Annotated in this window: 103 protein-coding genes, 13 tRNA genes and 5 pseudogenes (2 of these 121 only partly in view); 56 read left to right on the top strand and 65 right to left on the bottom strand. The window is 48.1% G+C overall.

The window, feature by feature from the left end; genetic code table 11:
* The 4 genes in view from miaA to tsaE are tightly spaced (at most 33 nt apart) and all read right to left on the bottom strand, a layout consistent with a single transcriptional unit that may run on beyond the window.
* A protein-coding gene (gene miaA, locus AC6I8Y_RS01435; RefSeq protein WP_498020664.1) for a tRNA (adenosine(37)-N6)-dimethylallyltransferase MiaA crosses the window boundary here: on the bottom strand, positions 1-261 show its start. The gene continues 687 nt to the left of window position 1, outside the view; only the first 261 of its 948 coding nucleotides appear in the window; it begins with the start codon at positions 259-261; the stop codon falls past the left edge of the window.
* Positions 258-2,276: a DNA mismatch repair endonuclease MutL gene (gene mutL, locus AC6I8Y_RS01430; RefSeq protein WP_498020663.1), complete on the bottom strand. Its 2,019-nt coding sequence runs from the start codon at positions 2,274-2,276 to the stop codon at positions 258-260. The genes miaA and mutL overlap by 4 nt, the downstream gene beginning before the upstream one ends.
* A gap of 33 nt (positions 2,277-2,309) precedes the next feature.
* Entirely contained in the window at positions 2,310-4,001 is a 1,692-nt protein-coding gene (locus AC6I8Y_RS01425) for a LysM peptidoglycan-binding domain-containing protein (protein ID WP_394154796.1), read from the bottom strand.
* A gap of 20 nt (positions 4,002-4,021) precedes the next feature.
* A complete protein-coding gene (gene tsaE, locus AC6I8Y_RS01420) occupies positions 4,022-4,486 on the bottom strand; it encodes a tRNA (adenosine(37)-N6)-threonylcarbamoyltransferase complex ATPase subunit type 1 TsaE (protein ID WP_498020662.1) in 465 nt (154 codons plus the stop codon).
* Between the two features lie 270 nt (positions 4,487-4,756).
* Here tsaE and queG point away from each other — a divergent pair, with 270 nt between their 5' ends.
* Positions 4,757-5,884, top strand: a complete 1,128-nt coding sequence (queG, locus tag AC6I8Y_RS01415; protein WP_394154794.1) for a tRNA epoxyqueuosine(34) reductase QueG — start codon at positions 4,757-4,759, stop codon at positions 5,882-5,884.
* A 743-nt stretch (positions 5,885-6,627) separates the two neighbouring features.
* On the opposite strand, the gene AC6I8Y_RS01410 is transcribed toward queG, so the two are convergent.
* The 14 genes from AC6I8Y_RS01410 to orn form a co-directional block, all read right to left on the bottom strand.
* A tRNA-Gly gene (locus AC6I8Y_RS01410) sits at positions 6,628-6,703 on the bottom strand.
* Between the two features lie 37 nt (positions 6,704-6,740).
* Positions 6,741-6,816: transfer RNA gene (locus AC6I8Y_RS01405), tRNA-Gly, on the bottom strand.
* 37 nt (positions 6,817-6,853) lie between these two features.
* Positions 6,854-6,929, bottom strand: a tRNA-Gly gene (locus AC6I8Y_RS01400).
* A gap of 18 nt (positions 6,930-6,947) precedes the next feature.
* Positions 6,948-7,024, bottom strand: a tRNA-Met gene (locus tag AC6I8Y_RS01395).
* 41 nt (positions 7,025-7,065) lie between these two features.
* Positions 7,066-7,141, bottom strand: a tRNA-Gly gene (locus AC6I8Y_RS01390).
* Between the two features lie 19 nt (positions 7,142-7,160).
* Positions 7,161-7,237, bottom strand: a tRNA-Met gene (locus AC6I8Y_RS01385).
* Positions 7,238-7,278: 41 nt separating this feature from the next.
* Positions 7,279-7,354: transfer RNA gene (locus tag AC6I8Y_RS01380), tRNA-Gly, on the bottom strand.
* An 18-nt stretch (positions 7,355-7,372) separates the two neighbouring features.
* Positions 7,373-7,449 (bottom strand) — tRNA-Met (locus AC6I8Y_RS01375).
* 42 nt (positions 7,450-7,491) lie between these two features.
* Positions 7,492-7,567, bottom strand: a tRNA-Gly gene (locus AC6I8Y_RS01370).
* A 19-nt stretch (positions 7,568-7,586) separates the two neighbouring features.
* Positions 7,587-7,663, bottom strand: a tRNA-Met gene (locus tag AC6I8Y_RS01365).
* 41 nt (positions 7,664-7,704) lie between these two features.
* A tRNA-Gly gene (locus AC6I8Y_RS01360) sits at positions 7,705-7,780 on the bottom strand.
* Between the two features lie 19 nt (positions 7,781-7,799).
* Positions 7,800-7,876, bottom strand: a tRNA-Met gene (locus AC6I8Y_RS01355).
* 43 nt (positions 7,877-7,919) lie between these two features.
* Positions 7,920-7,995: transfer RNA gene (locus AC6I8Y_RS01350), tRNA-Gly, on the bottom strand.
* Between the two features lie 175 nt (positions 7,996-8,170).
* On the bottom strand, positions 8,171-8,716 hold the full coding sequence (orn, locus tag AC6I8Y_RS01345) for an oligoribonuclease (protein WP_498020661.1): 546 nt from the start codon (positions 8,714-8,716) through the stop codon (positions 8,171-8,173).
* A gap of 99 nt (positions 8,717-8,815) precedes the next feature.
* On the opposite strand from orn, the gene rsgA reads away from it, so the two are divergent.
* The 4 genes from rsgA to AC6I8Y_RS01325 all read left to right on the top strand — a co-directional run bounded on the left by rsgA (position 8,816) and on the right by AC6I8Y_RS01325 (position 13,609).
* Entirely contained in the window at positions 8,816-9,871 is a 1,056-nt protein-coding gene (gene rsgA, locus AC6I8Y_RS01340) for a small ribosomal subunit biogenesis GTPase RsgA (RefSeq protein ID WP_498020660.1), read from the top strand.
* Between the two features lie 133 nt (positions 9,872-10,004).
* Positions 10,005-10,910: an archaetidylserine decarboxylase gene (asd, locus tag AC6I8Y_RS01335; RefSeq protein ID WP_234494665.1), complete on the top strand. Its 906-nt coding sequence runs from the start codon at positions 10,005-10,007 to the stop codon at positions 10,908-10,910.
* A 217-nt stretch (positions 10,911-11,127) separates the two neighbouring features.
* The gene (locus AC6I8Y_RS01330) at positions 11,128-12,543 is read left to right on the top strand and encodes an SLC13 family permease (RefSeq protein ID WP_234494667.1); all 1,416 of its coding nucleotides are present in this window, start codon (positions 11,128-11,130) and stop codon (positions 12,541-12,543) included.
* Between the two features lie 151 nt (positions 12,544-12,694).
* The gene (locus tag AC6I8Y_RS01325) at positions 12,695-13,609 is read left to right on the top strand and encodes a DMT family transporter (RefSeq protein WP_042478873.1); all 915 of its coding nucleotides are present in this window, start codon (positions 12,695-12,697) and stop codon (positions 13,607-13,609) included.
* Between the two features lie 9 nt (positions 13,610-13,618).
* Here AC6I8Y_RS01325 and epmA read toward each other — a convergent pair whose 3' ends face one another.
* Entirely contained in the window at positions 13,619-14,590 is a 972-nt protein-coding gene (gene epmA / locus AC6I8Y_RS01320) for an elongation factor P--(R)-beta-lysine ligase (RefSeq protein WP_394154072.1), read from the bottom strand.
* 250 nt (positions 14,591-14,840) lie between these two features.
* Between epmA and frdA the strand changes: the two genes are divergently transcribed.
* From frdA to frdD, 4 genes are read left to right on the top strand one after another with little or no spacing between them, the layout of a single operon-like run.
* On the top strand, positions 14,841-16,664 hold the full coding sequence (frdA, locus tag AC6I8Y_RS01315) for a fumarate reductase (quinol) flavoprotein subunit (RefSeq protein WP_498020659.1): 1,824 nt from the start codon (positions 14,841-14,843) through the stop codon (positions 16,662-16,664).
* Complete coding sequence (locus AC6I8Y_RS01310; protein WP_042478869.1) at positions 16,664-17,404, top strand: succinate dehydrogenase/fumarate reductase iron-sulfur subunit; 741 nt, start codon at positions 16,664-16,666, stop codon at positions 17,402-17,404. Before frdA ends, AC6I8Y_RS01310 begins: the two co-directional genes overlap by 1 nt.
* Position 17,405: 1 nt before the next feature.
* Positions 17,406-17,789, top strand: coding sequence for a fumarate reductase subunit FrdC (frdC, locus tag AC6I8Y_RS01305; protein ID WP_234494670.1), 384 nt, complete (start codon positions 17,406-17,408; stop codon positions 17,787-17,789).
* Between the two features lie 10 nt (positions 17,790-17,799).
* Complete coding sequence (gene frdD, locus AC6I8Y_RS01300) at positions 17,800-18,162, top strand: fumarate reductase subunit FrdD (protein ID WP_498020658.1); 363 nt, start codon at positions 17,800-17,802, stop codon at positions 18,160-18,162.
* 67 nt (positions 18,163-18,229) lie between these two features.
* Here frdD and AC6I8Y_RS01295 read toward each other — a convergent pair whose 3' ends face one another.
* The gene (locus tag AC6I8Y_RS01295; protein WP_446569839.1) at positions 18,230-19,645 is read right to left on the bottom strand and encodes an SPFH domain-containing protein; all 1,416 of its coding nucleotides are present in this window, start codon (positions 19,643-19,645) and stop codon (positions 18,230-18,232) included.
* 290 nt (positions 19,646-19,935) lie between these two features.
* On the opposite strand from AC6I8Y_RS01295, the gene AC6I8Y_RS01290 reads away from it, so the two are divergent.
* The gene (locus AC6I8Y_RS01290) at positions 19,936-20,631 is read left to right on the top strand and encodes a VV20781 family protein (RefSeq protein WP_252013160.1); all 696 of its coding nucleotides are present in this window, start codon (positions 19,936-19,938) and stop codon (positions 20,629-20,631) included.
* Between the two features lie 89 nt (positions 20,632-20,720).
* Here the strand turns inward: AC6I8Y_RS01290 and efp are convergent, their stop codons facing one another.
* Positions 20,721-21,287 (bottom strand): elongation factor P, encoded by a 567-nt coding sequence (efp, locus tag AC6I8Y_RS01285; RefSeq protein WP_042478865.1) that lies wholly within the window; start codon positions 21,285-21,287, stop codon positions 20,721-20,723.
* Between the two features lie 33 nt (positions 21,288-21,320).
* Between efp and epmB the strand changes: the two genes are divergently transcribed.
* Both epmB and AC6I8Y_RS01275 read left to right on the top strand, forming a co-directional pair.
* The gene (gene epmB, locus AC6I8Y_RS01280) at positions 21,321-22,343 is read left to right on the top strand and encodes an EF-P beta-lysylation protein EpmB (RefSeq protein WP_498020657.1); all 1,023 of its coding nucleotides are present in this window, start codon (positions 21,321-21,323) and stop codon (positions 22,341-22,343) included.
* Positions 22,344-22,444: 101 nt separating this feature from the next.
* Positions 22,445-22,903 (top strand): MgtC/SapB family protein, encoded by a 459-nt coding sequence (locus AC6I8Y_RS01275; RefSeq protein WP_042478882.1) that lies wholly within the window; start codon positions 22,445-22,447, stop codon positions 22,901-22,903.
* 57 nt (positions 22,904-22,960) lie between these two features.
* Here the strand turns inward: AC6I8Y_RS01275 and AC6I8Y_RS01270 are convergent, their stop codons facing one another.
* From AC6I8Y_RS01270 to AC6I8Y_RS01260, 3 genes are all read right to left on the bottom strand, one after another.
* Positions 22,961-23,524, bottom strand: coding sequence for a VC2662 family protein (locus AC6I8Y_RS01270; RefSeq protein WP_394154053.1), 564 nt, complete (start codon positions 23,522-23,524; stop codon positions 22,961-22,963).
* A 187-nt stretch (positions 23,525-23,711) separates the two neighbouring features.
* Entirely contained in the window at positions 23,712-25,349 is a 1,638-nt protein-coding gene (groL, locus tag AC6I8Y_RS01265; protein ID WP_234494677.1) for a chaperonin GroEL, read from the bottom strand.
* Positions 25,350-25,418: 69 nt separating this feature from the next.
* Positions 25,419-25,709, bottom strand: a complete 291-nt coding sequence (locus tag AC6I8Y_RS01260; RefSeq protein WP_031493033.1) for a co-chaperone GroES — start codon at positions 25,707-25,709, stop codon at positions 25,419-25,421.
* A gap of 232 nt (positions 25,710-25,941) precedes the next feature.
* Between AC6I8Y_RS01260 and AC6I8Y_RS01255 the strand changes: the two genes are divergently transcribed.
* On the top strand, positions 25,942-27,288 hold the full coding sequence (locus tag AC6I8Y_RS01255) for an MATE family efflux transporter (RefSeq protein ID WP_234494679.1): 1,347 nt from the start codon (positions 25,942-25,944) through the stop codon (positions 27,286-27,288).
* Between the two features lie 53 nt (positions 27,289-27,341).
* Here the strand turns inward: AC6I8Y_RS01255 and cysE are convergent, their stop codons facing one another.
* The 4 genes from cysE to AC6I8Y_RS01235 form a co-directional block, all read right to left on the bottom strand.
* Positions 27,342-28,163, bottom strand: coding sequence for a serine O-acetyltransferase (gene cysE / locus AC6I8Y_RS01250; protein WP_042478859.1), 822 nt, complete (start codon positions 28,161-28,163; stop codon positions 27,342-27,344).
* A gap of 40 nt (positions 28,164-28,203) precedes the next feature.
* Entirely contained in the window at positions 28,204-29,226 is a 1,023-nt protein-coding gene (gene gpsA / locus AC6I8Y_RS01245) for an NAD(P)H-dependent glycerol-3-phosphate dehydrogenase (RefSeq protein WP_446569844.1), read from the bottom strand.
* A gap of 189 nt (positions 29,227-29,415) precedes the next feature.
* Positions 29,416-29,883, bottom strand: a complete 468-nt coding sequence (gene secB, locus AC6I8Y_RS01240) for a protein-export chaperone SecB (protein ID WP_042478856.1) — start codon at positions 29,881-29,883, stop codon at positions 29,416-29,418.
* Positions 29,884-30,040: 157 nt separating this feature from the next.
* A complete protein-coding gene (locus AC6I8Y_RS01235; RefSeq protein WP_128649664.1) occupies positions 30,041-30,475 on the bottom strand; it encodes a rhodanese-like domain-containing protein in 435 nt (144 codons plus the stop codon).
* A 410-nt stretch (positions 30,476-30,885) separates the two neighbouring features.
* Here AC6I8Y_RS01235 and gpmM point away from each other — a divergent pair, with 410 nt between their 5' ends.
* Positions 30,886-32,418 (top strand): 2,3-bisphosphoglycerate-independent phosphoglycerate mutase, encoded by a 1,533-nt coding sequence (gene gpmM / locus AC6I8Y_RS01230; RefSeq protein ID WP_394154047.1) that lies wholly within the window; start codon positions 30,886-30,888, stop codon positions 32,416-32,418.
* 197 nt (positions 32,419-32,615) lie between these two features.
* Entirely contained in the window at positions 32,616-33,746 is a 1,131-nt protein-coding gene (locus AC6I8Y_RS01225; RefSeq protein WP_252013149.1) for a murein hydrolase activator EnvC family protein, read from the top strand.
* Between the two features lie 14 nt (positions 33,747-33,760).
* On the opposite strand, the gene AC6I8Y_RS01220 is transcribed toward AC6I8Y_RS01225, so the two are convergent.
* The 3 genes from AC6I8Y_RS01220 to zapB form a co-directional block, all read right to left on the bottom strand.
* Positions 33,761-34,735, bottom strand: a complete 975-nt coding sequence (locus AC6I8Y_RS01220; RefSeq protein WP_498021416.1) for a DHH family phosphoesterase — start codon at positions 34,733-34,735, stop codon at positions 33,761-33,763.
* Positions 34,736-34,838: 103 nt separating this feature from the next.
* Positions 34,839-35,483: a TetR/AcrR family transcriptional regulator gene (locus tag AC6I8Y_RS01215; RefSeq protein ID WP_128649666.1), complete on the bottom strand. Its 645-nt coding sequence runs from the start codon at positions 35,481-35,483 to the stop codon at positions 34,839-34,841.
* 196 nt (positions 35,484-35,679) lie between these two features.
* Entirely contained in the window at positions 35,680-35,922 is a 243-nt protein-coding gene (gene zapB, locus AC6I8Y_RS01210) for a cell division protein ZapB (protein WP_042478850.1), read from the bottom strand.
* 325 nt (positions 35,923-36,247) lie between these two features.
* On the opposite strand from zapB, the gene glpX reads away from it, so the two are divergent.
* From glpX to AC6I8Y_RS01195, 3 genes are all read left to right on the top strand, one after another.
* Positions 36,248-37,255, top strand: coding sequence for a class II fructose-bisphosphatase (glpX, locus tag AC6I8Y_RS01205; protein ID WP_498020656.1), 1,008 nt, complete (start codon positions 36,248-36,250; stop codon positions 37,253-37,255).
* Positions 37,256-37,422: 167 nt separating this feature from the next.
* Positions 37,423-38,043, top strand: coding sequence for a helix-turn-helix transcriptional regulator (locus tag AC6I8Y_RS01200; RefSeq protein WP_128649667.1), 621 nt, complete (start codon positions 37,423-37,425; stop codon positions 38,041-38,043).
* A 113-nt stretch (positions 38,044-38,156) separates the two neighbouring features.
* Entirely contained in the window at positions 38,157-38,486 is a 330-nt protein-coding gene (locus AC6I8Y_RS01195) for a DUF3135 domain-containing protein (RefSeq protein ID WP_252013143.1), read from the top strand.
* An 83-nt stretch (positions 38,487-38,569) separates the two neighbouring features.
* Here AC6I8Y_RS01195 and AC6I8Y_RS01190 read toward each other — a convergent pair whose 3' ends face one another.
* Both AC6I8Y_RS01190 and AC6I8Y_RS01185 read right to left on the bottom strand, forming a co-directional pair.
* Entirely contained in the window at positions 38,570-38,995 is a 426-nt protein-coding gene (locus AC6I8Y_RS01190) for a DUF805 domain-containing protein (protein WP_042478839.1), read from the bottom strand.
* A gap of 15 nt (positions 38,996-39,010) precedes the next feature.
* Positions 39,011-39,358: a 5-carboxymethyl-2-hydroxymuconate Delta-isomerase gene (locus tag AC6I8Y_RS01185; RefSeq protein ID WP_042478837.1), complete on the bottom strand. Its 348-nt coding sequence runs from the start codon at positions 39,356-39,358 to the stop codon at positions 39,011-39,013.
* A 254-nt stretch (positions 39,359-39,612) separates the two neighbouring features.
* On the opposite strand from AC6I8Y_RS01185, the gene tpiA reads away from it, so the two are divergent.
* Positions 39,613-40,386 carry a triose-phosphate isomerase gene (gene tpiA / locus AC6I8Y_RS01180; protein WP_042478835.1) on the top strand — a complete coding sequence of 258 codons (774 nt, stop codon included), beginning with the start codon at positions 39,613-39,615 and terminating at the stop codon, positions 40,384-40,386.
* Between the two features lie 141 nt (positions 40,387-40,527).
* Here the strand turns inward: tpiA and pfkA are convergent, their stop codons facing one another.
* The 3 genes from pfkA to AC6I8Y_RS01165 all read right to left on the bottom strand — a co-directional run bounded on the left by pfkA (position 40,528) and on the right by AC6I8Y_RS01165 (position 43,419).
* Positions 40,528-41,490, bottom strand: a complete 963-nt coding sequence (gene pfkA / locus AC6I8Y_RS01175; protein WP_394154041.1) for a 6-phosphofructokinase — start codon at positions 41,488-41,490, stop codon at positions 40,528-40,530.
* 290 nt (positions 41,491-41,780) lie between these two features.
* Positions 41,781-42,689 carry a CDF family cation-efflux transporter FieF gene (gene fieF, locus AC6I8Y_RS01170; RefSeq protein WP_446569851.1) on the bottom strand — a complete coding sequence of 303 codons (909 nt, stop codon included), beginning with the start codon at positions 42,687-42,689 and terminating at the stop codon, positions 41,781-41,783.
* Between the two features lie 208 nt (positions 42,690-42,897).
* Complete coding sequence (locus tag AC6I8Y_RS01165) at positions 42,898-43,419, bottom strand: CpxP family protein (protein WP_128649672.1); 522 nt, start codon at positions 43,417-43,419, stop codon at positions 42,898-42,900.
* Positions 43,420-43,588: 169 nt separating this feature from the next.
* On the opposite strand from AC6I8Y_RS01165, the gene AC6I8Y_RS01160 reads away from it, so the two are divergent.
* The 4 genes and pseudogenes from AC6I8Y_RS01160 (at position 43,589) to trmL (ending at position 47,584) form a co-directional block, all read left to right on the top strand.
* Positions 43,589-44,272 carry a response regulator gene (locus AC6I8Y_RS01160; RefSeq protein WP_394154037.1) on the top strand — a complete coding sequence of 228 codons (684 nt, stop codon included), beginning with the start codon at positions 43,589-43,591 and terminating at the stop codon, positions 44,270-44,272.
* Positions 44,273-44,274: 2 nt separating this feature from the next.
* On the top strand, positions 44,275-45,660 hold the full coding sequence (gene cpxA / locus AC6I8Y_RS01155; RefSeq protein ID WP_498021415.1) for an envelope stress sensor histidine kinase CpxA: 1,386 nt from the start codon (positions 44,275-44,277) through the stop codon (positions 45,658-45,660).
* Positions 45,661-45,745: 85 nt separating this feature from the next.
* Positions 45,746-46,869, top strand: a pseudogene (locus AC6I8Y_RS01150) (M14 family metallopeptidase).
* Positions 46,870-47,107: 238 nt separating this feature from the next.
* On the top strand, positions 47,108-47,584 hold the full coding sequence (trmL, locus tag AC6I8Y_RS01145) for a tRNA (uridine(34)/cytosine(34)/5-carboxymethylaminomethyluridine(34)-2'-O)-methyltransferase TrmL (RefSeq protein ID WP_128648823.1): 477 nt from the start codon (positions 47,108-47,110) through the stop codon (positions 47,582-47,584).
* A gap of 99 nt (positions 47,585-47,683) precedes the next feature.
* Here the strand turns inward: trmL and rpmG are convergent, their stop codons facing one another.
* From rpmG to radC, 3 genes are all read right to left on the bottom strand, one after another.
* Positions 47,684-47,851: a 50S ribosomal protein L33 gene (gene rpmG, locus AC6I8Y_RS01140; protein WP_002535344.1), complete on the bottom strand. Its 168-nt coding sequence runs from the start codon at positions 47,849-47,851 to the stop codon at positions 47,684-47,686.
* 13 nt (positions 47,852-47,864) lie between these two features.
* The gene (rpmB, locus tag AC6I8Y_RS01135) at positions 47,865-48,101 is read right to left on the bottom strand and encodes a 50S ribosomal protein L28 (protein ID WP_004728407.1); all 237 of its coding nucleotides are present in this window, start codon (positions 48,099-48,101) and stop codon (positions 47,865-47,867) included.
* A gap of 299 nt (positions 48,102-48,400) precedes the next feature.
* The gene (radC, locus tag AC6I8Y_RS01130; RefSeq protein WP_128648822.1) at positions 48,401-49,075 is read right to left on the bottom strand and encodes a RadC family protein; all 675 of its coding nucleotides are present in this window, start codon (positions 49,073-49,075) and stop codon (positions 48,401-48,403) included.
* A 207-nt stretch (positions 49,076-49,282) separates the two neighbouring features.
* On the opposite strand from radC, the gene coaBC reads away from it, so the two are divergent.
* The 4 genes from coaBC (at position 49,283) to lpxM (ending at position 53,203) form a co-directional block, all read left to right on the top strand.
* Positions 49,283-50,491, top strand: a complete 1,209-nt coding sequence (gene coaBC / locus AC6I8Y_RS01125) for a bifunctional phosphopantothenoylcysteine decarboxylase/phosphopantothenate--cysteine ligase CoaBC (RefSeq protein ID WP_394154031.1) — start codon at positions 49,283-49,285, stop codon at positions 50,489-50,491.
* Between the two features lie 205 nt (positions 50,492-50,696).
* Complete coding sequence (slmA, locus tag AC6I8Y_RS01120) at positions 50,697-51,287, top strand: nucleoid occlusion factor SlmA (protein ID WP_042478631.1); 591 nt, start codon at positions 50,697-50,699, stop codon at positions 51,285-51,287.
* 5 nt (positions 51,288-51,292) lie between these two features.
* On the top strand, positions 51,293-52,234 hold the full coding sequence (locus tag AC6I8Y_RS01115; protein WP_252013127.1) for a Kdo(2)-lipid IV(A) acyltransferase: 942 nt from the start codon (positions 51,293-51,295) through the stop codon (positions 52,232-52,234).
* Positions 52,235-52,246: 12 nt separating this feature from the next.
* A complete protein-coding gene (gene lpxM / locus AC6I8Y_RS01110) occupies positions 52,247-53,203 on the top strand; it encodes a lauroyl-Kdo(2)-lipid IV(A) myristoyltransferase (RefSeq protein WP_394154028.1) in 957 nt (318 codons plus the stop codon).
* A gap of 74 nt (positions 53,204-53,277) precedes the next feature.
* On the opposite strand, the gene mutM is transcribed toward lpxM, so the two are convergent.
* From mutM to AC6I8Y_RS01095, 3 genes are read right to left on the bottom strand one after another with little or no spacing between them, the layout of a single operon-like run.
* Positions 53,278-54,087 carry a bifunctional DNA-formamidopyrimidine glycosylase/DNA-(apurinic or apyrimidinic site) lyase gene (gene mutM, locus AC6I8Y_RS01105; RefSeq protein ID WP_394154026.1) on the bottom strand — a complete coding sequence of 270 codons (810 nt, stop codon included), beginning with the start codon at positions 54,085-54,087 and terminating at the stop codon, positions 53,278-53,280.
* Positions 54,088-54,122: 35 nt separating this feature from the next.
* Entirely contained in the window at positions 54,123-54,620 is a 498-nt protein-coding gene (locus AC6I8Y_RS01100) for a hypothetical protein (protein WP_394154024.1), read from the bottom strand.
* Positions 54,620-55,132 carry an FxsA family protein gene (locus AC6I8Y_RS01095; RefSeq protein ID WP_042478624.1) on the bottom strand — a complete coding sequence of 171 codons (513 nt, stop codon included), beginning with the start codon at positions 55,130-55,132 and terminating at the stop codon, positions 54,620-54,622. The genes AC6I8Y_RS01100 and AC6I8Y_RS01095 overlap by 1 nt, the downstream gene beginning before the upstream one ends.
* Positions 55,133-55,484: 352 nt before the next feature.
* On the opposite strand from AC6I8Y_RS01095, the pseudogene aspA reads away from it, so the two are divergent.
* The 7 genes and pseudogenes from aspA to AC6I8Y_RS01060 all read left to right on the top strand — a co-directional run bounded on the left by aspA (position 55,485) and on the right by AC6I8Y_RS01060 (position 64,109).
* Positions 55,485-56,937, top strand: a pseudogene (gene aspA, locus AC6I8Y_RS01090) (aspartate ammonia-lyase).
* A gap of 137 nt (positions 56,938-57,074) precedes the next feature.
* Entirely contained in the window at positions 57,075-58,385 is a 1,311-nt protein-coding gene (locus tag AC6I8Y_RS01085; protein WP_234494695.1) for an anaerobic C4-dicarboxylate transporter, read from the top strand.
* 138 nt (positions 58,386-58,523) lie between these two features.
* On the top strand, positions 58,524-60,356 hold the full coding sequence (locus AC6I8Y_RS01080) for a protein-disulfide reductase DsbD (protein ID WP_498020655.1): 1,833 nt from the start codon (positions 58,524-58,526) through the stop codon (positions 60,354-60,356).
* Positions 60,357-60,501: 145 nt separating this feature from the next.
* Entirely contained in the window at positions 60,502-61,137 is a 636-nt protein-coding gene (locus AC6I8Y_RS01075) for a response regulator transcription factor (protein WP_042478622.1), read from the top strand.
* Positions 61,138-61,300: 163 nt separating this feature from the next.
* Entirely contained in the window at positions 61,301-61,924 is a 624-nt protein-coding gene (locus AC6I8Y_RS01070; RefSeq protein WP_042478620.1) for a MarC family protein, read from the top strand.
* Between the two features lie 202 nt (positions 61,925-62,126).
* Positions 62,127-62,393: a DUF4212 domain-containing protein gene (locus AC6I8Y_RS01065; protein WP_042478618.1), complete on the top strand. Its 267-nt coding sequence runs from the start codon at positions 62,127-62,129 to the stop codon at positions 62,391-62,393.
* Positions 62,394-62,405: 12 nt separating this feature from the next.
* Positions 62,406-64,109: a sodium:solute symporter family protein gene (locus AC6I8Y_RS01060; RefSeq protein WP_234494700.1), complete on the top strand. Its 1,704-nt coding sequence runs from the start codon at positions 62,406-62,408 to the stop codon at positions 64,107-64,109.
* Between the two features lie 85 nt (positions 64,110-64,194).
* Here AC6I8Y_RS01060 and AC6I8Y_RS01055 read toward each other — a convergent pair whose 3' ends face one another.
* The 3 genes and pseudogenes from AC6I8Y_RS01055 to AC6I8Y_RS01045 form a co-directional block, all read right to left on the bottom strand.
* Positions 64,195-64,533 (bottom strand): hypothetical protein, encoded by a 339-nt coding sequence (locus tag AC6I8Y_RS01055; RefSeq protein ID WP_498020654.1) that lies wholly within the window; start codon positions 64,531-64,533, stop codon positions 64,195-64,197.
* A 482-nt stretch (positions 64,534-65,015) separates the two neighbouring features.
* Positions 65,016-68,445 (bottom strand): annotated as a pseudogene (locus AC6I8Y_RS01050) (hybrid sensor histidine kinase/response regulator).
* Between the two features lie 70 nt (positions 68,446-68,515).
* A complete protein-coding gene (locus AC6I8Y_RS01045) occupies positions 68,516-69,703 on the bottom strand; it encodes a 3-phenylpropionate MFS transporter (RefSeq protein WP_498020653.1) in 1,188 nt (395 codons plus the stop codon).
* 217 nt (positions 69,704-69,920) lie between these two features.
* On the opposite strand from AC6I8Y_RS01045, the gene AC6I8Y_RS01040 reads away from it, so the two are divergent.
* The 10 genes from AC6I8Y_RS01040 to AC6I8Y_RS00995 all read left to right on the top strand — a co-directional run bounded on the left by AC6I8Y_RS01040 (position 69,921) and on the right by AC6I8Y_RS00995 (position 81,499).
* The gene (locus AC6I8Y_RS01040) at positions 69,921-71,741 is read left to right on the top strand and encodes a DUF294 nucleotidyltransferase-like domain-containing protein (protein ID WP_498020652.1); all 1,821 of its coding nucleotides are present in this window, start codon (positions 69,921-69,923) and stop codon (positions 71,739-71,741) included.
* A gap of 13 nt (positions 71,742-71,754) precedes the next feature.
* A complete protein-coding gene (locus AC6I8Y_RS01035; RefSeq protein ID WP_042478645.1) occupies positions 71,755-72,381 on the top strand; it encodes a 3'-5' exonuclease in 627 nt (208 codons plus the stop codon).
* A 176-nt stretch (positions 72,382-72,557) separates the two neighbouring features.
* Positions 72,558-74,507: an acetate--CoA ligase gene (acs, locus tag AC6I8Y_RS01030; protein WP_234494707.1), complete on the top strand. Its 1,950-nt coding sequence runs from the start codon at positions 72,558-72,560 to the stop codon at positions 74,505-74,507.
* 278 nt (positions 74,508-74,785) lie between these two features.
* A complete protein-coding gene (gene aroQ, locus AC6I8Y_RS01025; protein ID WP_042478614.1) occupies positions 74,786-75,235 on the top strand; it encodes a type II 3-dehydroquinate dehydratase in 450 nt (149 codons plus the stop codon).
* A gap of 59 nt (positions 75,236-75,294) precedes the next feature.
* On the top strand, positions 75,295-75,756 hold the full coding sequence (accB, locus tag AC6I8Y_RS01020) for an acetyl-CoA carboxylase biotin carboxyl carrier protein (protein ID WP_498020651.1): 462 nt from the start codon (positions 75,295-75,297) through the stop codon (positions 75,754-75,756).
* A 14-nt stretch (positions 75,757-75,770) separates the two neighbouring features.
* Positions 75,771-77,114 (top strand): acetyl-CoA carboxylase biotin carboxylase subunit, encoded by a 1,344-nt coding sequence (gene accC / locus AC6I8Y_RS01015; RefSeq protein WP_234494709.1) that lies wholly within the window; start codon positions 75,771-75,773, stop codon positions 77,112-77,114.
* A gap of 104 nt (positions 77,115-77,218) precedes the next feature.
* Positions 77,219-78,100, top strand: a complete 882-nt coding sequence (gene prmA / locus AC6I8Y_RS01010) for a 50S ribosomal protein L11 methyltransferase (protein WP_234494710.1) — start codon at positions 77,219-77,221, stop codon at positions 78,098-78,100.
* Positions 78,101-78,300: 200 nt separating this feature from the next.
* Positions 78,301-79,269 carry a tRNA dihydrouridine synthase DusB gene (gene dusB, locus AC6I8Y_RS01005; protein ID WP_394154001.1) on the top strand — a complete coding sequence of 323 codons (969 nt, stop codon included), beginning with the start codon at positions 78,301-78,303 and terminating at the stop codon, positions 79,267-79,269.
* Positions 79,270-79,292: 23 nt separating this feature from the next.
* Positions 79,293-79,589, top strand: coding sequence for a DNA-binding transcriptional regulator Fis (fis, locus tag AC6I8Y_RS01000; RefSeq protein WP_042478607.1), 297 nt, complete (start codon positions 79,293-79,295; stop codon positions 79,587-79,589).
* 266 nt (positions 79,590-79,855) lie between these two features.
* Complete coding sequence (locus tag AC6I8Y_RS00995) at positions 79,856-81,499, top strand: methyl-accepting chemotaxis protein (RefSeq protein ID WP_498020650.1); 1,644 nt, start codon at positions 79,856-79,858, stop codon at positions 81,497-81,499.
* A 40-nt stretch (positions 81,500-81,539) separates the two neighbouring features.
* Here AC6I8Y_RS00995 and zntR read toward each other — a convergent pair whose 3' ends face one another.
* The gene (gene zntR, locus AC6I8Y_RS00990) at positions 81,540-81,947 is read right to left on the bottom strand and encodes a Zn(2+)-responsive transcriptional regulator (protein WP_498020649.1); all 408 of its coding nucleotides are present in this window, start codon (positions 81,945-81,947) and stop codon (positions 81,540-81,542) included.
* A gap of 291 nt (positions 81,948-82,238) precedes the next feature.
* On the opposite strand from zntR, the gene purH reads away from it, so the two are divergent.
* Both purH and purD read left to right on the top strand, forming a co-directional pair.
* Complete coding sequence (purH, locus tag AC6I8Y_RS00985) at positions 82,239-83,831, top strand: bifunctional phosphoribosylaminoimidazolecarboxamide formyltransferase/IMP cyclohydrolase (RefSeq protein ID WP_498020648.1); 1,593 nt, start codon at positions 82,239-82,241, stop codon at positions 83,829-83,831.
* 119 nt (positions 83,832-83,950) lie between these two features.
* A complete protein-coding gene (purD, locus tag AC6I8Y_RS00980) occupies positions 83,951-85,237 on the top strand; it encodes a phosphoribosylamine--glycine ligase (RefSeq protein WP_394153996.1) in 1,287 nt (428 codons plus the stop codon).
* 60 nt (positions 85,238-85,297) lie between these two features.
* On the opposite strand, the gene AC6I8Y_RS00975 is transcribed toward purD, so the two are convergent.
* Both AC6I8Y_RS00975 and hupA read right to left on the bottom strand, forming a co-directional pair.
* The gene (locus AC6I8Y_RS00975) at positions 85,298-85,984 is read right to left on the bottom strand and encodes a DUF1481 domain-containing protein (RefSeq protein WP_042478602.1); all 687 of its coding nucleotides are present in this window, start codon (positions 85,982-85,984) and stop codon (positions 85,298-85,300) included.
* Between the two features lie 211 nt (positions 85,985-86,195).
* Positions 86,196-86,468: a nucleoid-associated protein HU-alpha gene (hupA, locus tag AC6I8Y_RS00970; protein WP_042478600.1), complete on the bottom strand. Its 273-nt coding sequence runs from the start codon at positions 86,466-86,468 to the stop codon at positions 86,196-86,198.
* A 316-nt stretch (positions 86,469-86,784) separates the two neighbouring features.
* Between hupA and AC6I8Y_RS00965 the strand changes: the two genes are divergently transcribed.
* Positions 86,785-87,939 (top strand): CNNM domain-containing protein, encoded by a 1,155-nt coding sequence (locus AC6I8Y_RS00965; RefSeq protein ID WP_394153993.1) that lies wholly within the window; start codon positions 86,785-86,787, stop codon positions 87,937-87,939.
* Between the two features lie 89 nt (positions 87,940-88,028).
* On the opposite strand, the gene AC6I8Y_RS00960 is transcribed toward AC6I8Y_RS00965, so the two are convergent.
* Positions 88,029-89,918, bottom strand: coding sequence for an ATP-dependent zinc protease family protein (locus tag AC6I8Y_RS00960; protein ID WP_498020647.1), 1,890 nt, complete (start codon positions 89,916-89,918; stop codon positions 88,029-88,031).
* A gap of 274 nt (positions 89,919-90,192) precedes the next feature.
* Here AC6I8Y_RS00960 and AC6I8Y_RS00955 point away from each other — a divergent pair, with 274 nt between their 5' ends.
* The gene (locus tag AC6I8Y_RS00955) at positions 90,193-92,511 is read left to right on the top strand and encodes a Tex family protein (RefSeq protein WP_498020646.1); all 2,319 of its coding nucleotides are present in this window, start codon (positions 90,193-90,195) and stop codon (positions 92,509-92,511) included.
* 96 nt (positions 92,512-92,607) lie between these two features.
* Here AC6I8Y_RS00955 and AC6I8Y_RS00950 read toward each other — a convergent pair whose 3' ends face one another.
* Together AC6I8Y_RS00950 and bioH are read right to left on the bottom strand one after the other, a co-directional pair.
* Positions 92,608-93,057, bottom strand: a complete 450-nt coding sequence (locus AC6I8Y_RS00950; protein ID WP_234494722.1) for an ATP-dependent Lon protease — start codon at positions 93,055-93,057, stop codon at positions 92,608-92,610.
* 134 nt (positions 93,058-93,191) lie between these two features.
* Complete coding sequence (gene bioH / locus AC6I8Y_RS00945; RefSeq protein ID WP_394153986.1) at positions 93,192-93,962, bottom strand: pimeloyl-ACP methyl ester esterase BioH; 771 nt, start codon at positions 93,960-93,962, stop codon at positions 93,192-93,194.
* Between the two features lie 361 nt (positions 93,963-94,323).
* Between bioH and AC6I8Y_RS00940 the strand changes: the two genes are divergently transcribed.
* The 4 genes from AC6I8Y_RS00940 (at position 94,324) to cysQ (ending at position 97,002) form a co-directional block, all read left to right on the top strand.
* A complete protein-coding gene (locus AC6I8Y_RS00940) occupies positions 94,324-94,734 on the top strand; it encodes a ComF family protein (protein ID WP_394153984.1) in 411 nt (136 codons plus the stop codon).
* Between the two features lie 70 nt (positions 94,735-94,804).
* Positions 94,805-95,431 (top strand): Fe-S biogenesis protein NfuA, encoded by a 627-nt coding sequence (nfuA, locus tag AC6I8Y_RS00935; RefSeq protein WP_156111134.1) that lies wholly within the window; start codon positions 94,805-94,807, stop codon positions 95,429-95,431.
* A gap of 208 nt (positions 95,432-95,639) precedes the next feature.
* Positions 95,640-96,173, top strand: a complete 534-nt coding sequence (gene nudE / locus AC6I8Y_RS00930; RefSeq protein WP_498021413.1) for an ADP compounds hydrolase NudE — start codon at positions 95,640-95,642, stop codon at positions 96,171-96,173.
* Position 96,174: 1 nt separating this feature from the next.
* The gene (gene cysQ / locus AC6I8Y_RS00925) at positions 96,175-97,002 is read left to right on the top strand and encodes a 3'(2'),5'-bisphosphate nucleotidase CysQ (RefSeq protein WP_498020645.1); all 828 of its coding nucleotides are present in this window, start codon (positions 96,175-96,177) and stop codon (positions 97,000-97,002) included.
* Positions 97,003-97,081: 79 nt separating this feature from the next.
* On the opposite strand, the gene AC6I8Y_RS00920 is transcribed toward cysQ, so the two are convergent.
* The 12 genes and pseudogenes from AC6I8Y_RS00920 to gspC all read right to left on the bottom strand — a co-directional run bounded on the left by AC6I8Y_RS00920 (position 97,082) and on the right by gspC (position 108,467).
* The gene (locus AC6I8Y_RS00920) at positions 97,082-97,840 is read right to left on the bottom strand and encodes a type II secretion system protein N (protein WP_498021412.1); all 759 of its coding nucleotides are present in this window, start codon (positions 97,838-97,840) and stop codon (positions 97,082-97,084) included.
* 3 nt (positions 97,841-97,843) lie between these two features.
* Positions 97,844-98,338, bottom strand: coding sequence for a type II secretion system protein M (locus tag AC6I8Y_RS00915; protein WP_128648810.1), 495 nt, complete (start codon positions 98,336-98,338; stop codon positions 97,844-97,846).
* 6 nt (positions 98,339-98,344) lie between these two features.
* Positions 98,345-99,578: pseudogene (gene gspL / locus AC6I8Y_RS00910) on the bottom strand (type II secretion system protein GspL).
* Positions 99,547-100,560, bottom strand: coding sequence for a type II secretion system minor pseudopilin GspK (gene gspK, locus AC6I8Y_RS00905; RefSeq protein ID WP_498021410.1), 1,014 nt, complete (start codon positions 100,558-100,560; stop codon positions 99,547-99,549). The pseudogene gspL and the gene gspK overlap by 32 nt, the downstream one beginning before the upstream one ends.
* A gap of 8 nt (positions 100,561-100,568) precedes the next feature.
* Positions 100,569-101,273, bottom strand: coding sequence for a type II secretion system minor pseudopilin GspJ (gene gspJ / locus AC6I8Y_RS00900; protein ID WP_498020644.1), 705 nt, complete (start codon positions 101,271-101,273; stop codon positions 100,569-100,571).
* Positions 101,260-101,616, bottom strand: a complete 357-nt coding sequence (gspI, locus tag AC6I8Y_RS00895) for a type II secretion system minor pseudopilin GspI (RefSeq protein WP_081936222.1) — start codon at positions 101,614-101,616, stop codon at positions 101,260-101,262. Before gspI ends, gspJ begins: the two co-directional genes overlap by 14 nt.
* On the bottom strand, positions 101,600-102,202 hold the full coding sequence (gspH, locus tag AC6I8Y_RS00890) for a type II secretion system minor pseudopilin GspH (RefSeq protein WP_498020643.1): 603 nt from the start codon (positions 102,200-102,202) through the stop codon (positions 101,600-101,602). Before gspH ends, gspI begins: the two co-directional genes overlap by 17 nt.
* A gap of 47 nt (positions 102,203-102,249) precedes the next feature.
* Positions 102,250-102,681, bottom strand: coding sequence for a type II secretion system major pseudopilin GspG (gene gspG, locus AC6I8Y_RS00885; RefSeq protein WP_498020642.1), 432 nt, complete (start codon positions 102,679-102,681; stop codon positions 102,250-102,252).
* A gap of 73 nt (positions 102,682-102,754) precedes the next feature.
* On the bottom strand, positions 102,755-103,987 hold the full coding sequence (gene gspF / locus AC6I8Y_RS00880; protein WP_498017316.1) for a type II secretion system inner membrane protein GspF: 1,233 nt from the start codon (positions 103,985-103,987) through the stop codon (positions 102,755-102,757).
* Position 103,988: 1 nt separating this feature from the next.
* Positions 103,989-105,482: a type II secretion system ATPase GspE gene (gspE, locus tag AC6I8Y_RS00875; protein WP_394153972.1), complete on the bottom strand. Its 1,494-nt coding sequence runs from the start codon at positions 105,480-105,482 to the stop codon at positions 103,989-103,991.
* Between the two features lie 2 nt (positions 105,483-105,484).
* Positions 105,485-107,509, bottom strand: a complete 2,025-nt coding sequence (gspD, locus tag AC6I8Y_RS00870) for a type II secretion system secretin GspD (protein WP_498020641.1) — start codon at positions 107,507-107,509, stop codon at positions 105,485-105,487.
* A gap of 31 nt (positions 107,510-107,540) precedes the next feature.
* Complete coding sequence (gene gspC / locus AC6I8Y_RS00865; RefSeq protein ID WP_394153968.1) at positions 107,541-108,467, bottom strand: type II secretion system protein GspC; 927 nt, start codon at positions 108,465-108,467, stop codon at positions 107,541-107,543.
* A 262-nt stretch (positions 108,468-108,729) separates the two neighbouring features.
* On the opposite strand from gspC, the gene hslR reads away from it, so the two are divergent.
* From hslR to AC6I8Y_RS00845, 4 genes are all read left to right on the top strand, one after another.
* On the top strand, positions 108,730-109,116 hold the full coding sequence (gene hslR, locus AC6I8Y_RS00860; protein ID WP_042478583.1) for a ribosome-associated heat shock protein Hsp15: 387 nt from the start codon (positions 108,730-108,732) through the stop codon (positions 109,114-109,116).
* Positions 109,117-109,131: 15 nt separating this feature from the next.
* Entirely contained in the window at positions 109,132-110,013 is an 882-nt protein-coding gene (hslO, locus tag AC6I8Y_RS00855) for an Hsp33 family molecular chaperone HslO (RefSeq protein ID WP_498020640.1), read from the top strand.
* 347 nt (positions 110,014-110,360) lie between these two features.
* On the top strand, positions 110,361-111,989 hold the full coding sequence (pckA, locus tag AC6I8Y_RS00850; protein WP_042478579.1) for a phosphoenolpyruvate carboxykinase (ATP): 1,629 nt from the start codon (positions 110,361-110,363) through the stop codon (positions 111,987-111,989).
* A gap of 109 nt (positions 111,990-112,098) precedes the next feature.
* On the top strand, positions 112,099-113,991 hold the full coding sequence (locus tag AC6I8Y_RS00845; RefSeq protein WP_498020639.1) for an AsmA family protein: 1,893 nt from the start codon (positions 112,099-112,101) through the stop codon (positions 113,989-113,991).
* Between the two features lie 35 nt (positions 113,992-114,026).
* Here the strand turns inward: AC6I8Y_RS00845 and AC6I8Y_RS00840 are convergent.
* Together AC6I8Y_RS00840 and dtd are read right to left on the bottom strand one after the other, a co-directional pair.
* Positions 114,027-114,946: pseudogene (locus AC6I8Y_RS00840) on the bottom strand (bifunctional GNAT family N-acetyltransferase/hotdog fold thioesterase).
* Between the two features lie 38 nt (positions 114,947-114,984).
* Positions 114,985-115,343, bottom strand: the 3' portion of a protein-coding gene (gene dtd, locus AC6I8Y_RS00835) for a D-aminoacyl-tRNA deacylase (RefSeq protein WP_042478575.1). The gene runs 76 nt beyond the window's last position; 359 of the gene's 435 nt are visible here — the last part of the coding sequence; its start codon lies beyond the right edge, outside the window — the gene reads right to left on this strand; the stop codon is at positions 114,985-114,987.

Here is a 115,343-nt window from a genome sequence, read left to right as displayed (position 1 = left end):
CTCATTTAATGCATCGCGGCGAAAATCAGCCGCTGAGTAGGCCTCTGATGGGTCCAATATATCGATAAGACGATGCGGCGCTAGCGCAAGCTCTTGGGCATCCGGCTTTGCGGTACCGATATCCATACCTTTGTAAATCAGCGCAGAATCGACGCTGATGATCTCCACAGGGTACTGCTGACGAAGACGAATCGCTAACTCCGTCTTACCAGAGGCAGTAGGACCCATTAAAAACAGAACGAGTGGTAATTGTTGATTCATGATGAAAACGCTGCAATTGTGGCCGTAAAATCGACAGGGCGGACAAATTTAGGGTCGCTCAAAGGTAGCTTACCGTAGTAAAGCTGCTCTAGATTACCGAGTATCTGAACAGACTCAGATAAAGTGTAGCTACTTTTCACTTGCAGCACTTTTTTGGTTAGCCAAAGACTCAAACGGCTCTTGCTAATGTCTTGCTGCTCAAGGGTCGCCAAGTATGACAGCATTTCATCAATTAACAATTGCAAATTTTGCTGACGAAGTGGCGACGGAACCCCCATCACCATAAGCGTCTGTTTGTTCCGAACCTTGATGTCGATACCAAACGCCAAAAGTAAGTCGACCTGAGCCTCTGCAAGCTCTCTTTGTTGATCCGTCACCTTAAGTGATAAAGGCACTAATAGAGGCTGCATCTTCAGGGGCTCAGCTTTCGGATCAAGCTGGGCAAATAATCGATAAAACTCGGCACGGCGAAGAGAAACTAGGGCACAACAAGGCTCTGCTTTCACTAACACGTATGTGGGATCAGCCATAGCAATTGCTTTACCAACGCGCTCTATCACAACGTCATTGATCGCATCGTCACGCTCTACCGCTTGCTCCATGTCATTATCGGTCACAGGCGCTGGAAGATCTGGCGTTTGCATCAACTCTTGATAGACACGCACCTCTTCTGCGCTCGGGGCCTTTTCCGGCACTCGCGCTCCAGCCTTCGTACTATTTCGTTGTGGTGTTGAACTTGACGTCCACTCATTGAGAGGGTTCGCCTCTGCCACTCCCTCGTCTATGCGATGTGATTTTGAAGAATAGTCGCTGTCGCGGTTAGGCTGATAATCTGATCGCCCAGGATAAGCGGGAATACTCTCTACTGCCTGAATCAGTGATTCAGACACAGTGTGTGTGTCACTATTTTCTGGGCGATTAGCATCGGTTGCATTATCAAGCTCTGAGGCAGCGGGTTTTGCCTCCGCCTCAAAATGATTAAATGCTGAGGTTGATGCTGCCGGCGCTTCAATGGACTTCGCTTGTACTAAGGCATCACTAAGCGCTTGATAGATAAAGTCGTGTACCAACCTTGCCTGATGGAAGCGCACTTCGTGCTTTGCAGGGTGTACATTGACATCGACCTGATGCGGGTCAATCTCAATGAACAACACATACGCGGCATACTGCTCAGGCGCTAAACTGGTTTCGTAGCTCTGGCGAATAGCATGGTTGATGAGTTTATCTTTCATCATGCGCCCATTCACATAGCAATATTGAAGATCGCTTTGAGCCCTAGCCCCTTCCGGGGTGGTGATCCAACCATGAAGCTTTAGGTCATTGTGCTCTAACTCGATTTTCAACATGTGACGAACAAATGGTGCACCACAAACGGCCGCAATTCGCTTCTCCATTTGCGCATCATTTTTCGCAGCACGATATTGCCTAATGAGCTTGCCGTTATGCTTTAAATTGATAGAGACATCGAAGCGGCTCAACGCAATTCGCTTTAGTAGCTCATCGATATGGTTGAACTCGGTTTTTTCTGTACGAAGAAACTTGCGACGCGCCGGAGTATTAAAAAACAGATCCAGCACTTCAAGTGTGGTACCAATCGGGTGGGCGGCAGGTTTTAGCTTCACCGCCATATCACGACCTTCGGCGTAGGCGCTCCATGCCTGCTCTTGAGTCGCAGGGCGAGAAGTCAGAGTGAGCCGTGCCACCGAGCTGATACTTGCTAAAGCCTCGCCGCGAAAGCCGAGACTCATAATAGCTTCAAGATCATCGAGAGTATGGATTTTCGAGGTGGCATGTCGACTGAGCGCCAACTGAAGCTCGTCTTTTGGGATACCTTTACCGTTATCCCGGACTCGAATCAGCTTGGCGCCGCCTTTTTCAATGTCGATATCGATTCGGGTCGCACCAGAGTCTAGGCTATTCTCGACCAGCTCTTTGACTACCGAGGCTGGCCTTTCAACCACCTCACCTGCTGCGATTTGGTTTGCCAGTCGAGCAGGTAGAATCTTTATCGTCACTCTGTTTCTCCGAACGAATCTGTCTAAGTGAAATTACTTATGCGGAATCAACAACACTTGCCCAACAGCGAGCGAGTCTGAACGCAACTTATTGGCATCGCGGATGCTCTTAACGCTCACCCCGTATTGCGACGCTATCTTGCCGAGATACTCTCCGCGCTTCACTGTGTGTTTGCGAAGTGGGAGATCCTTGAGGCTGACAGTGATCTTGAGCTTTTGACCCAACTTAAGCACGTCAGATTTTAAGTTGTTCTCACGCTTAATGTCCGCGACCGACACTTTGTACTTGTTGGCAACCTTACCAAGATAATCCCCCTTGACCACGGTATGAGTCACGGTCTTGGTTTCCACAGTATTCACTTTATTACTGACTTTGACAGGCGCGCTGCTGCCAGGAATTACCAGGGTTTGACCAACCGCTAATGACGTACTCTTAAGGTTATTCGCACTCTTAATTGCCGATACCGAAGAGCCATACTTCTGAGCGATCACTGATAGAGACTCGCCACGCTTCACTGTGTGCTTGCGCTGTTGTCCACGATTAGCGAACAAAGTACCTTCAGGCGGATTTGCTTCAAAATATTGAACAATCGCTTTTGCCAATGCACGTGCGAGTTTGTCTTGGTGGCTGCGAGTGGTCAGAAGACGCTCTTCAGCCGGATTAGAAATAAAGCCTGTTTCAACCAGTACTGATGGAATATCCGGCGACTTCAATACCGCAAGACTGGCATTGACTGGTTCTTTCTTGTGTAAGTGTGCTACTTTACCCATCTCTCGCAGTATCTTGGTCGCCACCTTATAGCCCTCTTTCTGAGAGTGGCTAAACTGAAGATCGAGTAGAGTTTGGCTAACATTTCTATCGTTGGTGTTCTTGGCGAGCACTTCCCCTGCACCGCCCAGAAGCTCTGATTGTTGCTCATGGTTTTCTACCCAACGAGCAATCTCTGTATTTGCTCGGCGAGTATTGAGAACAAACACCGACGCTCCGCGAGGCTGAGGCGTTCTAAATGCATCGGCGTGAACCGACACCAGTAAGTGAGCACCATTTTTACGAGCAATCTCAGAGCGTTTGTTGAGGTTTACGAAATAATCTCCGCGGCGCGTAAGCACGGCCTTCATCCCAGGGATCGCGTCAATTTGTGCGGCCAGCTTCTTAGACACGCTCAAGGTGACATGCTTTTCGTATTTCTTCGTTGGACCAATTGAGCCTGGGTCCTCACCGCCATGGCCTGCATCAATGGCAACAACAATGTCGGCATTGCCACGCAATTGCGACGCATCACGGCTCACTTCGGTTTTACTGCTTGGTGTGCTGACAGCAGGTTGGCTGGTCGCCTTCCCGTGAGGTAAATCAATCACCAATCGGTGGCCATACTGACCACCCGGCGTCGGGTTTAGCTTAAATATCTGTGGCGTCGAAGACTTCTTTAACTCAAAGACCAGCCTGTAGGTTCCCTTATTAGGCGGAGAACTTTTGCGAATTTTGCTAAGGACAGGGCTATCCGATACCCCTATCGGCAGCTTGGTATTGAGTGAGGTGTTTTTTAAATCAACCACGATTCGAGAAGGCCCCGTCAACGAGAAGTAGCTGTAATCCGCTTCAGACTTGAGGTCGATAACGACTCGAGTCTCGTCTGGAGATGGCCAAACACGAATACCCTCTAATGCATTTGCAAGAGTGACGGCAGGAAACAGTAAGCATAACGGCAGCATGACTTTCATCATGCTGCTAAGAAAACGACTGATCAATGTAACTCCAACTGACTAATTAACTCTCTTCCATAATCGCTATTTGCCGTGAAGGCGATCTCTCTCGCTTCTCCTACATAACGGATTTCGATATCCAGATCAGCAGAAGGCAAAATACCCTGGCCTTTCTCTGGCCATTCGACCAGACAAATGGCATCGTCTGAGAAGTAATCACGGATGCCCATAAATTCCAGCTCTTCGGGATCCGCGAGACGATAAAGGTCAAAGTGGTAGACATTCCAACCATCAAGCTCATAGGGCTCAACTAACGTATAGGTTGGGCTTTTCACATTACCTTTGTGACCTAAGCTTTGAATAAAGCCACGACTGAATGTGGTTTTCCCCGCACCAAGGTCACCGTGCAAATAGATCGTTGTCTGTTTTGAACAGAGATTAGCCAGTTTAGTTCCAATTAAAATGGTTTCTGATTCATTAGCTAAGGAAAATTTTTTAGTACTCATCACATTTTTCTCTGAGTGGTGCCTTTGAGAGCCGAAATAGTAAACTGTGTCGCTTTTCACAGACAAGTGATCTTCTGTAAGTAATCAGAAAATTTACCATTATTTTCAATTTAACCCTACTGTGAAAGTACAAAATAGTCGCCGAAAGTTTGTACAAGGCAATAAAGCACCGAGCAATCCACAATGGATCATTGCTTTTTTGCCGCTCATACTTGGGTAGCATTGGTTTTGAGTATAGAATACGCGTCCTTTTCTACTTGGGTAATCGTGATGGACTTAAACAAGCTGGCTAGCGACATTAAAGTTTGGGCACAGGAACTCGGATTTCAAAAAGCCGGTATCAGCGATATCGACCTTCGAGATCAGGAGACTGTACTCAAAAGTTGGTTAGAAGCGGGCTATCACGGTGATATGGCTTGGATGGAAACGCATCAAGATCTGCGAATCCATCCTGACAAACTACATCCCAACACGTGCAGAATCATCAGCGTTCGCATGGATTACCTACCAGAGGATGCAGGCTTCGCTACTAACCTAGAAGACAAACATTCGGGTTATATCAGTCGCTACGCGCTTGGGCGTGACTATCACAAGCTTATCCGCAACAAACTTAAGAAACTTGGTCAACGTATCGAGCAAGAGGTCTCTGAACTGGGCTATCGACCATTTGTCGACTCGGCACCTGTCCTCGAACGACCGATTGCTGAAAAAGCAGGATTAGGTTGGACAGGAAAACACTCCCTATTACTCGATAAAGACGCGGGTTCTTGGTTCTTTCTTGGTGAGCTGTTTATAGACCTGCCGCTACCAGTAGATGCGCCTGTCGAGAATCAATGCGGTAAATGCTCTGCCTGTGTGACATCATGCCCCACCAACGCCATTCTTGATAATGGTGTCATTGATGCGAGGCGCTGTATTTCTTACCTAACTATCGAATATAAAGGCGTGATTCCTGAATCATTGCGCTCTGCAATGGGCAACCGTATCTATGGCTGTGATGATTGCCAACTTGTTTGTCCTTGGAACCGCTTTGCCGATCTGGGTCAGCAATCAGACTTTCAAAGACGCCCTGCTTTTAATGACACCGACCTTGCCACTCTACTTACATGGGATGAAGCCACGTTTCTAAAATATATGGAAGGCTCAGCGATTCGAAGAATTGGTCATGAGCAGTGGCAGAGAAACCTCATCATAGCGATAGGCAACGCCCCTTATTCTGAGCGATATATTGAGGCACTAGCATCGATTCAAGGTCAATCAGAGCTTCTTGATGAACATATTGTGTGGGCGCGCAAGCAACTACTCGATCAACTGCCTGGTTCAGTCGACTCCCAACTCGCGACGAAAAACCAACGATTGATTCGTATCGTGAGAAAGGGATTGCCCCGCGACGCCTAGCCGCCAATGGCTGCAAAAAAATCAAATTAATTTTCTTGACTAACATCCCAAAATTCGATTTGTGGAAAAACTACATTTTCATCGACAGTTAGTCGTTGAGAAATCAGGTTAAACACAGATTCAATATATGACCAGGATCAAAAAAACGTCACTTGCTGATCATTTTGCTGTCAAGTAAAAAGTAAAAACAAAATGACATATTCAATTAAAAACAATCACTTACATGTGTAAATTTGATTTTCTATAACACCACTGTCATGTAAAGATCTTTCAAGTTTCACTATTTAAACAGTCTCAAAAACAATTTATCAACTAACTTATCCACAGAATAATAATGTGGATAACTCTGTTAATTTAAGTGTAACTGACCTGCAGCTAAGGCAATTGCCTACTGCGATGGCGGTGTGTAGAAAATAGAATACACAGCAAATATTTTCGATGACGTAATCAGTACAAATCGAAAATTAATAAGCGTTAAATTTTAGGGAGTGATGCTTCTCAGCATTAGGAAAGAGCATGCGGTTGTGGGACTAAGTTTCTCAACTTTGTTATCTCTAAAAGAGATGACCGCGTCTTGGTCCATTTCAGGGGGAAATGGGGCGACGTGACCGACCAGGGCGCGAGGTTCAAGCCTAAAGGCGTGACCTCAACCTTGGCAAGGTTGCGCTCTATCAACTGAGCTAGTGTCGCATTTTGTCACCGTTAAGTACGATGAAGACTATATTTTCCACCTTGAAGAAAAGTGGAGCGACACACGAGGTTCGAACTCGTGACCTCAACCTTGGCAAGGTTGCGCTCTACCAACTGAGCTAGTGTCGCATTTTGTCATTGTTAAGCACAATGAGAGCTATAAAATTGGAGCGACACACGAGGTTCGAACTCGTGACCTCAACCTTGGCAAGGTTGCGCTCTACCAACTGAGCTAGTGTCGCATTTTATCATTGTTAAGCACAATGAGAGCTATAAAATTGGAGCGACACACGAGGTTCGAACTCGTGACCTCAACCTTGGCAAGGTTGCGCTCTACCAACTGAGCTAGTGTCGCATGTTCTCATAAGAGAATTGGTTGCGGGGGCCGGATTTGAACCGACGACCTTCGGGTTATGAGCCCGACGAGCTACCAAGCTGCTCCACCCCGCGTCCGTAGTCACCATTCAAAGCATGATGAGAGCTTATTAATTTGGAGCGACACACGAGGTTCGAACTCGTGACCTCAACCTTGGCAAGGTTGCGCTCTACCAACTGAGCTAGTGTCGCATATTCTCATAGAGAGAATTGGTTGCGGGGGCCGGATTTGAACCGACGACCTTCGGGTTATGAGCCCGACGAGCTACCAAGCTGCTCCACCCCGCGTCCGTAGTCATCATTCAAAGCATGATGAGAGCTTTTTAAACTGGAGCGACACACGAGGTTCGAACTCGTGACCTCAACCTTGGCAAGGTTGCGCTCTACCAACTGAGCTAGTGTCGCATGTTCTCATAAGAGAATTGGTTGCGGGGGCCGGATTTGAACCGACGACCTTCGGGTTATGAGCCCGACGAGCTACCAAGCTGCTCCACCCCGCGTCCGTATTGTCTCACCGTTAAGCACGATGACAGCTGTCAATTTGGAGCGACACACGAGGTTCGAACTCGTGACCTCAACCTTGGCAAGGTTGCGCTCTACCAACTGAGCTAGTGTCGCATATTCTCATAGAGAGAATTGGTTGCGGGGGCCGGATTTGAACCGACGACCTTCGGGTTATGAGCCCGACGAGCTACCAAGCTGCTCCACCCCGCGTCCGTAGTCATCATTCAAAGCATGATGAAAGCTTTTTAAACTGGAGCGACACACGAGGTTCGAACTCGTGACCTCAACCTTGGCAAGGTTGCGCTCTACCAACTGAGCTAGTGTCGCATGTTCTCATAGAGAGAATTGGTTGCGGGGGCCGGATTTGAACCGACGACCTTCGGGTTATGAGCCCGACGAGCTACCAAGCTGCTCCACCCCGCGTCCGTAATCATCATTTAAGGCATGATGAAAGCGCCTATCAAACTGGAGCGACACACGAGGTTCGAACTCGTGACCTCAACCTTGGCAAGGTTGCGCTCTACCAACTGAGCTAGTGTCGCATTGAACGTCTTTCGTCGTTCAGGGCTGCGAATTATAAGAGCATTTTTTTGTGATGCAAGTCCTTATCAGCAAAAAAATGATCTTTTTTCCCGTTTGATGAAAAAGCACACAATTTTGCGATAACTTCTTATCTTTCGCAGCCCAAAGTCATTGTTTTTAACAAGTATTCAACGATCAAATAGTGAAAATGGTTTCACGATAGAACTTAAGCTCAGCGATCGATTCTCGAATATCATCTAGCGCTAGGTGCGTACCCTGTTTAGTAAAGCCATCAAGCACCTCAGGCTTCCAGCGACGAGTCAGCTCTTTAATCGTGCTGACATCGACGTAACGGTAATGGAAGTACTCTTCAAGTTCTAGCATGTGTTTATATAAGAAACGACGATCTTGACCGATACTGTTGCCGCAAATAGGCGACTTACCTTTTGGTACCCATTTTTCCAAAAACGCGATAGTTTCACGGATCGCACTTTCCTCATCGTGGTCGCTTGCTTGAACACGAGCCACCAGCCCGCTCGCTGTGTGAGTATTGGTGCACCAGTCGTCCATCTTCGCTAGTTCACTTTCTGGTTGATGGATGGCGATTACCGGTCCTTCAGCCAAGATATTCAACTCACTATCGGTCACAATGCTCGCGATCTCGATGATTTTGTGTGTCTCAGGATCCAGCCCGGTCATCTCCAGATCAACCCAGATCAAATTGTCATCGCTGAAAGACATAACGCCCTCGTCTATTTGTTTTCTGTCAAAAGAGGTACTATACCGAAATTAAATTCAGTAACCAAAATGGTTTGATGCGAATCGCATCAATGAAATATCGTGGCGAAAAAGAAAAAACTGACCAAAGGTCAAGTGCGTCGTGTACGCAGCAACCAAAAGAAGAAACTAGCAAAAGAAGAAACCATCCAGTGGGATGAGACCATGCTTGGCAATGTCAAGCAGGGGCTAGTGATCACTCGATTCGGTCAACATGCTGATATCGAAGATCTCGAAACCAAAGAAATCCATCGCTGCAACTTGCGTCGTGGCATTGAGTCCTTGGTGTCTGGCGACCGCGTGAAATGGCGCATTGGTCTCGAATCCATGCACGGCATCTCAGGTGTCGTCGAGGCCGTTGAACCAAGAAGATCGATGCTGACGCGCCCTGATTACTACGACGGCCTCAAGCCCGTCGCCGCTAACGTTGATCAAATGGTTATTGTGTCAGCAGTAGTACCAGAGCTTTCACTGAATATCATCGACCGCTACCTTATCGCCTCGGAAACACTTCAGATTGCTCCATTAGTCGTGCTAAACAAGATTGACCTACTTCCAGAAGAGAGTCGCGACGAGTTTTACCAGCTGTTGGAGGTGTATAAAAACATCGGCTACAAGGTGCTACTCGTCAGTAAAGAATCTGGTGAAGGCATTGCGGAGCTTGAAGCTCACCTCAAAGACAAAATCAACATCTTCGTTGGTCAGTCTGGCGTAGGTAAATCTAGCTTGGTCAACGCACTCATGCCAGAGCTTGATGTGGAAGAAGGCGCGGTTTCTGAAAACTCAGGCCTAGGTCAGCACACCACGACAGCAGCTAGACTTTATCACTTCCCTTCCGGTGGTGATTTGATCGATTCTCCAGGGGTTCGAGAGTTTGGTTTGTGGCACTTAGAGCCGAGCGAAGTCACTGAAGCCTTTGTCGAATTCAGACCTTATCTGGGTGGATGTAAGTTCCGCGATTGCAAGCACTTAGATGACCCAGGTTGTATTCTGCGTGAAGCAGTGGAAGATGGAAAAATCGACCCGGTTCGATTTGATAACTATCACCGCATCATTGATAGCATGGCAGAAGGTAAAGCCAACCGTCAGTACTCACGGAACAAGAAAGCCGATCTGTAATTCATGATAAGACTCGGACTGGTTTAACACTCTGTCCGTGTACTTGTCACAATTTGCTGACATTTGAAGCGATTTCCATTAGTATCTCGCGCCCTGAAGTAATATCAATCAATTAACGTTGGAATTTTAGACGATGGATAAGATTAAAGTTGGACTGCAATACTGGATACCTCAACATGGGCTAACGCGCCTAGTAGGTAAGCTGGCATCAGCAAAAGCTGGCGGTCTAACAACAGCGATCATTCGTTGGTTTATCAAGCAATATAACGTCAACATGGATGAAGCGCTGCACAGCGATCCAAAGCACTTCAAAACGTTTAACGAGTTTTTCGTTCGTGAGTTAAAGCCGGGTATGCGTCCTATCGCCGAGGGCGAGTCAGTGATCGCTCACCCAGCGGATGCGTGTGTGAGCCAGTTTGGACCTATCACCGACGGTAAGCTTATCCAAGCGAAAAACCATGACTACACCGCTCAAGAACTACTAGGTGGCAACCCAGAGCTTGCAGCCGAGTTTGCTGAAGGTGAATTTGCGACTCTGTACCTATCTCCACGTGACTACCACCGCGTTCATATGCCGTGTGATGGTACACTGCGTCAGATGATTTACGTGCCAGGCGACTTGTTCTCTGTAAACCCTCTAACGGCTGAGAACGTACCCAATCTGTTCGCTCGTAATGAGCGAGTGGTATGTATCTTCGATACCGAGTTTGGTCCTATGGCACAAGTACTGGTTGGGGCAACCATCGTAGGTGCTATCGAGCTCATCTGGGCCGGTACGGTAACTCCTCCACGTGGTAATACCGTTTACACTTGGGACTACCCTGCTGAAGGCGACAAAGCGGTTGTACTCAAGAAAGGCGAGGAAATGGGCCGCTTCAAGCTTGGCTCTACCGTCATCAACCTGTTTGCTAAAGACGCCATTCGTTTCGATGAGACTATGGCTAATAATGCGCCGACGGTAATGGGCACACCTTACGCACACGCAGTGAAACCAGAAGCTCAAACTGATTCTGATAGCGAGTCAGAAAGCGAAGCTTAACAACAGAAAACGGCGCTAAGGCGCCGTTTTTATTGGCAAAAAGATCGTGCTACCCGCCGCTTCCCTTGCTCAAATACCGACGCGATTTTTGATTCAAAGCAAAACACCATCCAAATCTTCCCTCGACTTTTCAAAACTTTAACACCAGTCTAAGACCAAGCGACGTTTATATTTTAACCTAGGCGGCAGTCTAACTTTTAACCCTGGTGCCGCGCCTATGCCGAAGATGAATCGCGGGACACTAATCAGGCTGCTTATTTGCTTTTTAGTGCCCCTTGGCGTCTTAATGATGCCAATTGATTGGATTCCAATCGATGACCTCACGTTGATCCAACACCGTCTGTTGGCAATATTCCTGCTCGCGGCCTTGCTCTGGGTTCTGGAGCCTGTCCCTGTTTTTGCTACCTCCATTCTGATTATTGCGCTTGAGCTCGTGATGATTTCAGATAAAGGGCTACATCTATTCCGTACACCACCAGCCGGTCACGATATTGGTGAGTTATTGGTGTATACCGATATCTTTAGCGCATTTTCTTCGCCGATAATCATCCTCTTCATGGGTGGTTTTGCTCTGGCTATTGCGGCGTCCAAATACGAGTTGGACAACAACTTAGCCCGTGTGCTTTTGCGCCCTTTTGGTGACCAACCCAAGTTCATCATGCTTGGACTGATGCTGATTACTGCCGTGTTCTCGATGTTTATGTCTAACACGGCGACGACCGTCATGATGCTGGCTCTGCTTGGCCCCATCGTCGCCTCCGCCCCAAAAGGGGACCTTGGCATCAAGGCGTTGGTCCTCTGTATTCCGATTGCCGCCAATACCGGTGGCATTGCGACGCCAATAGGCACACCACCCAACGCTATTGCCTTGCAATACTTAACTGGTGAGAACACGATCGACTTCTTGCAATGGATGATGATGGGTCTCCCCTTCGTGATTATCCAACTCACTATCGCTTGGTTCCTACTACAAAAGCTATTTCCATCCTCAGAAGGAAAGATGGTGCTCAAGCTCGAAGGCAAGTTCCAGCGTAATTGGCGAGCCATGGTCGTGTATGCCACCTTTGCAGCGACTATTTTATTGTGGATGACCACAAAGCTTCACGGCATGAACACCTATGTCGTGTCCATTATTCCGCTCGCCGTGTTCACCCTGACGGGCATCATGGGCAAAGAGGAACTCAAGCTGATTAACTGGGATGTACTCTGGCTAGTTGCCGGTGGTATTGCGATCGGTATTGGTTTGGATAAAACGGGGCTCGCAGAAGCGCTCGCTCATGCCATCGACTATGAATCTTTGTCTCCATTTGCCGTAGTGATTACCTTGTCTATAGTCTGCTGGTTAATGGCAAACTTCATGTCTAATACCGCAACCGCTAACTTGCTTATGCCGATTGCCGCAGCGATTGGGGCATCAATGGAAAGCTTAGCAGCAATTGGTGGTCTGCAAGGTTTACTCGTTGTGGTCGCATTCTCCGCATCACTTGGCATGATCTTACCAGTTTCCACACCGCCTAATTCTCTCGCCTATTCTACGGGACTTATTGAGAGTAAAGACATGGCTAAGACCGGTCTTATCATAGGTATCATTGGTTTGCTTATTGTCTACGCGGCGATGCTAATACTGACCTAGGTATCCCTCTACATTCAAACCAGAAATCCTCTCGCTAACGTGAGAGGATTTCAATTGCACTTTCTCACACCTCATAGTAAAACCTAGTTAAATCATTAAGTAATCACTTATGCCCGCGTCGTCGGGTATCACACATGCACTAGGGATAGTAATGGGATTTGAATGGCTGGCTCTTATCGCCGCATTTTTGTGGGCGGTCTCAAGTATTATTTCAGTCAAGCCAGCTAAACACCTTGGTTCGTTTTCTTATAGCCGTTGGAGAATGGGCTGTACCGCATTCATACTCTCTTCGATGGCGGCGATAACAGGTGGCTGGACAAGTGTCGAATCGGTACACATCACCCCAATGATGCTCTCTGGTCTTATCGGTATCTTTATCGGTGATACCGCTCTGTTTGCTTGCTTAAATCGAATGGGACCAAGACAGGCCGGGCTTCTGTTCTCTTGTCATGCGGTATTTTCAGCGGTGCTAGGATACTTCTTGTTTTCAGAAACTATGTCACCACTCGAACTGCTGGGTTCCGCTCTGGTGTTCTCTGGTGTCGCCACAGCGATTTTCTTTGGTCGTAAGAGCTCTAACAAACAGACTGGCTCACAAAACAACAAAGCATCCGAGCTCGAAACCATCAAAGGTAATGTTTGGTTTGGTGTTGGGCTGGGTATTACAGCGGCACTGTGTCAGGCATTAGGCGGCATAATTGCTAAACCTGTCATGCAGACCGAGATTGATCCTGTCGCCGCTTCTGCTATTCGTATGATCACAGCATTCATCGCTCATAGTCTGTTCCTATTTACAGGTGCCAGACACGCAAAAAGCCTCAACCCTATTAACTGGTCTATCTTTGGCATTACTGCCCTGAATGGCTTCTTAGCCATGGCTGTCGGGATGACCTTGATTCTATTTGCATTGCAAACGGGGAATGTGGGAATGGTCGCCTTGCTGTCTTCGACCACCCCCATTATGGTTCTACCGCTACTGTGGATTTATACTAAGCAGAGACCAAACAAATACGCTTGGCTCGGCGCCGCACTTGCCGTTGCGGGCACCAGCATTTTGGTCAGCTAGCCCAATTAGTTAAGCTCGAGGAAACGGAAACGCCACAACCTCATCAATATGAGTCGCCCCTAAGGCCAACATAATCAGTCTATCAATACCTAATGCCACACCAGCACATGCGGGCAGACCTGATTTCAGCGCTTCAATCAAGTGATAATCAATGGGTTGAGGTGCAAGCCCCATCTTCTCGCGCTTACTATTATCGTCTTTAAAGCGCGCCAACTGTTCATCCGGGTTATCCAGCTCATGAAAACCATTGGCTAATTCGACTCCCTTGAAATACACCTCAAAGCGATCCGCGACACGTTCGTCATTTGGGTTCACTTTAGCGAGCGCCGCTTGCGATGCGGGAAAGTCGTAAACGAACGCGGGGACTTGTTTACCGATTTTCGTTTCAACACCCATACTAAAGAGCAATTGAAGCAAGGTATCGCGATCTTCTTCTTGATCAGCGATATCACTCAGCCCCAAAGGAGCCGCAGCCTCTTTCAGAGAAAACATATCGGCAGTTAGAGGGCAGACGCCAAGCTGTGAAATAAACGCCTGTTGATAGGTCATACGCTCGGCTTTAGCACAGTTAAGTACCATCATGAGTAAGTCGTCCATCTCATCCATTAACTGATGATGATCAAACCCCACACGATACCATTCGAGCATAGTGAACTCAGGATTGTGGTAACGCCCACTCTCTTCGTTGCGAAAAGCTTTGTTAATCTGATAAATCGATCCACTGCCAGCAGCGAGTAATCGCTTCATATGAAATTCAGGGCTCGTCATAAAGTAAAGCTGACGTCCATCCGCGTAGCCCGGGCCAACAAACTCGGTTTTAAAGGTATGCAAATGCACATCGGTCACCGTTGCATGGCTCATTGCAGGGGTATCGACTTCCATTACCTCTCTTGACAGAAAGAAGCTACGAATCGCCTGTATCAGCTTGGCGCGCTTTTTAAGTAAAGCCATAGAGGCTGTGGGCTGCCACTGGTTGGTAATCATTATCATGCTCATTAGTTAATGTTATTAATTATTGTAAGTGCGCACTCAAAAGTTCTCAATCACAAGTGATATTAATCACACATCATAGAAATACTATGCCTCGCAATGCATTACCGAAGAAAAAACCTAACTCAGTCAATTTTTTTGCCATCTCGCTTATCTACACTGATTGCCTAAATAAAAAAGCTTTCAAGCCTTTAACTATAACTCGCGAGCAAAACTCGCTCTCACACACTGGAGGATAACTGTGAAAACAATTACCACAGATATCGCAGTCATCGGCGCAGGCGGCGCTGGTCTTCGTACTGCCATTGCAGCAGCAGAAGCTAACCCAGAAATGGAAGTAGCTCTGATCTCTAAAGTCTACCCTATGCGTTCACATACCGTGGCGGCTGAAGGTGGTTCTGCGGCTGTAATTAAGGATGAAGATAGCCTAGATAACCACTTCAACGATACCGTTGGCGGTGGTGACTGGCTTTGTGAACAGGATGTTGTTGAATATTTCGTTGAAAATGCCACACGTGAAATGATCCAGATGGAACAATGGGGTTGTCCATGGAGCCGTAAAGAAAACGGTGAAGTGAACGTCCGTCGTTTTGGTGGTATGAAGGTAGAACGCACATGGTTTGCAGCGGACAAAACCGGCTTCCATATGCTACATACGCTGTTCCAGACGTCGATGAAGTACGAGCAGATCAAACGATTTGATGAGTACTTTGTGGTTGACCTACTTGTGGTTGAAGGCGAGGTTCAGGGCCTGATTGCAATTCATATGTCTGAAGGTGAACTGGTCACTATCAAGGCAAAATCAGTTGTCCTAGCAACCGGCGGCGCGGGTCGTGTGTATCACTGTAATACTAACGGCGGTATCGTGACTGGCGACGGTATGGCGATGGCGTATCGTCACGGCGTTCCACTGCGTGATATGGAGTTTGTTCAATACCACCCAACAGGTCTACCTGGTACCGGTATCCTGATGACCGAAGGTTGTCGTGGTGAAGGCGGTATCATCGTCAACAAGAACGGCTACCGTTACCTACAAGACTATGGCATGGGCCCTGAAACACCGGTTGGCGAGCCGAAAAACAAATACATGGAACTCGGTCCTCGTGACAAGGTTTCTCAAGCGTTCTGGCATGAGCAGCAAAAAGGCAACACCATCAAGCACCCACTGGGTGATGTGGTGCACCTTGACCTTCGCCACCTTGGTGAAGAGTACCTGCAAGAGCGTCTACCGTTTATCTGTGAGCTCGCAAAAGCGTACGTCAACGTTGACCCAGCAAAAGAGCCAATCCCAATTCGTCCAACCGTGCACTACACCATGGGTGGTATCGAAACCAACGGGACTTGTGAAACTCGTATCCAAGGTCTATTCGCTGTGGGTGAGTGTGCGTCTGTCGGTCTTCACGGTGCAAACCGCCTAGGTTCTAACTCTCTCGCTGAGTTTGTCGTCTTCGGCCGTGTTGCCGGTGAGCAAGCGGTTGAGCGCGCTAAAGCTTTCAATGGCTGGAATGACAGCGCTATCGAAGAGCAAGTGAAGGCAGTAGAAGCACGCATTGCTGCGCTAATGAATCAAGAAGGCGATGAAAACTGGGCTGAAATCCGCACTGAAATGGGTCACACCATGGAAGCGGGCTGTGGTATCTACCGCCAAGAAGATCTAATGCAAGCGACACTTGAGAAGATTGCCGAGCTTAAACAGCGCTATAAGAAAATCAGCATCAAAGACAAAGGCAAAGTGTTCAACACAGACCTGCTGTACGCCATTGAAGTGGGTTACGGTCTAGAAGTTGCTGAAGCTATGGTTCACTCTGCAATCTTGCGTAAAGAGTCTCGTGGTGCGCACCAACGTCTTGATGACGGTTGCACTGAGCGTGATGATGAGAACTACCTAAAACACTCGCTAGCTTTCTTTAATGAAGACAGTGCACCAAGCATTGACTACAGCAACGTCACCATCACTAAGTCGCAGCCTAAAGCGCGTCTATACGGTGAAGCCGCTGAAAAAGCGGCAGCAGAAGAAGCGGCGAAGCAAGCCAACAAAGATCAAAATGCGGAGGAGCAAGCATAATGTCAGCAAACCGTATTCAGAAAGTGGAAATCCTGCGCTACGACCCAGAGAAAGACGCAGAGCCGTATTTCCAAACCTTCGAAGTACCGTTCGATGAGACCATGTCAGTGCTCGATGCGATTGGTTACATCAAAGACCACCTAGACAAAGATCTGTCTTACCGCTGGTCTTGTCGTATGGCGATTTGTGGCTCTTGCGGCATCATGGTTAACGGCGTGCCAAAACTGGCGTGTAAGAGCTTCCTTCGTGATCATCAAAATGGTCTGAAGATTGAGCCTCTTGCGAACTTCCCAATCGAGAAAGACTTGATTGTCGACATGACGCCGTTTATCGAGCGCCTAGAAGCCATCAAGCCATACATCATTGGTAACGACCGTAAGCCAGAAGATGGCACTAACATCCAAACACCTGAGCAAATGGCGAAATACAAGCAATTTGCTGGTTGTATCAACTGTGGTCTTTGCTACGCGGCATGTCCTCAGTTTGGTCTAAACCCTGAGTTCATCGGTCCTGCGGCACTGACACTGGCACATCGTTATAACCTCGACAGCCGTGACAATGGTGCGGCTGAACGTATGAAGATGATCAACGGTGAGAACGGTGCATGGGGCTGTACGTTTGTGGGCTACTGCTCTGAGGTTTGTCCGAAGAACGTTGACCCTGCCGCGGCAGTAAACCAAGGCAAAGTGGCGTCTTCACAAGACTTCGTTATTGCCATGCTAAAACCACAGGAGGCATAAGATGAGCAACAGAAAACCTTATGTTCGTGAAATGAAGCGAACTTGGTGGAAAGATCACCCATTTTATCGCTTCTACATGCTACGTGAAGCCACCGTACTGCCACTGATCCTATTCACGATCTTCCTGACATTTGGTCTAGGTTCGCTAGTGAAAGGCCCAGAAGCTTGGCAAGGCTGGCTAGACTTTATGGCTAACCCAGTGGTTATCGCGATCAACATCGTGGCACTTGCGGGAAGCCTGTTCCACGCGCAAACCTTCTTCAGCATGATGCCACAGGTAATGCCAATCAAACTGAAAGGCAAGCCAGTCGAGAAAAAGACTATTGTCCTCGCTCAGTGGGCGGCGGTTGCGGCTATCTCACTAGTTGTTCTCATCATTGTATAAGGAGTGAATCGTGATTAATCAAAACCCAAAACGCTCTGACGAACCCGTATGGTGGGGACTGTTTGGTGCCGGTGGTACATGGTTTGCCATGATCACCCCTGTGACAGTACTCGTGCTAGGCATCCTAGTGCCAATGGGCATTATCAGCCCAGAGGCGATGAGCTATGAGCGTGTGGCTGATTTTGCTACCAGCATCATCGGTGCGCTATTTATTATCGCTACCCTAGCACTGCCAATGTGGCACGCTATGCACCGCCTACACCACGGTATGCACGATCTTAAGATCCATGCAGGTGTGGTTGGTAAGATTGCTTGTTACTTTTTTGCAGCGCTTGTCAGTGCACTGTCGGTTATCTTCATTTTCATGATCTAATCGCTCGGTAAAGAAAAGGCCGATGAGCAGTTAAGCTCATCGGCCTTTTTTATGTCTTGCGTTAAGACTACTGCTCAGCGGCTAATTGCTTAGTTTGGTTCATCAGCCCTAAAGCGCCAAAACCGGTAATCACATCTAGGTTGGTCGTCAAACCTTGCTCTTGTCCACCGCCAATGTAGTTTTGCGGCATTTGCACCTGGAAGTTAGTTAAGTTGTTGTAGAGCGAATTCGCCACATCTCGATTGAGCTCAGCCAGGTACACCTCGTGATTAGCCCCCAACGCGGCGTATTTTGCTTTCAGTACCTCCGCTTCTGCGCGACCTTTCTCCAAAATCGCCTTAGCTTCAAACTCTGCTGACAACGCATTGGCTTTTTGAATCGCTAGGTTAGCCTCTGCAATGGCTAGCTCTTTCTCTTTATCTACCTCAGCCAGACGCTTAGTTTTCTCAACTTCTACGATTTCCCGCTCGGCAATTTGTCTAGCAACTTCAACTTCTTTTTGCTGCGAAATGATCGCCAACTCTTTCTGACGCTGCGCATCTTGAACTTCACGCGTACGTTGGATCTCTTTACGCAGTTGCTCCGTTTCGGCTTGAGCCTTTGACGTTTCTTGCTCTTGGATTGCGCGAATACGATCGGCAACCAAACGCTTTTTGTCGGCAAGTAACTGATCAAGCTGCTTTTCCGGCTGTGGGTCACCAATCGTAACCTGAGTTACCTGAATACCATATTGCTGCAACGGGTTATCTTGACGTATCGGCTGACCCGTAGAGTCTGCAACGGGCACCGTTTTCCAGACTAACTGTTTAGTTCTCTGCAATTGATTGGCATTCGATTGATCTACCCCAACAGGAGCCAGATCCATCTCTTCCACTTCAACCTGTCTACGCTCTGTCAGGTAAATACCTTCACGCAACTGATCGCCAAGCTTAGACTTGAACTGGTTGAGGCCACCTTGGAAGAACTCTTCACCCGTGTATTGGGTCGCGGTTATCACGGTTACATTGCGCGCATTTTTGACCAGAAGCGCATCGATTAAGTTGCTGTTATTTCGAAATTCTCGGTGCATTTTCTTCATTGCTTCCGGATCGTTACTCAGCTTAAAGCGAAATGTGACCGGTATTTGACCTATGTAGGTATCGGCAAATCTCACCTGAACCGGATCTTGTGCTTGAAGTCGCTGATACAAGTTCTCTTCGATGCTATTGCCAAAAGAGACCGTGATGACTTGATCATACTTAGTGATCTTTGACAGGAACGGCATTCGAAAATGAATCCCCGGCTCTGTAAAGACATCCAACTCGCCCGTTAGGTTATTCTGATGGACGTAGCTGTAACCGGCATCCGTCATTAACACGGAACTGTTCACCGTTAGCCCCACTGCCAGAATCGGCAGTGCATAGACCATGGCTTTGATCCCATTGTGTAGCCATTTACGACGTTCAGTTATCTTCAGACTCTCTCCTATTCCACGACTTTCCATGTGTATCTCCTGTTTGTTGTCGTTGCGAAAATTTGACTTCAAAATATGCAACCAATTGACAACGCAATTAATGTATCAAAATGTTAACTGATGTAAAAATCGAATAATTCGCTTATATAACAAGGAATGGCCGAAGTAATTAGCAATTGAGAAAGTTGCGAGCCAGTAGACGCCATATGGACTCAGTGAACATTCGTGTGACACAGTAGGCGCGTGTACATACCCATACATTGTTACCGACACTCTATCGATAAAATCATCAGCGATTTATAACAACAAGAGATGTAACAATGAAAAAGTCTATTTGCGCACTACTGATTTCCAGTGCGCTGTTTGGGTGCGGTTCTACTGTCATGATGAAAAAATCGGAAGCGGTGGCTGCACAGCCTGAGCTACTGCTTAAAACCGATGGATCTTTCTGGGGATTTGGCCCAGAAGGCACCTTCGATATCGCGGGACGCTACCACGGTAAGTACTCCCGTAGTGCATCAACCAGCTCTTGGTTCAACACCATCAATACTAAAGATGGTGAAATGGTCGCTGAAGTCACACGCAATGATAACGGCGAAACCTGGACCCTAGTTTGTAGCGGCGGTGGTACCAGTGTTGATATTGGTAGCTTCTCATTTGGTGGCAATGACCCGTACATCTGCCAAATCAGTGAGCAAGGAGCTAACATTGGCGAGTATAAGATGGAACGCAAGTCTGAAGCGATCAGTCTCTCTACCGCAAAAAAAGAGCACGGTTTTATCCGCCTTGGCAGCACACATTTCAATGTCGCTTCGGTACACGATGGTGAAGGGCTAATGATGAGCGTTGATAATCCACTTGGTTATAGCTTTAGTCGTGGCAGCGTAGAGGTTGCTGCGGCGCAAACCAATGGCAGCATCACACTGCAAACCCTCTCTGGATTACCAGAAGCAGAAATGGACACCTTGGCGTTAGGCACCGTAGCCAGTGCTCTGAGCTGGCGACCTGAAGAGTAATCCCCCAACTCAAATAGTCAGCGCTCAGTTTCCGATATAAAAAAGGTCGCCCTTGGGCGACCTTTCAAATTCTTACGTATCTCTATTGATTACTTAACGCGACCTACGTATTCCGCAGTACGAGTATCAACTTTGATCACTTCACCAATCTGGATGAATAGCGGTACACGTACCACAGCGCCAGTTGTTAGTGTTGCAGGCTTACCACCAGTACCTTGAGTATCACCTTTCAGACCTGGATCCGTTTCTGTTACTTCTAGCTCAACAAAGTTAGGCGGAGTCACAGTAATTGGGTTACCATTCCAAAGAGTAATCATACAAGTGTTGTTTTCTACCAACCATTTCGCGTTGTCGCCAACCGCTTTAACGTCTGCAGCGATTTGTTCGAATGTTTCGCTGTTCATAAAGTGGTAGAATTCACCATCTGTGTATAGGTAATCTAGGTCGATGTCCATCACGTCAGCAACTTCAACAGTTTCGCCAGACTTGAAGGTTTTCTCTAGAACTTTACCAGACAGTAGCTTACGAATTTTAACGCGGTTGAACGCTTGACCTTTACCTGGCTTCACGTATTCATTTTCTAGAATTACGCAAGGCTCGTTGTCCAGCATTAGTTTAAGACCGCCTTTAAATTCATTGGTGCTAACAGTAGCCATTGTATCCTCTTAGTGTTCTTCGAGTTAAATTTAATGTCGCCTATCATAACCCGAAATCTTGTTTCTGTTGAGCAAAACTGGCTCAAACAGCTATCGAATGCGATCTCAGACCCTTACAAACTGCTTGAGCAGCTGGAAATTGAGGCGACCCCTTGGGAAAACGGACTCAAAGCAAGACGCTTGTTTCCCATGCGCGTTCCTCAAAGCTTTGTCGATCGCATGGAAAAAGGCAACCCGTACGATCCTTTGCTAAGGCAGGTGCTGCCTCTCAGCCAAGAGTTTGAGGTCCATGATGGCTACTCAGAGGATCCTCTCGAAGAGCAAGACAATGCCGTACCCGGTTTGCTCCACAAATACCACAATCGTGCTTTGATGATTGTAAAAGGTGGTTGCGCCGTGAATTGTCGCTACTGCTTCCGCCGCCATTTTCCGTACGACGAGAACAAAGGTGGCAAAGGCAACTGGCAACAAGCGCTCGACTACATCGCTGATAAACCGGAAATTGATGAGTTCATCTTATCTGGCGGCGATCCATTGATGGCCAAAGACAGTGAACTTAGTTGGCTGATTGAACGCGCTGAACAGATCTCACACCTAAAAACACTTCGAATCCATTCTCGTCTTCCAGTCGTGATACCAGCGCGAATTACCGCTCAGCTTTGTGACTTGCTCGCAAACACGCGTCTCAACACTGTGCTGGTCACCCATATCAACCATGCCAACGAGATAGATAATGAGCTCAAGCTAGCGATGGCGCGTATTAAAGCTAGCGGTACGACACTTCTCAACCAAGGCGTACTGCTCAAAGGAGTCAACGATAGCGTGGAGGCTCAGTTCGAACTTAGCCACGCTCTGTTTGGCGCAGGAATTCTGCCGTATTACCTGCATGTACTCGATAAAGTGCAAGGTGCAGCGCATTTCTACATCAGTGATGAACAAGCGAAAGCGATTATCCAAGGGCTGATTGCTCGTGTGTCGGGCTACCTTGTACCTAAGCTCACGCGAGAGGAAGGTGGTAAGGCGAGTAAAACGCCGCTTGATTTGCATCTCGAGTAATTTTTTCCGTCTCGACAAAATGATTTTGTTCGATCAGGCGGTCTTTTAGTCAGATACTGCGCTTTTTAGGAGGCAATGTGGAACTGACAGAATTACTCGATATGGGACCTTTCTCATGGCAAGCCTTAGGGGCCTGCGTCCTCAATGGTGCCTTGGTGGGACTTGAGCGTCAAACTCGCGGTAAACCCGTGGGCATTCGCACCGCAATCTTAATCGTCTCAGGGACTTACCTGTTTATGTCTATGGCCGTGTCTCTATCTCCCAACACATTGGACCAAGCCCGAGTCTTAGGACAGATCATTACAGGTGTCGGCTTCCTTGGCGCTGGCGTCATGATGACGCAAGACGGCAAGATACACGGGGTGACCTCTGCTGCTGTGATTTGGGTACTCGCCGGTTTAGGTATGATGATTGGTTTAGGGCATCACAAAGAATCCGTGATCCTAACTGTACTCGCCTTAACAGTGCTTTTGGGCGTGGACAAGATTGAAAGTAGCTTTAAGAGCTTGCGACGTGGCGTTCACCAAACCATGCAAAACCGCAACCGAATGAGAAAGTAAAAAGCCCTGCGTATGCAGGGCTTTATCGAATTCTAACACTCTAAATCAGAGTCTGAATTACTTCGCAAAGTTGATGATTGGGAAACACTTCAAGAAACCGTTGTCCGCACAGTTGATAAGACCGATCTGTACGCCGTCAATGTTGTTTGTCTTGTTGAAAAGACCAAACTGGAAGTTAGACTTGTTTGAGAAGCTCGCAATACCAACGTCTGCCATTGTGTAGCCTTCAGAGTAGTTCACCGCACTCCAGTTAAGACCTTTCACATCGTTAGTGACGTTCACTGCTGCAAGGTTAACACCGGTCGTTTTACCTGTGTTCCAGTTGAAGATACCTAGAGACGCACCTTTCATTTCTTGCGTTACTTTAGAAGCACCAAAGAATAGACCGAAGTTCACACCCGTTGTACGCTGAGTTTCAGACATACCGATTAGAGAAAAATCGACACCCTTCACCTCAGCCACTTTACCGTGAAGAACCGCAAGACGTACACCGCCTACTGCGTTTGCATCCGGTGCGTTGAAACCGTTTAGTGATGAGAACATCACTGGGGTGCTTTCTGCTAGCGCCAATGGTGATGCCATTGCTGCTGCCACTGCTAGTACTGCTACTGCCTTTTTCATATTAGTCTCCACTGACTATTATTGTTATCAACTGATAAGTGTAGACGATGCTAGAGAGGCTAACCATAGCTTTTGTCAGGGAAATGTCATATTCATTAACACATACGATTAAGCATTGACCAATATTGGAACGGACATAAAAAAAGCCGAAGGTTTCCCTTCGGCTTTGTCAGAATCGTCTGATGGATTACATCATACCTGGCATGCCGCCCATTCCGCCCATGTCAGGCATTGCTGGTGCGTCTTTCTGAGGTACGTCAGTGACCATAGCTTCTGTTGTGATCATAAGACCGGCAACCGATGCAGCGAACTGAAGTGCAGAGCGAGTTACTTTAGTTGGATCTAGGATACCCATTGCGATCATGTCGCCGTACTCACCTGTTGCTGCGTTGTAGCCGTAGCTGCCTTCGCCTGCTTTCACGTTGTTTGCAACCACAGACTCTTCGTCACCTGCGTTTGCAGTGATTTGACGAATTGGCGCTTCCATAGCGCGAAGTGCAACGCGGATACCCACATTTTGCTCTTCGTTAGCACCTTCAAGACCCGCCACTTTTGACGCCGCGCGGATAAGTGCAACACCACCACCCGCGACTACGCCTTCTTCAACCGCTGCGCGAGTTGCGTGTAGTGCATCTTCAACGCGGTCTTTCTTCTCTTTCATCTCAACTTCAGTTGCTGCGCCAACTTTGATTACCGCAACACCGCCAGCTAGCTTAGCTACGCGCTCTTGAAGTTTCTCTTTGTCGTAGTCAGACGTCGCTTCTTCGATTTGTTGACGAATTTGAGTTACACGGCCTTGAATCATTGCTTCTTCACCCACGCCATCGATGATAGTCGTGTTTTCTTTAGTGATAGAAACGCGCTTCGCTTGACCTAGGTCTTCTAGCGTCACTTTCTCAAGGTCTAGACCGACTTCTTCAGAGATCACAGTACCAGCCGTTAGGATTGCGATATCTTGAAGCATAGACTTGCGACGGTCACCGAAACCAGGCGCTTTAACAGCCGCTACTTTCACGATGCCGCGCATATTGTTCACAACAAGCGTTGCTAGTGCTTCACCTTCTACGTCTTCTGCAATGATAAGCAGTGGACGAGATGCTTTAGCAACCGCTTCTAGTGTTGGAAGTAGCTCACGGATGTTTGATACTTTCTTGTCGATAAGCAGGATGAATGGGCTCTCTAGCTCAACAGAACCTGCTTCTTGGTTGTTGATGAAGTATGGAGATAGGTAACCGCGGTCGAACTGCATACCTTCAACCACGTCTAGCTCGTCTTGTAGAGCCTGACCTTCTTCAACCGTGATAACACCATCACGACCTACTTTTTCCATTGCTTCAGCAATGATGTTACCTACGCTCTCATCAGAGTTCGCAGAGATAGTACCAACCTGAGCAATCGCTTTAGTGTCTTCACAAGGAACAGACAGCGCTTTTAGCTCTTCAACCGCAGCAACAACAGCTTTGTCGATACCGCGCTTAAGATCCATAGGGTTCATGCCAGCAGCAACCGCTTTTAGGCCTTCGTTTACGATAGCCTGTGCAAGAACTGTTGCCGTTGTTGTACCGTCACCAGCAGCATCGTTCGCTTGAGAGGCTACTTCTTTAACCATTTGCGCGCCCATGTTTTGGAACTTGTCTTCAAGCTCGATTTCGCGCGCTACAGATACACCATCTTTAGTGATAGTTGGTGCACCGAAAGATTTGTCTAGAACTACGTTACGGCCTTTAGGACCTAGTGTTACTTTTACTGCATCCGCTAGAACGTTTACACCTTCTAGCATTTTAACTCGTGCGTCGTTACCAAACTTAACGTCTTTAGCAGCCATTGTTTATTTCCTTATCTAAATTCAGTGGATAGCTTGTTTAGAGTAAAAAATTACTCAACGTCTACTTAATTATTCAACGATAGCCATGATGTCATTTTCAGACATGATCAGAACTTCTTTACCGTCGATCTTTTCTGTCTTAGTGCCGTAGCCTTCAGCAAAGATCACCGTATCACCTACTTTCACGTCTAGCGGCTGTACTGTACCGTTTTCTAGGATGCGGCCTTTGCCCACAGCCAAAACTGTACCACGTGTTGATTTTTCTGCCGCAGAACCAGTTAAAACGATGCCACCAGCAGACTTAGATTCAACTTCTTGGCGCTCAACGATAACTCGGTCGTGTAGAGGACGGATATTCATCGGTCGATTCTCCTGATTATTTTCCATTTAGCTTATAGGGTTGCCTTCAAGGCCTTGTGTTGAATATGTTGGGGGCGTTTTTGGTGATCCCAAGGGGAGGATGCCAAAAAATTGTGACAAAAATAACGAAATTTAAGATTGGCATGCGAAAGCTAAGCTGCGACGAGTCGGTTGTCGCGCCAACTGGTTAATTACTGTATTCTAGCCTCCTGTTTACCAAGCTTAGAATGCCATGCAAGACAAACACGGCCTGCTCTCCGCGCCGATATCCAAAGTGCTTAGAAATATGACCGTGCCTATGGTCTTTGGCATGGTGGCAATACTGGCATTCAACCTTGTCGACACCTTCTTTATTTCGCTATTAGGCACCGAAGCCCTCGCTGCCATCAGTTTTACTTTCCCTGTAACCTTTGGCGTCAACTGCATCACCATGGGCATTGGCATGGGATTGTCCACCAATATCGGACGCTTGCTTGGTCAGGGCAATACGCAGCACGCGGCGCGTTTCTCCACACATGGCTTGTTGCTTGCCGTGGTTTTGGTCATGTTAGCCTCCACCTTAGGTCTTTACACCATAGAACCACTATTCAAACTACTGGGTGCCAGCGACGACATTATCCCGCTGATCCGAGAGTACATGGTGATCTGGTACTTCACTGTACCACTGTTGGTGATACCGATGGCGGGTAACAGCGCCATTCGAGCCACCGGCGATACCAAAACGCCAGCTAAGATCATGATGCTTTCTGGCTTTATTAATGGCCTGCTCGACCCACTGCTGATTTTTGGTATCGGTCCGTTTCCTGAGCTCGGCATTCAAGGTGCGGCGATTGCAAGTGGTATCGCTTGGCTAGGTGCGCTGACTGGCTCGCTGTATGTACTCACCAAGCGAGAAAAACTCCTTGGTCAGCTCAAACCTTCGCAGCTTTGGCAAGATTGGATTGCGATTCTACGTATTGGCATGCCTTCTGGTTTGTCGACGGCGATGTCGCCCATCTCAGGGGCAATCTTAATGAAGATGCTCTCTGTCCATGGTACGGCGGCTGTAGCAGCCTATGGGGCGGCGCAGCGTGTTGAGTCGATTCTTATCTTAGTTCTGATATCACTCAGCTCAGCCCTAACGCCATTTATGTCGCAAAACTTTGGCGCCAAGCAAGCCGACCGCAGTTTTGCAGGACTGTTCCTCAGCATGCGCTTTTCGCTGTTATTTCAATTGCTGGTCTTTGTGATGATGGTGCCGCTCAGCATCCCAATCTCAGCGTTGTTCTCTCAAGAACAAGCGGTGCGAGATATCCTTTGGCACTACCTACTCGTCGTGCCATTTAGCTACGGCTTTCAAGGCATCATTATGATGCTTGGAAGTGGAATGAATGCGCTGCATGAGCCCAACAAAGCATTTATGTGGAGTGCCATGAGGCTGTTTGTGTTTACGCTTCCAGCCGCCGCTCTAGGTAGCATGCTGTATGGTGTCGAGGGGATGTTTATTGGTGTGGCTTTGGGGAATGTCATTGGTGGCGTGCTTGCCTACTTGTATGCACTGTCGGTGAGGCGAAAGCATTTGCCTTCATTAGCCAAATAGACAAAAAGCCAAGGCATTGCCTTGGCTTTTTAGCATTCTGCGTCGGCTATCGGTTAGATACCATCACCGCCCATAAAGGTCTGTGACTTACCATTAAACTGCTGGTCCATGTCCAGAGATGGCTTATCTGTCTTAGGCCTACCAACAATTTTCGCGGGTACACCTGCCGCTGTTGTATGTGGAGGCACTGGCTGAAGCACCACAGAGCAAGAGCCAATCTTGGCACCTTTACCCACTTCGATATTACCGAGGATCTTAGCACCAGCACCAATCATCACACCTTCGCGGATCTTAGGGTGTCGATCACCACACTCTTTACCCGTACCACCCAATGTAACGTTCTGTAGGATAGAGACATCATTCTCCACCACCGCCGTTTCACCGATAACGATGCCCGTCGCATGGTCAAGCATGATGCCTTTACCGATACGCGCTGCAGGATGGATATCCACCTGACACGCTACTGAGATTTGATTCTGAAGATACGTCGCCAAAGCGTTACGCCCCTGAGACCAGAGCCAGTTTGCGACTCGATAACCTTGCAGGGCATGATAACCTTTTAGGTATAGAAGCGGCATTGAGTACATGGATACCGCAGGATCTCGATTCACTGTCGCACAAATGTCACACGCCGCTGCATCGGTAATGCTCGGGTCAGCATTAAACGCTTGCTCAACCACTTCACGCACAGCCATAGCCGGCATTGACGCTGTCTTTAGCTTGTTAGCAAGGATGTAGCTTAGCGCTGCTCCAAAGCTTTCATGGTTAATTATGGTGGCATGATAGAAGCTAGCCAGCATCGGCTCTTGTTCCGCTGACTCACGGGCTTCTCTTACAATGCACTCCCAGACATTTTGTTTTTCACAGTGTTTCATTTTCGGTCCTACGATGAATACTCAATCATCCGTCGAGCGATTATTGCTGCTCGGCTTTTTTATCCCTAGCGAGTAGATCTTGCGCCGCAAGGCGCGCGTCCTTTCCTTGATACAATACTTGATAGATTTGGTCAACAATTGGCATCTCTACACCCATGCGTTGAGACAACAACCACACCTCTTTGGTATTGCGATAGCCTTCCACTACCTGACCAATTTCGGTTTGTGCGGTATCGACATCCTTACCTTCGCCCAGCGCAAGACCAAAGCGACGGTTGCGCGATTGGTTATCGGTACACGTCAATACCAAATCGCCCAGGCCTGCCATTCCCATAAAGGTATCAGGCTTAGCGCCGAGCGCTGCACCCAGGCGAGTCATCTCCGCGAGACCACGAGTGATAAGTGCGGTACGAGCATTGGCACCAAAGCCAATGCCATCCGACATACCCGCGCCAATCGCGATGACGTTCTTCACGGCGCCGCCAAGCTGCATACCAGTGAAGTCATCGTTGGCATAGACGCGGAATGTTTTGCTGCAGTGGATCTTTTCTTGTAGATCCGCCACAAACTGCGCATCTGGAGAGGCAACGGCGATCGCCGTCGGTAGGCCAGCTGCCAGCTCTTTAGCAAAGGTTGGGCCTGATAGTACCGCCAGCGGGTAATTCTCACCAATGATGTCGTGTGCTACATCTTTAAGTAAGCGCCCTGTCTCCGGCTCAAGCCCTTTCGTCGCCCAGCAGATACGACTGTCTTCTCTGAGGTGTGGCTTAATGCTGTTGAGCACGATACCAAACACATGGCTTGGGACCACAACCAGTAAGTCACGACTCGCCTGAACTGCTTTTTGCAGATCCGATTCAACAATCAAAGACTCTGGAAACTCAATGCCAGGCAAGAACTCATGGTTTGCACGATCGGCTTCTAGTTTTGCCATGTGTTCAGGTTCGTGTCCCCAAATCACCACGTTCGCACCGTTTCTTGCTAGCGAAATCGCAAGCGACGTGCCATAAGAGCCAGCACCAATAACGGTCATTGCGATTTCTTTTCCATATGCGTTATTCATAACACCACCTAATTTGTCGGTATGATTATGTTTCTTTGTTATACCCAAGTGACCCTAAAAGCGGCAATCTCTCGAGATGACTTGGGTATAAGTCTAAACCTGTATAAGCAAATAAAAAATGCACATCGCGGTGCGCTGTGCATTTTTATTACATAGACTCGTTAACGCAGAATCAGTCTGCGAAGGAGATTAAGCTTCCGCTTGACCTTCTTGCTGAGCTTGCTGCTGTAGGTAGTTCATGAACAGTGCGTCAAAGTTAACTGGCGCTAGGTTCAGTTGAGGGAACGTACCTTTCATCGTTAGGCTTGAGATAGTTTCACGAGCGTATGGGAATAGGATGTTCGGGCAGAATGCACCTAGGCAATGTGCAAGTTGACCTGCTTCCATTTGCTCTGCAGTGAAGATACCACCTTGTTGTACTTCACATAGGAATGCAGTTTCTTCTGCATTTTTCACTGTCACTGTCAGGCGAAGAACAACTTCGTATACGCCTTGACCTAGTTCACGGCTTTGAGTGTCAAGATCTAGCTTAACATCAGGGTTCCAGTCTTTCTGGAACATATCTGGCGAGTTTGGCGCCTCAAATGATACGTCTTTTAGAAAGATACGTTGGATTGAGAAGTTTTGTTGTGCTTCTTGTGGAGCTGCTTCAGCCATGATGATTTCCTTAAATACGTCTAAATTTGTCAAAACGTTAATGAGTTTTCTTGCAGACTAGCCGAGCCAATGTTTGATGACTAGGCGAGCCGTGAATTCCGTGGCATTTATCACATCCCTTAGTCATAACTGCCGCGAAATTACTCAAAATTCTGTGTTACTTCTTGCCTTTGATCAGCGGTAGGTTTGCTTCGCTCCAAGCCACTAGACCATTTTTCAGCAAGTAAACCTTTTCAAACCCTGCTTTTGCAAGCAAGTTCGCGCTCTCTTGCGCCGTTTGACCAGTCTTACATACCACAATGATTGGGTCTGATTTGTGGTTTTCAAGGCTGCCGAAAGAACCCGCTTTGATATCTGAAGGTAAAACGTGAAGTGCGTCAGTAATGTGACCACGTTTGAATTCGTCTTTTGAACGAATATCCACCACGATGCCATTCTCACGGTTCATCATGTGTGTGACTTGTGCTGCAGAGACTTCTTTATATGCTGCGTTCGCTGATTTAAAGATGTTAGCGATCAGAGCAACAAATAGTGCAACCCACACTAGCGACATGATCATGTTTTGTTGAAAAAATTCTAAATACTCTTGCATAGCTTGCGCTCTTAGATAGTTGAACATTAAATCAGTCGAGGAGTATAGCGGCTTAGCCTCGCCGTGGCGAGAGGGGAAAATGTTTCGAGCGGAGAATTGGGATCCTTCTCCTCGCCTTGCCTGGCAATGGCAGCGCTAGACACTATTGCAGAGATAGAAAAAACCGATTAGTCAAAGCGACTAAACAAGGCGTATTAATAGAGATAAAGCCGAGGTATCTAACGAAAATAACGTCTATGATTACCTCACAAAGAACATAAACAGACGAATTAGCTAGATAAAACTGTAACCCAGCAACGGTAATCACAAACATTATTTGATCTGCCACTACAGTTATGGGTAAAAAGTGTAGTAAAATTACGCTAATTTGTTTTCTGTAAAGTTACTATCGATTTGACGAGGTTATAACTATGTCAGCTAAGAAGCCAATGGCTCTAGTGATTCTTGACGGTTGGGGTTACCGTGAAGACAACGCAAGCAACGCAATCAACAACGCAAAAACTCCAGTAATGGATGGCTTGTGGGCAAACAACCCACGTACTCTTATTTCGGCTTCTGGTATGGACGTAGGTCTGCCAGACGGTCAAATGGGTAACTCAGAAGTAGGTCACACTAACATCGGCGCGGGTCGTGTTGTTTATCAAGACCTAACTCGCATCACTAAATCAATCGCTGACGGTGAGTTCTCTCAGAACGAAGCGCTTGTTGCCGCTATCGACAAAGCAGTAGCAGCAGGTAAAGCTGTACACCTTATGGGTCTTATGTCTCCAGGTGGTGTTCACTCTCACGAAGACCACATCTACGCAGCCGTTAAAATGGCAGCAGAGCGTGGCGCTGAGAAAATCTACCTACACTGCTTCCTAGACGGCCGTGATACACCGCCTCGTAGCGCTGAAGGTTCACTAAAGCGTTTCGACGAGCTATTTGCTGAGCTTGGTAAAGGCCGCGTAGCGTCTCTAATCGGTCGTTACTACGCAATGGATCGTGATAACAACTGGGATCGCGTACAAGTTGCTTACGACCTACTGACTCAAGGCAAAGCTGAGTTCACTTACGACAATGCAGTAGCAGGGCTTGAAGCGGCTTACGCTCGTGAAGAAAACGATGAGTTCGTTAAAGCAACGGCTATCAAAGCTGAAGGTCAAGAAGACGCAGCGATCCAAGATGGCGACGCAGTTATCTTCATGAACTACCGTGCTGACCGTGCACGTCAAATCACTCGTACATTCGTACCTGAGTTTGATGGTTTTGAGCGCGCAGTATTCCCAGCGATCGACTTCGTCATGCTAACGCAATACGCAGCTGACATCCCGCTATCTATCGCTTTCCCACCAGCGTCTCTTGAGAACACGTACGGTGAGTGGCTATCTAAAGCAGGTAAGACTCAGCTACGTATCTCTGAAACAGAGAAATACGCACACGTGACGTTCTTCTTCAACGGTGGTGTTGAGAACGAATTTGACGGCGAAGAGCGTCAGCTCGTTGCTTCTCCAAAAGTAGCAACTTACGACCTACAGCCAGAAATGAGCTCTGAAGAGCTAACAGAGAAGATGGTTGCGGCTATCAAGTCTGGTAAGTACGACACTATCATCTGTAACTATCCAAACGCAGACATGGTTGGTCACACCGGTGTTTACGAAGCTGCTGAGCAAGCTATCGAAGCTCTTGATGCGAGCGTTGGCCAAGTAGTAGACGCGATCAAAGAGGTGGGCGGTCAAATGCTGATCACAGCTGACCACGGTAACGCAGAGATGATGGTAGACCCAGTGACTGGCGGTACGCACACTGCTCACACTAACCTACCAGTACCTCTAATCTACGTAGGTGACAAAGCGGTTGAGTTCAAAGAAGGCGGTAAACTGTCTGACCTTGCGCCAACAATGCTAGCGATGACTGACATGGAAATTCCAGCAGAGATGTCTGGTGAGATCCTAGTTAAGTAATTGCCTTTCGCAGTCATGAAAAACGCCGATGTTTCTACATCGGCGTTTTTGTTTGCTTGCGCCTAAGGTGCCATGTGTGGATATAATGGCAACATCACTTTAGAGGTGCGGATTGCGAACAGCTATAGTGAACTATCAATCAGTTATGATTACTATTGAATGAGCAAACTCTTGTCGCTGCGTGTAGTGGAATTAGGATGAAACCAAACAGAATTAGGCTTTTTACCCCTCGTTTGTCTGCACTGGTCGTGTGTTTAGGGCTCGCTTTACCCAGCGCCCATAGCCTTGCAAACCAAAATGAACTCACAGGTGTAAAAAGTGAGATAAGTCGTCAGCAAAAATCCCTATCTGCACAGCAAAAAGAGCTCGATACACTGCAAAAATCCCTGCGTGAGCAAGAGATTGGCATTTCTAATGTCGAGAAAGAAATCAAAGCAACAACGGCAGCGCTTGCTCAAGCCAACCGCAACCTAGATGGGTTTCATAGCCAAGTTGAGGCACTAACACAGCAAAAAGAGCAGCAACAAAAGGTGCTCGCTGAACTGGTACAAACCTACTACATCACCAAGCAAAATAACTCCGCGTCTGGTGTGCTTAGCACAGACCCTGACCAAGACCGTATCAGTCAATACTATCAGCATCTAGCGAAGGCCCGCGCCGAAACACTGGAACAACTTGCCGAGACCGAACGCAAGCTAGCGGAAAGTGAGCGAGCGTTGGAGCTTGAGCGCAATCAGATCGCTCAGCTTCTAGAGCAGCAAAAAGCCAAGCGTGACACCTTAGCTAAGAATCGAAGCAGCCGACAAAGCACGGTAAGCAAAATTCGCCGCAGTATCTCCAGCGATAAAAATTACCTCGCGGAGCTGCAGCGCAATGAAACCAGGCTAAAAGCGGAAATCGCCAAAGCGGCGAAGCGCAACCAAGTACCGATGGATGGTCTTGCTCGTCAAAAAGGTCGTCTTCCATGGCCAGTAAAAGGCAAGGTGCTACATAGCTTTGGTACCAAACAAACCGGACAAGTCAACTGGAAAGGCATGGTCATCGCTGCCAACTATGGCGACTCGGTTAAGTCAGTTTACTCTGGTACCGTGGTATTCGCCGACTATCTGCGCGGCTATGGACTCGTAGTTCTGCTCGACCATGGTAAAGGCGATATGACGTTATATGGCTACAACCAAACCCTACTAAAGAAAGAGGGTGATAAGGTCGCAGCTGGCGAAACCATTGCTCTTGCCGGCGATACAGGCGGTCAAGACAGCTCATCCCTCTACTTTGAGATCCGCCGTAATAGTAAAGTCCAAAACCCGAAAAGCTGGTTAAAGCGCTAGCTCAGTACCGCTACTCATTGCTTTGAGTAGCGTGTTGTTGCAATCTCAATCAGCCTTTCTAGCTCGCTCTCTGGCATGCTGTTAATGCCGCCCGCCGCCTCTCTGCCACCACCGGTGGCAAACTGACTGCAAATTTCTCCTGCCCCTTGCTTATTATTAAGTGGCGCTCTCACCGAAACGGTATAGCACGGCTCTCCCGATACATCGCTTCTTGGCACCAATGAGACGTGCGCTTGATTAGGGGATTGATTGGCAAGTCTATTAATCCAGGTACCCGACATTCGTCTCGCTGCCGCACTATCCGGCAGCAAGACCACTTTAAGCACCGCTGAATCATGGCGTGTCTGCGCTGCGCTCAGCGCTGATTCGTCCTGTGCAAAGGCCGCTTTGAGTACATGATATGGGGAGCTAGGATCACCAATACACTCAAAAGGATCATGGTAGGCCAAAAGCTGCTGATACAAATCAACCGGATTAAAATGCAGGTCTTCGAGGCTTTCACCGTAGCCGTTGTAATTGATCAGCGTACCCAGCTCGTTAAGTAAGCGGCGCTGCTCATCACTTAACCTTAAAGTCGATGCCAATGCCTCAGCACTTGCCAGCATGTTGTCGCCATACGCAGCAGCAACCGCCCATAACCTAAATTGGCCTTGGAGCAACTTGTCGACAATCAGTGCCGTACAGGTATTCGCATCAAGGTCAATATGGGCATCAAGGTATTGGCTATTTGGAATGGAAGATGCCTTGTGATGGTCAATATAAGTAGTTGGAACATGATGATCCAAAAGCTTCTCGAGCGCGGCTTGATTTTTATCCATCGAGATATCAAGCACCGTCACTGAGCTTGCCTGCTCGAGTGGCACCTGCTGCAACAAAGCGATATCACGTTTAATGCCCGAGATAAGCTGACTCTCTTTTGGCTGCGCCAAACGTAGTTGCAGTAAGGCAAGTATGCCGTCGGCATCGCCATTGAATACATCGTAATGCACCTTCACACTCTTCCTTTAATGCGGGGATAGAAACCACAAACCCTACTTGTTAAGTAGGGTTTGGACAATACGAATTGGCTATATATCATGCCGTTAGCAACAGTTAGCTTGTTGGGCTACCCATCATGCGAACGCCATCTTCTAGCAGCGTCAGTTGCTCTTTACCTTTATCAGTCGCCAGAGGCTTAACCACATGGATCATTTGTAGCATACCTTGTTGGATCACCTCTTCGGTGATTTTAGTGCGTGGTGACATCGCCGACTGATAGCTTAGCCAACCCACTGCCATCATGTGCAGGGTTGTGACCAGTGACTTGAGTTCTTTATCGTTGATGGTGAGCAAATCAAGCTCTACAAATGCCTTGAGAATGTTAACCAAGTTGCCCTGCAAACGCTCTTGGACCTCGATGTACTCTTCATGCAGCTTCGGGTCTCGCTGCAAAATCTCTGGCAGATTGGCATAGAAAAAGCGGTATTTCCACATCAGAGTGAAGATGGAATCCAGGTAATGTTTCAGCAGTGCTAGGCTCTCTTGCTGGCCTTGGACTGGGGTAAAACGCTCGATGAGTTCTTGCGAGTAAAGCGCAAAAATCTCGCGAACGATTTCTTGTTTGTTTCGGAAATGGTAGTAGAGATTGCCCGGGCTAATCTCAATGTGCGCCGCAATATGGTTGGTTGTCACGTTGCGCTCGCCATCAGTATTGAACAAGTCGAGGGCGGCATAGACTATTTTGTCACGTGTTTTCATTCTAACTTTTCCTTTCCCTAGTTAGAGTTAGTATACGTGCTCAACTTGTACACGAAAAGTCAAGAGATGGTGAGTTACACTGGTTAGACCAAACAACACCCGTATTTCGCATATTCACCACGTAATCCATTCATGGTGAGAAAACAAAAAAGCACCCAATGCAGGGTGCTTTCAATATTCTCGAATGAGCGAAAAATTACTCTACTTCGTCCATTTTACCTAGTAGGTTGCGAATGCGCTCTTGCCATTGGCTATGCTCGCGCTGCATCTGTTCCGTCTTCTGCTCTAGCTCTACACGGCTGCTGCGTAGCTCTTCAGCTTGGTTCGCTAGCTGTGCTTTCTCTTCTTTCAATTCCTCTACTTCCATTTGAAGAAGAGCGATTGTGTCAACTGCAGTTTGAATTTTTGCTTCTAGTTGTTCCAGTACTTCAAAAGACATCTCGGCCTACCCTTGTTTAATCCTGTGAAATGAAAATGCTTCATTCTATATACCCTATAGTGCCCCATTCTACTCAGCCTAGAGAAGATAGACACGTCCTATATTGCAGATTTTTCACTATTCGGTCAAAAAAGCGCCGTAAACTGACCTGCCGTTTACTAAAAAACGTTATTCAATATTGGCTTCGGCTTTGCAAGCTCTCCACCATCTGCGATTTTAACGACAAGATCGCCACCAAACAGATAAAAAGGCAAACGTTTCCCTTCTGATATGCTAGAATTCGCGCCGTAAATCATTTGTCATTTTTCATTAAATTGGAGTCAGTATGAAGCGCGATTTAGCAATGGCTTTTTCACGAGTTACCGAAGGTGCCGCACTAGCAGGTTATAAGTGGCTAGGACGAGGCGACAAAAATGCTGCCGATGGTGCAGCGGTGGAGGTCATGCGCAGCCTACTGAACAAGACCGATATCGAAGGTGAAATCGTTATTGGTGAGGGTGAAATCGACGATGCACCTATGCTGTACATTGGTGAGCACGTGGGTATCGGTGGCGATGCGGTAGATATCGCTGTTGACCCAATTGAAGGCACACGTATGACGGCGATGGGTCAGTCTAACGCGCTAGCCGTTCTTGCTGCGGGCGAGAAAGGCAGCTTCTTGAAAGCTCCAGATATGTACATGGAGAAGCTGGTTGTGGGTCCTGGCGCTAAAGGCGTCATTGACCTTAACAAGCCACTCAAAGAAAACCTAAACAACATCGCAGCCGCGCTGGGCAAAACCCTTGATACTCTGGTAGTAACCACACTAGCAAAACCACGTCACGATCAGGTTATCGCTGAGATGCAAGCAATGGGTGTTCGCGTGTTCGCAGTGCCAGATGGTGATGTAGCGGCATCGATTCTCACGTGTATGCCAGACAGTGAAGTCGACGTGATGTACTGCATCGGTGGCGCGCCAGAGGGTGTAGTTTCTGCGGCGGTAATTCGTGCGCTTGATGGTGACATGAACGGTCGTCTGCTGCCTCGCCACGCTGTAAAAGGCGATACCGAAGAAAACCGTAAAGCAGGACAAGACGAGCTTGAGCGCTGCGCGGAAATGGGCGTTGAAGCGAGTGTCGTGCTGCGTATGGAAGATATGGCACGTAGCGACAATGTCGTATTCTCAGCAACGGGCATCACTAAGGGTGACCTACTTGAGGGCATCACTCGCCAAGGCAACATCGCGACAACAGAAACCCTGCTGATCCGTGGGCGCTGTCGTACCATTCGACGCATCAAGTCTACGCACTACCTAGAGCGTAAAGACCCAGAGATCCGCAACATTATCCTTTAAGCGAGTTCGCGATAGAAAAGCGCTGATCTTCATCAGCGCTTTTTTTATTTGGTTATACGTCATTTATCCATACGCAACATTGTAAATAATTTGCTTTATTAACCTTATCCGCCATAATACCTCGACTATCTTTACCTTAAGGCTGAACAAACAGAACGGATGCACTGATGAAAGCCACTGATCACATCATAGACATCATAAAACGCGAGGGAGCCGTCACCGCAAAACGTATTGCGGAGCGTTTGGGCATCACGACCATGGGCGCAAGGCAGCACCTCCAAAGCCTTGAAGAGGATGGATTGTTGCGATTCGAGGACGTCAAAGTCAAAGTGGGTCGCCCGAATAGACATTGGTCCTTGACCGCTCAAGGTCATGCGCGCTTTTCCGACCGCCATAGCGACCTCACAATTCAGTTTATTGACGCCATTGAGAATGTGTTTGGCAGTGAGGGGCTTGAGAAAGTCTCCAAAGAACGCGAGTTCAACACCCTCACAACCTACCAACCACACTTTGATCAACTACCCGACTTGCAAAGCAAGGTTCAGAAATTGACTGAATTGCGCGAGAAAGATGGCTACATGGCAGAGCTTGAGCAAACCGATGATGGGTTTGTGCTCATCGAGAATCACTGCCCTATTTGCAAAGCGGCTTCTCGCTGCGAAGCGCTATGTCAATCTGAGCTCAATGTATTCCAAGCCTTGGTTGGCAGCGACGTTAACGTCGAGCGCGATGAGCATATCGTTAAAGGCGCCAGACGATGCGTCTACAAGTTTCACGCAAAACAATAAGCCCAACCTACGTGTCTCAACTCTGAGACACGTCATGCATTTAAGTTTGTCTTTTCTCATTAAGTCCTACGCTATGAATATGGTTCGATAACGTTAGGCATAGGAAGGCAAACATGGCAGAGCCGATTTCACTTCCCTCTTTTGAGGATCTAGCAGCGATGGCAAAAGAAGACCCAGAGAAGCTCAGCCAACTGCGACATCAACTGTGTGAGCAATTTATCGAGAGCTGCTCGAGTGACATGCAACCAAGATTGCATGCCCAGCAATCCCACATTGAGCGAGTGCTGCAGCGCGCCAAAAACCCTATCCACGCTAATGTGCTGTTGAGAGAAGAGCTCCACAAGCAGATCGTTAAATTTTCAGAGGCGCTGCATGGTGATCTCCCATCACCAAAACAAACGGCCGATGTATTGCCATTTCGCCGCGATGAGGAGTGGCGCTGAACCAGCTCATACGTAATAGAAAACAGTCGCGCACTAAAAAGGGAAGCCAATGCTTCCCTTTTCTCACACGATTCGTAAGCACATTACTTGGGCTCATCACCGTATTGGTTAGGACCTTCGGTGCCCTTAAGAAAACCGCACTCCACTAAAATCCATGCACCACACGCTAGGGCTGAAAACGACAACAAACTTTGCACCATCGACGGCTGAGCGGCTGTCGCAGGATCTAACGTCGGTAAACTCATGCGCCCAAACACCAATGGCAAGTTAAGCAATAGCCACCAATTAGATTTATTGCGGTCATGCCAACGCTTCGCCGTGATAGCTAGGTCAGGGATAAGCAACATCAGCAATAGCAAGGGCAACAAAAACTGCATCACATTAGGGAATAGAAAATTTAGCCCCTGTGCAACAATCATAATGGCTAAGTAGTAACAGACATTCCACATCCAGAATGTCTTACGCCCAATGCGTCCATTGAATGAAAACAGTAACGATTTTAACGGCATCAAATCACTCTCGTATTAATTGGTAATCTTTTGAAAGCAGGTCTTGTCCATATCGCGAATGTTCACTGTTAAGCTCTTAATATGGCTCGCCTGCTCTCTTAGCACTTCCATCAGCTTTCTTGAAAGCTCGCGTTTTTGCTCATCTGTCCTTCCAGATAATAGCTCAAAGCTGATGTGCACAAAATCTTCGCTGTCACCATACTCGCCAATCAACCAGTTGTGGCTGCGCAGGGAACGCGACTTAACAGAATCAGCGTCAAACAGTCCGCAGTTCAACGTCACTCGGTGTAGGTCTTCCAATAACCCTTGTACATTCAACCTTTCATCGGCTGTATTCGAATATTCTAGAACCAGATTCGGCATACGACTTCCCTTTGTTGTGACCAATAGGCGACAAGGTATAGCAAGCCGCGAGTAAAATTCCGAGAAGTATTCTATTATTCTGTTTACTGGATCACTTGGGCGAGCCATTCTGGGCAATTGTTAGGATAAGATACCAAAGCGATAAAGAAATGACCCCAATCATGATCTACATGAATTAATCTGTTATATTCTTTCGTAATCACGTTTATTTTTTACATTCGTTTTTTACAAACACTGATTTTGGAGAAAATCTCATGCGTCAACCTGTAGTTATGGGTAACTGGAAACTCAACGGCAGCAAAGCAATGGTAACTGAGCTGCTAACTGGTCTAAACGCTGAACTTGAAGGCGTAACTGGTGTAGACGTGGCGGTAGCTCCACCAGCACTATACATCGATCTAGCTGAGCGTGTAATCGCGGAAGGCGGCAACAAGATCATCCTTGGTGCACAAAACACAGACCTAAACAACAGCGGTGCTTTCACTGGCGACATGTCTCCAGAAATGCTGAAAGACTTCGGTGCTACTCACATCATCATCGGTCACTCTGAGCGTCGTGAGTACCACAACGAATCAGACGAGTTCATCGCTAAGAAATTCGCATTCCTAAAAGAGAACGGCCTGAAGCCAGTTTTCTGTATCGGTGAATCTGAAGCGCAAAACGAAGCAGGCGAAACTGAAGCAGTTTGTGCACGTCAAATCAACGCAGTTATCGACGCTTACGGTGTTGAAGCACTTAACGACGCTATCATCGCATACGAGCCAATCTGGGCTATCGGTACTGGTAAAGCAGCAACTGCAGAAGATGCACAGCGCATCCACGCTTCTATCCGCGCTCTAATTGCAGAGAAAGACGCAGCAGTAGCTGAGCAAGTAATCATCCAATACGGTGGTTCTGTTAAGCCAGAGAACGCAGAAGCTTACTTCTCACAACCAGACATCGACGGTGCTCTAGTTGGTGGTGCATCTCTAGATGCTAAGAGCTTCGCAGCTATCGCTAAAGCAGCGGCGGCAGCTAAAGCTAAGTAATCTCTATTGATTACCAAAAAGCCGGTTCTTGGGGAGCCGGCTTTTTTGTGCCTACTCGCTAGGCATGCAGCTCCGGGCTCACGCATAAAAAAGCCGCTGCAAATGCAGCGGCTTTTCACGATTATTTCAGTGCGAGTTCTCTTAGAACAGCTCTTCAGCTACCTTGAATAGGTCATCACGTACTGGACGCTTCATGTTCTCAATCGCATCAATGATGTCATGGTGAACAAGCTGTTCTTTCTGGATACCAACACAACGGCCACCGTGACCTTCTAGAAGAAGGTGAACCGCGTAGTTACCCATGCGAGATGCTAGAACGCGGTCGAACGCTGTTGGACGACCACCACGCTGAATGTGACCAAGTACCGTTGCGCGAGTCTCACGACCTGTTGCGTCTTCGATCTCTTTCGCTAGCTCATTGGCATCCATCATTAGCTCAGTAAGTGCAATGATGGCGTGCTTTTTACCTTTAGCAATACCGTCTTGGATGTTGCTGATAAGCTGCTCTTTATTCAGACCTGTTTCTGGAGTGATTATGTACTCACAGCCACCAGCGATTGCAGACATCAGGGTTAGGTCACCACAGTGACGACCCATGATTTCTACGATAGAGATACGTTGGTGAGATGATGATGTGTCACGCAGACGGTCGATCGCGTCGATAACTGTGTTAAGTGCTGTTAGGTAACCGATCGTGTAGTCAGTACCTGCGATGTCGTTATCAATTGTGCCTGGAAGACCGATACATGGGTAACCCATCTCAGTTAGCTTTTTCGCACCCATGTAAGAGCCGTCACCACCAACAACTACGAGTGCATCGATGCCGTGCTTCTTAAGGTTCTCGATCGCTTTTTCACGAACTTCCACTTCTTTAAACTCAGGGAAACGTGCAGAGCCTAGGAATGTACCACCACGGTTGATCACGTCAGAAACGCTTGAACGATCAAGCGGCTTGATACGGTCTTCGTAAAGACCTAGGTAGCCGTCGTATACACCGTACACTTCCAAGCCCTCTGACAGAGCAGTACGAACCACGCCGCGTACCGCAGCATTCATACCAGGTGCGTCACCACCACTTGTCAAAACACCAATTTTCTTAATCATGCTCACCCTCGATTTGGCAATCTAATTTTAAACTTTAAGTAGGTCGCATAAACCTGCGCCCCACGGAAATCTTGTTGTTATCGTTACTCTTTGTCAGCGCGTTCCCCAAAACATCACTGACGTAACTTTATTACTTATGTAAGAGTATTACAGTTTATACTGGCTCTTACGTTGATTCACATCAGAATCGCACTTTTTTATCACGCGCATTGATAATAGACAATTGAATTTAACATTGCCATGTCTACTCAGCCTCACCCCATAGTGCTGCTTGCTCTACGCCCCGTGCGTTAAAACTCTTGTTTCTTCTGTTCTGCCTCTTCATGCAACACCACTGAATACGGGTCCTGATGAATGATGACGTCTGCGCCCGGGAATGCCTCTATCACTTTTTCTTCTGCGAGATCGGCAATGCGATGTGCTTCTATCAGTGGTAAATGGTCATCCAGCTCTAAGTGTAACTGAATGAAACGAACTGGCCCGGACATGCGCGTTCTCAGCTGATGAACACCAATCACCCCTTCTACGTCATTACAGACCTGACGAATCACAACCAGCTCTTCTTCTGGTAGTTGACGGTCCAAAAGCGATTGAACCGCTTCATAAGCCATCTTAATCGCACTCACGAGAATGAAGACGCCAATCGCCACTGCGAACACAGAGTCAGCCTGACCAATGCCATACCAGCTCAGTCCTAACGCCACCATAATTGCAACATTCATATATAGGTCGGTTTGATAATGCAAAGAATCTGCGGCAATGGCCTGACTGCCGGTCTTTTTCACTACGTATTTTTGAAAAGCCACCAAACCCGACGTGAGCACCAATGCGAATAAACTGACATAGATGCCAAGCTCGGGAGAATTAAGCTCATGGGGTCTAAAGAAGCGGTCAATACCGTTTAGAATGAGGAAGCAGGCTGAGCCAGTGATAAACATTGATTGCGCCAACGCGGCTAGGGATTCGGCTTTGCCATGCCCAAAGGTATGCTCTTTGTCTGCCGGTTGCAGAGAGTATCGAACCACCACTAAGTTAATAACTGAAGCGGCAATATCTAGTAGGGAATCAATTAAAGAGGCGAGTAAGCTGACCGAGCCTGTCACCCACCAGGTGATCACCTTTGCTATCAGCAAAATGGTCGCTATCGTCGTTGCAGCCCATGCTGCGGTTGTCACCAGTTTCGCGTAGTTATCCTTCATGCGCTAAGTGTTAGGTCCTTGGGTTATTTCTAAACACAAAGCAAGTATACCGATTATTGATGACAAAAATAGAAAAAAGCGACCAAATTTGGTCGCAACAGATAGTGACAAAAGTGAATGAGAAAAAGTCACTATAAGGGAAATTCACAATCATCAGGTCGCAGGACCCAAAGAAAAGCCATCGCGAACCGCGATGGCTATCAGACTATTACTCTTCAGCAAATTTCTCTGCGCGCTTCTCCATTTTCGCGAAGCATTTTTCCATACGCTCTTGAGACAGTTCTTTGAACTTCACTTTTTGCTCTGGCGTTAGAATGCTCATCATCTCATGCTGCTTCTCTAGCTTTTTCACGCGACGTTCGGCTTGTTTTTCAACCATTTCCGTTGCTAGAGCATTTGCGGCTTCTGCATCAAAGGTATCGGCCAATACCAAATCTTGCATTTTTTGCTGGCGGGCCTGCATTTCCGCTTTCTTAGCAGCAAAATCACCACCAAACTTCTGTTTCATCTGCTGCTTGTTGCTTTCGCGAAGCTGCTTCATCTGTTCTTTCTGAGCGTCAGTTAAGTCAAGTTCACGGAACATGCGCTTACCGTCGAAGCCACCGCACATACCCTCACCGCCTTTGCCGTGATGACCACCTTTACCACCACCGTATGCGAGTGCGCTTGCTGAGCCTAGAGCGAGTGGAAGAACTGTTGCAGCGATAACCAATTTTTTTGAAAGTTTCATAATCTTTACCCTTATGTGATTCATACCATGGCTGCCTCTGCAGCGCTTGAGTATAGAATAGGGGCTAGCGCGTAAAGCAACGTACAGCGAGCGTAAAGAATCGTAAAGATCGCTTTTTTGGGACATTAACGCTTTATTATTACAGGGCACAATAGATTCTGAGGTAGATATGGCACACATTCTTCTTATCGATGACGACACTGAACTCACCAGCTTATTAAAAGATATTCTCAGCTATGAGGGCTTTGATGTTTCCGAAGCTAACGATGGTTTCGCAGGTCTAGAAGCGATGAGCGAAGAGATCGATTTGGTATTAATGGATGTGATGATGCCGCGCCTAAATGGCATGGACACACTCAAGAAGCTGCGTGAAAGCTGGGAAACGCCGGTATTAATGCTCACCGCGAAAGGCGAAGAGATCGACCGTGTCATTGGTTTAGAGCTCGGCGCTGACGACTACTTACCAAAGCCCTTTAGTGATCGGGAGCTGTTAGCACGTATCAAAGCGATCCTCAGACGCACCTCCAACAAATCCGAGACCAATACCTCTGACGGTGTGCGTTTCGACGATATTGAAGTTTTCCCAGCAAGACAAGAAGCAACCTGTCAGGGCAACCTGCTCGATCTCACTACAACCGAGTTCGCGCTGCTGCAATACTTTGTGCAAAAGCCTGGGGAAACCTTAACCAAAGAAGCGCTCAGTCTTGATGTGCTCGGCAAGCGACTGTCTGCGTTTGACCGCGCTGTCGATATGCACGTATCGAACCTAAGAAAAAAACTTCCCGAGAAATTAGACGGCAAGCCTAGAATCAAGACCCTTCGTGGTCGCGGCTACTTGCTAGTGAAGGAATAATGATGAAACTGCCCAAGATCACCAGCCTGTATGGTCGTATTTTTGCCATCTTTTGGTTTACCATGTTGTTGGTGCTGATTGCGGTACTGGCACTCCCGCACCTTGATCCTCGCGTGGCAAAAGAGGTCTCCGGAGAAACACTTGGGCAGATGACCAATGTTCGCGACAGAATTGAGCGCGAATTTGCTGGTGAAGATAATATAGGGCGCATCGTCTACAAGATCGACAAGTCTGAACGACAGCACAATAAAGACCATAAATCCAAAGGACCGAGTTTCTTTATTGTCGACCAAGAAGGCAACATTCTGAGCACGCAGAAGCGCACAGACTTCAAAGAACGTATGCTCAAAAACTTCATCACCTCGGTTGACGCCTTCGACACGCCAATGCAGAAGCTCTACGGGCGCTATATGCTTGTAGGACCGATGCCTATCGAGCTAGCGAATCAAGATTACTATCTCTATATCGGACTGCGCTGGACGCAGCCACCACCGTTTCTGCTCCGTATGTTTGATAAGCCATTCCAGCTTTTACTCGTAGTGATGGCGGTCAGTACACCGCTTCTGCTGTGGCTTGCATGGGCGCTTAGCCAGCCTGCAAGACGCCTCGAGCGCGCCGCAAAGCGGGTCGCCAATGGAGAGTTCAAGCCAGATCCAGACCTAGAGACCGGTACGACGGAATTTCGACAAGCCGGCCAGAGCTTTAACCAAATGGTATTGGCTGTGAACCAAATGATTTCAGGTCAGCAGCGGCTGCTCTCTGATATCTCTCATGAGCTTCGTTCACCACTTACGCGCCTTAGAATGGCGACTGGCCTCGCGGCACGTAAGCAAGGAGAAAGTGCTGAGCTTACACGTATTGATACCGAGGCGCAGCGGTTAGAACAGATGATAGGTGAACTGCTCGAGCTATCGCGTATGAGCACTGACAGCCACGTCACGCGAGAAAGCCAACCAGCAAGCAGCCTTTGGGAAGAGATATTCAGTGACGCTCAGTTTGAAGCAGAACAAGTGGGTAAAGCGCTGCACTTCTCCGAGATACCTGACGTTTCCATTGTCGGTAACCCGAAGCTTCTAATGAGCGCTATCGAGAATATCGTTCGTAACGCCATTCGCTATAGCGAATCAGAGATCAACATCTCTGTCTATCAGCAATCAGAGATGCTAAACATCATCGTAGAGGATGATGGTCCTGGTGTGCCTGATGACGAGCTTGAAGATATCTTTAGACCTTTCTATCGCGTCTCTACCGCACGCGATCGTGACTCTGGGGGGACGGGTCTTGGTCTAGCAATCACACAAAGCGCTATCGTTCAACACAGTGGACAAATTAACGCCTCACGCAGTGATCTCGGTGGCTTAAAAATGCACGTTGAATTGCCGCTATAAAATCAGCAATTCAGCGATATTGATTCTACACTCTTTGTGGTAGCCTCTCGGCTCATGCTCAACATAGAATAAGAGAATCAAGCAGATGAAGATCTTCAGTAATTTCGAGAGTGGCAACATTGAGGTTGTCAGCATTGAAAACAGAGACGATATCCAGCTAAAAATACAAAACGACAACCAGTCTGAGTTCTATCAATGGTTTCACTTCCGACTAGAAACTCAGGCTGAACAGTCTCACACCATTAAGATCCTTGACCTCGCTAAGTCTGCCTACCCTGAAGGTTGGAAGGGCTATGACGTCGTGGCTTCTTACGACCGAGAAGAATGGTTCCGCATCCCATCTGAGTTCGATGGTGATACCTTGAGATTTGACGTCCTTCCTGAGCGTGGGTCGATGTACTTTGCCTACTTTGCACCGTACTCCTACGACCGTCACCTAGACCTTCTGCACATGGCGCAAACCGAGCACCACTGCACTTTAGAGACCCTAGGCCACACGCTAGATAACAATGACATGTCGCTACTGACCTTTGGTGAGCCAGAGGAAGGTAAGAAGAATATCTGGGTTATCGCGCGTCAGCATCCTGGTGAGACCATGGCGGAGTGGTTTATGGAAGGCCTTATTCAGCGCCTTGTCGATGAAACCGACACCACGGCGCAAGCGCTGCTAGAAAAAGCCGTACTTTACGTGGTACCAAACATGAACCCAGATGGCGCAAATCGCGGCCACCTGCGCACGAATGCGGTTGGTGTAAACCTAAACCGTGAATGGCAGTCTCCTTCGATGGAAAAAGTCCAGAGGTGTTCCTGGTACGTGAGAAGATGCTGCAAACAAGCGTCGACATGTTCCTCGACATCCACGGTGATGAGGCGATTCCCTACAACTTTGCAGCTGGCTCCGAAGGCATCCCTTCTTACGACGAGCGTCACGCAGGGCTTGAGAATGCGTTCAAACAAGCGCTACTCACCATTACTCCTGAGTTCCAAGACGACTACGGCTATGATAAAGATGAGCCGGGCAAGGCTAACCTGACCGTTGGCTCAAACTGGGTAGCAGAGCAGTTCTGCTGCCTGTCATACACCATTGAAATGCCGTTTAAAGACAACAACAACTACCCAGATCCTTTGTATGGCTGGTCGCCTGAGCGCAGTATTAAGTTTGGTCATGATATGGTGGCGGCAACGTTGGCGGTGACGGATAAGCTGTAATCTCGAAAGACACTCTAATTGAATGTCTTGTCATTCCTGTGCAGACAGGAATCTACGTGAGGCTTGGTGCGCGCTTTCGGTAGATCCCCGCCTGCGCGGGGATGACGATAATTTTTTTAGGATAACGATAAATTTGAGGACGACGGCAACCTTAGGGTTCACGATAGTCTTAGGGATGACGTTCTTTTTGCTCTTCGGGTATACTCATTCCATTATTTAGTATGAGTCGACACCCAATATGTTTGATATCGCCCTCTACGAGCCAGAAATTGCTCCTAATACCGGAAACATCATCCGACTTTGTGCCAACTGTGGTGCAAACCTACACCTTATCGAACCGCTTGGTTTTGATTTAGAAGAGAAGAAGGTCCGTCGTGCTGGTCTCGACTATCATGACCTTGCTCGTGTAAAACGCCATAAAGACTACGCAGCGTTTCTTGCTTATCTTGAAGAGAACAATCCGAGCTACCGCTTATTTGCTTGTACAACAAAAACCACTGGCCATCACACGGATGCGAAGTACCAGCAAGGTGATGTATTGCTATTTGGACCAGAAACCCGCGGTCTGCCTGCAGAAGTGATTGAAAGCCTGCCAATGGAACAGCGTATTCGTATTCCTATGATGCCAGATGCGCGCAGCCTAAACCTATCCAATGCGGTAGCGATTATTGCCTATGAAGCGTGGCGACAGTTTGGTTTTGAAGGGGCGGTTTAAGCCCTTTTTAGCGATAGCGTTAACCGAGCCTGATTTTCAGGCAATAAAAAAACCCAGCCGAGGCTGGGTTTTCAATACTTACAAGCAGATGCTTATCAATTACTTGATTTTAGCTTCTTTGTACATAACGTGTTGGCGAACAACTGGATCAAACTTTTTGATCTCAAATTTGCCTGGCATGTTACGCTTGTTCTTGTCAGTTGTGTAGAAGTGACCAGTACCTGCAGAAGATACTAGACGAATTTTCTCACGAATGCCTTTAGCCATTGCTTAATTCCTCTTATACGTTCTCGCCACGAGCGCGGATATCAACAAGAACAGCATCGATGCCTTTCTTATCAATAATACGCATACCCTTAGCGGTTAGACGTAGTTTAACAAAGCGTTTTTCGCTTTCTACCCAGAAACGATGAGTTTGTAGGTTCGGCAGAAAACGACGCTTGGTAGCATTTCGTGCGTGTGAACGGTTGTTACCCGTTACAGGACGCTTACCAGTTACTTGGCATACTCGGGACATGAATGTCTTCTCCAAATCGTTTCAGCTCGATATCAACCTTGGTGGCCGAACCTCAATTATAAGAGGCCATAACCATTATGGAGTACCCATACAAGGCTATCAAAGGTCGCGCATTATACTAACTTGACATGCATTGCTCAAGACCCGAACAGATCCTTTTTTAAGGATTTGCTGATCTTTTTCACTTTGAGCTGATGTTGGTTGATAATTTAGTGCGCGAATCATAGCAGAAAATCACCAAAACAAAAGCTCTGTCTCACAGTTATTACAATAAAAAACGCTTTCTACTGTTTCAAAAGCTAAATCCAGCCTCTTTCAGCGAAAGAGGTCACCTCTCCATCGCCAATAACAAAGTGGTCTAAGATACGAATATCGACCAATCCCAGTGCATCGCTGAGCCGTCTCGTGATCCTTCGGTCTGCTTGGCTAGGCTCTGAGATACCCGACGGATGATTATGAGCCAGTATCAATGCTGCAGCATTATGCTGCAGCGCGCGCTTAACCACTTCACGCGGATAGACCGATGCGGCATCAATGGTTCCCTCAAACATCACTTCATCTGAAATCACCCGATTTTGATTATCAAGAAACAGAACATAGAAGGCTTCTCGCTGACGGTCACGTAATATAGACATCAGATAAAGCTTGGTCTGTTCCGGACTGTTGAGGCTATCACCACGTTTAAGCGTTTCTGACAAATAGCGCTGACTCATCTCTAGCACCGCTTGAAGCTGCACGAACTTCGCAAGTCCCAGCCCCTTGTGATGACAAAACTCCTCTTTCGACGCAGAAAACAGTGCTCGTAATGAACCAAACTCAGTCAAAAGCCTGTCTGCGAGCTGAATGACGTTCAACCCTTTGGTTCCGGTTCGTAGAAATATCGCCAACAACTCGGCATCAGAAAGCGCCTGGCTGCCACGCATCAAAAGCTTCTCTCGTGGCATAGAGTCATTAGGAAGCTGTTTAATAGTCATATATAGAAGAAAACAGAAATAGGTGCCGTGTTATTGCCTAATACAGAAAGAGCGAAAAGCGCTTAAAAGGCAAGCTGGGAACCTTCCCTCTTTATTATGTAATTGCGTTGTCTGATTGCGTTCGAGAAATCACGGCATGAATGGCAGCAGTAGCGAGGGAGCATGGCTTTTGCTATCTTAGCCGCAGAAAAATGTAAGGAGCAAGCTATGCAAACGTTAGCGGGTAAGAAAATACTACTTGGCATCAGTGGTGGCATCGCCGCCTACAAATGTGCGGAACTCACCAGGCGTCTCATCGAGCGCGGTGCTGAGGTACAAGTGGTGATGACCAAAGCTGCAAAGGAGTTTATCACGCCACTCACCATGCAGGCGGTGTCGGGCAGACCCGTCTCAGATAGCTTGCTCGATCCTGCCGCAGAAGCTTCCATGGGACACATTGAGCTGGCGAAATGGGCCGATCTTGTCTTGCTTGCTCCAGCGACCGCTGACCTTATTGGACGCATGAGCGCTGGCATGGGTAACGATTTGCTAACAACACTCGTCCTAGCCACCGACGCCCCGATTGCCGTCTCTCCGGCCATGAACCAGCAGATGTACCGCAATATCGCGACACAAGAAAACATCGCAACCCTTGCCCGTCGAGGCATGATGGTGTGGGGACCAGCTGCAGGCGAACAGGCTTGTGGCGACGTCGGTCCTGGCCGAATGCTGGAGCCAATGCAACTTGTCGAGCGCTGTGAGCAGTTCTTTGGACCAAAACCATTGACGGGTAAATCCGTTGTGATTACAGCAGGCCCAACTCGTGAAGCCATTGACCCAGTGCGCTACATCTCTAACCATAGCTCAGGAAAAATGGGCTTCGCACTTGCCGAGGCTGCGAGCCAACTTGGCGCACAGGTCACGCTGATTGCAGGCCCAGTTTCACTATCCACACCAGCCAACGTGGAACGTATTGATGTCGTCAGTGCTGAGCAGATGCATAAAGCCGCACTTGAAGCGGCAACCAAGCACAACATCTTTATTGGCTGTGCGGCTGTTGCCGACTATCGACCTGTCGATGTGGCTACTCAAAAAATCAAGAAAACGGCCGACAACAATGATATGCAGATCGTGATGGTGAAAAATCCAGACATCATTGCTGATGTGGCGTCCCTTACTCAGCATCGCCCTTTCACCGTCGGTTTTGCCGCAGAAACGCAAGATGTAGAGACTTACGCGTTAGGTAAGCTAGCACGTAAGAATCTGGATATGATTTGTGCAAATGATGTCTCGGTGGAAGGTCAAGGCTTTAACAGTGACTCAAATGCGATTACCGTGTACTGGCAAGGCGGTCAGCAAGCCCTTGGTAGCGCGAAGAAAACCGAACTAGGTCGCGCTATTCTGGAGTGCATTTCAGCTAAGCTAGCCAGCGCTTAATCCCTATGGGTCCCGCACGATGTCAAACGGACATCGTGCAAACCCCACCCTATGCTCGCCAGCCCTGCGAGATAGATTGTTACACACTTCAACCATTTAGCATATTGAACTGTGTAGATAAAACGCGCTTGGGTACACTAACAGATTCACTAATGGGCGTTATCGTGCTGATTTAGGCATGCAGTAATCAAAAGGAATAGGATTTATGTCCGCTACGAGAAAGTCGAACCGAAAAGAGGAGATCCTTCAGGCTCTTGCTCAGATGCTAGAGTCCAACGAAGGCACATCTCGCATCACGACCGCAAAGCTTGCAAAGCAAGTGGGTGTGTCTGAAGCAGCACTCTATCGTCATTTTCCAAGCAAAGCGCGAATGTTTGAAGGGCTCATCGAGTTTATCGAAGAATCGCTCATGTCTCGCATCAATCGTATCTTAGATGAAGAAAAAGACACCCTGACCCGCATTCGTATGGTGTTGCAACTAATTTTGGCGTTTTCTGAGCGTAATCCAGGTTTGAGTCGCATTCTCTCTGGCCATGCTCTAATGTTTGAGAATGAACGATTACGTGACCGAATTAATCAGCTTTATGAAAGAATTGAGACATCTTTGCGTCAAATCTTGCGCGAGCGCAAAATTCGTGAGGGCAAGAGTTTCCCTGTCGATGAAAAGATTCTTGCTGCCCAATTACTGGGGCAGGTCGAAGGCAGTTTAAATCGCTTCGTGCGTTCTGATTTTAAATACACTCCAACGTCCACCTTTGACGAGTACTGGTCGTTGCTAAAACTACAATTGCAATAACGCTAATGAAAATAGATAAAAAACCTGACTTCACACTCTCACTGCTGCATCCAAAGCACTGGGGAGTATGGATAGGCTTTGGTTTGCTGGCGCTTATCGTCAACCTTCTACCTTATGCTGTGCTTTACAAAATGGGGCGCGGCCTAGGTAAGTTCGGTATGCGCTTTGGTGGCAAACGCGCGCAAATCGCTCGCCGCAACTTAGAGCTGGCGTTTCCCGAGAAGACTGAGCAAGAGATTGACGCCTTCGTCGAAGAGAACTTCAAAAACTCTGGTATGGCCCTGATTGAAACGGGCATTACTTGGTTTTGGCCTACATGGCGCTTTAAACGTATTCTTATTGCCAAAGACATCAGTGCCATAGAGCAGCACGAAGCGAACGGTAAAGGCGTACTGCTTTGTTGTGTCCATGCGCTCAACCTAGAGATCACTGCGCGTGCGTTTGCTGTGCTTGGTCTTCCAGGCTATGGCGCTTACCGCCCTCACAGCAACCCCGCTTACGAGTTCATCCAGTATCGCGGTCGCACCCGTAATGGCAACAAGCTTATCTATCGCACCGATCTAAAATCTATGATCCGTGTCATGCGCCAGGGTCACCGACTCTTCTACTTACCCGATCAAGACTACGGTCATAACAAGTCAGTCTTCGTCCCGTTTTTTGCTGTAGAAGAAGCGTGTACTACGACAGGGACCAGTATTTTGGCTTACACCAGTAAATGTGCCATTGTGCCAGGCTCTGGCTTTAGAAATGCCGACGGTAAATATGAGATCATGGCTGATATCTCTATCGAAGATGAATATCCAAAGAAAGATGAAGTAGCGGCTGCGGCGCTGATGAACTCATACGTAGAGAAAATCATTCTGCGCGCGCCAGAGCAATGGTTGTGGATGCACAAGCGATTCAAATCTCTGCCTGATCACACCAAAACTAACTCTCGCTACCTGTAACGAGTAGGCATTATGAGCAATCAAGAACACATCGATAAGAACCTCTATGACCCTCGTTTCCAGTGGGCGTTTTTACACCCTAAGCATTGGGGAACCTGGCTGGGTATTCTCCTTGCGGTCTTTCTAGCTTTTGTTCCTGCGAAACCTAGAGACCGCTTTGCACGCTATATTTCTGGCATCATAGTCAACAAAAATGGTCGCGTGGTAAGGCGCACTCGACTTAACTTAGTTAAGTGCTTTCCAGAAAAGAGCGAGCAAGAGATTCAACACATTGTCGAAGAGACATTTGCCAAAGCGGGTCAATACCTGTTTGGCTATTCAGAGTTTTTGGTGCGCTCGACCAAGCACAACCAAAATCGTGGTGTGATGATTGGCGAAGAAAACCTAATGCCACTGCTTGAGGCTGGTGAGAATGTCATCATCCTAGCGCCACATGCTTGGGCCGTCGACTATCCGGCGGTTATGCTCGCCGCACAAGGGCACAAAGTCGCGACGATCATGAAGCCGCAAAACAACCCTATCGGTGACTGGCTGATGCACGTCCAGCGTATGCAATATGGCGGTCGAATCTTTGCTCGCAGTGCTGGAGTCAAACCTTTTGTGCGCTCGATTAAAGACGGCTACATCGGCTACTGGCTTCCAGATGAAGACCACGGTCCACAAAACTCGGTATTTGTTCCCTTTTTTGCCGCCGAAAAGGCGACCCTAAAGGGGTTCGGTAAGATGTCGCGATTATCGCGCGCTAAAGTGGTACCAGTACTGCCCGCTTACAACGACCAAACCAGCAAATACGAGGTGCATATTCTTCCTGCCATCGACAATTTCCCTACCGGCGATGAAGAGCAAGATGCACGCGCAATGAACAAAGCGATTGAAGATTTGCTGCGTGATAAGCCAGAGCAATACATGTGGAACTTGTATCTGTTTGAAACTCAACGAGATGGTAAACGTATCTACGATAACCACTAGAGAGTTTAGCTTTCAGGTACTAAAAAAAGCGCTTGCCAATAAGACAAGCGCTTTTTTATCGTCATCACCCACCATTAACTCTGGCAAGCATCGCAGAAGAAGGTATTTCTCTGGCCAATCTTCATCTCTTTGATTTCATTACCACAAAGGCGACAAGGCTCGCCAGAGCGACCGTATACTTGAAGCTCCTGGGCGAAGTATCCTGGTTTTCCATCCGTTTGAGAGAAATCTTTCAGCGTCGTTCCACCTTGCGCTATGGCCTGTTCAAGCACTAACTTAATTTCAGACACCAGTCGCACCCATTGTTCAGGGGTGATCTTGTAGCTTGGTGTGGTTGGAAGAATTCCAGCGCTAAACAAGGACTCGCATGCGTAAATATTCCCGACGCCGACAACATTGGCATTATTCATAATGAAGGTTTTGATCGCAACACGCTTATTCTTGGCGCGCTCGCTCATCCACTCGGCATTAAATTCATCCGTCAAAGGTTCTGGGCCACAGTTGTCCAAAAGCTCATGAGACTCTCCTGGTGCACACCACAACCAAGCTCCAAAGCGGCGCGGATCGTTATAGCGCATCACTTTGCCGTTGCTGAGCACCAGATCGACGTGATCATGCTTTTCTGGGGTTGGCGGGTTATCAAGCACGCGCAAACTCCCTGACATGCCTAGATGAACAATGGCCGTCCCCGTCGGAGTATCAATGAGCAAGTATTTCGCGCGTCGGCGTATCGATATGATGGGCTGACCATGCAGTTCATGGATAGCCTCGGGGATCCACCAGCGAAGCTGTCGCTGACGGACCACAATTTCTTTAATGGTCTCTTCGAGAAGATGGGGGCTGATGCCCAGACGAGAGACTTCTACTTCTGGTAACTCTGGCATAATTCACACACTGTGTTGCCGATTCACTCTATGAACTACTGAGTGCGCTCTGGCAAAAGTTGATTATTGTCGAAGCTGACTGCCACCCATTGGCTATCAAAGGTGCTAAGTAGCCAAAATTTGTTGAGCGGGTAGGCGGTGACTCGCTGCGGCTCTTCAATATCTCGATACCATACTTCAATCGTCATCGACGTCTCAAACGCTGGTCGCAGCTTTTGGTAGGTCTCTGCATCCACCGGAGTACCTCGGATTCCACGCCAGCGCTCTATAACATTCGAGGCTTGCGCATCCCACTTTTCAGGAATCGCTCGCCATACACCGTTTTGCAGATAAAACTGGATCCCTGCGTAATTAATTTCTATGGGATCCGCGGTAGGGTCTAATACATACCCTTGTCCCATATGAGCGCTAGGTTCCAGTAGGTACTGCTTAATCAAAGTCGGCGCCGACACCATCAACATAAAAAAGGTGATGGCGACGATAAGTACCGTGTTCCAGCGACGACGAGTTAGCCTGAGACGATTGAAAAACATTAGTTCAGCTTATTACGGTCGTCATCATCTTTGCGTTCAAACTCACCCTCAAAGGTATTGCCACCCTGCTGGTCACCACGGCGAGAATCAAAGGGGCCTTGCTGAAATGGGTCTTGATGAAAACCGCCTTGTTGGTGGAAACCACCTGACATGGTTTTCACCACCATTTTGCTCATTAGATATTTGGCAATCGCGGCTCTTGGTGCAGGAAGCAGCACCAGCATCCCCATTGCGTCAGTCATAAAGCCAGGAGTAAGCAAGAGCACGCCAGATACGGCCAGCATCACGCCTTCGACAATCTGCTGCGCCGGCATTTCACCTTGCTGTAGACGGTTTTGCACTGACATCAGGGTTTGCAAGCCCTGACTGCGAACCAAAGACGCACCCACCACGGCAGTGAGCAACACTAGACCGATGGTCGTCCAAAGCCCTAAAAAGCCACCCACCTGAATAAACAATCCGATTTCAATGATCGGTACAAAAATAAATAGTAATAACAGTATCGGAAACACGCTGTCCTCCTTGGTTTGCTGTCAGTTTACGCCTACCCTTATCTAAACCACAAATAAATTGCTCAGATTCAACCGTTAATCGCACAAAATTAGTTTTTCAAACTATAAATAACCTCAGTAATTCCATTAATTTTTTTGAGGGAAATCGCATCTCACGATGACTTTGATAACTTGTGCAATAATTCGGTGAAAAAGGTGATCTGGCTACTATTTTTATGTGCCACTTTGAGTAATATGTACCCCATAAGTCAGGACGTAATAACTAGCCAATTATTCTGGCGAATGGATTCTTAAAACAGATTTGGCAAATAAACTGTAAATAACGCAGAACTATTCTCTAAGGATCCAAAATATGGCGACAACTACCCTTGAGCACAATGTTGCTTCTCAAGCCACTCGTATTGAAGAAGATCTATTAGGTCAACGTCATGTCCCGGCCGATGCTTACTACGGCATCCACACGCTTCGCGCTATCGAAAACTTTAATATCTCAAATGTGACCATTTCTGATGTGCCCGACTTTGTTCGTGGTATGGTCATGACCAAGAAAGCCGCGGCGTTAGCAAACAAAGAGTTAGGTGTAATCCCTAAAGATATCGCACAATTTATCATCCAAGCCTGTGATGTTATTCTAGAAACAGGCAAATGCATGGATCAATTCCCTTCAGATGTGTTCCAAGGCGGCGCGGGTACGTCGGTTAACATGAACACCAATGAAGTCATTGCCAACGTGGCACTAGAACTGATGGGCAAAAGAGAAAGGCCAGTATGAGTTCATCAACCCCAATGACCACGTTAACAAGAGCCAATCAACAAACTGTGCTTACCCGACGGGTTTCCGTATCGCGGTTTACAACAGCGTACAAAAGCTTATCGATGCCATTGAATATCTAAAAGGCGCGTTTGAAGCGAAGAGCCAAGAGTTCTCTACTGTTCTAAAAATGGGTCGTACTCAGCTGCAAGATGCGGTACCTATGACCGTTGGCCAAGAGTTCCATGCTTGGGCAGTGACGCTAAACGAAGAAATTCGTGCACTCGAATACACATCAAAACTATTGCTAGAAGTGAACATCGGTGCGACGGCTATCGGCACGGGTCTAAACGCAGCTCACGGCTACCAAGAACTTGCGGTTAAACACCTATCTGAAGTGACGGGTCTTGAGTGCGTGCCAGCCGAAGACCTTATCGAAGCGACATCTGACTGTGGCGCGTATGTAATGACTCACGGTGCACTTAAGCGCCTTGCGGTGAAACTGTCTAAGATCTGTAACGACCTGCGTCTGCTTTCTTCTGGTCCACGTGCGGGTCTTAACGAGCTTAACCTCCCTGAGCTGCAAGCGGGCTCGTCAATCATGCCAGCGAAAGTAAACCCTGTGGTTCCTGAGGTCGTCAACCAGGTGTGCTTTAAGGTGCTAGGTAACGACAATACGGTCTCGTTTGCCGCAGAGGGTGGTCAGCTTCAGCTTAACGTTATGGAGCCAGTGATTGCGCAAAGCATGTTCGAGTCGCTGGATATTCTTAAAAACGCCTGTATCAACCTAAGAGACAAGTGCATCGATGGCATTACCGTGAACAAAGAGGTGTGTGAAAGCTACGTGTACAACTCTATTGGTATCGTAACTTACCTAAACCCATACATCGGTCACCACGAGGGTGATATTGTTGGTAAGATCTGTGCTGAAACAGGTAAGAGCGTCAAAGAAGTGGTACTTGAGCGTGGGCTTCTATCAGAAGAAGAATTAGATGACATTTTCTCTGTAGACAATCTGATGAAACCTCAGTATAAAGCCAAGCGCTACGAGTAATGACATTCAAAGGCTTCCCTTTTATGGGAAGCCTTTTTAGTAACTTATTCTCATTTATCGAATTTATACCCCTTATACATTTTACTAGGTCCCCCTGTGACACTCAGGACAGGGACACACGCAAAAAAGGATTGATTATGGTTGCTATAGAGCTTGCCGTCGTACTGCTGTTTATTTATTTAGGCGCACGTATTGGCGGTATCGGAATTGGTTTAGCCGGCGGTGCCGGTGTAATTGCCCTATCATTGGTACTCGGCGTACCAACCAGTCAAGCCTACATCCCTGTTGATGTAATCTTGATCATCATGTCAGTGATTACCGCGATTGCGGCAATGCAAGTTGCCGGCGGTATGGACTGGTTAGTACAAATTGCTGAAGATTTCCTTCGTAAACATCCAGAAAGAATTACCTTTTACGCACCCATCGTGACTTTCTTGATGACCCTGATGGCAGGTACCGGTCATACCGCGTTCTCTACCCTACCCGTTATTGCCGAAGTTGCGAAAGGTCAAGGCGTGCGCCCTTCTCGTCCGCTTTCTATCGCCGTCGTTGCCTCGCAAATCGCGATCACTGCATCCCCTATTTCAGCAGCCGTCGTGGCGTTTGCTGCGATGCTGGCACCGATGGGCGTTGACTACCTAACACTGCTCGCGGTGTGCATTCCTACCACATTCATTGCTTGTATGGTCGGTGCATTTGTTGCCAACTTTATGGGTAGCGAACTAAAAGACGACCCAGTCTATCAAGAACGGCTAGCGCAAGGTCTGATCAAGCTAAGCGACGCAAAAGAACGTAACATCCTGCCGACAGCGAAAACAGCGACGTACATTTTCCTCGCAGCTATCGGTTTTGTTGTGTGCTACGCCGCGGCTATCTCAGGCTCAATCGGCCTTATCGAAGATCCTGCTCTGGGTCGAAACGAAGCCATCATGACCGTCATGCTTGCTGCAGCTGCGGCGATTACCCTGGTCACTAAGATTGATGCATCGAAAATCCCGTCAGCGGCGACATTCCGCTCTGGTATGACAGCGTGTGTTTGTGTGCTTGGTGTGGCATGGCTAGGCTCGACATTTGTTAACGCTCACGTAGACGGTATTAAAGAGCTTGCCGGTGCGCTACTTGAAGATTACCCATGGATGCTTGCTATGGTGCTATTCTTCGCGTCAATGCTGCTTTACTCACAAGGTGCAACGACGGTTGCGCTTATGCCAGCGGCTCTAGCTATTGGTGTTGCGCCGCTAACCGCAGTGGCCTCTTTTGCTGCAGTAAGTGCCCTGTTTGTATTGCCAACCTACCCAACCCTGCTGGCTGCGGTTGAAATGGATGACACAGGTTCGACGCGAATTGGTAACTATGTATTCAACCACCCATTCTTCATTCCGGGTGTAACGACTATTGCTACCGCAGTGGCGCTTGGATTCGCGTTTGGCGGTCTATTGATCGGCTAAACTCAGCTGCGACTCGCAATATAATTAAAGAGCAGCTTTTACGCTGCTCTTTTTTTATCTCAGATGAAACATTTGACGCTATCTTCCTGTCTTAACTTCATATAACCTCAATATATTGTTTTGGCTTGGTTGCGTTTTATGACTCGGATATTCACACATCTATTACTGCTCTCTCTATTTACCGTCTCCCTACCAAGCTGGGCGTTGTTTGGTGACAGTAGTTCTAGCTTCGCTTTTGCACCGAGCTCACCGAACACGTTCGTGCCGGTAGATGAAGCCTTTCCGATGAACGCCTACCAACAAGGCGATCGTGTGTTCATCGATTGGCAAGTAAAACAAGACTACTACCTCTATCAAGAGCGCCTATCGTTCAGTGGCGAAAACGTCACATTGGGTGATATCACGATGGAGGATGGCGAGCCCTATAATGATGAGTTTTTCGGCGACGTAAACATCTATACTCAACCGCTGTTCGTGGAAGTACCGCTAACGGCATATCAAGATGGCGCGAGATTGATTGTTCAATACCAAGGCTGTGCGAAAGCGGGTTTTTGCTATCCGCCTGAGACTCGCATCATCGATATCACACCATTTAGCTTTGATGCCGCTCAAGAGGTGCAAACGACATCACAATCTATTGCGCCTGCACCTCAAAACTCCAACGCTCAGTCGAAACAAAGCCCCCCTGAATCTGGTTCAGCCGCCCCATCTAATGGCGATCTAACCGATAAACTGGCACAGAACTGGTGGACACCTGCGTTATTCTTATTGCTTGGTATCGGACTGGCGTTTACACCTTGTGTGCTCCCTATGTACCCGATTTTGACCAGCATTGTGCTTGGCGGTGGTAAACGCAGTCACAAACAGGCGCTTATTCTTTCACTGGTGTACGTGCAAGGTATGGCGCTCACATATACCTTACTAGGTCTGGTGGTTGCGTCTGCGGGTATGCAGTTTCAAGCGGCGATGCAGCACCCTTACGTGTTGATCGGGTTGAGTGCACTCTTTGTTGCGCTGTCGCTGTCTATGTTTGGTCTATACACGCTTCAGCTACCAAGCGGGGTGCAGACTTGGCTCAATAATCTCAGCAACAAGCAACAGGGCGGTAACTTGCTCGGTGTCTTCGCCATGGGCGCAATATCGGGATTAGTGTGTTCACCTTGCACCACAGCGCCGCTTTCTGGAGCACTGCTTTACGTCGCGCAAAGTGGTGATTTGTTGACCGGCGGTATTGCTCTGTATGCGCTTGCGTTGGGTATGGGCATTCCGCTTATCGCAGCGGCGGTGTTTGGTAATAAACTGCTACCGAAAGCGGGTAACTGGATGGAGCGTGTCAAAGTGTTGTTTGGCTTTGTTCTGCTGGCTGCCCCGATTTTCCTACTTGAGCGCTTACTACCCGAATTTTGGAGCAGTGTATTGTGGTCTGGACTCGGAATTGCCGCCTTTAGCTGGCTCTACCATCAGAAGAACGCATTGCCTTTTGGAGGCTGGAAACAGAGCTGCGTGGGTATTATTGCCATATTAGGCCTGTTTGCCTCAGCGCAGCCACTGCTCAATCACTGGCTTGGCAATCCTAGCGGTGCTGAAGCTTCAAAAGTCTCGATTAGCTTTGTTCAAATCAACAACACGACCGAGCTACAAGCAGAATTGGACAAAGCGAAACTGGCGGGTAAGCCAGTGATGTTAGATTTTTATGCGGACTGGTGTGTTGCCTGCAAAGAGTTTGAGAAATACACCTTCCACGCTCCTAATGTTGAGCCTGTGTTGAGTGATTTTGTCCTGCTGCAAGCAGATGTGACCCGTAATCAACCACAGGATATAGAGCTACTCAAGTCAATGGACGTGTTAGGTCTACCCACTATTGAGTTTTGGGATGCACAAGGTAATCCCATTCCTCATGCTCGCTTAACCGGTTTTGTTGGTGCCGATGATTTTCTGCAGCACCTCACTCAACATGCGCTCATCCAATAGTGAGCAGGTCGATTTGTGAAGCGGTTGTTCACAGAGTCATAGCTAAAAAGTCGATTCTGCTCAGAGTTTTGTATTGATTTAATTGTCCAAACATCAGACTGAATCAATAATAGCATTAACACTTTCGCAAAATAATTGAGACACTATGGAACCGAGCTATACCATCATTATCGCCGATGACCATCCACTGTTTAGAAATGCACTATTTCAGTCTGTCCATATGGCGATAAGTGGCGCGAACTTGCTGGAAGCTGACTCGCTGGAGTCGTTACTCAGCTTGCTCGAGAAAAGCGAAGAGCCTGATCTTATTTTGTTGGACCTCAAGATGCCGGGGGCCAACGGCATGTCTGGACTGATTCACCTACGTGCCGACTATCCTGATATTCCTATCGTCGTCATTTCTGCCAGCGAAGAACCCAGCATTGTCTCACAGGTCAAAATGCACGGTGCCTTTGGGTTTATCCCAAAATCGAGCGATATGCGCGCTTTGATCAGTGCGCTAAACCAAGTGCTCGAAGGCGAACCCTACTTCCCTGCAGAGCTTCTTGTCGACAGCAACGAAAGTAATGATCTTGCAGAGAAAATTGCTACCCTCACTCCACAACAATACAAAGTACTAGGCATGCTGTCAGACGGTCTACTCAACAAGCAAATTGCTTACGACCTCAATGTTTCGGAGGCAACTATCAAAGCGCACATGACGGCGATTTTCAGAAAGCTGGGTGTGAAAAACCGCACTCAAGCGGTGATCTTGTTGCAGCAAACAGAGTCCGATAGTTGATCGAGCAGCTATTATGTAACTAAGTGTGAATGCATTCACAATTACGTTGATACCATCCACAATACGTTAAATAATAGTGGCGCCTATTTCTGAGTCATTTCTTATGTTAATCAGATAGCTAGGCATTTTATCCCTCTGTTTCATCAAACTCTGGGAGGTACCCTTGCTCAGTATTCTTGTTACGCAATTCGTCGTCCTTTGGGCTGTCATCGACCCGATTGGCTCTGTACCCGTTTACCTATCTCAAACCCAACACCTCGATACCAAACATCGTCGCATCGTCGCCTTAAAAGCGGTCGCCATTGCAACTGGTGTGTTGCTGTTCTTTTTAATCGCGGGGCAATTATTGCTAGAGGCGATGCAGATTCCCCTACCGGCTTTTCAAGCCGCCGGCGGTCTCGTATTACTGCTGTTTGCGTTAACCATGATTTTTGGAGAGAGCAAGCCAGAAGAAGAAACCAAACTGGGACAAGAAGTAAGTCGATCGCAGCTCTCTGATCTCGCCGTGTACCCACTCGCGATACCCTCCATCGCCTCACCAGGCGCTATGATGGCTATCGTATTACTCACAGACAACCATAGACATTCTTTTATGGATCAAGGCATTACCGCCTTAGTAATGCTTGCGGTATTGCTCATCACCCTGATGCTACTGCTCGGCGCTACTACGATTCAAAAGTGGATAGGCAATGTGGGAGCCGCCATCATCAGTCGAGTCATGGGGCTGATCCTTGCGGCTGTCGCAGTAAGTAACTTATTGCAGGGAATCAAAGACTTTTATATCTAGATTTATCGAAAGATGTTAGACCTTTGGCTAATTTAACATCAGATTAACATCACACTTTTCAACCCATACTACCTTAAGCACCTGTATCTACGGCGCTTTCTTGTTTTTTACAGTCGACTAAAGTTGCACTGAGTTCTTGCCTTCACCCTGCTACCTTATAAAACGTAACAATACGTTAACACACACGATAAAGGAGAAGGCCATGGCGTTCGAATCATCAGAACAAGCTCAAGCCTATTGGAAGGAAAATCTAGGAATCATGGGTTCGCTACTCGCAATCTGGTTCCTTGTGTCTTACGGTGCAGGCATCCTATTTGTTGACGCACTTAATGCAATCCAGTTTGGTGGTTTCAAACTCGGCTTCTGGTTTGCACAGCAAGGGTCAATCTACACCTTTGTTGCTCTGATCTTTGTTTATGTTGCTCGCATGAATGCGCTCGACAAGAAATACAACGTACAGGAAGACTAAGAGGCATTTAAAATGGATATTCAAACTTGGACGTTTATTCTTGTCGGTATTACCTTTGCGCTCTACATCGGCATCGCGATCTGGGCTCGTGCTGGCTCAACCAGTGAGTTCTATGTTGCCGGTGGTGGTGTTCACCCTGTGGCAAACGGCATGGCAACAGCGGCTGACTGGATGTCGGCAGCATCTTTCATTTCAATGGCAGGTATCATCTCATTCATCGGTTACGATGGTGCGGTATACCTTATGGGTTGGACTGGCGGTTACGTACTTCTTGCACTTTGCTTAGCCCCTTATCTACGTAAGTTCGGTAAGTTCACCGTGCCAGATTTCATTGGCGATCGTTACTACTCAAAAACAGCGCGTATGGTAGCGGTATTCTGTGCCATTTTCGTTTCCTTTACCTATGTAGCAGGTCAGATGCGTGGTGTAGGTGTTGTATTCTCACGCTTCCTAGAGGTAGACATCAACCTTGGTATCGTTATCGGTATGGCCATCGTATTCTTCTACGCAGTAATGGGTGGAATGAAAGGGATTACCTATACTCAGGTTGCTCAATATTGCGTACTGATCTTCGCTTTCTTAGTACCAGCGGTATTCACATCGCTAATGATGACAGGCTCGGTACTGCCACAGGTTGGTTTTGGTTCGACGCTCACGGGTTCAGAAACCTACTTGCTCGATAAACTCGATGGGCTGACCGAGGAGCTAGGCTTTACCGCCTACACCGACGGCTCTAAGAGTATGGTTGACGTCTTCTTCATCTGTGCGGCGCTAATGGTGGGTACGGCAGGTCTACCACACGTTATCATTCGCTTTTTCACTGTACCTCGCGTAAAAGATGCACGTATTTCAGCAGGTTGGGCGCTCGTCTTTATCTCGCTTCTTTACACAACCGCACCAGCAGTTGCAGCGTTCGCTCGCGTTAACATGATCGATACCATCAATGGTCCAGACATGAAAGGCGTACAAGCGGAAGAAGCACCAAGCTGGTATAAGAACTGGGAGAGCACAGGTCTTGTTGGTTGGGAAGATAAGAATGGCGATGGTCGTATGTTCTACTCAGGCGATGAGCGCAACGAGATGAAGATCAACCGTGATATCATCGTATTGGCTTCTCCAGAGCTTGCTCAACTCCCTAACTGGGTTGTCGCACTGCTCGCAGCGGGTGGCTTAGCCGCAGCACTATCAACAGCAGCGGGTCTACTACTGGTTATCTCGACGGCGGTCTCTCATGATCTGCTCAAGAAAGGCTTTAAACCCGATATGACCGATAAGCAGGAGCTCATGTACGCTCGGATAGGTGCCGCCGCCGCGGTTATCGGTGCAGGTTACCTAGGCATCAACCCACCAGGCTTCGTGGCTCAGGTTGTTGCATTCGCCTTCGGTCTGGCAGCCGCATCCTTCTTCCCTGCTATTATCTTGGGTATCTTCTATAAGAAGATGAACAAAGAGGGTGCTATCGCAGGTATGCTTTCAGGTATCTTGTTTACTGCGGCTTACATCATCTACTTCAAGTTCATCAACCCTGCGGCAAGCACACCAGACAATTGGTTGTTTGGCATCAGCCCAGAAGGTATTGGTACGCTTGGTATGTGTCTAAACTTCACGGTATCCATTGTGGTTAACAAGTTTACGGCAGAAGTACCGAAAGATGTGCAAGATATGGTGGAATCGATTCGCTATCCGAAAGGCGCTGGCGCGGCTCACGACCACTAATCCACACGTATTAGCCTAATCCACACATAACAACAAAGGCCGCTGCAGATGCAGCGGCCTTTTTTTGTGCTAGCGAAATCAAATATTAGTCATAACGTGAGAAACGATACTCTACGTCAACAACGCCTTGGTACATGGTTGCACCATTCTCACCAGGCATAGTGTTGTATGACACGTCTTTGTCATAGATTTCGATACTGTTGTGGTCAAGGCTTTTCAAAGGAGTGCGCAACACAAACGCCAACTCATGTGACGGCTTAGAGGAAAGCTGTTCCGAAATACGGTTCGCCTCAGCCATTGCTTCTGCCTTGGTTTCAAAGAACCCGGTGTGCACGCCACCGTTTCCGTATAAGTTGTCTGCATTTGCAAAGGCTAAAGCCGGAGCCATTGCAAGGATAGCTGCAAGTGGTAGTAGTTTTTTCATAGTGACACCTCATCAAGTAGCACCGTTAAGTGCTCAACATTCGGTGAACGTACAACGACCTAACGCTCAACCAACTCCCTCTTTACTACGGAGGGATACCTAAAAAGTATTAAAAGAAAATCAAATTCAAATGATACTGGTAACGATTAGCATTTTGCATTAGTATCGCTTTTTGTTTTCATTTGACACTCATCTCTTACCCAATACGACCTGACACAGGTCACATTAATTTCAAAAAATTGCACTTTTTTTCAGCATTTTTCGAAAGAGTACTGATTCATAACGAATTAATTTCAGCATTGCGTTGACAGAAATCCCGCCAAGGCTGTGAGTGTTGCTATCCGTTAGTCGATGTCACAAAGAATAACTGGAACTACGTAAAGGATCTGTCAAGCGAGGTAAAGGTAAGGTGATATTGAGTAAAGACATGGAAAGAACACTAACATCGAAATGACAAATGCTTTTCCATACCTTATTGATCGCTAGGATTGATTGAGTATTGAACGCAGTTTAAGTGGTTTAACGGGTTTAGCTATAAAGGCAAAACCATTGGATTTAATGCCCTCAAGCATGGACTCTGTTCTATCGGCACTGATGATGACCCCTTTAAACGAATCACCGATGCGCAATCTAAACTGCTGAAGCACTTCCAAGCCCGTTCGACCATTATCGAGTCGATAATCGGAGAGGATTACGTCGGGCTCCCAGCCTTGGTCTAAGTGCTTAAGACTGCCCACTAAATCCAGCGCGGTGCGTACATCGCAGCCCCAACGAGCTAGTAAGGTTTCCATACCAACCAAAATATCAGGCTCATTGTCGACACAAAGTACTTTCAAATGCTTCAATCCAGCGTCACTCGATGCCGCGACTTTTTCTGCAACAGGCGCTACCTCACTCGCCAAATCAAGCGTTATGGAGAACACGCTACCGCGATCCGGCCACGAGCGCATAGAGATTTGATGATTGAGTACTCTCGCAATGCCTCGAGAAATGGCGAGCCCCAATCCCAGTCCCCTATCCGCTCGAGCTTGGTCTACACGGGTAAACTCGTTGAAAATCTCTTTCTGCTTATCTTCTGGAATCCCGATCCCATCATCCCAAACATCAATTCGTACTCGACCATTGATCCTTCTCGCCCCGAGAAGCACCTTGCCTTCTGGGTTGTAGCGAAACGCGTTAGTGAGAAAGTTCTGCAGTACGCGACGCAGCAACTTGGGGTCAGACTTGACGATGAGTGAACTTGAAACGACTGAAAAATCAATACTCTGCCCTTTTGATATAGCACTGAACTCGGCTTTTAAGTTGTTGAATACTTCTGATAGCTGAAAGCCTCGTACGTTAGTCTGTAGCTTGCCAGACTCCAGTCTCGATATATCGAGCAAATCGCCGATCAGCTCTTCTGCCGCGCCCAATGCACTCTCAATGTGACCGGAGAGTTTACGGGTTTCATCATCCTTACTCGCCTCAGAAAGGGAGGATGCGAATAGTCGCGCTGCATTGAGCGGCTGCATGAGGTCGTGACTCACCGCAGCCAAAAAGCGCATTTTAGACTGAGATTCAGACTCCGATTTTCGGGTTGCCAAGACTAAGCGCTGGTTAAGCTGTTCGAGCTCATGAGTTCTCTCAACCACTCGTTCTTCTAGACGTTCATTAGCATCTCGCAGCGCAGATTCGGCCTCTCGGAACACCGTAATATCGGTAAAGCTCATGACAAACCCTCCGCCTGGCATGGGGTTGCCTTGCACTTCAATGACACTGCCATCCGCTCTCACTCGCGACGAGGTATGTGGTGAGCCTTGTTCGAGATAATAAATACGCTTGCGCACATGTTCGTTTGGATCGCCAGGACCACATAGCCCTTGCTCAGCATTGTGACGAATCACGTCCGCAATGGGCCTTCCAACTTGAATCAGCCCCGGAGGAAAGGTAAACAGCTCTAGATATCTCCTATTCCATGCGACCAAGCGTAGTTGCTTATCAACAACCGCAATACCCTGCCCGATGTGCTCGATGGCGCCTTGCAATAACCCTCGGCTAAAGTGGTACAGCTCGGAGGCTTCATCAACAATCGTCGCGACTTCCTCAAGCTGCATGTTACGCCCTTGCAGCGCAGAGGTAAGAACCAGTTTCGCCGACGATGCACCAAAAACCCCCGGCCAACACACGCTCGGTATGTCGAATCAGCTCTGCGGTCGCTTGCTGGTTTGGCAGGGGTTGGCTTTCTTGCTGCCTCCAGAACTGACGAAATGCACTGCGAACCCGCGTTCGCCCAACAAATCGGGAGGCCAGCATCTCTAGTTCTGCCACTGTGACTCGACTTTGGTAGAGACTCAGGTTTTCACTTTCAGGAAGAGGGGTACCGACAAAAGACGCTGACTGTAAACGCTCAGTCAGGCTAGAGCGTGTCGCGAGCGAAATGACGACAAAACAGATAGCGTTTAACACCACACTTATCAACATCCCCCAATCCGAGCTCGCAATGCCCCATGATGAGAGCAAATCTGGTGGCGTAATCATCCATATCAAAAGGTTACTGCTCGCGTCACCCGCCAGAAGGCCGGTTTCACTCATCAGTGTGATAAGCCAAATGGCAAAACCAACAAACAGCCCGACATAAACCCCTTTACGGTTGCCAAGTCGCCAGTACATTCCGCCGATCAGAGCGGGGGCAAACTGGGTAATTGCCGAGAATGACAAGAAGCCAATTGCCGAGAGTGAGTGGATCGTATCGAGCGCCTGATAAAATAGCCAAGCACCAAACAACAGCAAACAGATCAAGGCTCTACGGATAACCAATAACAAGCCCGAAAGATGGCGGTGCGAGCGATGTGCTAGCTTAATACGACGCAAAAGCAGTGGCATCACAAGATCATTCGACATCATAATGGCCAGCGCGATCGTAGATACAATTACCATACCGCTCGCAGCCGACGTGCCACCTAAAAATGCCAGCAAAGCAATGTTATTAGCCTCGGCAAACTTAGGGATACTGATAACAAACGTATCTGGCGATGTCCCCATTAACAGCCCTTGCCCCACCCAAGCAATAGGAAGCACAAATAGCCCCATCAGCACCAAGTAAACTGGGAACAACCATCGAGCTGTATGCAAATCTTGAGCACGTTCATTTTCAACCACCATGGTATGGAACTGCCTTGGCAGGCAGACGATCGCCATCATGGTGAGTCCTGTGTGTATCAACAAGGTTGGGACATTGGGGGATTGGTAGGTGCTTGACGCCAATTCGGCGAGGTGAATGTCTGGTCGATCCCATGCAAGGTAAAGAATAAACACACCGACTACCAAGAACGCCACCAGCTTGACGATGGACTCAAACGCGACCGCCATCATCATACCGCGGTGATGCTCGGTATTATCGATGTGTCGAGTGCCAAACAGCATGGTAAAGATTGCCAAAGCACCAACGACAAACCATGAGATGTGTTTATCTTGATACCCAAGCTCGCTGGCAAGATCAGGGGCGACAACCTCGAGCCCCATGGTGATGCCGCGCAGTTGCAAGGCGATGTAAGGCAAGATCCCAGCCACGGCAATCAAGGTCACAACGACGGCGAGCCCTTGAGACTTGCCATATCGCGCGGCTATAAAGTCAGCGATGGAGGTGATGTGCTCGCGCTTAGCGATTAGAATAAGGCGGGCAATGACGCGCCAGCCTAATGTAAAGACGATGATTGGGGCTAAGTAGATTGGCAAGAATGCCCAAGGATTTGCGCTCGCTTGTCCGACCGTTCCGTAGAAAGTCCAGGATGTACAGTAAACAGCAATCGATAGACTGTAGACCCAAGGTCGCCAGTTGGAGAGCCATTTTTTCTGCCTATCGCCGTACCACGCTATTAAAAATAGTATGCCCAAATAGGCCAGTGACACGGGGACGACGATCCATCCTTGCATATGTGATATCCCTTTAAATTTGTTAACTATTATTTAAAGGGTTATCAGCATTTTTCTCAAATGTCGCCAATCAATTCTGTGGCTCAGGCTGAGGTTTTTCCGTGATATCTTGCGCGCCTTTTCGACTCGGCTCAACTTTGATAAACAGCGCCAATAGCCCCATAACGGCCATACCCCAGAATACGTTAGCTCCCCAGTTCTCGTAGCCCCAGCCACTGACTGCCATCATTAGCGCAATAAACGCCCCCAACGGAATCGCATTGTAGAGCGCTTGCAGCGCCACCATCTTGTTCGACTCAGACTTCTGGATATATTGGATCGCGGCAATATGAGCAATGGCAAAGGTCACGCCATGTAACAATTGAATCACAACCAGCGCGGCAACCGCGGTTGTCGATGCCGTCAGTCCCCAACGAACCATGACGCCCACAGAAGAAATGACAAACAAGGTGCGCAGTGACCAACCAGCAAACCACTTTTTACTAAAGGCAAACAGCATGACCTCTGATACGACACCTAGACTCCAAAGATAACCGATTAAACTCTCTGGATGCCCCGCCTCTTTCCAATAGATAGAACTAAAGCTGTAGTACGCAGCATGGCTACCTTGGATAAGGGCTATCAATGCCAGAAAGCGAATCACTTCGGTATCTTTTAGCAGCGCACTCAACTTAGGTCTAACGGTATCTTCTTCGCTCTGCGAAACCGGCATAGTGGCTGGGTTTCTCATCACCAGGAGCATAGAAATCACGAAGCCAGCGATTGCCGTATAGACGATCATATTGGCACCAAACTGAGACGCTAAGTAGCCAACGGCTGACGAGCCCGCAATAAAGGCGACCGAGCCCCATAGCCTAGTGCGACCGTAATCAAGCATATTGCAGTTCGCATAGTGGTTCGCGGCGGCGTCCGATAGGGGAACAACAGGACCAAAGCTGAGGTTAAACAGCACAGTTACCAATGCCAGCATGGCAAAACTCGGATCCGCAGCTAGGTGCGCAGCAAGGAAAATCGTACAGGCTAACGTCGCCCAGCGAAGCGCAGGCAGCAGGCTCTCTGCTTTATGGATCCTAGGCGTGATGATCAGGTTGGCAACGCAGCGCGTCGCAAAGCCTAACCCCATCAATAGGCCCACATCCGCTGCCGACACCCCTTGGTCTTCAAACCAAAGTGCCCAAAACGGAAGATAAACACCGTAAGAAAAGAAGAAACCAAATAAGTACTGGGAGACCCAAGCAAAAGGGGTTGGCGTTATCATGCAAATTAACCTAACTACAGCAGAACGGACAGAACAGAGGAAACGGCGCCATTATGCTACGAGTCTGCGCTCATAAAAAGGGAATTAATGAGTGAACGAATTTTCCCTTATTTGCTTGGCACCTAAATCTCGGTTGCTCTACGACTAAAGTCGTCTGGAGCTTAGCCACGAATTTGCCAGACTATTGCCATGATGTGGGAAAATGGAGCTTACTGGTATGCCTGATAAATTTAATATGTCGTCCCCCCCGTTTGACAGACTCAGTGAGCCTCAACAGAACCAGCTCCGCTCCGCCTTGGATGTTGCTTACTATCGAGATAAAGACACCATTGTTAAAGCGGGAGCCGAATCTGACCAGCTCTACATCATCATCAAGGGCTCAGTTGAAGAGCGCGATACTGAGCGCAAAGAGGTCTACGCCCACTACACCTACGATGACATGTTTGATGTACGTGCGCTTCTGAGTGGTGCGGTAAAACATGACTATGTGGCGCTCGAAGACACCCTAGTGTATCTGCTCCCCAAAGATGTCTTTGTCACCCTTTACCACAGCAATGGGCAGTTTGCGGCCTACTTTGATACCAGCTTGGCAACACGCCAACAACTTATCGAAGAAGCGCAGAAGCAGCAAAATCTTGGTGAATTTATTCTGACTAAAGTCGATGAAGAGATCTACCATCCCCCCTTGATCCTGCCAGCAAGCATGCCCATTACGGAGGTCACTCAAGCCTTATTAAATCAGGGTGTCGACGCGGCTTTGATTGAACTCGATGAGAACGACCCGAGACTTGCCGCGCACACATCCCGTTATGGTATTGTCACTCGAACCAATATGCTGCATGCCGTTGTACTCGAACAGCTCGCTGCCAATACCGCTATTGGCGACATCGCCACTTACCCGGTTCACCAAGTCGAAAAGCATGAATTCCTCTTTAACGCCATGGTCACCATGACGCGTCAAAGAGTAAAGCGCTTGATGGTCTGCAACGGGAAAGAGGCGGTTGGGATGCTGGATATGACCCAGATACTGAGCGCGTTTTCTACCCACTCTCATGTGCTATCTCTTAGCATCGCGCGGGCAAATAGCATTGATGAGCTCGCCCTAGCCTCCAATCGCCAGCAGCAATTGGTCGACAGTCTCGTGACCAACGGCATCCGAACTCGCTTCATGATGGAACTGGTTTCCGCAGTGAATGAACAGATCATCGAGCGCGCCTTTGAGCTTGTTGTCCCGCCAGCCATGCATAATCACTGCTGTTTAATCGTGATGGGGTCTGAAGGTCGAGGCGAGCAGATCCTGAAAACCGACCAAGATAATGCGCTGATACTAGAGCAAGGATTAGAGTGGCCGAATCAGCAACGTGTCCTTGATGAACTCAACCATACTCTTGCCCGGCTCGGCTACCCACTTTGCCCCGGCAACGTCATGGTCAGCAACCCTCACTGGGTCCGAACAACAACTGAATGGCAGCAACATATCGAAAAGCTTGTCGCCAGTGCAAACAGTGAAAGTGTCATGGAAATCGCCATCCTTGCCGATGCTCGGGCTGTTGCAGGGAACCTCGAGCTACTTGCACCTGTAAAACAGCACTTGCAGCAACAAATGGAAGGACAAGAGCTCATATTGACTGAGTTCACTCGCCCAGCGCTGAACTTTGCGGTACCCCTGACCCTGTTTGGTAATGTAAAAAGCTCCAAGCAAGGGGTGGATCTAAAACAAGGGGGGATCTTCCCTATTGTTCACGGTGTTCGAGCGCTAAGCATGGAATACGCCATCGATGCCACTAACACCTTTGATCGCATCGACCAGTTGGTGACTAAACGAGTACTAGAACAAGAAACCGCGGAGAACCTAGCGGAGGCGCTGAAGCATTTTTTCAAGCTCAGATTACAACAACAGCTGTCGCATCACGATATTAGTAATGCCATTCAATTAGACGCGCTTGAACGCCCTGAGCGCGACCTGTTACGTCATGGGTTACATGTGGTGAAAAAGTTTAAGCAGTGGCTTGGCTATCACTACCAGATTCGTCATTGATAGTGATCTTGCTATGAATATTCTGACCAAAGCCTATTGGCGCTATCAAACCAAAGGGAGTGATTACCAAAGCCTCTTCACTCGCCCAGTACCAAATGAATTTGTTTCACTCGATTGTGAAACCACCAGTCTCGATCCGAATGTGGCGGACATTGTGACCATTGCCGCCACAAAGATTATTGATAACCGCATTATCACCAGCGCTCCGTTTGAGGTCAGACTCTCTGCGCCGAAGTCTTTGGATGAAGACTCTATCAAGATCCACCATATCAGACACGACGACCTCAAGCATGGCATCAGTGAAAAGCAAGCCATTCAAGCGCTGATAAAATTCATCGGTAACCGGCCACTGGTGGGCTACCACATTCGTTATGACAAAAAGATCCTCGACCGTGCCTGCAAAAAGCACCTCGGCTTTCCCTTGCCTAATGCCCTGATTGAAGTGAGCCAAATCTATAACGACCAGCTGCTTAAAATGCTGCCCAATGGCTATTTTGATCTGAGTCTTGAAGCCATCTGTCGCCATTTACAAATACCCAATTACCACAAACACGATGCGCTCGAAGATGCCAAAGCAGCAGCGATGGTTTACCTAAAGCTGACTCGTGGTTCACTGCCACCGTTTCGACCTCAGAGCTAGTTTCACCCGAACTGCGACCCACATCTCATTACCAACCTTCGTTAACCCACTAATTTAGCTTAACTTTTCACCAGTACGCCTAAAGTCTAATTGCTCATTGTCTCGAACTAGCCGAGAGTTAATACACGATCTAGTTCAGCCCTAGCCCGCTAAGCTCAATTCAAAGGAGAGAAGCAATGAGTGAAGTTCATGTTTATCCGGTAAAAGAAAACATTAAAACCAACACACATGCGGATAACGACACTTATCTATCTATGTATCAACAGTCCGTCTCGGACCCTGAAGGATTCTGGGGAGAGCACGGCAAAATCGTTGATTGGATTAAGCCATTCACCAAAGTCAAACACACCTCTTTTGACACTGGCCATGTCGACATTCGCTGGTTTGAAGATGGTACACTGAACGTCTCAGCAAACTGTATTGACCGCCATCTCGCAGAGCGTGGTGATGACGTCGCAATCATTTGGGAAGGCGACGATCCTGCTGACGATAAAACCCTCACCTTCAATGAACTGCACAAAGAAGTGTGTAAGTTTTCTAACGCACTAAAAGCACAAGGCGTCAACAAGGGCGATGTGGTCTGTCTATACATGCCGATGGTTCCAGAAGCGGCAGTCGCAATGCTCGCTTGTACACGTATCGGTGCTGTCCATACCGTTGTCTTCGGTGGCTTCTCTCCTGAAGCACTGTCAGGTCGTATTATCGATTCAGACGCAAAAGTGGTGATTACTGCAGATGAAGGTGTACGTGGTGGCCGCGCAGTACCTTTGAAAAAGAACGTTGATGAGGCACTGACGAACCCAGAAGTGAAAACCATTTCCAAGGTTATGGTACTTAAGCGCACGGGTGGTGATGTGGCTTGGCATGAGCATCGTGATGTGTGGTGGCATGAAGCAACCGAAAATGCCTCTGAAGTTTGCCCACCAGAAGAGATGAGCGCAGAAGACCCGCTATTCATCCTTTATACTTCTGGCTCAACAGGTAAACCAAAAGGCGTTCTGCACACCACGGGGGGATACCTCGTTTACGCAACCATGACCTTTAAGTATGTCTTCGACTATCAGCCAGGCGAAACCTTCTGGTGTACCGCTGATGTAGGCTGGATTACCGGTCACACCTACCTCATCTATGGTCCACTCGCCAATGGTGCGAAGACCATTTTGTTTGAAGGTGTGCCTAACTACCCAGATACCAGCCGTATGAGTGAAGTCGTCGACAAGCACCAAGTCAACATCCTCTATACTGCACCGACTGCGATTCGTGCGCTAATGGCGAAGGGCGATGAAGCGGTCAAAGGCACCACTCGCGACAGCCTACGCATCATGGGCTCAGTTGGCGAACCAATTAACCCAGAAGCCTGGGAATGGTATTACAAAACTATCGGTAACGAGCAATCACCTATCGTCGACACCTGGTGGCAGACAGAAACAGGCGGTATCTTGATTACTCCACTACCGGGAGCCACAGAGCTCAAACCAGGTTCGGCAACTCGCCCATTCTTCGGCGTGCAACCTGCGCTAGTCGACAACATGGGGAATATTGTCGATGGCGCGACCGAAGGCAACTTAGTCATCCTAGACTCTTGGCCGGGTCAAATGCGTACCGTTTATGGAGACCACGACCGCTTTGAGCAAACCTACTTCTCGACCTTTAAAGGCATGTACTTTACGGGTGACGGTGCTCGCCGTGATGAAGATGGTTACTACTGGATTACCGGCCGCGTTGATGATGTGCTTAACGTCTCCGGCCACCGTATGGGTACCGCAGAAATTGAATCTGCGCTGGTTGCTTTCGATAAGATTGCTGAAGCCGCAATCGTTGGTATTCCACACGACATCAAAGGTCAGGCTATCTATGCCTATATCACGCTAAATGATGGCGAGTTCCCATCGGCAGAGCTGCATAAAGAGGTGAAAGATTGGGTTCGTAAAGAGATCGGTCCAATCGCCACGCCAGATGTACTGCACTGGACGGACTCACTACCTAAGACTCGCTCTGGTAAAATCATGCGTCGAATTCTACGTAAGATCGCCACTGGCGACACCAGCAATTTAGGTGATACGTCAACGCTTGCCGATCCGAGCGTCGTCGATAAGTTGATTGCAGAGAAAGCCGAGCTGGTTTAGTGCATCTCTGTGACAATCTGATAACAAGCCGCCCCTTCTGGGGCGGCTTTTTTGTTTCAGCTTTTTTCAGCTGGCTGTCAAAATGTGCTCTGTGTTGCAATTTTTCTGACAGACCACAGGAGATTAGACCAGTAAATTGCTGCTAAATGTTGTGAATTAGCTATAATCTTGGTCAATTTTTAAAAATATGAGCTTGGCGAGCTTCTCAGCCGCTCCTATTTTTATGTAAACTTGGGATAAACCCCGTTTATTTCACGTTAACCGAAGATGGCGACAATATGACAGCAAAGTCTCGAATTCTAGTTTTAAATGGCCCAAATCTTAATCTTTTAGGAGTAAGAGAACCGGGACATTACGGCAGTGAAACACTCTCACAAATTGTTGATAACCTAGAAAAGCAGGCTGCTCAGGCAGATATCGAGTTGTCCCACCTTCAATCTAACCGTGAATATGAGCTCATTGAGGCGATACACGCAGCATTTGGGAATACCGATTTTATTATCATTAACCCTGCGGCGTTCACCCATACCAGTGTTGCACTGCGTGATGCATTACTAGGAGTCTCAATTCCGTTTATCGAAGTGCACTTATCAAACGTTCATGCCCGAGAACCATTCCGTCATCACTCTTATCTGTCCGATGTGGCACAAGGTGTGATTTGCGGATTGGGTTCACAAGGCTATGAATTTGCGCTTTCAGCCGCCATTAAGGCGCTAAAAGCAAAATAACCAAATACTCTACGGCTTAATGTAAAGCCGTCTTACTCACAAGACAAAGAGAAAGAAACATGGATATTCGTAAAATCAAAAAGCTAATTGAACTGGTTGAAGAGTCTGGCATCGCTGAGCTAGAGATCTCAGAAGGTGAAGAGTCAGTACGCATCAGCCGCAGCGGTCCTGCTGCAGCTCCAGCACCAATTCAATACGCAGCAGCACCTGCTCCAGTAGCAGCGCCGGCAGCAGCTCCAGCCGCGGCACCAGTTGCAGCTGAACAAGCAGCACCTGCAGCACCAGCTGGTCACCAGGTTCTTTCTCCAATGGTTGGTAGCTTCTACCGTGCGCCAAGCCCAGATGCAAAACCATTTGTTGAAGTTGGTCAATCTGTTAGCGCTGGCGACACTATCTGTATCGTTGAAGCAATGAAGATGATGAACCAGATTGAAGCAGACAAGTCAGGCGTTATCACTGCAATCCTAGTAGAAGATGGTCAAGCTGTAGAATTCGATCAACCGCTAGTTATCATCGAATAAGCGGGGCTTTGACTATGTTAGATAAAGTCGTTATCGCAAACCGAGGTGAGATTGCACTTCGTATTTTGCGCGCTTGTAAAGAGCTAGGTATCAAGACGGTGGCTGTTCACTCAACAGCGGACCGCGACCTAAAGCACGTACTACTTGCTGATGAAGCCATTTGTATTGGTCCAGCACGTGGTATCGACAGCTACTTAAACATCCCACGCATCATTTCAGCCGCTGAAGTAACAGGCGCTGTGGCGATCCACCCGGGTTACGGTTTCTTGTCTGAAAACGCTGACTTTGCTGAGCAAGTTGAGCGCTCTGGATTCATCTTCATCGGCCCTAAAGCAGACACGATTCGCATGATGGGTGATAAAGTATCAGCTATCACAGCAATGAAAAAAGCGGGCGTACCATGTGTACCTGGCTCTGACGGCCCACTGGACGATGACGAAGCGAAAAACAAAGCGCACGCTAAGCGCATTGGCTACCCAGTGATCATCAAAGCCTCTGGTGGCGGTGGCGGTCGCGGTATGCGTGTCGTTCGCAGTGAAGCCGAGTTGGTTGAATCCATTGCCATGACACGTGCAGAAGCAAAAGCTGCCTTCAACAACGACATCGTTTACATGGAGAAATTCCTAGAAAACCCTCGTCACGTTGAAGTTCAGGTTATCGCAGACGGTCAAGGCGGCGCTATCCACCTTGGCGAACGTGACTGTTCAATGCAGCGTCGTCACCAAAAGGTCGTTGAAGAAGCACCAGCACCAGGCATCACTGAAGAGATGCGTAAGTACATCGGTGAACGCTGTACACGTGCATGTATCGAAATAGGTTACCGCGGCGCAGGTACGTTTGAGTTCCTATACGAAAACGGCGAGTTCTACTTCATCGAAATGAACACGCGTATTCAGGTAGAGCACCCAGTAACAGAAATGGTGACTGGCGTTGACCTAATCAAAGAGCAGCTTCGCGTTGCAGCAGGTCAACCACTGTCATTCACTCAGGATGACATCAAGCTGCGTGGCCATGCGATCGAATGTCGTATCAACGCAGAAGACCCTGAGCGCTTCCTTCCATGTCCAGGTACCATCGAACGCTTCCACGCGCCGGGCGGTATGGGCGTTCGTTGGGAATCGCACATCTACACGGGCTACACAGTACCACCGCATTACGATTCAATGATCGGTAAGCTGATCACGTTCGGTGAGAACCGCGATGTAGCGATTGCTCGTATGAAGAATGCACTGGGTGAGATGTTCATTGAAGGCATCAAGACCAACATTCCTCTACAAGAATCAATCATGAATGATGAAAACTTCCAACACGGCGGTGCCAACATTCATTACCTAGAGAAGAAGCTTGGCATGAGCTAGTCACTTCTCTATTGATAAAAACCCGCCACGGCGGGTTTTTTTATGCCGAGCGTCAGTGAATCTGCTACACTCTGCGCAAAATTCACCTTGTTAGGACCCAACTTATGCCTTGGATTCAAATTAAACTCAACGCGACCAATGAAAATGCAGAGCAAATCGGCGATATGCTGATGGAAGAAACGGGCGCATTGTCTGTCACTTTCCTCGATGCGCATGATACGCCTGTATTTGAGCCGTTGCCTGGTGAGACGCGTTTATGGGGCGATACCGATATCGTTGCGCTATACGACGCCGAAGCAGACACTCAGTGGGTGGTTGAGACAATTAAAGGCAGCAATATGTTACCGGAAGGCTTTGCTCACAAGGTCGAGCAGCTAGAAGACAAGGACTGGGAACGTGAGTGGATGGAAAACTTCCACCCAATGAAATTTGGTGAGCGCCTATGGATCTGCCCTAGCTGGCGTGATGTTCCAGAGCCTGATGCGGTGAATGTAATGCTTGACCCGGGTCTTGCATTCGGTACCGGTACACACCCAACCACGGCTCTATGTCTTGAGTGGCTAGAGTCATTAGATCTTGCTGGTAAGACAGTTATCGACTTTGGTTGTGGTTCCGGGATCCTAGCCATTGCCGCGATCAAACTTGGCGCAGCGAAAGTGATCGGGATCGATATTGATCCTCAAGCACTTATTGCGTCGAAAGACAACGCACAGCGCAATGGCGTTGCCGATCAACTAGAACTTTTCCTACCTCAAGACCAACCAGAAGGTCTGATTGCCGACGTCGTGGTGGCGAACATCCTTGCCGGTCCTTTACGTGACCTTTCCGGCATCATTAAAGGTCTAGTAAAACCAGGTGGTGAGCTCGCTATGTCTGGCGTTTTGGATACTCAAGCTGAAGATGTCGCCAACTACTATCGCGATGAGATGAGCATTGACCCTATCGTTGAGCTCAACGAGTGGTGTCGTATCTCGGGCAAAAAATAACCATTCTCGTTTAAATCGCGGTGTTTTAGGGGGCTAAAATACCGCGATTTTTGCTCTAAAAAGAATAGTTTTAAGACTAAGCGCCTGAAAATGCGACAATTTGCAGAAACAAATTGTAAATGCTCAAATATTAGTCTTTTCACGCACCGAAAAAATGCGTAAAATGCGCGCCCTTGCTTGTGTAAACCTGTGGCGCTGTTTTGAAAATCGGACAATACCAACTTAAGAACAACCTGATTGTCGCACCTATGGCGGGTGTTACTGATAGGCCGTTCCGTGAGTTGTGCCTTCGTTACGGTGCGGGTATGGCCGTCAGTGAAATGATGTCGTCTAACCCAAAACTGTGGAAAACAGCCAAGTCACAGCAGCGCATGGTGCACGAGGGCGAATCAGGTATTCGTTCGGTGCAAATTGCAGGAGCCGATCCAACGCTTATGGCGGAAGCGGCACAGTTCAGTGTTGAAAACGGTGCGCAAATCATCGACATCAATATGGGCTGCCCTGCTAAGAAAGTGAATAAAAAGCTGGCGGGTTCAGCACTGCTTAAGTACCCAGATATCATCGAAGATATCCTACGTACCGTAGTCGATGCCGTCGATGTCCCTGTGACATTAAAAACCCGTACAGGTTGGGATACAGACAACAAAAACTGTGTCCAAATTGCAAAACTAGCCGAAGACTGCGGCATACAGGCGCTCGCCCTTCATGGTCGAACGCGTACCTGCATGTACAAAGGCGAGGCAGAATACGACAGCATCAAAGCGGTAAAAGAAGCTGTCTCTATACCGGTTATCGCTAACGGTGATATCGATAGCCCAGAGAAAGCGAAATATGTACTGGATTACACCGGTGCAGACGCTTTGATGATTGGACGTCCGGCCCAAGGACGGCCATGGATTTTCGAGGAAATCCAACACTATTTGGAAAACGGCACACTGATGCCTGAGCGCCCGACTTCGGACGTGCAGGATATCTTGCTTGGTCATGTTCAAGCACTTCACCAGTTTTATGGTGAATTCTTAGGTCCACGCATCGCGCGTAAGCATGTTGGCTGGTACCTAAAAGAACATGAGCAGGCGGGTGAGTTCCGCCGTACCTTCAACGCGATTGATGCTGCTAATGAACAGCTCGACGCATTGCAAGGTTATTTTGACAACGTTGCATCATAATTACGAGAAGAGCTAAACCGATTATGTTCGAACAAAATTTGACTTCAGAACCATTGACAGTTACTACAGTAACATCTTCAGACCAAATCACTCAGAAGCCACTACGTGACTCTGTAAAAGCGTCTCTAAAGAACTACCTTGCTCAATTAAATGGTCAAGACGTCACTGAATTGTATGAACTAGTTCTAGCGGAAGTTGAACAGCCGCTACTAGACACCATCATGCAGTACACTCGCGGTAACCAAACTCGCGCAGCAACTATGATGGGTATCAACCGCGGTACTCTTCGTAAGAAGCTTAAGAAATACGGCATGAACTAATTCGCCTTTTGCGAACGTATTTGATATTAAAGGGCCTGAAGTACACTTCAGGCCCTTTTCTTATTCTCCCTCCCAGCATTCAAACACTTTCAGCCACCCAACTGACTTCATATTGCACCTAGCAACTTTGTGATCTGACGTAAAATTAGACGATAGTGGAATAGAGTCCGTGAACAGCATGGCGTAAGGTATTGTTATAACAACAATATAAAACCTTTAATAAACGCTAGGTAATATCTGCCCTTTTAAGAAAAGGAGTTCTTAAGATGACTACCCCGTTGCTGCGCAATACCTCTATTCAACACCGCTTGTTTGTGCTTATCGCACTGGTTTCTGCTACCCTGTTTGTGCCATTGGTGTTGGCACTGATGGACTATCAGAACTCACTAATGGAAAACAAGCAAAGTAAGACCCAACACTTAGTTCAAACTGCCTACACCCTCGTGGAGCACTATCACCAACAATATAGCTCTGGCCAACTGACGCTAGAGCAAGCCCAGTCTGAAGCGTCAAAGGCGGTTCAAAGCCTTCGCTATGATGCTAACGACTATTTTTGGATCAACGATCTCCAACCGTCGATGGTTATGCACCCCATGAAACCTGCGCTCAATGGTCAGGATCTCAGCCAAGTTGCCGATCCAAATGGCAAAAGACTGTTTGTTGACATGGTGAATCTCGCGAAACAGCAGCAATCAGGGCTTGTAAACTACATGTGGCCCAAACCGGGCTCAGACGCGCCGGTAGAGAAAGTGTCCTATATTAAGCTGTTTAAGCCATGGGGCTGGGTTATCGGCTCTGGTGTCTATGTCGATGACGTCGAAGCATTGACCTGGCAGGCCACCAAGAAAGTGTTGATGAGTGTGGTCGTAGCCCTCGCTGTGATGCTTGTGCTTGCTTACCTGATTGGTCGCAGCATCGTTCAACCTTGCCGTGACACACGCGACGCATTGAACGACATTGCCAGCGGTGATGGCGATCTATCCAGAACCCTTCCAGAAACAGGGACCGACGAGCTCAGCCAAATCGCATCCGCGTTTAACCGCTTTACTCATAAGCTAGAGAACACGATTAAAGAGATTAAGCCAGTCACCGAGAACATCACTCAAGCCGCCGTGTCATTGAATCAAGTCGCCCAAAATGGCGCTGCCCAGTCTGAGCAGCAGCAACAAGCCGTCGATACTGTCGCCTCGGCCATGAACCAGTTGCACGCCAGTAACCAAGAGGTCGCTCATTCAGCGCAGCAAGCTGCGAGTGCCGCTAAGATGGCGAGTGAACAAGGCCAGCAAGGCAGTCGCGTGATTGAACTCGCGACGCAGCACATGCAATCGCTATCTGAGCTACTAACCACCACGGATAGCAGCATTCAGATCCTCGCCAACGACACGCAAGAAGTCAGCTCAGTGCTAGAGGTTATTCGTGGAGTGGCAGAGCAAACCAATCTACTTGCTTTGAACGCCGCAATCGAAGCTGCTCGCGCCGGTGAACAAGGACGTGGATTTGCCGTGGTAGCAGACGAGGTGAGAACCTTAGCCACCCGCACTCAAAGCAGCACCGACGAAATTGAACAGATCATCCAGAAGCTTCAAAGCCAAGCGGCAGAAGTCAGCCAATCGATGATTCACACTCAGCAGCAATCAGTTGAAACCTTATCTGAGGTTGCGAATGCCAAACTCGCATTGGATGAGATTGATGCGCAGGTCAATGAGATTGTGTCACTCAATGAGCAAATCGCGGAGGCAAGCGCTCAGCAGACTCTAGCGACCGATGAGATCAGTCAGAACGTGACGCAAATTGCCGACCACGGCAGTCAATCAGCGAAAGAAGCTCAGAATCTGGCGAAAGCTAGCGAGCAGTTGATGGAAAATGGTCACACGCTTAGCCAAGGCATTGGCGCATTCAAAGTATCTTAAACAGCGGGAATAAAATTGAGAGGAGTCGCTCAGGCTCCTCTTAGTCTTTGCTGGACTCCAAGGCTGCTAGTATCGAGCAGTGGCTCGCATCGTGTTCATGCCCGCAGCAGGCATCATTGATTTTTTTCAGCGCTTCGCGAATCCGTGTTAGCTCGGCAATTTTGTCATCAATCGTTGCCAGCTTAGCGCTAGTGATAGACTTAACCTCCGCACAGCTATGCTCAGTGGCTTCAAGCTTGATGCCAAGCAGCTCTTTAATCTCATCTAGGCTCAGCCCTAAGGATTTCGCCTTGAGGATAAAGCTCACCTGTTGCTGACTCTGCTCATTGTAGAGACGATACCCCGATTCGCTGCGCCCTGCTGGCTCAATAAGTTGGTTTTTCTCGTAAAAACGCAACGTATCCGTAGTGACTTTGCAGCGTTTTGCTAACTCACCTATTTGAAACATAACCGTTTAAATTAACCTCTTTGTTACAAAAGTGTTCTTTAATAGGCTTTTTTGCACTTTTTTTGCCTATGCCAAACGATTGCGCGAGCTTTTTTGTAATAGATTGGTTAGAATACGCGCCATCGCCACCCCGGTGGAAAAATTCCAAGGGTATTTACCCAACAGACGACTGGGTCGCCTCAATCATGAAAGACCTCGTCCTGTTTGGCAACTATCTTTAAATCCGCAGGCCAAACCAATCGTTTGCCCTGTACACAGCAACACAATCTGTGACTTTGAGGAAACAGAAGCATGAGTAACGCTCGTCCAATTCGCCGCGCTTTAATCAGCGTATCTGACAAAACTGGTATCGTTGAATTCGCACAAGCACTAGCACAACGCGGTGTTGATATCCTTTCTACTGGTGGTACTGCTCGCCTACTTGCTGAGCAAGGTATCGCGGTAACTGAAGTATCTGACTACACTGGCTTCCCAGAGATGATGGATGGTCGTGTTAAGACGCTACACCCGAAAGTACACGGTGGTGTGCTAGGTCGTCGCGGTCAAGACGACGAAGTGATGGCAACTCACGGCATCAACCCAATCGATATGGTTGTGGTTAACCTATACCCATTTGCTGCAACGGTAGCAAAAGAAGGCTGCACATTAGAAGACGCAGTAGAAAACATCGATATCGGTGGTCCAACTATGGTTCGCTCTGCAGCGAAAAACCACAAAGACGTGACTATCGTTGTAAACGCACACGACTACGACCGCGTTATTGCTGAAATGGACGCAAACGACAAATCTCTTACACTAGAGACGCGTTTCGACCTAGCTATTGCAGCGTTTGAACACACTGCATCTTACGACGGCATGATCGCAAATTACTTCGGCACTATGGTTCCATCTTACGGTGAGAACAAAGAAGGTGACGAGGAGTCTAAATTCCCACGCACGTTTAACCAGCAGTTCGTGAAGAAACAAGACATGCGCTACGGTGAGAACAGCCACCAAGATGCGGCATTCTACGTAGAAGCAAACCCAGAAGAAGCGTCAGTATCGACTGCTCGCCAGATCCAGGGTAAAGCTCTGTCTTACAACAACATCGCTGACACTGATGCAGCACTTGAGTGTGTGAAAGAGTTTGCCGAACCTGCTTGCGTTATCGTTAAGCACGCCAATCCATGTGGTGTTGCACTAGGTAAAGACATCCTTGAAGCGTATGACCGCGCTTACAAAACTGACCCAACGTCAGCGTTTGGCGGCATCATCGCATTCAACCAAGAGCTAGATGCAGGAACAGCGAAAGCGATTGTTGAGCGTCAATTCGTTGAAGTCATCATCGCACCTTCTGTTTCAGCTGAAGCAGTAGAAGTGGTTGCGGCTAAGAAGAACGTTCGCCTACTAGAGTGTGGCGAGTGGACAACTAAGACGACTGGCTTTGACGTTAAGCGCGTTAACGGTGGTCTTCTGGTTCAAGACCGTGACCAAGGCATGGTATCGCTTGATGACCTTAAAGTGGTTTCTAAGCGCCAGCCTACAGAAGAAGAGCTGAAAGACGCACTATTCTGCTGGAAAGTAGCTAAGTATGTGAAATCAAACGCGATCGTTTACTCGAAAGGCGATATGACTATCGGTGTAGGTGCTGGTCAAATGAGCCGCGTGTACTCAGCGAAAATTGCTGGCATCAAGGCGGCTGACGAAGGTCTACAGGTTGAAGGCTGCGTAATGGCATCAGATGCGTTCTTCCCGTTCCGTGATGGCATTGACGCTGCTGCAGAAGCTGGCATCAAGTGCGTTATCCAACCAGGTGGCTCTATGCGTGATGACGAAGTTATCGCAGCGGCTGACGAGCATGGCATGGCGATGATCTTTACAGGCATGCGCCACTTCCGTCACTAATTCGTTTTTGGTTCTCCCCCTTGCCAAGGGGGAGTTAGAGGGGGTCAGTTTGCGAGACCGCGATTTACCCCTCCCAGTCTCCCCTTATTAAGGGGAGGAGCAAAATCAAAGGATATATTATGAACGTTCTAATTATTGGTGCTGGTGGTCGTGAGCACGCTCTGGGTTGGAAAGTGGCTCAGAATCCAAATGTTGAAACGGTTTTCGTCGCACCTGGTAACGCAGGTACTGCGCTTGAACCTAAGCTAGAAAACGTTGCGATTGACGTTGAGGACATTCAAGGTCTGGTGGCGTTTGCAAAAGAGAAAAGCATCGAGCTAACGATTGTAGGTCCTGAAGCACCGCTTGTGATCGGTGTGGTTGATGCATTCCAAGAAGCGGGTCTTGCGATCTTTGGCCCAACTCAAGCTGCTGCTCAGCTTGAAGGCTCTAAAGCGTTCACCAAAGACTTCCTAGCTCGTCACGCTATCCCAACTGGCGCTTACGCGAACTTTACTGAAATTGAGCCTGCGCTGGCTTACGTTCGCGAGCAAGGCGCTCCGATCGTGGTTAAGGCTGACGGCCTTGCGGCTGGTAAAGGTGTGATCGTTGCGATGACACTAGAAGAAGCGGAAGACGCAATCAAAGACATGCTGGCTGGCAACGCATTTGGCGACGCAGGTAGCCGCGTGGTTATCGAAGAGTTCCTAGACGGCGAAGAAGCAAGCTTCATCGTGATGGTTGATGGCGAAAACGTATTGCCAATGGCTACCAGCCAAGACCACAAACGTGTTGGTGATAAGGACACAGGTCCTAACACTGGCGGCATGGGCGCTTACTCTCCTGCTCCAGTTGTGACTCAAGAAATCCACAACCGCATCATGGAAGAGGTTATCTATCCAACGGTTCGCGGTATGGCATCTGAAGGCAACCCATACACAGGTTTCCTATATGCAGGCCTGATGATCGACAAAGACGGCACGCCTAAAGTTATCGAATACAATTGCCGCTTTGGTGACCCAGAAACACAACCTATCATGATGCGTATGCAATCAGACATGGTTGAGCTTTGCCAAGCTGCGATCGACAAGAAGCTAGACCAAGTTGAGTCTAAGTGGGACCCACGTGCTTCTATCGGTATCGTTCTAGCGGCTGGTGGCTACCCAGCGTCTTACAACAAGGGTGATGTTATCTCTGGTCTACCGACTACAGAAGTGGAAGGCGAGAAGGTATTCCACGCTGGTACGGCTGACAAAGACGGCAATGTTGTGACTAACGGTGGTCGCGTACTATGTGCGACAGCACTAGGCAACACAGTCTCTGAAGCGCAAGCACGCGCGTATGAGCTGACTAAGAAGATTAGCTGGGACGGCATGTTCCACCGCAACGACATCGGTTACCGTGCAATTGCTCGCGAGCAAAAGTAACCGAGTCTAGCTCATATTGAAAAGGGTGCCGATTGGCACCCTTTTTTTGTTCAACACTCGTTAGATTAATTCTGGCTTCGGAATACAGTCTTTTGAGCCCTCGGCGAGCATCAGCAGTTGCTCTACTCTAGCGCCTGTTAGTCGCGTGCTTCCCAGAAAAGCCACATAGCTTTCAACCTCAGCTAAGCGCTTGACCACAAAATTCGGTAAGCTCTCCTCAAACTTGATATCGCTAAACTCGATGCCATTGCAGGTTTCTAGAGTTTCACCATCCCAATGCCCTTGAACGAGCTCTAGACCATCACTGTCTTGCTCTTTCACACGCTCAACGAGCAGTGAGGCTTCTCTTTGATAGTTCTCAAGCTGAGCTTTCTTGACCGGTAAGACCTTACCGTTGCGGCGATACTGCTGATAGATAGCTTCACCATCTTTATTGAAACGCACGTGAATACGGTACGTCACCTCACCTGTCTCTATCTCGTTCTGCACCCCTTCGCGCACGAACTCACGCAATGTATCGCCTTCCCAGCGATAGTTGGATTGATACCAACCATAGTCGTTCATATTGACGTAATCAGCAGCACTGTATGGACGCGTCAGCTTTTCGGTGTACCAATAGAAACTCGTCGCATCACCAAGGGTTTGCCCGCCCGTATAGTTCGAGAATTGATTGAGACTAGGCGATGGTGTTGAGGAACAGCCAATCAAGGTGGCCGCGAGAAGTGAAACCAACAGTGTTTTTTTCATAATTTGTTAGACACCTCGTGTGAACGCAAGATATGGAAAATGACTCTCCTACAGAAGTAAGACAGTAAATAGCGAATCGCGTTCAGTCAATTGTAGCTCTTTAGTGAGGAGACAGATGGGTAATCGCGCTGGGGCTCAACACGCTTAACAATCCATCACAGAAAGGAAGTGGAGAGAACAGCACCGACGCTGGGCGTCGGTGCTGTAGAAATTATTTAACTGCGTCTTTTAGCGCTTTACCAGCTACGAATGCTGGAACGTTCGCTGCAGCGATTTGGATCTCATCACCAGTCTTTGGGTTACGACCAGTACGAGCTGCACGGTGGTTTACTTTGAACGTACCAAAACCAATTAGTTGAACTTGGTCACCTTCAGTTAGCGCTTCAGATACGCCTGAAAGCGTCGCTTCTAGCGCTGCTTTAGCTTGTGCTTTTGATAGGTCAGCTTTTTCAGCGATAAAGTCGATTAATTGGGTCTTGTTCATTAGGTTTCCCTTCTTCATGTTATCGAGTTAAAGCCCACTCTAAATCATAAAGCCCCCATCTGGCAAAGGTTTGTAGCCGTTCTTTGTCGCTTATGACGTAGATTTAACCGTTTTATGAGCATTAACTCACAATTTGTTACCCAAAGATTGAGTTTGAAACCTTGTAAATTATTGCATAAAGTCCCATAAATGCTCTGCGGCTCAACCGATAAGCCTGATAAATCGGTCTGTCGCTACTGTTTTTAAGCACTCACCAACAATGCACAGGCTCATTTGCAGCAAAGTTAGGTTGATGTGTGCACTTACTAGGAAATGAATGTTTCTCTTATCGGTTTATATCGCTGTCGCCATTGGTGTGTCGTTTATCTGTTCGGTATTGGAGGCGGTACTACTGAGTATTACCCCAAGCTATCTCGCTCAGCTAAGACAACAGGGCCACCCTGCGGCAGAAAAACTGTCCAAGCTAAAAGCAGAGCTTGATCGTCCGCTGGCGTCAATCCTGACCCTAAACACCATCGCCCATACTATTGGTGCAGCGAGTGCTGGTGCTCAAGCGGCGAAGGTTTTCGGTAGCCAATGGCTAGGTGTGTTCTCTGCCGTACTTACCTTGGGTATCTTGGTGTTGTCAGAAATTGTCCCTAAAACCATTGGTGCGACCTACTGGCGCCAATTAGCGCCAGTGTCAGCAACTGTGCTGCGTTGGATGGTATGGGCATTGACGCCATTCGTATGGTTCTCGGAGCAAATCACTAAACGCCTAGCGCGTGGTCATGAAACGCCGAAGATGCGTGATGAGCTATCAGCGATGGCCATGCTAGCAAAAGAGAGTGGTGAGTTTGCTGAGGGTGAGTCGAACATCTTGAATAACATCCTCAACATTCAAGACATTCCAGTGACTCAGGTAATGACGCCTCGTCCGGTAGTTTTCCGCGTACCCGCTGAGATGACCATCAATGAGTTTTTGACTGAGCACAAAGATACGCCGTTCTCACGCCCATTGGTGTATAGCCAGCAGAAAGACAACATTCTCGGCTTTGTACACCGCTTAGAGCTGTTTAAGCTTCAACAGCAAGGCAGCGGTGAGAAGCAACTAGGATCGGTGATGCGCCCAATCCAGGTGTTGTTTAACACCATCATGTTGCCGAAAGCGTTTGAACAGATGATGGCGGCACGTCTTCAGATTGCCATGATTGTCGACGAGTACGGTACCATTCAAGGCATCATCACTCTGGAAGACATCTTCGAGCACTTATTAGGGCAAGAGATTGTCGATGAGGCGGACAAAACCACCGACATGCAAGAGTTGGCTTATCAGCGCTGGGAAAACTGGAAAGAAAAGCACAGCATCGTAGATAACTCTGACGATGATGACGAAGAAGCGCCGATAGAGAAGCCAGAGTCAACAATCGCCTCGGACGAGTCTGAAGAAGCAAAACAAGAGCAAGACACGAAAGACAAAAAAGAGTCTTAAGCCCGCTTAATCAAATAATGCTCAAACAAAAATGGCTGCGAACTTCGCAGCCATTTTTTTATCAGTGACACTTTTTTCATCAGTGAGAGTTAGTGACTACCAATCTCATTGCCGAGCAGAAAGTTCTCATCACTGCTTACTACCACACCATACTTAAGGAAATTCTTACCTAAGATCATGCTGTAGTGAAAGCGAGAGCGGTCTTGCAGATTGACACGAATGGTTTTCTCAACATCACCTAGCTTCACGCGCATATTCACCACAGGGCGAACATTCGCTTTCTCACCCGCTTTCGCTCGAATGCGCATGACATCGACCACCTCACGGGTAAACTCTTGCTTCATGTCCATATCGTTGGTGTAGGTAAAGGTAACCATCTTCTTGCCGTCTTTTTCGAATTGCTTAATATTCGTCGCGTTCATTGAGCTGACATCCGCACCGGTATCAAGTTTAACTGGAAAGGTTAACCCCTCAACAGTGGCGTTCTCGATGTGACCCGCAGTAAACACCGGGTAGGCATCAAGCAGGTTTTCACTACGTGAATTGACTAAAACGCCGCCTTTCGTCGCTTTTTTACCAATGATGAAATATGGCTCATCACCCTCATCACTGTCGAGCGCCTCCAAAGCAAACTCGACGGTCACATCGCGATCGCCGACGATAAACTCACCATCAACCACAGGTCTTACCGTATCGCCTACCTTGATGCGACGTAGAATGGTTTTGCGGATCTTTTCTTCATTACCCAGGTCACTCGACAGGTAATACTCCACTTTGTCTCGCCCTTTAGCTTCAATGATCTCAAAGCTGCTGACTTTGAGTAGTGGTGTACTGACCGCAAACGACGGCTCCGCATTAAGCTGGTAACCATCTAGAATCAAACTCTCAGTTGGAGAGACCACCAGCGGCTTATCTTTCATACGTTGAGCGAAGCTTTGCTTTTTCTTCTCAAGTTTGCCTTTAGCGCCGGTATCAACCACAAAATTCTTGTTGAGGGTATTCAAGCCCAAACGCAGCTGCGTACTCTGCTTAGAGCGATCTTTCAAATAGACCTGAATCGTACCCTCAAAATCTTCCCCCCCCTTGAAAGGTACAAAGATCATCGGATATTCATTGCCCGAGACCGAAAGCATCTTCACCAGTGGATAGGTCACGCGCTTTTGCGCCGCTTCTTTGCCGACGAGTTCGAAGCTGACTGTGTTAGTTTTCTTGTCGATCTCAATATTTTGCGCATTGAGGATACTGTAGTTATTTTTCAGCGAGATACTGACGTCAACTGGCACATCATCAATAGAGCCAGACTCGCGGCGACCAATCACTTGCGCGTCTTTTTGCTCTTGTAAGTAGTCATAACCCGCCATTACCCAAGCGTTGTTAGCCAAGAAGGTTTTACCAATCAGAATTGGCGCACTGAATCCGCTACGGTCAGTCAGATTGACCTCAGTTTCGACGGTTTTGCCAGCGATGGTCATTGGCAGGGTGATAACCGGACGATAGATAGGAGTTGAGCTCGTGCGGCTACGAATCACACTGGTGCGCGTTAAAGGGCGCTCCATTTCAATCTTTTCACCGGTGTAAGGGTGTCTAAGCGTGAACGTCACAACACCTTGGAAGTTACGCTCATCGTTATCAAACTCTTCAAGCCACCAGTCACTCGCTGAGCCTCCGTACTCATCCACGATAGTCTGCATCAGCTTTTCACCACTAAGCCCTTGGTATTTAGGGTTATTACTGATGACTTTGATGTTTTCAGCGTGCATCGATGTAGTATCTGCACCCGTGTCGATTTTACCGACAAATGGAATGCCTTTTAGCGCTTCAATATCTTGGTAGTAAACACTTTCAACGCGCCCGAGGACGATTTTATCTTCAATAGATAAAACTGGCGCCTGTGTGGTAGAGAGATCTGGTGCAGCCATAGCCCACCCGCTTGTCATTGTGGCAAGAATTAACGCCAACTTAGTTGCTGTAGTTTTCATTTTAATACATCCATTCATCGACTGACTCTGAATAAGCATGAGTCCCTAAGACAACGGTCGACTCACATCGTTTACCGACTCCTTTAAACTTTACAGAAAACCAACGGAATATCCACGTGATTATCAATAAATTAGCAAACCCTCGCTAAATTTCACCTTCTAGTGAAACATAAAAATAACCCAGTAATTGCAAATCGGCGCTCACGCCCCTATATCCTATGGATATCAAGGAGTACAAAAGCACTCCCCAACACAACCACAAGAGAATACACGGATGAGCCAAGCTATCTGTCAACTGATTGCTAAAGAGCTGAATGTCAGCCATAAGCAAGTTGAAGCCGCTGTTACCCTGATTGATGACGGCAACACCGTCCCATTTATCGCTCGCTATCGAAAAGAGGTCACGGGAGGTCTTGATGACACCCAACTACGTACCCTCGACTCTCGCCTAAGCTATCTACGTGAACTTGACGATCGCCGTCAGACGATTCTTAAATCCATCGACGATCAAGGCAAACTGACCGACGAATTGCGTGCGGATATTGAAAGCGCTGACAACAAAACTCGCCTAGAAGATCTCTATCTACCCTACAAACCAAAGCGCCGCACCAAAGGTCAGATTGCGATAGAAGCGGGCCTGGAGCCACTCGCGGATCTGCTCTGGACTGAGCCAAACAATGAGCCAGAGAGCACTGCGTCTAACTACATCGATGCAGAGAAAGGGATAGCGGACAGTAAAGCTGCGCTGGATGGTGCTCGTGCCATCGTCATGGAGCGCATTGCCGAAGATGCCGACCTACTAGAGAAGGTCCGTCAGTACCTCAACCGACATGCAGAGCTGCGCGCTCGTGTGGTATCTGGAAAAGAAAACGAAGGCGAGAAGTTCAAAGACTACTTTGAACATGATGAGCCAATGAGCAAGGTTCCCTCACACCGAGCACTCGCCATGCTGCGCGGTCGTAACGAGGGCTATTTACAGCTTTCCGTTAACGCTGATCCTGCAAACGAAGAGGGAGCTCGCGAGTCATACTGCGAAACCCTGATCGCTGAGCATTATGGTATTCATCTAAGTCAGGCGCCTGCCGATGCATGGCGCAAGCAAGTGATTAGCTGGGCATGGCGCATCAAGGTATCGATGCACATGGAAACCGAACTGATGGGCGCACTAAAAGAGCGTGCTGAAGTCGATGCCATCACGGTATTCGCCACTAACCTGAAAGATCTATTGATGGCGGCACCAGCAGGTCCAAAAGCCACCTTAGGCCTCGACCCAGGTTTGCGCACCGGCTGTAAAGTGGCCGTTGTGGATGCCACAGGTAAAGTTCTCGCAACCGATACTATCTACCCGCACGCCCCGCAAAAACAGTACGACAAAGCGGTACACGTCGTGGAGCAGCTAGTACGTCGCTTCAACGTAGACTTGATCGCCATCGGTAACGGTACAGCTTCTCGCGAGACTGACAGCTTTGCCGCTGAAGTCATCAAGCGCGGTAACCTCAGCGTGCAAAAGATCATTGTTAGCGAAGCGGGTGCCTCCGTGTATTCAGCGTCAGAGCTCGCAGCAAAAGAGTTCCCGAATATGGACGTGTCACTGCGCGGCGCCGTGTCTATCGCAAGACGCCTACAAGACCCACTGGCAGAGCTTGTGAAGATTGATCCTAAATCGATTGGTGTCGGTCAATATCAGCACGACGTCAGCCAAACTATGCTGGCGAAACGCCTTGATGCGGTCGTCGAGGACTGTGTAAACGCCGTTGGCGTGGATGTGAATACCGCTTCAGCCGCCCTACTAACGCGTGTGGCGGGTTTGTCTTCGACGCTTGCTCAGAACATTGTCGACTACCGTGATGAGAACGGTCGCTTCGAAGCACGTACCACTCTTAAGAAAGTCGCACGTCTTGGTCCAAAGGCCTTCGAGCAGTGTGCTGGTTTCCTACGTATTATGGATGGCAAGAACCCGCTTGATGCTTCATCGGTGCACCCAGAAGCGTACCCTGTGGTTAAAACGATGGCAGAAAAGACAGGTCGCGCGCTCAAGTCGATCATTGGTGATACGGCATTTCTTCGAACCGTTAATGCGGTTGATTACACAGATGATACATTCGGTTTGCCAACGGTCACAGACATCATCCGCGAGCTTGATAAGCCTGGCCGTGACCCGCGCCCAGAGTTCAAAACAGCAACCTTCGCGGAAGGCGTCAACACGATCAATGATCTCGAACCGGGCATGGTACTGGAAGGCGTGGTTTCTAATGTCGCGAATTTCGGTGCCTTTGTCGATATTGGTGTTCACCAAGATGGTCTGGTTCACATTTCAGCGCTTACCGATAAGTTTGTTGCCGATCCACGTGAAGTGGTGAAAGCGGGCGATATCGTTAAGGTCAAAGTGATGGAAGTAGACGCTAATCGTAAGCGCATCGGTCTATCCATGCGTCTGTCCGATGAACCCGGTGCGGACAACCGTCCCGCTCGCGGAGGTAAAACCGCTCGCGACAACCGCGGCTCTCAGCGTCAGCGCGCACCAAGACAAGAGCCAGGCAACAGTGCGATGGGCGGTGCATTTGCAGCAGCCTTTGCCAAAGCCAAGAAATAACGCTTTGGCTAATAACGCAGACTAAAAACGCTAAAGAGCACCTATCTAGGTGCTCTTTTTGTATTTATCAAAAGCTATCTCACTCACCGCTAAACACTATCCAACGGCAATGATGTCCGACGGTGTGTTTGGGGCAACCGAGTGCCCATAATGATATCGGATCACGGTACGACGCTTCGCCATTCTCCCTTCCATCAACGCTGCCTGCATGATTTTAGGAGGTAAGCGAAATCGCATCGCATAGCCTTTTCCTTGCGACTCACTATAGGTATTTAGTGATAGCAGATGAAACAAGCGCTCTATGGGGTCTTCGTTGTCAGACACGTCTTCTTCGGTGTCATACTCGGGATGCTCTGCGGGATCCCAAGCTGTGCGCTTGCGCCGTTTTTCCTCTTCGTTGATGCGACGCTCGGCATTGGTGCGCGCCAATTCCACCGTAGGGACTATCGGCTCTCGCACCTTGTTGTCACGCGCTGCTTGCTCCGTCTGGGGATTCACAGATGGAGCGATAACTGGAGCACTAACACTGTTGGGCGACACTATCATCGGTCACTCTCCTCTGCTGTGAGTGATTAACGCCAAAACCTCAACAACTAAACGGGATTGATTTTCAATCCTCTGATTACTTTATCGGAAAAACGGCTCCAAGCTTTACCGATTTGTGTAAAAAACATGCAAATTTAGACGCGTAACCCAATGACTCTTGTGACAAACTCATCTGTCTCAGTGATAAACGGTGCGTGAGAAGACTGGGCAAAAATATGACTCTGATGAGTCGACATTTGCGCATCTAACTGCTTTACAATTCGCACCGGAACCAGCCCATCCAAACGTCCATACCAACGATGGACTGGCATCGACAATTGCGACAACTGCGGGCGATAATCTAAGTTATCTAACCACTCTAGCCCCAACATAAGGGCGCTTGGGCAAGGCATAGGTCTGGAGAGTACCGCTTGCTTGAGCAACTTAATATCTTGACGCGCGCTCGGGCTACCCATGGCTTGAAGCGCCATAAAGCGTTCGATCGTGAGCTCGAAGTCATTACTAAGCTGTGCCATGAACGCGCTGAGTACGTCTTTCTTGATACCGCGCCACTGTTCTCCTTCAGAAAACTTGGGCGAGCTCGCCAGTGTCACCAACTGGCTGACTCTCGATGGGTAACAATGGGCGATATGGGTAGCAATCAAACCACCTAGCGACCAACCCAACCAAATAGCGTGCTCGGGAGCTTCGTCTAGTAGCAGGTTAACAAGTTCTTGCATCGACTGATAAGACACTTGATGGCTGAGCCCATAACCGGGAAGATCGACCGTATGTACCGTAAAGTGTTTGACCAGTTCACGGCTACATGCTGACCAAACCGCACCGTTCATCCCCCAGCCATGCACTAGCACAAGATCCGGTCCTTCTCCTTCAGTCTGCCAATGGACTTTTGCTACTTCACTCACACGCTCTCCTACTCATTTGGTTCTTTTTCTGTTTCGATTTGCTCCATGCTAAAGAGAATCCCCTTCACGTCAACTCAGACCAATGCGATTTATCACTCAACTACCCAAATTGTGTCATCTATGTGGGCTCACCATCGAACGCTCTCTCGGTCATAACCTGTGGTGTCACCACTGCCAGCCTTTGTTTAACTTTCATCAACATCGATGCCAACAATGCGGACTCACATTTGAGAGCAGTGCAAGCATCTGTGGTGAATGTCTAAAGACACCGCCGCCATGGGATAAAATGGTATGCCTTGGTGACTACCAGCATCCTCTTTCGCACTTTATAAAGCGCATCAAAAATAATAAGCAGCCCAGCATGGTTAGACCGCTGACGCGGATGCTGAGTAAAAAAATAGACCACCCTGCCCCGTTACTGGTATCTGTACCCATGCTGTTTCACCATGAGCTTTTACGAGGATTTAATCTGAGTGAAATGATGGCAAACGACATCGCTAACCAGTTCTCTGGCTCAGAAAGTGCGCATCACATCTTTCGCAAGCACCGCCAAACGCGTGTTCAGAAGGATCTTAACCGAGAGGAAAGGCTCCACAATGTGCGCCGAGCATTTTCGCTTAAGCGAGTACCCAGTTTGAAACATGTGGCAATAATTGATGATGTGGTCACAACCGGTGCAACGGTTCGTCATTTAAGTGAATTATTACTTGAAGTAGGCGTAGAAAAAATTGATATTTACTGTTTATGCCGCACCCCAAAGTCATCCCACTGATGATTCGTTAGCCAGATTGCGCATAGGATATGCAAATTATTTTTTGGCATCTACTCGTGACAGGAGTAGAATGGGGGTAATAACCTACAAACTTACTCAGGTATTCGTCGTGTCAAATCCAATTACTATTACAGAAAGTGCGCAAAGTCACTTCGCCAAACTGCTGGCTCAACAGCCAGAGGGTACGAACATCCGTGTTTTTGTCGTTAACCCAGGCACTCAAAACGCAGAGTGTGGCGTGTCATACTGCCCACCTGAAGCGGTTGAGTCTAACGACACCGAATTCAAGTACGAAGCGCTATCTGCTTATGTTGACGAACTCTCTCTACCGTTTTTAGAAGACGCAGAGATCGATTTCGTGACGGATAAAATGGGCTCACAACTTACTCTCAAAGCACCAAACGCGAAGATGCGCAAAGTCTCTGATGATGCGCCACTGATGGAGCGTGTTGAGTACGCTATCCAAACACAGGTTAACCCACAACTTGCTGGTCACGGTGGTCACGTAAGCTTGATGGAAATTACCGATGAGGGCATCGCAATTGTCCAGTTCGGTGGTGGTTGTAACGGCTGTTCAATGGTGGATGTCACGCTAAAAGAAGGCATCGAGAAGCAATTGCTTCAGGAGTTCTCTGGCGAGCTAACCGCTGTACGAGACATGACTGAGCACGATCGTGGCGAACATTCCTATTACTGATCGCTGCAACCGCTAATTGCAAACCAGTATTTGAATCAGAGCGCCGAGGTAATCCTTTGCGCTCTTTTTTTTTAAGCGTTCCATTTGGCGCGCGACTATTTCCTATATATATTAATGACAAACAGACTATTCGTACCATAGGCTCACACGACTTCGTTATGGTACTAGCCAAGGAGAAAGCCCATGCCGTCCAAAAAAAGGACCTGAGATCTTAGCCCAAAAGACCGTTGCCGAATCTAGGCTATTCAAAATTGAGGCATTAGACTTAGCGTTTTCCAATGGCACCAAACGAACCTACGAGCGCATGAAACCGAGTGGTCGTAACGCCGTGATGATGGTGCCTATTACCGAGCATGGTGACATCTTATTGGTTCGTGAATATGCAGCGGGTACTGAGCGCTATGAGCTTGGCTTCCCGAAAGGGCTTATCGACCTTGGCGAAAGTCCAGAGCAAGCCGCAGTTCGTGAACTGAAAGAAGAAATTGGCTTTGGTGCCAACACACTCACCCCTCTCAAAGAGGTCATTTTGGCTCCCTCTTATTTTTCGAGCCGCATGACGCTATTCGTTGCTCAGGACCTCTTCCCTGAGCAGCTAGAGGGTGATGAACCCGAACCTCTAGAAATCGTGAAATGGCCGTTAGCCCAAGCCGATGAGCTACTCACCCATCTCGACTTCTCTGAGGCTCGTAGTATAACCGCATTGTTATTGATGCTAAGAATGAAGTCAGAATTGGGGTTGTAACGTGACAACAAGACACTTAGATCTATCGCACCATCTTCCTGATGTCATCGACATCGCACGTCAAGCCGGGCAGCTTATTCTCGATATCTATGAGAATAAAGAGTACGAGGCTTACACCAAAAACGATGACACTCCGGTAACCAGTGCTGACTTAGCGGCGCACAAGCTGATTGTCGAAAAGCTCTCGAACCTGACACCAGACATCCCAGTCCTTTCCGAAGAGGCCGCGGATATCAGCCTCGAGCAGCGTTCTCAATGGGATACGTATTGGCTCGTGGACCCACTTGATGGCACACAAGAGTTCATCGCACGTAGTGGCGATTTCGCCACCATTATCGCTCTGGTCAGCAACAATAAGCCGATAATGGGCGTGGTATACGCACCGGTATCAGGCGTGACCTATCACGCTTATGAAGACAAAGGTGCGTGGAAAATACCAAGCCTGGGTGAGAGTTTGCGTATTAAGGTGCTCAAGCATGAACTGCCCAACCAATCTATCGCTATTGCAATAAGCCGTCGCCAGAATATCAACCGCATCACTCAGCGTATGAGCTCGGCATGGAATTATGACTTGGTTCCCCTCGGCTCCGCGGCCCTTAAAGCCTGCTTAGTTGCAGAGGGCGCTGTAGATTGCTATCTGCGCTTAGGACCAACGGGTGAGTGGGATACTGCCGCTACACAGTGCATCGTCGAAGAAGCCGGTGGCACCATTCTCGATACCGAACTTCAACCACTCTCTTACAATGAAAGAGAGACCTTGGAGAACCCAAACTTTATCGTGATAGGCGATCGAGACTTACCTTGGGACCAGATTCTCATTCAACAATAGGCAGCGTCAGTTGCTAAATGAACATTAAAAAAGGAGGCTATGCCTCCTTTTTTAATGTTCTACCTTCTATCACAGCACACTAGAAGCGGCCTTGATAGTTAAACGAGTAACGCCCCTGCCCATCTGGATTGCCTAGCCAGCTCAACTGCTGACGCATACCGTTTGGGAACTCATCTTCAGGTTTAAACCACGCCTCAGATTGATACTGACGATTGGGGGTCACACTGGCTGAAAACTCGCTCGACACTTGATTGCTGCTTTGACTACCTTTTGCCGACAGCACGCTCTCGCTACATGACAAATCAACAATAGTCGGACCGAGACCAAGACTGCCAATCGGTGATTCTATATACCCAGCATTCCACGATAAGCTACCATCTCCGCTCGCACACCAGGGTGAGGCGTAGTTTAGCGATTTAATCGCCAGCTCTAACTGGCCACCCGCTTTGATCGGGACTGGCACCGGCGCATATTGCACGACGGTATCTGCCGGAATCGACGCGAGGACATTCTCTAAATAAGCCCCAGACAGACCGACACCTAAGTTACCGCGCCCAGACAAACCTAAAGCACTGCCTCGACCAAAACGCACAGCGTATTCAGGAGAGAGTGTCATCAGACTCGACCAACTGAACTGCCACGACACATCACCAATAGAATAGTTTTGTACTCGCACATTTTGTGCGCTGCCCTGCCAAATAGTGCCTGTTGTACCATCGAGCGCCAGCTCTCGCGGCATTGGGGCGTAACTCAATACTATGCTGGCAGGAAGATGATAGATCGCACTCGCTACGAATACGGTGGTACCTAATAAACCGTACTTGATGACCTTCTTGATCACTTAGCCACCCCTCGTAAATTGCAGTCGGTTTACCTCTATGACACCGCTTTGATCTGCTTTATCGATATCTAGAATCTCAACCGTCACACCATGGTTGTCTTGCAAATAAAACAGCCAGTTGACGAAAAACTCGAATGGGATCGGTTTAATCCAAACCTGAAGCTGGTCGTTACGAGGCTGCATACGAATCAGTTCAATACTGAAGCGGTTAGTCGATGAGGTAATCACTCGGTTGAGAGGCTCTTTTGATACCACGACACCACCCGCTTGTCTTTGCTGGGAGATATCATCTGCCTTTTGCTTCACCCAACTGAGCAGTTGACGCTCCGACTGAATGCGTGACTGAGCCATCTCGGTGCGCTGTGCAAAGGGAGCCAGAATGCCCCAATAAATAATGCCGAGCACGGTGACCAGCGAACAAGCGATCACTAAGCGCTGCTCACGCTGGCTAATACTCAGCCACCAGCTTTGAAGATTAAGTAATAGTCCTTTCATCACGCCCTACTTCTTCTTAAGTACAAAGTTACCCATGACCACTTCGCCATTACGGTTGAGTGGACCTTGCGTTACTTCAAATTGCGTTTCTAGCTTCACTCGCGCGGCTTCAAAACTATCAAAATCGCGACTGGTCACATTCATGCGAACTTCATTGCGGTTACCGTCAAAGGTGAAGCTCTGGACTTGCATACCATTGACCTGCCCCACGGTATCGGGCAGTTTCGATAGCCACTCCAATACCGACTCACTGGACAAATCACTTCCGCCTAGACGCTTAAGTTCATCATCCATCTGTCGCTTAAGGTAACTCACCGTTGGGATACGTTGTTTATCTGGCAGTACCGCTCTGAAAATGCGCTCACTTTCAGCTCGGTAGGCGGCCGCTTGAGACTCGTACTGATTCACCAGCACAACTTGCTGCGTAACGAGTGCTACAACAAGAATAGAGGCGGCAATAGCGACTTTTTGCCAAACCTTCCAATGTCTTAAAAAGGATGCCTTCGGTTTAAAGTCACCCGTCATTAGATTGGCACCACTCTCTACGGTGCCTTTCGACAACAATGCCATTGCAGGCTCTGGCGGCATGCTGTGCCAGTCAATATGCTCTGAGCGCTCAACGAAGGATGTCGGGACGGGAGAGTAGCTCTCTATCGCGACTTTGCTCTCATCCTCACTCTCCGACACCAGCAAGTAATCGGAATCGATCACCGCGTCCATCCAGCCTTCATCAACGACTAGACCGCGCTGGTTCGCCGTACGAAACAGCCATTGACCATCAAGGTGGATAGCACTGACCTGCTCCGTTTGAGGCAATGCGAGCACATCAGGGATAACCTTTTTTGACTTCGATTCCCTGCTCAGCAAAGCTTTGAATAACATGCGTCAGATATTGACGGTCTACCGCTGCAATAGACGCAATGCCACCCTGCTTGCTAAATATGGTGAAATGCAGCTCATCGACGTCCTGAGCAATATCGTCTTCGACAAGAAATGGCAACATAGTCTCAAACTGACGTGCACCACCCTGCGGGATCTCGACATCAGCAAAGTGCACGTCCTGTCCACTTAGCATCAATAGCGTCACACGCTGCTGTGCATACTCTTTAATGTCAGCGAGCTGGTCGAGGTTATTAAGCTCTCCGCTGGCTATCACTTCTTGCTGACTAGTTGACCATACAGCCCAATGTATTTGGCTATCTGGTTGGCTATTCAGGCGAACGGTTAAGAACTCGCTCACTAAATCCTCCAAATCGACGACGGACTACCGTCACTTCCTGTCTATCTTGACTAAAAAACAGGCTGCGCAGTCGCATTCGCGACTCTCCAACGACAACCTGTGTGTCCATTTCAAAATAGGCGCTGTCTACAGCAAGATACTGTTGAGCTTGCTGTTTGGTGTTACTGTCTACACTGGCCATTTGAGACTCGGCCATAAACTTATCGATACCTGACCAACCGTCAAAAGGACGGTTTTCGATCAGCTGTCTCGCATTCTCTACCGATAGATTAGGCGCAAACAGCGCTGACAGCAGCTCCGCTTGCTCCACGACTATCGTGTTTACATTTAGGCGCCAATCTGCGGTAGGTAACGCACATACAACAGGCGATATGCTCAGCATGGCGTCACCGCTCATCTGGTTAATCGCTCTCAGCTCTGAGCTGTCGGCGACGAACCCATTGGGGGCTACATAGCTTGGTGACAAGGACTCATAATAGCTATCCCCTACACCGGATACCGACCTCACGCTGGTCTCTTTGTTAACAAACTCCCACGTCGAGTCCGCAACCTGTTCCGCTTGGTAATTCTCCACACCACTTTCTTCAAGCAGCTTTTGGAAAAAACGCACCAGAAATGGCTTAGTGGCACTGTTTGTCGCTGGCTGCACCGTAGAGAGCGCATTGATATTAAAGCACGCCTGCATATCACGGATATAGCCAGTCGCCTCGCCGTAATCAAGTGGATAGGTCCGCTCTTCAATCGCCCATGGCTGATTGAGGTTAACGCTGTCCTTATTGTCTTTATAGCTCTCTTTTATAGCCACTGATGCCAAGGCTTCAACGCCAATCGCATACCAATACGCTTGCTGATAATTTACCTGATTCGACGCTCGCGTAAATTGGCTAAATAGGCGCTCTGACATAGTTGCAGCGATTGAAACCATAATGGCAAGTAACAGCAGAATCACAATCAACGCGACCCCTTTTTGGGATTTAGCCATCACTCTTCTCATGAGTTACCGCCTTGAGCGCTGCCTTGATTATTACCTTGGTTATTACCACCCGAGTTACCGTTGTTGTTACTTCCACCTGACGAAGCATTTAAGGTGCCCGCCGGGGTTAGGTAAATTCGACTGATCTCATCATAGTCTTCAAAGCGGATCTTTACCTCGACAGCAAGCGGCAATGTTAACTCAGCCTGCCATTCGCTAGCCCAGGACTCACCATTGTAGAAACGCATATCGAACGACTCGACCTTGGTAAATATCGGCAAGGCAACCGGCTCTTCACCCACCGTCGTATCTGGGTAGCGCCACCACAGTCGTTCAAGCCTGCCTTCTTGCAATCGGTAGCCTATTTTCGCCACTTCTCCGCGAGGAAATTGGTTCTGAGGATTCAGCCAGCCCAAGCGAGCAAACAACAATCCTCGCCCTTCTGATTCCAACAAGCCCTCTTGCCAAAGCATCAAACGAGTAAGAGGCTCTTCCCCTTCATGACGAAACTGCCTAAGCGCTAACTGCTTGAAGTCACTATCTAAATAGACAAAGCCACGCTGAATTTCTTGCAGTCTGGCACTTCGAGCTTGCGACAGTTCATTGCTGCGCTGAACTTGGTTTACCACTTGGTAAGCCGCAACACTTAAACTGGCGAAAATCGCAATGGCCACCAGCACCTCAATCAAGGTAAAGCCTTTAGCACGGTTACTTATCGACATAACTTCTCACCGTAACAATCGGGCTCGCTTTGGCATCCGTAGCGACACTGACATCAAATGCTGATAACAAGTTATCCGCCGTCTCGATTGGCTGAACACTCCAATACCACTCACGACCAGCCAGCGTCTCTTTGCCTTTTTTCGCCTTGAGTTCTGAGGTATCCAACATGACCTTCGCCATCTGGTTATCAACCACCATGCTTGCGAACGCTTTCTCTTCCAAGTAGCTTAGCGTATTGATGTGTTGACTGACCGAACGAATAATAGAGATCGCAGCAGTAGCAAAAATGGCCATTGCTATCAGCACCTCTAGTAAGGTCATGCCTCTAACGCTCTTTTTCATTCCAATCTTTCACATCCATTAGCGCAAGGTGTCCGCTCTCTTCTACCTCAACATACCAAGTTTGATCTTGCTGAGCCCGATTAACGGGTGCTAAGACAAACACCCCTGCGGTAATCTCCCCACTGGAGAGAATGAATACTTGTGGCGGCTTTTCTTGCTTTTTCTCTTTTTCGGCATCTGCAAACATATCTTCATCGAATAGAGAGCCAGGCTCAAAAAGTCTGTCGTCATTGCCCCAAATACCTGTGCTCAAATCGAGCTTAATCGACAACGCCTCAGGCAAAGTCGTTTCTTCAGGGATCTTGCTCAACGAGACCCTTTGCCAACCGTCTTGTTTGAGCTCCAAGAACACATACTGCTTTTTAGCCTCATCAACACGTATACCAAAATCTTTGCCAGCTAACATGGCTTCTTCATTAAAGAGTTGAAGTCTTTGGTATAAGCGCTGCGCTTGTTGTTTGGTTTCGTCACTCTGGCTTTGTGGCAGGGTTGAAATAACCGCCACGGCACTGACCGACAGCAGCACCAACACCAGCATAATTTCTAATAGGGTAAAACCACCTTGATGGCGCTTGCGAAATAACATGAGGGTTCACTTTGGATTAAAGAGGGCAGATGCCCCTCAATACGAAATTACTGGAAGTCTTGAATGTTCCAGTTGCCGATGTCAGCTGCAGGACCTTCACCGCCTTCTTGACCGTCCGCACCCAGCGTGAAGATATCGATCGTGCCTTTATCGCCTGGGCTTAGGTATTGATATTCGTTGCCCCATGGATCGGCAGGAAGACGACGAATATAGCCGCCATCGCGGTAGTTACGTGGCTCAGGGTTGCTAGGCTTAGTTACCAATGCCTCTAGACCTTGGTCAGTCGTCGGGTAAACGCTGTTATCCAACTTGTACATGTCCAGCGCGTTTTCAAGAGCAACAATATCGGTTACGGCTTTTTGTTGGTCCGCTTTCTCTTTGTTGCCCAGCAAGTTAGGCACAACGAAGCTCGCCAAAATACCCAAAATAACAACCACTACCATTACCTCTAGCAGGGTAAAGCCGGATTGTTTTTTCATTCTTTTTTCATCTCTAACTCCAAATAAAGCATCCTCAAAATTGAGGACAATAGTAACCGTCCGCCTGGTTAGATTAACCAGACATCAAATTGTTCATTTCCAATATTGGCATTAAGGTCGCCATCACAATAAACAGCACTAGCCCAGCCATCACCGCGATCAACGCGGGAGTAAAAATACCAAGCGCGATGTTCACGGTAGACTCAAAGCTTTGGTCTTGATTATCAGCGGCGCGAGTCAACATACTCTCTAACTCACCACTTTGTTCACCACTGGCAATCATATGCAGCATCATAGGTGGGAACAGCTTGGTTTGCTCAAGCGCTTTGCGAAGGCTGGCACCTTCTCGCACGTTATCGGCAGCGGTCGACACCTGCTTCTTAGCAAAGTGGTTGGTCATCACATCCACAGAGACCTTCATTCCCTCTAGGATAGGAATGGCACTGGAGGTACAAATTGCCAGAGTGCGAGCAAAGCGCGAGGTGTTAAGGCCTCGAGCGATCTTACCAATCAATGGGAAACCCAGAACCTTAGTATCCCAACTCATTCGAATTGAGGGCTTACTCAGCGCCACTTTAATCAGATAAAAAGTGACAACAAAGCCACCTAATAACATCAGACCCCATTGCTGGATAAAGTCACTCGATGACAAGAGAAATTGCGTTGATGCGGGCAATTCTTGTCCCATCTGCACAAACTGACCGACAATCTTTGGTACCACGGCAGCAAGCAAAAATGCCACAATCGCGACCGCAAACACCACCAGCACAACCGGGTAGATCATCGCTTGCTGCAGTTTAGAGCGCATTTTTTGTCGATTCTCGGCATAATCAGCCAACCGCTCCAAGATAGAATCTAGGTGCCCTGACTTCTCACCTGCCGCGACCATCGAGCGAAACAGTTCATCAAAAACGTGTGGGTAGTCCGCTAAGCTGTCTGACAAGGTATAGCCTTCGGTAACCTTAGAGCGGATCGCTGCCAACATGGTTCTAATACGTGGCTTCTCCGATTGCTCAGACACCGCTTTTAGACATTCCTCAAGCGGCATACCCGATTGTACCAAGGTCGATAGCTGTCTGGTTATGAGCGCCAAATCAGGTGTGCTTAAACCTCGTTTAAACATCGGTTTAGCATTGCTACTTCCCGATGAACCAGATTGAGCCTTGCCTTTCGCCTCAACAATATCAACAGGCATCAGGCCTTGCTCTTTTAGGCGTTGGCGTGCCTGACGAGCGTTGTCGCCCTCGATAAGCCCTTTGACTTGTTTGCCCTTTGCATTGAGAGCTTTGTATTCAAACGCTGCCAAGTTACGCTTCCTTCGTCACACGCATGACTTCTTCTAGCGAGGTCACGCCAAGTTTTACCTTGTGGAAGCCATCATCACGAATACTTGGAGTATGAGAGCGTATGGCTTTTTCAATCGCCTGCTCACCAGCTTCATCATGGATAAGTGACTGCACGGTATCGTCAACCATCAACAGTTCGTGAATACCAGTACGTCCACGGTAACCTTTGTGGTTACAGTGCTCACAACCCACCGCTTTATGTAGCGTAAGTGGCTGCGCTTCCGTTAGGCCAAACAATTGCTTGGTGGCCGAGTCAGCTTCGTAAGGCTCTTTACAATCATTGCAAAGCGTTCGTACTAGTCGCTGAGCAAGAACACCCAACAAAGATGACGAGATAAGGAATGGCTCAATACCCATATCACGCATACGCGTAATCGCACCAACTGCGGTGTTGGTGTGAAGCGTCGACATCACCAAGTGACCGGTCAAGGACGCTTGCACCGCAATCTGCGCCGTTTCTAAATCACGGATCTCACCAACCATCACCACGTCTGGGTCCTGACGCAAAATCGCACGCAGCCCACGAGCGAACGTCATATCAACCTTTGGGTTCACCTGTGTCTGTCCAATACCATCGATATCAAATTCGATAGGATCTTCTACGGTCAGTATGTTGCGCTCGTTACTGTTGATCTCTTGCAAGCCCGCATACAGGGTGGTCGATTTACCTGAACCCGTAGGACCGGTGACTAGGATAATGCCGTGCGGACGTTGGATGAGGTGTCTAAATTTCTCGTGATTCTCAGGCGTCATACCTAAACTATGCAGATCCAAGCGTGTAGCATTTTTATCGAGAAGACGCATCACCACACGCTCACCGTGTGACGACGGCATAGTCGACACACGCACATCCACCGCTCGGCCACCGATACGTAGCGAGATACGACCATCTTGAGGAACACGCTTTTCAGCGATATCCAGCTTCGCCATAACTTTAACGCGTGAGACCAAAAGCGGCGCTAGCTTACGACTTGGCGCGAGTACATCACGCAATACGCCATCAATTCTAAAGCGAATCGACAGCACTTTTTCGAAGGTTTCGATGTGAATATCCGACGCACCCTCTTTAATCGCTTCACCAAGCATGGCGTTGATAAGCTTGATAATCGGTGCATCATCGTCAGACTCAAGTAGGTCTTCGTCTTGAGGGAGCTCTTCCGCCAACGAGAAGAAGTCATCGCTGTCTGCACCGATGTCTTCCATCAATTGACGCGCTTCAGATGAGTCACGCTGATAAGCTTGAGTCAGTTTGGCATCGAACTCACTGGATGGTAGAGAGTGCAGCTCGAAGGGTCTACGAAAGACCCTTTTCACTTCTTGCAATGCGTTGAGTGCAAGCGGCTCAACATAGTAGAGCACCGACTGCTCTTCATGTGCTTCAAACACCACTTTAAAGCGATTAGCAAAGCTAAACGGCAGGCGGTTTGCCAAAGGGCGATGCTCTAAGCTTTCCATAGTTAGTTCGCTTCTACTTGATCGATAAAGGCTTGAATCTCTGAAGGATAACGATCGGTTTCGTTAAATTCAGGCAGTACCGGAATAAAGCCGTCGTCCATTAATTTCAAACCTTTGTCTGCCTTAAACAGCTGCTCAGCACGAATGTAGTTGTACTTACGCTGAGTTATACCATCGGAGGTCATGCCATCACGAATAATGGTTGGCTTGATGAACACCATTAGGTTCTTTTTCTCAACGGTGGTCGACGTAGAGGTGAACAGGCGACCTAGGTAAGGAATATCACCCAGGAACGGAACTTTGGATTCACTCTCTGCAGCACGCTCATCAATCAAACCACCAAGCACCAGCATCTGACCGTCTTGGATCATCACAGAGGTATTCAACTGACGCTTGGCAAAGCGCACGTCTACCGCACCGTTGGCGCCCAGTACGTTCGATACTTCTTGCTCAATGTTGAGCTGTACTGAGTTACCTTCGTTGATCTGCGGCACAACCTTCAGCTTGATACCCACTTCTTTACGATCGACGGTCTGGAACGGGTTGCTGTTGTTTGAGCCTGCGGTTGAGCCCGTCAAGACTGGCACCTCTTCACCGACAATAAACGAGGCTTCACCGTTATCCATGACGGTAATACTTGGCGATGACAGAATGTTCGAGTTGGATTGACTCGATACTGCGGTAATTAACGCGGTCCAGTCACCCAAGGCAATACCCACAGCGGCACCTTGAACACCACCCAAGGCACTTGCCAATGCACTGTAGTCACCACTGGTTGTTGTTTCTACGTTGTACGGGTTGCCATCTGAATCGACACGCGTTTCTGTCGTTTTCTGATCTTTCGCTTCTTCCATACCGACCATAACACTGCCGATAGACGCGCCAGTGTTACTAAACTGAACCACACCACCGTTGGATAGCGAGCCCCATTGAACGCCTAGGTTGGCGCCATCGACATCCGCAAGTTCGACAATCAACGCTTCGATCAACACCTGTGCACGACGAATATCGAGCTGCGAAATAACCTCAAGCAGCGCTTTCATGATATCTGGCGGCGCAGTAAGTACTAACGCATTGGTATCTGAGTGAGCGGCAATCATGACTTCTGTGCGGTTCGCGCTCGAACCTGACTTTGAGCCCGCTTGCTTTTCCTTTTGCAGGTTGTCTGATACACCCTTGAGCACATCAACGAGATCTTCAGCTTTCGCGTATTTTAGGTATTGAACGCGGTTATTACCCTTGGTCGCCATCTCAATATCAAGCTGACCAATCAGACGACGTAGACGCTGACGAACTTTTGGGTCACCTGAAATAAGAATGGAGTTAGTACGCTCATCCGCCACCAAATTAGGTTGGAGCAGAGCCGGGGTATTCTTTGCATCGGTGGTTTTGTTGAGCGCATCGACGATACGCACCATTTCAGCCGCGGATGCGTTTTTAAGCTCAACGACTTCTACCTCTTTGTCGCCTGCTTGGTCAACGCGACGAATGATGTCCGCCAAACGATTAACAACTGCAGCACGACCTGTGATTAGGATGATGTTTGCTGGGTCGTAGTGGACTACGTTACCTGCCCCAGCATTATCATTAAGCTGTCTTAGTAGTGGTGACAGTTCACGTACCGAAACGTTCTTCACCGCTACAACGCGCGTTACTACCGTATCACCTGCCGTAATGTCGGTATCGCCAACGACTGGGATTGCCGATGTCTTCGCGTCTTTTGCCTTAATCACTTTTAGAATGCCATTGTCCATCTCAACAACGGCAAAGCCATATACCTCAAGTACGTTTAGGAAAAAGCTGTAATACTGCTCTTCATTGAGGACGTCGTAGCTGCGTACGTCGACCTTGCCACGTACTGACGGATCAACGATGATGGTCTTGTCGAGGTTTCGCCCGACAATATTGATAAACTCATGAAGGTCAGTGCCTTTAAAACTGGCGCTAAATTCATTGGCTGATACCGCTGGGACAGCCAATAGGCTCCCCATCAATAACCAGGTACTTGTTTTAAGCCAACTTTTCACTTAATGCTCCCTTGTAATACTGTCCACATGACTAAAATTGGATAAAGATGTCATGTTGCTGTCCATCGCGCTCAACGGTGAGGTTTAATTCTGTCAGTTCAGTGATGGATTGATAAATCTGTCCCATAGCCGCTGGGTCGGTCAGGTCTGCACCGTTAAGTGCTACGGCGATATCGCCATTTTGTAGACCAACCGAGTTAAATAACTCAGGATCTCGTCCTGGGCTCACTCGATATCCCTTCACCTGGCCGTCACGCTTTACTTGAGAAAGCCTAACGTACTGAAATATTTGCTGTGGGTCTTGAGTAATTGTGTTACGAATCGCTGCTAGCTTTTCTTCTGCATCCACAGGGTTGTTACCAACCACATTGGATGCTGCTGCTTGAGGTCGTTGAGTTAACTCAAGCTTTTTATATTCGAGTCCTTCAAGCATAACGGTCTCGTCACGACCTGCGTTGGAGATGATAATACGATCAATTAATACCGCATTGATGGTTGCTCGAGTGCCATCAATTTGCTCACCAATGCCGTAGGTGCCTTGCTTACCACGATTAGCCACTACTGCTAAGCTTAGGTCAGGATTGGAACTCACGACAGAACCCACCAATACCACATTCAAACGACTTTTTGGCGCATCGGTCACGACAGGGGCTTGTACCACTTTTTGTTCTCGGCTGTAAGCACCGAAGATATTGGCGTTATTAATATCTGAAGATTGCAGCTTGGCGGTTTGTGATGAGTTCGCAGTGCTTACTGCCGCTGGCGGAGCCCAACGCGTCACAGAATGAGATTGGGGAAACAACTGCCACAACAACGCACCCGCGATCCAACAAGAGATCACAAGTAACACTAACGTCAGAAGTAAACTGATTTGAGGCTGATACTGCGTACAACGTCGTAAGAGTGAGTTCAAAGAGGCAGCGGAGACACTGTTCGCCGATATAGATAATCCTTTCACTCTCTAACTTCCTGCTTGGTAATGAACTTTCCAGTTATTCACTATGTTATAAATCCAATGGTATAAGCAACTTTTGCTTCCTGCCAACCGACAGAATATAGCACAACTAGTATTACAGTAATGCTATTACGTATTTGGGGTTGAATTTTTTAGACCCAAGCACCATTTAGTACACCAATAGCAAGATAAAAGTATCACTAGTTCCGTACGGTAAGTCATGACTGACTTTTTGCCGTCACTTACTTAGAAAGTAGGATTCACGATGAGTTCCGAGAATAATTCTGTTCGATTGGATAAATGGCTGTGGGCCGCTCGCTTCTATAAAACCAGAAGTATCGCGCGAAATATGGTCGATGGTGGCAAAGTCCACTACAATGGACAGCGCTCGAAGCCGAGTAAAATAGTGGAATTGGGAGCTGTCATCGCTCTACGCCAGGGTAACGAAGAGAAGACCGTGGTCATTGAGCGTATTTCAGATCAACGCAGAGGTGCACCGGAAGCCCAGACTCTCTATAGCGAAACTTCTGAGAGTATCGCAAAGCGAGAAGACAACGCGTTGAAGAGAAAACTGCACGCACACAACCCAAGTCCTGAACGTCGACCTGACAAAAAGCAGCGTCGCGATATCATTAAATTTAAACACCAATAAGCTGGAGCTTCCTCAATGGCTAACAACATACTTAACCGCTACCTTTTTGAAGAACTGTCTGTGCGCGGCGAACTCGTGCAAATGGATACAGCTTATCAAGAAATTCTATCAAGCAAGGAATACCCTGCACCGCTACAAAAGCTGCTGGGTGACCTGCTGGTATCAACAAGTCTACTTACAGCGACACTGAAGTTTGAAGGTTCGATTACCATGCAGCTTCAAGGTGATGGTCCAGTATCGCTAGCAGTTATCAATGGCGACCACAACCAAAAGCTCCGTGGCGTTGCACGCTGGGAAGGTGACATTGCTGATGATGCTACTATCCACGACATGATGGGCAAGGGCTACCTTGTGATTACGATTACACCGGACAAGGGTGAACGTTATCAGGGTGTCGTCGGCCTAGAAGGCGATAACCTATCTGAGGTACTAGAAGGCTACTTCGAGCGCTCTGAACAGCTTAAGACGCGCCTCTGGATCCGTACTGGTGAGTTTGAAGGCAAGCCTCACGCTGCAGGCATGATGCTGCAGGTAATGCCTGACGGCACTGGTACACCAGAAGACTTTGAGCACCTTGAGCAGCTAACAGACACCATCAAAGATGAAGAGCTATTCGGCCTAGATGCGAATACCTTATTGTACCGCCTATACAACCAAGACAAGGTTCAAGTGTTCGAGCCAAAAGAGGTTGAATTCTTCTGTGGCTGCTCACGTGAGCGCAGTGGCAATGCGATTGTGACTGTTGCACAGGAAGAGATCTTCGAGATCATTGCTGAAGAAGGTCAAGTGGCGCTTCATTGCGACTACTGTGGCACGACTTACGCGTTCGATGAAGCCGAAGTCAAAGCGCTTTACGCGGAAGCAAATTCAGGCGCAGGTGACAAGACGATCCATTAATCGTCACTGAGTTCTAGTTCATAAAGCCAGATCGCTAGCGATCTGGCTTTTTTTGTTCTTTTTATTTAACAGAATTGCAAAAAACATGAACAGAGCATCTAACCAAATACGTAAATGATGTGTTACATTTGATCTAGCGCAAAGGTTTGCTTTGAGGAGAAATTAGCCCAAATTCAATATGTGATAGAACACTTAAAACCATCAATAACTGATGACTAATTTTTGAACTACCTCCCTGTTTTATCGGATATCCGTTGCTAGCATGGAGTTCAAAATAAAAAACAAAATAACAAATAAACAATTACTACAATTTTAAAATCCCTACAAAAATCCAATAAGGAGCACCTATGACCGTTATGGACATTAACAAGGCTGCACAAATCGATCTTACCAAGTACGGAATCACTGGCGTAACTGACATCGTTCGCAACCCAAGCTACGAACAGTTATTTGAAGAGGAAACTCGCGAAGGTCTGGAAGGCTACGAAAAAGGCGTAGTCACTGAGCTTGGCGCCGTTGCTGTAGATACGGGAATCTTTACTGGACGCTCTCCTAAAGACAAATTTATCGTTAAAGACGCGACAACAGAAGAACACATGTGGTGGACAAACGATAAAGTCAAAAACGACAACAAACCTATGTCCCAAGAGGCATGGAATGACCTTAAAACGCTTGTCACTGGTCAACTATCCAATAAACGTCTATTCGTGATCGACGGATTCTGCGGTACCAACCCAGATACCCGTCTATGTATCCGAATTATCACAGAAGTCGCTTGGCAGGCTCACTTCGTGAAAAACATGTTCATTCGCCCAACCGAAGAAGAGCTCGCAACTTTCGAACCAGACTTCGTGGTTATGAATGGTGCGAAGTGTACTAACCAGAAATGGCAAGAGCACGGTTTGAATTCTGAAAACTTCACAGCGTTTAACCTAACCGAAAGAATGCAGCTTATAGGCGGCACATGGTATGGCGGCGAAATGAAGAAAGGTATGTTCGCAATGATGAACTACTTCTTGCCACTGCGTGATATCGCATCGATGCACTGTTCTGCCAACATGGGTCAAGAAGGCGACGTTGCTATCTTCTTCGGCTTGTCTGGCACCGGTAAGACAACACTTTCAACCGATCCTAAACGCGCACTTATCGGTGACGATGAGCACGGTTGGGATGACGATGGTGTGTTTAACTTCGAAGGCGGTTGCTACGCGAAAACAATCAACCTCTCTAAAGAAGCTGAGCCAGACATCTATAACGCTATCCGCCGCGACGCATTGCTAGAGAACGTAACGGTTCGCAACGACGGCTCTATCGATTTTGATGACGGCTCGAAGACAGAGAACACCCGTGTTTCTTATCCACTTCACCACATCGAGAATATCGTTAAGCCGGTATCAAAAGGTGGTCATGCGAATAAAGTGATCTTCCTTTCTGCTGATGCATTCGGCGTACTGCCTCCGGTTTCTAAACTGACGCCAGAGCAAACCAAGTACCACTTCCTATCAGGCTTCACTGCGAAACTAGCCGGTACTGAGCGTGGTATTACAGAGCCAACACCAACCTTCTCTGCGTGTTTCGGTGCGGCGTTCTTGACGCTTCACCCAACTAAGTACGCTGAAGTGTTAGTTAAGCGCATGGAAGCTGCAGGTGCTGAAGCTTACTTGGTTAACACTGGCTGGAATGGCACAGGCAAACGTATCTCTATCCAAGATACACGTGGCATTATCGATGCGATCCTAGATGGCTCTATCGAGAAAGCAGAAACTAAGAACATTCCTGTGTTCAACCTAGAAGTTCCAACTTCACTTCCAGGTGTCGACCCTGCGATCCTAGATCCTCGTGAAACTTACGTTGACCCGCTTCAGTGGGAAAGCAAAGCAGCAGATCTTGCCCAGCGCTTTATCAACAACTTCGATAAGTACACGGATAACGACGAAGGTAAGTCATTGGTAGCAGCGGGCCCTCAGCTCGACTAATACTTGGATAGATATCCAACTTTTTAATACCAGCCCCTCAATTAGAGGGGCTTTTTTACGCTATACGCGCTAAATTATTGTTTATGTTGAAAGCTTGGACATACGTTTCGTGGTAAGAAAGATTGTTGCGCTGTTTGTCGCCATATTGGCACTGGGTCTATTGACCATATTGATCGTGTTCGGTTTACTGCATACCCAATATGCAAAACCGATGGTGGTCTACACCCTGGATAAAGGACTCGGCATTCACGTTAAAAGCGAATCGATTCAATACCATTATCCAAATCAGGTCACTTTCCAGAACGCTCGATTTGAGCTTCCTGATAAGCAGCCTGTGGAAGTCGCTGAGCTTTCCGTCTGGCTATCTACTCAGCTCTCTACCAAACAGCCGATCACTATTCATGAGCTTTTGATCGACGGCGCATCATTATCCGCATTACAGACACCATCAATTACGCTGCTAAAACAATGGCAGATCGAGAATATCGCACTCGATCATATTGATTACAGCCATGGCGAGATGATCATCAATGATCTTCGACTACAGCTAACCGGTATCGAGCTTGGTGATAGTGTCATAACAAGCAAAGGAAACGTGCAGCTTCAAGCCTCTCAGTTCTACTATCAAGGCTCTTCGCTGCGAAACCTATTAGTCGATGGAGAGTTGGATGGCGATAACAGCAAAATACTCGGAGCCTCGTTTACATGGAATAAATCCAGTATCTCGACACAAGCACAAATACAAAATGGACGTTGGTCACTGGTCAATACCACAATAGATCGATTGGACTTAGATGCCACAGCCCAAGACGATCCATTACTTTCAATTCTTAAGGAGCACGTGGGTCATATCAATAGCTTAGATATTCTTAACTCAACGCTAAGCAATAATGATATGACCGTCGACAACATCAGCGCTTCTTTAGAAAACATTGATTTGGATAAATCGCTTTGGAAACAATCCGAAGCCTATATCTCTGTTGATGCCGACCAACTCATATGGCGCGGCTTTGAGTTCATCGAACCAACTCTAGAGGTTTACGCAAATGAAGAGCGAATAGAAATTGCGGACCTCGACACCCAACTAGAGCAAGGTCGCATCCAGCTTTCCGGCTACGTGAAGCCCAATGAAATAAAGCTCGATAATCTTGAAGTAGATGGCGTTAAATACATTCAAGAGGGAGACAAGCCTTCTCTATTAGACCTGTTTGCAGATGTGAGCATTGATGATCTCAAATCCGTCGCCATTGATCGCGTTGCCATCAACCGCTCACAATGGATTCAGCTTTCGACAAAGCCATTTTGGCAAGTCACTGGATTTAATATGGAAGCCTCTGACTTACTGCTAAAAAGAGACTATCAATGGGGGCTATGGCAGGGCAAAGCAACAGCGTCGGCTAATAGCGCCAGTATTGATAAGATACTGGCTAACCAGATCATCATGGAGACAGAAAGCAAAGAAGGAAAATGGCAGTTAAACCGTCTCTTCATCCCATTCGAGCAAGGCTACATTACCTCGACGGCAAGTTTAGATTTTGGTGCACCGAGTCAGCCTCTCGCACTTAATGCGAAAGCATTTTCCCTCCCTCTCGCATTGACGCAGTACTTGTTTGATTCTGATGAAATTCAGCTGACAGGTACCGCGGATTTAGACCTCGATATCAGTGCCCTTATCGCAGATAACCTCTCTCTTTCGCAGACGCTGTCAGGCAGCCTGAGCAGCAGCTTTTACAACACTGAAATCCAAACCCGACATTCGGAGCAGCCTCAAGCACTGGAGGTTACGCCGCTCAAGATGACGGCTGACAGAGGGGTAATAGAGTTGGAGCCACTCGAAATATCGGGAGTGGGCATTGAGGGCTCTGCGGGCGATTCAATAGACCTTCATTCTCAGTCGATGCAAGCGGTCACCATTAGGTTAGCCGAGACTTGTAAAGCCGAGTATGAACTGCATATTTTGACCGGAGAGGTGGTCTCCTTTCCTCTAGACACCTGTCCTTAAACAAAACCCCTATCCATGAGATAGGGGCTTTTCTACTAGCTCGATAGCAGCTTGTCTTGGTAGTTGGGTAACAGCATATAGGTCCCAACGAACTCCACCGCGGGGCTATCACCACTATAGATGGTGACATTGATGACGATACGTGCCTTTTTACCTGCCGCAAGCCTATCCAAGTCACCACTAATCCCATCAAGAGACGTAACCGAAACAGGACTAGATTCCACTGGGTGTTTGTAGCGAATACGACTGTCCGCCAAAACAATATCAGCAACCAATCCGCGCTCACGCATAAGCAGCCATGTCATTCCCCACCCAGTTAGGGTTGCTAGGGTAAATGCCGAACCGGCAAACATGGTGTTATGAGGGTTCAGATTAGGGTTCAGCTGGGCACTACACTCAAAGCGATAGCCTGTGTACTGATTGATCTTGATGCCCATCTTGTCGCTGATTGGGATCTGTTGCTCCCAGCGGTCTTGCAACTCGGCGCACCATTCCGGACGTCGTAGCACTTTTGCAAGCGGATCAAGTTGTTTGACCATCTGTTGGTGGCGGACCGGGCCCTTCTGATCGTTGAGCTCTCCTGACTACTAAACCCATTGGTTTCGTAGAAGGAGATAGCATCCTCTCGAGCATTACAAACGAGTCTCTTAACGCCCTCTTGACGAGCAAAAGACTCCAGAGCAACGAGTACTAAAGACCCCATACCCTTGTTACGTCGGCTATTTTTAACCGCCATATAGCGAATCTGACCTTCGTTGTCTGGGGTAATGTACAAGCGACCGATTGCCATAGGTCTTCCTCGACCATCGACAATCATGCGGTGATGACTCATTTCATCATACTCATCGCGCTCCGAACCCACAGGCAAACGCCACGGCTCTCGCAGCATTTGCCAACGGAAGTGGTAATACTTGGCGAGTTGATTCTCAGTCTTTGGAGTAATGAGTTTAAACATAGATATCCTTTCGCATGTAAACCTAAAGCGTTACTCGTTTATACCTGCAACCAAAAAGTTACGGGACCATCATTCACTAGCGACACCTTCATATCCGCGGCAAATTGCCCACGCTCTGTAGGCAGTATCTCTAGGCAACGATCCGAAAAATAGTCGTAAAGGCGCTCTGCATCAGCTGGATGCGCACCTCTTGAGAAGCCCGCTCGAGTACCTTTCTTTGTATCGGCTGGAAGCGTAAATTGCGATACCACTAAGACGCTACCACCAACATCCTTCACACTCAGATTCATCTTACCGGCGTCATCTTCAAAAACACGGTAAGTGGTGACACGCTCGACTAGGCGCTTCGCCTTAGCTTCGTCATCTTCCTTCTCTACGCCAAGTAGCACTAATAAGC

This window comes from Vibrio sp. KUL78 (assembly GCF_059725505.1).
Note: the sequence above shows the minus strand (reverse complement) of the source record. Positions and strands in the feature narration are given on the sequence as shown.

Excerpts from the sequence above, each read along its gene's own strand:
- AC6I8Y_RS01425 (WP_394154796.1), bottom strand. The coding sequence starts at position 4,001 with ATGATGAAAGTCATGCTGCCGTTATGCTTACTGTTTCCTGCCGTCACT.
- tsaE (WP_498020662.1), bottom strand. The coding sequence starts at position 4,486 with ATGAGTACTAAAAAATTTTCCTTAGCTAATGAATCAGAAACCATTTTA.
- queG (WP_394154794.1), top strand. The coding sequence starts at position 4,757 with ATGGACTTAAACAAGCTGGCTAGCGACATTAAAGTTTGGGCACAGGAA.
- orn (WP_498020661.1), bottom strand. The coding sequence starts at position 8,716 with ATGTCTTTCAGCGATGACAATTTGATCTGGGTTGATCTGGAGATGACC.
- asd (WP_234494665.1), top strand. The coding sequence starts at position 10,005 with ATGGATAAGATTAAAGTTGGACTGCAATACTGGATACCTCAACATGGG.
- AC6I8Y_RS01330 (WP_234494667.1), top strand. The coding sequence starts at position 11,128 with ATGCCGAAGATGAATCGCGGGACACTAATCAGGCTGCTTATTTGCTTT.
- AC6I8Y_RS01325 (WP_042478873.1), top strand. The coding sequence starts at position 12,695 with ATGGGATTTGAATGGCTGGCTCTTATCGCCGCATTTTTGTGGGCGGTC.
- AC6I8Y_RS01310 (WP_042478869.1), top strand. The coding sequence starts at position 16,664 with ATGTCAGCAAACCGTATTCAGAAAGTGGAAATCCTGCGCTACGACCCA.
- frdC (WP_234494670.1), top strand. The coding sequence starts at position 17,406 with ATGAGCAACAGAAAACCTTATGTTCGTGAAATGAAGCGAACTTGGTGG.
- AC6I8Y_RS01295 (WP_446569839.1), bottom strand. The coding sequence starts at position 19,645 with ATGGAAAGTCGTGGAATAGGAGAGAGTCTGAAGATAACTGAACGTCGT.
- AC6I8Y_RS01290 (WP_252013160.1), top strand. The coding sequence starts at position 19,936 with ATGAAAAAGTCTATTTGCGCACTACTGATTTCCAGTGCGCTGTTTGGG.
- efp (WP_042478865.1), bottom strand. The coding sequence starts at position 21,287 with ATGGCTACTGTTAGCACCAATGAATTTAAAGGCGGTCTTAAACTAATG.
- epmB (WP_498020657.1), top strand. The coding sequence starts at position 21,321 with ATGTCGCCTATCATAACCCGAAATCTTGTTTCTGTTGAGCAAAACTGG.
- AC6I8Y_RS01275 (WP_042478882.1), top strand. The coding sequence starts at position 22,445 with ATGGGACCTTTCTCATGGCAAGCCTTAGGGGCCTGCGTCCTCAATGGT.
- AC6I8Y_RS01270 (WP_394154053.1), bottom strand. The coding sequence starts at position 23,524 with ATGAAAAAGGCAGTAGCAGTACTAGCAGTGGCAGCAGCAATGGCATCA.
- groL (WP_234494677.1), bottom strand. The coding sequence starts at position 25,349 with ATGGCTGCTAAAGACGTTAAGTTTGGTAACGACGCACGAGTTAAAATG.
- AC6I8Y_RS01260 (WP_031493033.1), bottom strand. The coding sequence starts at position 25,709 with ATGAATATCCGTCCTCTACACGACCGAGTTATCGTTGAGCGCCAAGAA.
- AC6I8Y_RS01255 (WP_234494679.1), top strand. The coding sequence starts at position 25,942 with ATGCAAGACAAACACGGCCTGCTCTCCGCGCCGATATCCAAAGTGCTT.
- cysE (WP_042478859.1), bottom strand. The coding sequence starts at position 28,163 with ATGAAACACTGTGAAAAACAAAATGTCTGGGAGTGCATTGTAAGAGAA.
- gpsA (WP_446569844.1), bottom strand. The coding sequence starts at position 29,226 with ATGAATAACGCATATGGAAAAGAAATCGCAATGACCGTTATTGGTGCT.
- secB (WP_042478856.1), bottom strand. The coding sequence starts at position 29,883 with ATGGCTGAAGCAGCTCCACAAGAAGCACAACAAAACTTCTCAATCCAA.
- AC6I8Y_RS01235 (WP_128649664.1), bottom strand. The coding sequence starts at position 30,475 with ATGCAAGAGTATTTAGAATTTTTTCAACAAAACATGATCATGTCGCTA.
- gpmM (WP_394154047.1), top strand. The coding sequence starts at position 30,886 with ATGTCAGCTAAGAAGCCAATGGCTCTAGTGATTCTTGACGGTTGGGGT.
- AC6I8Y_RS01225 (WP_252013149.1), top strand. The coding sequence starts at position 32,616 with ATGAAACCAAACAGAATTAGGCTTTTTACCCCTCGTTTGTCTGCACTG.
- AC6I8Y_RS01215 (WP_128649666.1), bottom strand. The coding sequence starts at position 35,483 with ATGAAAACACGTGACAAAATAGTCTATGCCGCCCTCGACTTGTTCAAT.
- zapB (WP_042478850.1), bottom strand. The coding sequence starts at position 35,922 with ATGTCTTTTGAAGTACTGGAACAACTAGAAGCAAAAATTCAAACTGCA.
- glpX (WP_498020656.1), top strand. The coding sequence starts at position 36,248 with ATGAAGCGCGATTTAGCAATGGCTTTTTCACGAGTTACCGAAGGTGCC.
- AC6I8Y_RS01200 (WP_128649667.1), top strand. The coding sequence starts at position 37,423 with ATGAAAGCCACTGATCACATCATAGACATCATAAAACGCGAGGGAGCC.
- AC6I8Y_RS01195 (WP_252013143.1), top strand. The coding sequence starts at position 38,157 with ATGGCAGAGCCGATTTCACTTCCCTCTTTTGAGGATCTAGCAGCGATG.
- AC6I8Y_RS01190 (WP_042478839.1), bottom strand. The coding sequence starts at position 38,995 with ATGCCGTTAAAATCGTTACTGTTTTCATTCAATGGACGCATTGGGCGT.
- AC6I8Y_RS01185 (WP_042478837.1), bottom strand. The coding sequence starts at position 39,358 with ATGCCGAATCTGGTTCTAGAATATTCGAATACAGCCGATGAAAGGTTG.
- tpiA (WP_042478835.1), top strand. The coding sequence starts at position 39,613 with ATGCGTCAACCTGTAGTTATGGGTAACTGGAAACTCAACGGCAGCAAA.
- pfkA (WP_394154041.1), bottom strand. The coding sequence starts at position 41,490 with ATGATTAAGAAAATTGGTGTTTTGACAAGTGGTGGTGACGCACCTGGT.
- fieF (WP_446569851.1), bottom strand. The coding sequence starts at position 42,689 with ATGAAGGATAACTACGCGAAACTGGTGACAACCGCAGCATGGGCTGCA.
- AC6I8Y_RS01165 (WP_128649672.1), bottom strand. The coding sequence starts at position 43,419 with ATGAAACTTTCAAAAAAATTGGTTATCGCTGCAACAGTTCTTCCACTC.
- AC6I8Y_RS01160 (WP_394154037.1), top strand. The coding sequence starts at position 43,589 with ATGGCACACATTCTTCTTATCGATGACGACACTGAACTCACCAGCTTA.
- cpxA (WP_498021415.1), top strand. The coding sequence starts at position 44,275 with ATGAAACTGCCCAAGATCACCAGCCTGTATGGTCGTATTTTTGCCATC.
- trmL (WP_128648823.1), top strand. The coding sequence starts at position 47,108 with ATGTTTGATATCGCCCTCTACGAGCCAGAAATTGCTCCTAATACCGGA.
- rpmG (WP_002535344.1), bottom strand. The coding sequence starts at position 47,851 with ATGGCTAAAGGCATTCGTGAGAAAATTCGTCTAGTATCTTCTGCAGGT.
- rpmB (WP_004728407.1), bottom strand. The coding sequence starts at position 48,101 with ATGTCCCGAGTATGCCAAGTAACTGGTAAGCGTCCTGTAACGGGTAAC.
- radC (WP_128648822.1), bottom strand. The coding sequence starts at position 49,075 with ATGACTATTAAACAGCTTCCTAATGACTCTATGCCACGAGAGAAGCTT.
- coaBC (WP_394154031.1), top strand. The coding sequence starts at position 49,283 with ATGCAAACGTTAGCGGGTAAGAAAATACTACTTGGCATCAGTGGTGGC.
- slmA (WP_042478631.1), top strand. The coding sequence starts at position 50,697 with ATGTCCGCTACGAGAAAGTCGAACCGAAAAGAGGAGATCCTTCAGGCT.
- AC6I8Y_RS01115 (WP_252013127.1), top strand. The coding sequence starts at position 51,293 with ATGAAAATAGATAAAAAACCTGACTTCACACTCTCACTGCTGCATCCA.
- lpxM (WP_394154028.1), top strand. The coding sequence starts at position 52,247 with ATGAGCAATCAAGAACACATCGATAAGAACCTCTATGACCCTCGTTTC.
- mutM (WP_394154026.1), bottom strand. The coding sequence starts at position 54,087 with ATGCCAGAGTTACCAGAAGTAGAAGTCTCTCGTCTGGGCATCAGCCCC.
- AC6I8Y_RS01100 (WP_394154024.1), bottom strand. The coding sequence starts at position 54,620 with ATGTTTTTCAATCGTCTCAGGCTAACTCGTCGTCGCTGGAACACGGTA.
- AC6I8Y_RS01085 (WP_234494695.1), top strand. The coding sequence starts at position 57,075 with ATGGTTGCTATAGAGCTTGCCGTCGTACTGCTGTTTATTTATTTAGGC.
- AC6I8Y_RS01080 (WP_498020655.1), top strand. The coding sequence starts at position 58,524 with ATGACTCGGATATTCACACATCTATTACTGCTCTCTCTATTTACCGTC.
- AC6I8Y_RS01075 (WP_042478622.1), top strand. The coding sequence starts at position 60,502 with ATGGAACCGAGCTATACCATCATTATCGCCGATGACCATCCACTGTTT.
- AC6I8Y_RS01065 (WP_042478618.1), top strand. The coding sequence starts at position 62,127 with ATGGCGTTCGAATCATCAGAACAAGCTCAAGCCTATTGGAAGGAAAAT.
- AC6I8Y_RS01060 (WP_234494700.1), top strand. The coding sequence starts at position 62,406 with ATGGATATTCAAACTTGGACGTTTATTCTTGTCGGTATTACCTTTGCG.
- AC6I8Y_RS01055 (WP_498020654.1), bottom strand. The coding sequence starts at position 64,533 with ATGAAAAAACTACTACCACTTGCAGCTATCCTTGCAATGGCTCCGGCT.
- AC6I8Y_RS01045 (WP_498020653.1), bottom strand. The coding sequence starts at position 69,703 with ATGATAACGCCAACCCCTTTTGCTTGGGTCTCCCAGTACTTATTTGGT.
- AC6I8Y_RS01040 (WP_498020652.1), top strand. The coding sequence starts at position 69,921 with ATGCCTGATAAATTTAATATGTCGTCCCCCCCGTTTGACAGACTCAGT.
- AC6I8Y_RS01035 (WP_042478645.1), top strand. The coding sequence starts at position 71,755 with ATGAATATTCTGACCAAAGCCTATTGGCGCTATCAAACCAAAGGGAGT.
- acs (WP_234494707.1), top strand. The coding sequence starts at position 72,558 with ATGAGTGAAGTTCATGTTTATCCGGTAAAAGAAAACATTAAAACCAAC.
- aroQ (WP_042478614.1), top strand. The coding sequence starts at position 74,786 with ATGACAGCAAAGTCTCGAATTCTAGTTTTAAATGGCCCAAATCTTAAT.
- accB (WP_498020651.1), top strand. The coding sequence starts at position 75,295 with ATGGATATTCGTAAAATCAAAAAGCTAATTGAACTGGTTGAAGAGTCT.
- accC (WP_234494709.1), top strand. The coding sequence starts at position 75,771 with ATGTTAGATAAAGTCGTTATCGCAAACCGAGGTGAGATTGCACTTCGT.
- prmA (WP_234494710.1), top strand. The coding sequence starts at position 77,219 with ATGCCTTGGATTCAAATTAAACTCAACGCGACCAATGAAAATGCAGAG.
- fis (WP_042478607.1), top strand. The coding sequence starts at position 79,293 with ATGTTCGAACAAAATTTGACTTCAGAACCATTGACAGTTACTACAGTA.
- AC6I8Y_RS00995 (WP_498020650.1), top strand. The coding sequence starts at position 79,856 with ATGACTACCCCGTTGCTGCGCAATACCTCTATTCAACACCGCTTGTTT.
- zntR (WP_498020649.1), bottom strand. The coding sequence starts at position 81,947 with ATGTTTCAAATAGGTGAGTTAGCAAAACGCTGCAAAGTCACTACGGAT.
- purH (WP_498020648.1), top strand. The coding sequence starts at position 82,239 with ATGAGTAACGCTCGTCCAATTCGCCGCGCTTTAATCAGCGTATCTGAC.
- purD (WP_394153996.1), top strand. The coding sequence starts at position 83,951 with ATGAACGTTCTAATTATTGGTGCTGGTGGTCGTGAGCACGCTCTGGGT.
- AC6I8Y_RS00975 (WP_042478602.1), bottom strand. The coding sequence starts at position 85,984 with ATGAAAAAAACACTGTTGGTTTCACTTCTCGCGGCCACCTTGATTGGC.
- hupA (WP_042478600.1), bottom strand. The coding sequence starts at position 86,468 with ATGAACAAGACCCAATTAATCGACTTTATCGCTGAAAAAGCTGACCTA.
- AC6I8Y_RS00965 (WP_394153993.1), top strand. The coding sequence starts at position 86,785 with ATGTTTCTCTTATCGGTTTATATCGCTGTCGCCATTGGTGTGTCGTTT.
- AC6I8Y_RS00960 (WP_498020647.1), bottom strand. The coding sequence starts at position 89,918 with ATGAAAACTACAGCAACTAAGTTGGCGTTAATTCTTGCCACAATGACA.
- AC6I8Y_RS00955 (WP_498020646.1), top strand. The coding sequence starts at position 90,193 with ATGAGCCAAGCTATCTGTCAACTGATTGCTAAAGAGCTGAATGTCAGC.
- AC6I8Y_RS00950 (WP_234494722.1), bottom strand. The coding sequence starts at position 93,057 with ATGATAGTGTCGCCCAACAGTGTTAGTGCTCCAGTTATCGCTCCATCT.
- AC6I8Y_RS00940 (WP_394153984.1), top strand. The coding sequence starts at position 94,324 with ATGGTTAGACCGCTGACGCGGATGCTGAGTAAAAAAATAGACCACCCT.
- nfuA (WP_156111134.1), top strand. The coding sequence starts at position 94,805 with ATGGGGGTAATAACCTACAAACTTACTCAGGTATTCGTCGTGTCAAAT.
- AC6I8Y_RS00915 (WP_128648810.1), bottom strand. The coding sequence starts at position 98,338 with ATGAAAGGACTATTACTTAATCTTCAAAGCTGGTGGCTGAGTATTAGC.
- gspK (WP_498021410.1), bottom strand. The coding sequence starts at position 100,560 with ATGGCTAAATCCCAAAAAGGGGTCGCGTTGATTGTGATTCTGCTGTTA.
- gspJ (WP_498020644.1), bottom strand. The coding sequence starts at position 101,273 with ATGTCGATAAGTAACCGTGCTAAAGGCTTTACCTTGATTGAGGTGCTG.
- gspI (WP_081936222.1), bottom strand. The coding sequence starts at position 101,616 with ATGAAAAAGAGCGTTAGAGGCATGACCTTACTAGAGGTGCTGATAGCA.
- gspH (WP_498020643.1), bottom strand. The coding sequence starts at position 102,202 with ATGTTATTTCGCAAGCGCCATCAAGGTGGTTTTACCCTATTAGAAATT.
- gspG (WP_498020642.1), bottom strand. The coding sequence starts at position 102,681 with ATGAAAAAACAATCCGGCTTTACCCTGCTAGAGGTAATGGTAGTGGTT.
- gspE (WP_394153972.1), bottom strand. The coding sequence starts at position 105,482 with ATGGAAAGCTTAGAGCATCGCCCTTTGGCAAACCGCCTGCCGTTTAGC.
- hslR (WP_042478583.1), top strand. The coding sequence starts at position 108,730 with ATGAGTTCCGAGAATAATTCTGTTCGATTGGATAAATGGCTGTGGGCC.
- hslO (WP_498020640.1), top strand. The coding sequence starts at position 109,132 with ATGGCTAACAACATACTTAACCGCTACCTTTTTGAAGAACTGTCTGTG.
- pckA (WP_042478579.1), top strand. The coding sequence starts at position 110,361 with ATGACCGTTATGGACATTAACAAGGCTGCACAAATCGATCTTACCAAG.